The sequence below is a fragment of the Streptomyces sp. NPDC026500 genome (genome assembly GCF_055567635.1).
This window is the reverse complement of record NZ_JBVHQB010000030.1, coordinates 1-93,012: the sequence shown is the minus strand read 5'-3', so window position 1 is coordinate 93,012 and position 93,012 is coordinate 1. Positions and strand designations below refer to the sequence as shown.

General features: G+C 71.1%; 82 protein-coding genes and 4 pseudogenes. 40 read left to right on the top strand and 46 right to left on the bottom strand.

What is annotated here, in order from left to right; all coding sequences use genetic code 11:
• Positions 1–393: 393 nt before the first annotated feature.
• Together ACZ4N5_RS37495 and ACZ4N5_RS37490 are read right to left on the bottom strand one after the other, a co-directional pair.
• Positions 394–2,511 carry an MMPL family transporter gene (locus ACZ4N5_RS37495; RefSeq protein ID WP_467761487.1) on the bottom strand — a complete coding sequence of 706 codons (2,118 nt, stop codon included), beginning with the start codon at positions 2,509–2,511 and terminating at the stop codon, positions 394–396.
• A gap of 462 nt (positions 2,512–2,973) precedes the next feature.
• Positions 2,974–3,171, bottom strand: a complete 198-nt coding sequence (locus tag ACZ4N5_RS37490; protein WP_467761486.1) for a hypothetical protein — start codon at positions 3,169–3,171, stop codon at positions 2,974–2,976.
• A gap of 300 nt (positions 3,172–3,471) precedes the next feature.
• Here ACZ4N5_RS37490 and ACZ4N5_RS37485 point away from each other — a divergent pair, with 300 nt between their 5' ends.
• The 17 genes from ACZ4N5_RS37485 to ACZ4N5_RS37405 all read left to right on the top strand — a co-directional run bounded on the left by ACZ4N5_RS37485 (position 3,472) and on the right by ACZ4N5_RS37405 (position 20,642).
• Positions 3,472–3,933 (top strand): carboxymuconolactone decarboxylase family protein, encoded by a 462-nt coding sequence (locus ACZ4N5_RS37485; protein WP_326782977.1) that lies wholly within the window; start codon positions 3,472–3,474, stop codon positions 3,931–3,933.
• Between the two features lie 461 nt (positions 3,934–4,394).
• A complete protein-coding gene (locus ACZ4N5_RS37480) occupies positions 4,395–4,970 on the top strand; it encodes an IS607 family transposase (RefSeq protein ID WP_467761485.1) in 576 nt (191 codons plus the stop codon).
• Positions 4,967–6,421, top strand: coding sequence for an IS607 family element RNA-guided endonuclease TnpB (gene tnpB, locus ACZ4N5_RS37475; protein WP_467761484.1), 1,455 nt, complete (start codon positions 4,967–4,969; stop codon positions 6,419–6,421). Before ACZ4N5_RS37480 ends, tnpB (ACZ4N5_RS37475) begins: the two co-directional genes overlap by 4 nt.
• Positions 6,422–6,602: 181 nt before the next feature.
• Positions 6,603–7,013, top strand: coding sequence for a VOC family protein (locus tag ACZ4N5_RS37470; RefSeq protein WP_467761483.1), 411 nt, complete (start codon positions 6,603–6,605; stop codon positions 7,011–7,013).
• A gap of 156 nt (positions 7,014–7,169) precedes the next feature.
• A complete protein-coding gene (locus ACZ4N5_RS37465) occupies positions 7,170–7,691 on the top strand; it encodes a helix-turn-helix transcriptional regulator (RefSeq protein WP_467761482.1) in 522 nt (173 codons plus the stop codon).
• Positions 7,691–8,347: a glyoxalase gene (locus tag ACZ4N5_RS37460; protein WP_467761481.1), complete on the top strand. Its 657-nt coding sequence runs from the start codon at positions 7,691–7,693 to the stop codon at positions 8,345–8,347. The genes ACZ4N5_RS37465 and ACZ4N5_RS37460 overlap by 1 nt, the downstream gene beginning before the upstream one ends.
• Before the next feature lie 74 nt (positions 8,348–8,421).
• Complete coding sequence (locus ACZ4N5_RS37455) at positions 8,422–8,835, top strand: VOC family protein (RefSeq protein ID WP_467761480.1); 414 nt, start codon at positions 8,422–8,424, stop codon at positions 8,833–8,835.
• A gap of 173 nt (positions 8,836–9,008) precedes the next feature.
• The gene (locus ACZ4N5_RS37450) at positions 9,009–9,443 is read left to right on the top strand and encodes a YdeI/OmpD-associated family protein (RefSeq protein ID WP_326782981.1); all 435 of its coding nucleotides are present in this window, start codon (positions 9,009–9,011) and stop codon (positions 9,441–9,443) included.
• A gap of 254 nt (positions 9,444–9,697) precedes the next feature.
• Positions 9,698–10,474, top strand: a complete 777-nt coding sequence (locus ACZ4N5_RS37445) for an alpha/beta fold hydrolase (protein ID WP_467761479.1) — start codon at positions 9,698–9,700, stop codon at positions 10,472–10,474.
• A gap of 100 nt (positions 10,475–10,574) precedes the next feature.
• Positions 10,575–11,165, top strand: coding sequence for an adenylyl-sulfate kinase (gene cysC, locus ACZ4N5_RS37440; RefSeq protein ID WP_467761478.1), 591 nt, complete (start codon positions 10,575–10,577; stop codon positions 11,163–11,165).
• A gap of 5 nt (positions 11,166–11,170) precedes the next feature.
• Positions 11,171–12,100 (top strand): sulfate adenylyltransferase subunit CysD, encoded by a 930-nt coding sequence (cysD, locus tag ACZ4N5_RS37435; protein ID WP_326790619.1) that lies wholly within the window; start codon positions 11,171–11,173, stop codon positions 12,098–12,100.
• A gap of 2 nt (positions 12,101–12,102) precedes the next feature.
• The gene (locus ACZ4N5_RS37430; protein WP_467761477.1) at positions 12,103–13,431 is read left to right on the top strand and encodes a sulfate adenylyltransferase subunit 1; all 1,329 of its coding nucleotides are present in this window, start codon (positions 12,103–12,105) and stop codon (positions 13,429–13,431) included.
• Positions 13,431–14,537, top strand: a complete 1,107-nt coding sequence (locus tag ACZ4N5_RS37425; protein WP_467761476.1) for an aliphatic sulfonate ABC transporter substrate-binding protein — start codon at positions 13,431–13,433, stop codon at positions 14,535–14,537. Before ACZ4N5_RS37430 ends, ACZ4N5_RS37425 begins: the two co-directional genes overlap by 1 nt.
• Before the next feature lie 60 nt (positions 14,538–14,597).
• Positions 14,598–15,401: an ABC transporter ATP-binding protein gene (locus ACZ4N5_RS37420; RefSeq protein ID WP_467761475.1), complete on the top strand. Its 804-nt coding sequence runs from the start codon at positions 14,598–14,600 to the stop codon at positions 15,399–15,401.
• The gene (locus tag ACZ4N5_RS37415; RefSeq protein ID WP_467761474.1) at positions 15,388–16,326 is read left to right on the top strand and encodes an ABC transporter permease; all 939 of its coding nucleotides are present in this window, start codon (positions 15,388–15,390) and stop codon (positions 16,324–16,326) included. The genes ACZ4N5_RS37420 and ACZ4N5_RS37415 overlap by 14 nt, the downstream gene beginning before the upstream one ends.
• A 494-nt stretch (positions 16,327–16,820) precedes the next feature.
• Positions 16,821–18,572, top strand: coding sequence for an ABC transporter ATP-binding protein (locus ACZ4N5_RS37410; RefSeq protein WP_326790621.1), 1,752 nt, complete (start codon positions 16,821–16,823; stop codon positions 18,570–18,572).
• 126 nt (positions 18,573–18,698) lie between these two features.
• Positions 18,699–20,642 (top strand): multicopper oxidase family protein, encoded by a 1,944-nt coding sequence (locus tag ACZ4N5_RS37405; protein ID WP_467761473.1) that lies wholly within the window; start codon positions 18,699–18,701, stop codon positions 20,640–20,642.
• A gap of 113 nt (positions 20,643–20,755) precedes the next feature.
• On the opposite strand, the gene ACZ4N5_RS37400 is transcribed toward ACZ4N5_RS37405, so the two are convergent.
• The 3 genes from ACZ4N5_RS37400 to ACZ4N5_RS37390 all read right to left on the bottom strand — a co-directional run bounded on the left by ACZ4N5_RS37400 (position 20,756) and on the right by ACZ4N5_RS37390 (position 22,959).
• Complete coding sequence (locus ACZ4N5_RS37400) at positions 20,756–21,418, bottom strand: sulfotransferase family protein (RefSeq protein WP_326782987.1); 663 nt, start codon at positions 21,416–21,418, stop codon at positions 20,756–20,758.
• Positions 21,419–21,436: 18 nt separating this feature from the next.
• Entirely contained in the window at positions 21,437–21,868 is a 432-nt protein-coding gene (locus ACZ4N5_RS37395) for a carboxymuconolactone decarboxylase family protein (RefSeq protein ID WP_467761472.1), read from the bottom strand.
• 62 nt (positions 21,869–21,930) lie between these two features.
• Positions 21,931–22,959: a methyltransferase gene (locus ACZ4N5_RS37390; protein ID WP_467761471.1), complete on the bottom strand. Its 1,029-nt coding sequence runs from the start codon at positions 22,957–22,959 to the stop codon at positions 21,931–21,933.
• A gap of 221 nt (positions 22,960–23,180) precedes the next feature.
• Between ACZ4N5_RS37390 and ACZ4N5_RS37385 the strand changes: the two genes are divergently transcribed.
• Positions 23,181–23,798, top strand: a complete 618-nt coding sequence (locus ACZ4N5_RS37385) for a mycothiol-dependent nitroreductase Rv2466c family protein (RefSeq protein ID WP_326782990.1) — start codon at positions 23,181–23,183, stop codon at positions 23,796–23,798.
• Positions 23,799–23,829: 31 nt separating this feature from the next.
• Here the strand turns inward: ACZ4N5_RS37385 and ACZ4N5_RS37380 are convergent, their stop codons facing one another.
• Both ACZ4N5_RS37380 and ACZ4N5_RS37375 read right to left on the bottom strand, forming a co-directional pair.
• Positions 23,830–24,708: an NmrA/HSCARG family protein gene (locus ACZ4N5_RS37380; protein ID WP_326782991.1), complete on the bottom strand. Its 879-nt coding sequence runs from the start codon at positions 24,706–24,708 to the stop codon at positions 23,830–23,832.
• 104 nt (positions 24,709–24,812) lie between these two features.
• Entirely contained in the window at positions 24,813–25,556 is a 744-nt protein-coding gene (locus tag ACZ4N5_RS37375; RefSeq protein ID WP_467761470.1) for an SDR family oxidoreductase, read from the bottom strand.
• 336 nt (positions 25,557–25,892) lie between these two features.
• Between ACZ4N5_RS37375 and hemG the strand changes: the two genes are divergently transcribed.
• A complete protein-coding gene (gene hemG / locus ACZ4N5_RS37370; RefSeq protein ID WP_467761469.1) occupies positions 25,893–27,374 on the top strand; it encodes a protoporphyrinogen oxidase in 1,482 nt (493 codons plus the stop codon).
• A gap of 145 nt (positions 27,375–27,519) precedes the next feature.
• Positions 27,520–28,077 carry a hypothetical protein gene (locus tag ACZ4N5_RS37365; protein ID WP_467761468.1) on the top strand — a complete coding sequence of 186 codons (558 nt, stop codon included), beginning with the start codon at positions 27,520–27,522 and terminating at the stop codon, positions 28,075–28,077.
• 232 nt (positions 28,078–28,309) lie between these two features.
• Here the strand turns inward: ACZ4N5_RS37365 and ACZ4N5_RS37360 are convergent, their stop codons facing one another.
• Positions 28,310–30,061 carry an FAD-dependent monooxygenase gene (locus ACZ4N5_RS37360; protein WP_467761467.1) on the bottom strand — a complete coding sequence of 584 codons (1,752 nt, stop codon included), beginning with the start codon at positions 30,059–30,061 and terminating at the stop codon, positions 28,310–28,312.
• A 276-nt stretch (positions 30,062–30,337) separates the two neighbouring features.
• On the opposite strand from ACZ4N5_RS37360, the gene ACZ4N5_RS37355 reads away from it, so the two are divergent.
• Complete coding sequence (locus ACZ4N5_RS37355; RefSeq protein ID WP_467761466.1) at positions 30,338–30,487, top strand: hypothetical protein; 150 nt, start codon at positions 30,338–30,340, stop codon at positions 30,485–30,487.
• An 83-nt stretch (positions 30,488–30,570) separates the two neighbouring features.
• On the opposite strand, the gene tnpB (ACZ4N5_RS37350) is transcribed toward ACZ4N5_RS37355, so the two are convergent.
• The 3 genes from tnpB (ACZ4N5_RS37350) to ACZ4N5_RS37340 all read right to left on the bottom strand — a co-directional run bounded on the left by tnpB (ACZ4N5_RS37350) (position 30,571) and on the right by ACZ4N5_RS37340 (position 34,246).
• On the bottom strand, positions 30,571–32,022 hold the full coding sequence (gene tnpB / locus ACZ4N5_RS37350; RefSeq protein ID WP_467761465.1) for an IS607 family element RNA-guided endonuclease TnpB: 1,452 nt from the start codon (positions 32,020–32,022) through the stop codon (positions 30,571–30,573).
• Positions 32,019–32,594 (bottom strand): IS607 family transposase, encoded by a 576-nt coding sequence (locus ACZ4N5_RS37345; RefSeq protein ID WP_467761464.1) that lies wholly within the window; start codon positions 32,592–32,594, stop codon positions 32,019–32,021. Before ACZ4N5_RS37345 ends, tnpB (ACZ4N5_RS37350) begins: the two co-directional genes overlap by 4 nt.
• A 110-nt stretch (positions 32,595–32,704) precedes the next feature.
• Positions 32,705–34,246, bottom strand: coding sequence for an alpha/beta fold hydrolase (locus ACZ4N5_RS37340; RefSeq protein WP_467761463.1), 1,542 nt, complete (start codon positions 34,244–34,246; stop codon positions 32,705–32,707).
• Positions 34,247–34,333: 87 nt separating this feature from the next.
• Between ACZ4N5_RS37340 and ACZ4N5_RS37335 the strand changes: the two genes are divergently transcribed.
• Complete coding sequence (locus ACZ4N5_RS37335; RefSeq protein ID WP_467761462.1) at positions 34,334–34,480, top strand: hypothetical protein; 147 nt, start codon at positions 34,334–34,336, stop codon at positions 34,478–34,480.
• 488 nt (positions 34,481–34,968) lie between these two features.
• On the opposite strand, the gene ACZ4N5_RS37330 is transcribed toward ACZ4N5_RS37335, so the two are convergent.
• Complete coding sequence (locus ACZ4N5_RS37330) at positions 34,969–35,127, bottom strand: Arc family DNA-binding protein (RefSeq protein ID WP_467761461.1); 159 nt, start codon at positions 35,125–35,127, stop codon at positions 34,969–34,971.
• A gap of 28 nt (positions 35,128–35,155) precedes the next feature.
• Here ACZ4N5_RS37330 and ACZ4N5_RS37325 point away from each other — a divergent pair.
• Positions 35,156–36,380 (top strand): annotated as a pseudogene (locus ACZ4N5_RS37325) (RNA-guided endonuclease InsQ/TnpB family protein).
• Between the two features lie 75 nt (positions 36,381–36,455).
• Here the strand turns inward: ACZ4N5_RS37325 and ACZ4N5_RS37320 are convergent.
• Complete coding sequence (locus ACZ4N5_RS37320; RefSeq protein ID WP_401338441.1) at positions 36,456–37,187, bottom strand: gamma-glutamyl-gamma-aminobutyrate hydrolase family protein; 732 nt, start codon at positions 37,185–37,187, stop codon at positions 36,456–36,458.
• Positions 37,188–37,658: 471 nt separating this feature from the next.
• Between ACZ4N5_RS37320 and ACZ4N5_RS37315 the strand changes: the two genes are divergently transcribed.
• Complete coding sequence (locus ACZ4N5_RS37315) at positions 37,659–38,882, top strand: ParB N-terminal domain-containing protein (protein WP_467761460.1); 1,224 nt, start codon at positions 37,659–37,661, stop codon at positions 38,880–38,882.
• A 35-nt stretch (positions 38,883–38,917) separates the two neighbouring features.
• Here the strand turns inward: ACZ4N5_RS37315 and ACZ4N5_RS37310 are convergent.
• Positions 38,918–39,382: pseudogene (locus ACZ4N5_RS37310) on the bottom strand (zinc ribbon domain-containing protein); the annotation flags it as partial.
• A 991-nt stretch (positions 39,383–40,373) separates the two neighbouring features.
• Here ACZ4N5_RS37310 and ACZ4N5_RS37305 point away from each other — a divergent pair.
• The 7 genes from ACZ4N5_RS37305 (at position 40,374) to ACZ4N5_RS37275 (ending at position 48,441) form a co-directional block, all read left to right on the top strand.
• Positions 40,374–40,709, top strand: a complete 336-nt coding sequence (locus tag ACZ4N5_RS37305; RefSeq protein ID WP_467761459.1) for a 4Fe-4S dicluster-binding protein — start codon at positions 40,374–40,376, stop codon at positions 40,707–40,709.
• On the top strand, positions 40,706–42,634 hold the full coding sequence (locus ACZ4N5_RS37300) for a hypothetical protein (RefSeq protein WP_467761458.1): 1,929 nt from the start codon (positions 40,706–40,708) through the stop codon (positions 42,632–42,634). Before ACZ4N5_RS37305 ends, ACZ4N5_RS37300 begins: the two co-directional genes overlap by 4 nt.
• Before the next feature lie 94 nt (positions 42,635–42,728).
• A complete protein-coding gene (locus ACZ4N5_RS37295) occupies positions 42,729–44,231 on the top strand; it encodes a type I glutamate--ammonia ligase (protein ID WP_467761457.1) in 1,503 nt (500 codons plus the stop codon).
• Between the two features lie 72 nt (positions 44,232–44,303).
• A complete protein-coding gene (gene purB, locus ACZ4N5_RS37290; protein WP_328663418.1) occupies positions 44,304–45,590 on the top strand; it encodes an adenylosuccinate lyase in 1,287 nt (428 codons plus the stop codon).
• 83 nt (positions 45,591–45,673) lie between these two features.
• Entirely contained in the window at positions 45,674–46,282 is a 609-nt protein-coding gene (locus tag ACZ4N5_RS37285; RefSeq protein ID WP_467761456.1) for a GNAT family N-acetyltransferase, read from the top strand.
• Positions 46,279–47,322 carry a C45 family peptidase gene (locus ACZ4N5_RS37280; RefSeq protein ID WP_356785787.1) on the top strand — a complete coding sequence of 348 codons (1,044 nt, stop codon included), beginning with the start codon at positions 46,279–46,281 and terminating at the stop codon, positions 47,320–47,322. The genes ACZ4N5_RS37285 and ACZ4N5_RS37280 overlap by 4 nt, the downstream gene beginning before the upstream one ends.
• A 195-nt stretch (positions 47,323–47,517) precedes the next feature.
• The gene (locus ACZ4N5_RS37275) at positions 47,518–48,441 is read left to right on the top strand and encodes a response regulator transcription factor (RefSeq protein ID WP_467761455.1); all 924 of its coding nucleotides are present in this window, start codon (positions 47,518–47,520) and stop codon (positions 48,439–48,441) included.
• A gap of 130 nt (positions 48,442–48,571) precedes the next feature.
• Here the strand turns inward: ACZ4N5_RS37275 and ACZ4N5_RS37270 are convergent, their stop codons facing one another.
• The 5 genes from ACZ4N5_RS37270 to ACZ4N5_RS37250 form a co-directional block, all read right to left on the bottom strand.
• A complete protein-coding gene (locus ACZ4N5_RS37270; protein ID WP_467761454.1) occupies positions 48,572–49,987 on the bottom strand; it encodes a nitrosuccinate lyase in 1,416 nt (471 codons plus the stop codon).
• Positions 49,984–52,011 (bottom strand): FAD/NAD(P)-binding protein, encoded by a 2,028-nt coding sequence (locus ACZ4N5_RS37265; protein ID WP_389287055.1) that lies wholly within the window; start codon positions 52,009–52,011, stop codon positions 49,984–49,986. Before ACZ4N5_RS37265 ends, ACZ4N5_RS37270 begins: the two co-directional genes overlap by 4 nt.
• A gap of 434 nt (positions 52,012–52,445) precedes the next feature.
• Positions 52,446–53,918: an FAD-dependent monooxygenase gene (locus ACZ4N5_RS37260; RefSeq protein WP_389288294.1), complete on the bottom strand. Its 1,473-nt coding sequence runs from the start codon at positions 53,916–53,918 to the stop codon at positions 52,446–52,448.
• Between the two features lie 148 nt (positions 53,919–54,066).
• Positions 54,067–55,545, bottom strand: coding sequence for an FAD-dependent monooxygenase (locus ACZ4N5_RS37255; RefSeq protein WP_467761453.1), 1,479 nt, complete (start codon positions 55,543–55,545; stop codon positions 54,067–54,069).
• A gap of 197 nt (positions 55,546–55,742) precedes the next feature.
• The gene (locus ACZ4N5_RS37250) at positions 55,743–55,892 is read right to left on the bottom strand and encodes a hypothetical protein (RefSeq protein WP_467761452.1); all 150 of its coding nucleotides are present in this window, start codon (positions 55,890–55,892) and stop codon (positions 55,743–55,745) included.
• 416 nt (positions 55,893–56,308) lie between these two features.
• Between ACZ4N5_RS37250 and ACZ4N5_RS37245 the strand changes: the two genes are divergently transcribed.
• Complete coding sequence (locus ACZ4N5_RS37245; protein WP_467761451.1) at positions 56,309–57,391, top strand: methyltransferase; 1,083 nt, start codon at positions 56,309–56,311, stop codon at positions 57,389–57,391.
• Between the two features lie 154 nt (positions 57,392–57,545).
• On the opposite strand, the gene ACZ4N5_RS37240 is transcribed toward ACZ4N5_RS37245, so the two are convergent.
• From ACZ4N5_RS37240 to ACZ4N5_RS37195, 10 genes are all read right to left on the bottom strand, one after another.
• The gene (locus ACZ4N5_RS37240; RefSeq protein ID WP_467761450.1) at positions 57,546–59,066 is read right to left on the bottom strand and encodes an FAD-dependent monooxygenase; all 1,521 of its coding nucleotides are present in this window, start codon (positions 59,064–59,066) and stop codon (positions 57,546–57,548) included.
• Positions 59,067–59,194: 128 nt separating this feature from the next.
• Positions 59,195–60,721, bottom strand: coding sequence for an FAD-dependent oxidoreductase (locus ACZ4N5_RS37235; RefSeq protein WP_467761449.1), 1,527 nt, complete (start codon positions 60,719–60,721; stop codon positions 59,195–59,197).
• A 2-nt stretch (positions 60,722–60,723) separates the two neighbouring features.
• Entirely contained in the window at positions 60,724–61,668 is a 945-nt protein-coding gene (locus tag ACZ4N5_RS37230) for an aromatase/cyclase (protein WP_467761448.1), read from the bottom strand.
• 50 nt (positions 61,669–61,718) lie between these two features.
• Positions 61,719–62,507, bottom strand: coding sequence for a 3-oxoacyl-ACP reductase FabG (gene fabG / locus ACZ4N5_RS37225; protein WP_328663440.1), 789 nt, complete (start codon positions 62,505–62,507; stop codon positions 61,719–61,721).
• A gap of 12 nt (positions 62,508–62,519) precedes the next feature.
• Positions 62,520–62,789, bottom strand: a complete 270-nt coding sequence (locus ACZ4N5_RS37220; RefSeq protein ID WP_326783021.1) for an acyl carrier protein — start codon at positions 62,787–62,789, stop codon at positions 62,520–62,522.
• Between the two features lie 61 nt (positions 62,790–62,850).
• Positions 62,851–64,065, bottom strand: coding sequence for a ketosynthase chain-length factor (locus ACZ4N5_RS37215; RefSeq protein ID WP_467761447.1), 1,215 nt, complete (start codon positions 64,063–64,065; stop codon positions 62,851–62,853).
• Positions 64,062–65,333: a beta-ketoacyl-[acyl-carrier-protein] synthase family protein gene (locus tag ACZ4N5_RS37210; RefSeq protein ID WP_467761446.1), complete on the bottom strand. Its 1,272-nt coding sequence runs from the start codon at positions 65,331–65,333 to the stop codon at positions 64,062–64,064. The genes ACZ4N5_RS37215 and ACZ4N5_RS37210 overlap by 4 nt, the downstream gene beginning before the upstream one ends.
• Entirely contained in the window at positions 65,330–65,659 is a 330-nt protein-coding gene (locus ACZ4N5_RS37205) for a TcmI family type II polyketide cyclase (RefSeq protein ID WP_467761445.1), read from the bottom strand. The genes ACZ4N5_RS37210 and ACZ4N5_RS37205 overlap by 4 nt, the downstream gene beginning before the upstream one ends.
• A 258-nt stretch (positions 65,660–65,917) precedes the next feature.
• Complete coding sequence (locus ACZ4N5_RS37200) at positions 65,918–66,616, bottom strand: antibiotic biosynthesis monooxygenase family protein (protein ID WP_467761444.1); 699 nt, start codon at positions 66,614–66,616, stop codon at positions 65,918–65,920.
• Between the two features lie 50 nt (positions 66,617–66,666).
• On the bottom strand, positions 66,667–68,139 hold the full coding sequence (locus tag ACZ4N5_RS37195; protein WP_467761443.1) for an FAD-dependent monooxygenase: 1,473 nt from the start codon (positions 68,137–68,139) through the stop codon (positions 66,667–66,669).
• Positions 68,140–68,305: 166 nt separating this feature from the next.
• Between ACZ4N5_RS37195 and ACZ4N5_RS37190 the strand changes: the two genes are divergently transcribed.
• A complete protein-coding gene (locus ACZ4N5_RS37190) occupies positions 68,306–68,776 on the top strand; it encodes a nuclear transport factor 2 family protein (RefSeq protein WP_326783027.1) in 471 nt (156 codons plus the stop codon).
• A gap of 91 nt (positions 68,777–68,867) precedes the next feature.
• Here the strand turns inward: ACZ4N5_RS37190 and ACZ4N5_RS37185 are convergent, their stop codons facing one another.
• From ACZ4N5_RS37185 to ACZ4N5_RS37155, 7 genes are all read right to left on the bottom strand, one after another.
• Positions 68,868–69,287, bottom strand: a complete 420-nt coding sequence (locus tag ACZ4N5_RS37185) for a pyridoxamine 5'-phosphate oxidase family protein (protein WP_467761442.1) — start codon at positions 69,285–69,287, stop codon at positions 68,868–68,870.
• A 668-nt stretch (positions 69,288–69,955) separates the two neighbouring features.
• Positions 69,956–70,114, bottom strand: coding sequence for a hypothetical protein (locus ACZ4N5_RS37180; protein ID WP_467761441.1), 159 nt, complete (start codon positions 70,112–70,114; stop codon positions 69,956–69,958).
• Between the two features lie 34 nt (positions 70,115–70,148).
• On the bottom strand, positions 70,149–71,627 hold the full coding sequence (locus ACZ4N5_RS37175; RefSeq protein WP_467761440.1) for a condensation domain-containing protein: 1,479 nt from the start codon (positions 71,625–71,627) through the stop codon (positions 70,149–70,151).
• A 210-nt stretch (positions 71,628–71,837) separates the two neighbouring features.
• Positions 71,838–72,659 carry a 4'-phosphopantetheinyl transferase family protein gene (locus tag ACZ4N5_RS37170; protein ID WP_467761439.1) on the bottom strand — a complete coding sequence of 274 codons (822 nt, stop codon included), beginning with the start codon at positions 72,657–72,659 and terminating at the stop codon, positions 71,838–71,840.
• Between the two features lie 136 nt (positions 72,660–72,795).
• Entirely contained in the window at positions 72,796–74,565 is a 1,770-nt protein-coding gene (locus ACZ4N5_RS37165) for an acyl-CoA dehydrogenase (RefSeq protein WP_467761438.1), read from the bottom strand.
• Complete coding sequence (locus ACZ4N5_RS37160) at positions 74,562–75,518, bottom strand: aromatase/cyclase (RefSeq protein ID WP_467761437.1); 957 nt, start codon at positions 75,516–75,518, stop codon at positions 74,562–74,564. The genes ACZ4N5_RS37165 and ACZ4N5_RS37160 overlap by 4 nt, the downstream gene beginning before the upstream one ends.
• Before the next feature lie 692 nt (positions 75,519–76,210).
• Positions 76,211–76,417: a toxin-antitoxin system HicB family antitoxin gene (locus ACZ4N5_RS37155; RefSeq protein WP_467761436.1), complete on the bottom strand. Its 207-nt coding sequence runs from the start codon at positions 76,415–76,417 to the stop codon at positions 76,211–76,213.
• Positions 76,418–76,426: 9 nt separating this feature from the next.
• Here ACZ4N5_RS37155 and ACZ4N5_RS37150 point away from each other — a divergent pair, with 9 nt between their 5' ends.
• On the top strand, positions 76,427–76,840 hold the full coding sequence (locus ACZ4N5_RS37150; RefSeq protein ID WP_467761435.1) for a helix-turn-helix domain-containing protein: 414 nt from the start codon (positions 76,427–76,429) through the stop codon (positions 76,838–76,840).
• Here ACZ4N5_RS37150 and ACZ4N5_RS37145 read toward each other — a convergent pair.
• The 4 genes from ACZ4N5_RS37145 to ACZ4N5_RS37130 all read right to left on the bottom strand — a co-directional run bounded on the left by ACZ4N5_RS37145 (position 76,803) and on the right by ACZ4N5_RS37130 (position 81,043).
• Positions 76,803–78,053, bottom strand: coding sequence for a beta-ketoacyl synthase N-terminal-like domain-containing protein (locus ACZ4N5_RS37145; RefSeq protein WP_467761434.1), 1,251 nt, complete (start codon positions 78,051–78,053; stop codon positions 76,803–76,805). The two genes, ACZ4N5_RS37150 and ACZ4N5_RS37145, sit on opposite strands and share 38 nt — an antisense overlap.
• On the bottom strand, positions 78,050–79,324 hold the full coding sequence (locus ACZ4N5_RS37140; protein WP_467761433.1) for a beta-ketoacyl-[acyl-carrier-protein] synthase family protein: 1,275 nt from the start codon (positions 79,322–79,324) through the stop codon (positions 78,050–78,052). The genes ACZ4N5_RS37145 and ACZ4N5_RS37140 overlap by 4 nt, the downstream gene beginning before the upstream one ends.
• Positions 79,321–80,127 (bottom strand): thioesterase II family protein, encoded by an 807-nt coding sequence (locus ACZ4N5_RS37135; protein WP_326783037.1) that lies wholly within the window; start codon positions 80,125–80,127, stop codon positions 79,321–79,323. The genes ACZ4N5_RS37140 and ACZ4N5_RS37135 overlap by 4 nt, the downstream gene beginning before the upstream one ends.
• Positions 80,128–80,221: 94 nt before the next feature.
• Positions 80,222–81,043, bottom strand: coding sequence for an AfsR/SARP family transcriptional regulator (locus tag ACZ4N5_RS37130; protein ID WP_355857440.1), 822 nt, complete (start codon positions 81,041–81,043; stop codon positions 80,222–80,224).
• A gap of 305 nt (positions 81,044–81,348) precedes the next feature.
• Between ACZ4N5_RS37130 and ACZ4N5_RS37125 the strand changes: the two genes are divergently transcribed.
• Positions 81,349–81,567 carry a hypothetical protein gene (locus ACZ4N5_RS37125; RefSeq protein WP_467761432.1) on the top strand — a complete coding sequence of 73 codons (219 nt, stop codon included), beginning with the start codon at positions 81,349–81,351 and terminating at the stop codon, positions 81,565–81,567.
• Positions 81,568–81,762: 195 nt separating this feature from the next.
• The gene (locus ACZ4N5_RS37120; RefSeq protein ID WP_467761431.1) at positions 81,763–82,701 is read left to right on the top strand and encodes an AfsR/SARP family transcriptional regulator; all 939 of its coding nucleotides are present in this window, start codon (positions 81,763–81,765) and stop codon (positions 82,699–82,701) included.
• A 116-nt stretch (positions 82,702–82,817) separates the two neighbouring features.
• On the opposite strand, the gene ACZ4N5_RS37115 is transcribed toward ACZ4N5_RS37120, so the two are convergent.
• The 4 genes and pseudogenes from ACZ4N5_RS37115 to ACZ4N5_RS37100 form a co-directional block, all read right to left on the bottom strand.
• Positions 82,818–83,672 (bottom strand): AfsR/SARP family transcriptional regulator, encoded by an 855-nt coding sequence (locus ACZ4N5_RS37115; RefSeq protein WP_326783041.1) that lies wholly within the window; start codon positions 83,670–83,672, stop codon positions 82,818–82,820.
• 455 nt (positions 83,673–84,127) lie between these two features.
• Positions 84,128–84,274, bottom strand: a pseudogene (locus ACZ4N5_RS37110) (TetR family transcriptional regulator); the annotation flags it as partial.
• Between the two features lie 11 nt (positions 84,275–84,285).
• Entirely contained in the window at positions 84,286–85,896 is a 1,611-nt protein-coding gene (locus tag ACZ4N5_RS37105; protein ID WP_467761430.1) for an acyl-CoA carboxylase subunit beta, read from the bottom strand.
• A gap of 123 nt (positions 85,897–86,019) precedes the next feature.
• Positions 86,020–86,232: an acyl-CoA carboxylase subunit epsilon gene (locus tag ACZ4N5_RS37100; RefSeq protein ID WP_467761429.1), complete on the bottom strand. Its 213-nt coding sequence runs from the start codon at positions 86,230–86,232 to the stop codon at positions 86,020–86,022.
• Positions 86,233–86,506: 274 nt separating this feature from the next.
• Between ACZ4N5_RS37100 and ACZ4N5_RS37095 the strand changes: the two genes are divergently transcribed.
• Together ACZ4N5_RS37095 and ACZ4N5_RS37090 are read left to right on the top strand one after the other, a co-directional pair.
• On the top strand, positions 86,507–87,502 hold the full coding sequence (locus ACZ4N5_RS37095; RefSeq protein WP_467761428.1) for a ScbA/BarX family gamma-butyrolactone biosynthesis protein: 996 nt from the start codon (positions 86,507–86,509) through the stop codon (positions 87,500–87,502).
• 508 nt (positions 87,503–88,010) lie between these two features.
• Positions 88,011–88,208 (top strand): annotated as a pseudogene (locus tag ACZ4N5_RS37090) (IS481 family transposase); the annotation flags it as partial.
• 308 nt (positions 88,209–88,516) lie between these two features.
• Here ACZ4N5_RS37090 and ACZ4N5_RS37085 read toward each other — a convergent pair.
• Positions 88,517–89,155, bottom strand: coding sequence for a ScbR family autoregulator-binding transcription factor (locus ACZ4N5_RS37085; protein ID WP_467761427.1), 639 nt, complete (start codon positions 89,153–89,155; stop codon positions 88,517–88,519).
• An 823-nt stretch (positions 89,156–89,978) separates the two neighbouring features.
• Here ACZ4N5_RS37085 and ACZ4N5_RS37080 point away from each other — a divergent pair.
• A complete protein-coding gene (locus tag ACZ4N5_RS37080) occupies positions 89,979–90,968 on the top strand; it encodes a ScbA/BarX family gamma-butyrolactone biosynthesis protein (RefSeq protein WP_467761426.1) in 990 nt (329 codons plus the stop codon).
• A 78-nt stretch (positions 90,969–91,046) separates the two neighbouring features.
• Here the strand turns inward: ACZ4N5_RS37080 and ACZ4N5_RS37075 are convergent, their stop codons facing one another.
• Positions 91,047–91,898: an NAD(P)H-binding protein gene (locus tag ACZ4N5_RS37075; protein ID WP_467761425.1), complete on the bottom strand. Its 852-nt coding sequence runs from the start codon at positions 91,896–91,898 to the stop codon at positions 91,047–91,049.
• Positions 91,899–92,300: 402 nt separating this feature from the next.
• Here ACZ4N5_RS37075 and ACZ4N5_RS37070 point away from each other — a divergent pair, with 402 nt between their 5' ends.
• On the top strand, positions 92,301–92,954 hold the full coding sequence (locus ACZ4N5_RS37070; protein ID WP_467761424.1) for a class I SAM-dependent methyltransferase: 654 nt from the start codon (positions 92,301–92,303) through the stop codon (positions 92,952–92,954).
• Positions 92,955–93,012 lie beyond the last annotated feature (58 nt).

The following is a 93,012-nucleotide window of genomic DNA, read 5'->3' as shown; positions in this document are numbered from 1 at the left end:
CGCAAGAGCCAAGCCGAGTTCGTCTGCTCCTTCTGCGGCTTCACCTGCAACGCGGACACCAACGCAGCCATCAACGTCGCGGCAGGACAGGGCGGGATCCCCCGCCCCCGGCGATCAGCCGGTGCCGGAGGGACGACACCGCCCAAACAGCGGTCGAACGTCCGTGAACCCCAACCCAAATGGGTTGGAATCCCCCTCTTTTAAGAGGGGGAGGATGTCAAACAGACGAGCAGGCCGTCACGTCAGGTCAGGGGAAGGGGCACACAAACGCAGCGGCCGTTCCTCAGCGCTTCGTTGCTTGACACCTCGAAGCGTGAGGAACGGCCGCCTGCGTCGTCCTGGGAAGAACCGCGGATCAGCTCGTCGAGTGACCCGCGACGTCACACCGCAAACTCAGACGGTGGACGACGCTTCGGCCCGGCTCTTCGCGGACTCGTGCGGCGCCGTCTCCTGTGGCGCCAGGCCCGGCCGCCAGAAGCGCGGCCCCAGGTCCAGGGCCAGCGCCGGAACCAGCAGACTGCGTACCAGGAACGTGTCGAGGAGGATGCCGACCGCTACGAGCAGCCCCTGCTGCAGTGCGCTCACCGTGGGGATGGCCGCAAGGACGCAGAACGTGGCAGCCAGCACCACACCCGCCGACGTGATGACACCGCCGGTCACCGTTACCGCGGTGAGGATTCCCTCGCGGTGCCCGCGCAGCCGCACCTCTTCCTTTGCGCGTGTCATCAGGAAGATGGTGTAGTCGACGCCCAGCGCGACGAGGAAGATGAAGCCGAACAGCACCAGCCCGCGGTCGATCTTCGCGTGGTCGAGTGCGTGGAACAGCAGCGAGGCCGTGCCGACGGCCGCCGCGAACGACAGCACCACGGACCCGAGCAGCACCGCGGATGCGATGGTCGCCCGCAGCAGGATGAAGAGCATCACCAGCACCACCGCAAGGATCAGCGGGATCAGCAGCGTCTCCTCGTCACCCTGCGCCTCGGAGACGTCGAGCGCCACCGCGCTCTGGCCCCCGACGACCGCGTCGGCTGCCGGCCCGGTCGATCCGTCCAGCGCCGTCCTGATGTCCCGGACGGTGTCCTTGGCGGCCGCGGAGTCCGGAGCGTCGCGGAGCACTGCTGTCAGGTGCGTCCAGCCGCCCTTGGCCACCTGGGTGCTGACGGAGGACACACCGGGCACCTTGGCGACGACGGCCGTCGCAGATTCGGCCCCGGCGTCGCGGACGTACACATCCGCAGGAGCAGACGAGCCTGCGGGGAAGTGCTTGGCCAGAACCTGCTGGCCGGTGACCGAGTCGACCTTGCCGGTGAACTGCTCCGCCTGCGTCTGGCCGGTCTGCACGCCGGCGATGCCCAGCGCCATGACACCCAGCACCAGCGCCGTGCCGATCCACACCGCGCGCGGGCGCCGTCCCACGGCCTCGGCAATCTTTGCCCACGTGCCGTGCCCCTGCGCCGAGTTCGGGTCGTATCCCGCAGTGACGCGCGGCTTCACGGGCCAGAACACCCAGCGGCCCAGGATCACCAGCAGCGCCGGCAGCAGCGAGGTCATGGCGAAGAACACCAGGACCACACCGATGGCGACGACCGGTCCCAGACCCTGGGTGCTGTTCATGCTGCCGAACACCAGGCACAGCGACGCGATCGTCACCGTCGCGGCGGAGGCGGCCAGGGCCGACAGCGAGCCGTGCACGGCCAGCGACATCGCCGTGTGGCGGTCTTCGTGCCGGTGCAACTCCTCCCGGTAGCGGGAGATGAGCAGCAGGGCGTAGTCGGTGCCCACGCCTACCGAGAGCACCATGAGCACGTAGGCGCTCTGACCGTTGACCATCAGCCCCGCATGCTTGGCAAGGAGGTAGACCACGCCGCTCGCCACCTGGCTGGCCAGCCCCACGGTGATCAGCGGAATCAGCCACAGCACCGGGCTGCGGTAGGTCACGAGCAGCAGCAGCGCCACCACGCCGAGCGCGACACCCAGCAGCGCGCCGTCCATGCCGGAGTAGACCTCGGCGAAGTCGGCGATGCTCCCGGCCTCGCCGGTGATCTTGATGTCGAGACCAGCGGGGGCGCCGTTGGAGGTGAGCTTGCCGGCTTCGGTCACCTTGTCGGTGAGCACCTTGTTGTCGCTGGGCGAGGTGCGCAGCGGAACGCTCACGAAGGCCGCGACCTTGTCCTCGGAGACCACGGCAGAGGAGACCTTGCCGATGGCCACCTTGTCGGCGAGCCGGGCACGATCGCCGTCGATCCGGGACAGGTCTGCCTGGGTGAGGCCTCCCTCGCGGGCGTAGACGATGACTGCGGTGCTGGAGTCCTTGTCGGCGAAATACTGCTCCGCGAGCTGCACCGCCTTGGTCGACTGGGCGCTCGACGGCAGCCAGGCCTCAGGGTCGTTGTCCTGTACGTCTGCCAGGCCGGCGGCCAGCGAGCCACCGATACCCATGAGCAGGAACCACAGCACAAGCACGACCCACTTGGAGCGCCGGCCGGCGACGAAGGCAGCGTATCGGCTCACAACGGTGGGGGAAGGAACGGGCGGTGGAACCGTTTCTGTGGGGGATGGTGCCGGGGTCTGGATCGTCATGTGACGCTCACCGAGGGTCAGGAGCCGTGGAGCGGGGGCTCGTACGGAACTGGGTACACAAAGGTTCTTCACCAGAGGGATGGAGTCCTGGTGGAGCGTCCCTCGAGTTGGCTTGAACTCGGATTCCCTCGCCCGATGGCGGTCCGTTTCCGGCCGAATTCCTGACCTCAGCCTTATGCGGTCGAGCAGGGGGCGCGCTATGCGGGAGTTCAGCCCGGGAAGGGGTCCGGGGCGGCGCGGGGAGGGTGGGGGCGGGGCGGTCGGACGAGAAGAATGGCGGCCGCGGAGCCGACGGGCCGGGTGGTCAGCGGTCTCCTGCCGAGGTGATGCGCCGGCGCCCCGGCCACCCCCGGATGCACGGACGGACGGCCGGGCGCGGGTACGGACGGCGCGTCAGGCGGACGGTGTGCAGTCAGGGCTCGCGGCGGAACGTGGAGACCTGGATGCCCTGGGGGCGGCCGCGATCGCGGAGTGCACCGCGCGCAGGCCCCGCTCCGCGCCCTCCTTGGCGGCGGCGCGGACGAGGCGGCGGGCGGTGGCCCGGGCCCGGTCGCGCACCTCGCCGCTGTTGCCGATCCCGTCGAGCAGCACGTACGACCGGGTGCCGCGATGAGGGAACGTCGGGGTGAAATCGCACTGGACCGGTCACCCGTCAGCTGTGCGGTCGCACAGGAGCGCATGAGGTTCCTTGGAGCGGTGGCACAGGCACGCATGAGGCTCGCTCGAGCAGTGACACAGACGCGCATGAGGCTCCCTAATCGCCGCTGGTCACTGGAGGGGGCGTGCCGCCGCTCGAAAGGTTTGCCTCGTTCGCCGGTCCCACCCGTGGGGCGGGATCCGTCAGTGTTGTGGCGGACGGAAGAACGAAGAACACCACTGAGGGAGCACCCGATGAAGGCTCGTATGACGAACGCCGCCAAGGTTCTGCCGGACGCCATGAAGGGCATTCAGAACCTCTACAAGGCCATTCACCAGGGCGGGGTCGACCAACACACGCTGGACCTGGTGCACCTGCGCGCGAGCCAGATCAACGGCTGCAGCTCCTGTGTCCACGCCGGCGTCACGGGCGCCAAGAAGGCCGGGGAGACCGACGAGCGCCTGCACGCCGTCGCTGCCTGGCGCGAGGCGCCGTTCTTCTCGGACGCCGAGCGCGCCGCCCTGGCACTGACCGAGGCCGCCACCCGGCTGGCCGACCACAGCGGGCAGGCCGTGCCGGACGCGGTCTGGGACGAGGCCGCCGACCATTTCACGGAGCAGCAGCTCGCCGCGATCATCCTCATGATCGCGACGACGAACTTCTTCAACCGGCTGAACGCCACCGTCCAGGAGCCCGCGGGCGCCGCCTGGAGCTAGGCACTCCCCAGAGGCCGACAGGACGGCCGCGAGGCCGTCCTGTCGGCCGGTGCGCGGGGACGGGAAGGCGGGATCACGAGGGCCTCACGGATCGCGGCCGCCAGCGGTACGGAAGGCCTTCACCAGGAGCGCGGACGGGTGCTCGGGACCGCCCGCGACGAAGCTGCCGAAGCCCGCGAACACCGGAGGCGGGCCCGCCCCGAGAAACTCCGCCGGGCGTGCGCCGGGTTCCCAGGACGGCGGGGGGACGGCCGCCGGCAGCCGCACATCTCGTGTCCCTGGGGCCGGTCCGCGGGGCGGGGCACCACCGTGGAGTTGCAGCCGCGCGGGACCTAGGCGGCGGGGAGTCCGAGGAGCTGCCCCTGGAGAGCGGCTGACGGGGCCTCGGGGGCGACAACTGCCATGGATCTCCTAATCATTCATAGTCGTCTCTGGTCAGGCATCTCACGTAGCTTGGTTTTGTGAGGCTTTCGGAGTGGGCGCGTCAGCAGGGCGTGAGCTACCAGACCGCCTGGCGGTGGGTGAAGGACGGGAAGATGCCCGTGCCGGTCCGTCAGGCGCCGTCCGGGACGTGGCTGGTCGACGAGGTTGCCGCCACGTCGTCCGGGCGCGTGGTGGCGTACTGCCGTGTGTCGTCAGCCGATCAGAGGGCCGACCTGGATCGGCAGGTCGCGCGGGTGGTGTCCGGCGCGAACGGACTGGGCCTGGCTGTCGCGGAAGTCGTGACCGAGGTCGGGTCGGGGCTGAACGGGCGCCGTCGCAAGCTGCACCGGCTCCTCGCCGACCCGGACACGGCTGTGATCGTGGTCGAGCACCGTGACCGGCTGGCCCGGTTCGGCGTCGAGCACCTGGAGGCCGCGCTGTCGGCGTCCGGCCGGCGCCTGGTCGTCCTCGACCCTGCCGAGACCGCCGACGATCTCGTGCGGGACGTCACCGAGGTGCTGACCTCGATGTGCGCCCGCCTGTACGGGCGGCGGGCGGCGAAGACCCGGGCCGCCCGCGCGGTGGCCGTGGCGACCGGCGAGGCCGTCGAGTGAAGAAGTTCCGGCCGCAGCCCGGGTTCGTGGTGCAGGCGTACCGGTTCGCGCTGGACCCGAACGCCGCCCAGGAGGCCGCTCTTCGGTCGCACTGCGGTGCGGCGCGCGCGGCATACAACTGGGCTGTCGGCTGGGTGACCGCGTCGTGGTGGCAACGCCGGGCCGAGGAGACGTACGGCGTCGCCGGGGCGGAGCTGACCGAGTGGCGGCCGTGGTCGCTGCCATCGCTGCGTAAGGCGTTCAACGCCGCCAAGCACACGGACCCCCGGTTCGCCTCCTGGTGGGAGGAGAACTCCAAGGAGGCGTACAACACCGGCCTGTCGAACGCCGCGGCGGCGTTCGACAACTACGCCAAGTCCAAGCAGGGCAAGCGGCGGGGCAAGCAGCTCGGGATGCCCCGGTTCAAGTCGAAGCACAAGACACGCCTGTCCTGCCGGTTCACCACCGGCACCATCCGCCTCGACGCCGACGGACGGCACGTCACACTGCCCAGGCTCGGAACCATCCGCGTCCACGAGCCCACCGCCAAGCTCCTGCACCGCGTCCAGGCCGGCAGGGCGCGGATCCTGTCCGCGACCGTCCGCCACGAACGCGGACGCTGGTTCGCCGCCTTCCAGGTCGAGACCGCGCGGGACATCCGCCGCGTCGCACGCCCCGACGTCGCGGTCGGCATCGACCTCGGACTGAAGACCCTCGCAGTCATGGCCGACAGTGCAGGCGAGATCCGCACCGTGCCCAACCCGCGGCACCTGAACAGCGCCCTGAAACGGCTCCGCCGGGCCTCCCGTACGGTCTCCCGCCGACGCGGCCCCGACCGCCGCACCGGGCGGAAGTCCTCCCGCAGGTGGGAGAAGGCCAACGCCCAGCGCAACCGCGTGCACCACCGGGTCGCGAACCTCCGCGCGGACGCCCTGCACAAGCTCACCACGAGCGTTGCTGGCGAGTACGGCACCGTCGTGATCGAGGACCTCAACGTCGCCGGCATGGTGAAGAACCGGCGCCTGGCCCGGCACATCGCCGACGCCGGGTTCGGCGAAATCCGCCGCCAGCTCACTTACAAGACCCGCCAGCGCCACGCCACCCGCATCATCGCGGCCGACCGCTGGTTCCCCTCCTCCAAGACCTGTTCCGGGTGCGGCGTGGTGAAAGCCAAGCTGCCGCTGCACGTGCGGACCTACGCATGCGACGGGTGCGGCCTGGTCATCGACCGGGACACGAACGCGGCACGAAACCTCGCCGCCCTCGCAGCAACCGCAGTCACTGGTACCGGAGTGGCCGGAGACCAGGACACCCCCCGGGTGTCGAAACCCCGTGGAGCCGACCACAAGACCCGCACCACCCGCCCCCGCCGCAAGACGGGGACGGGGCGGGCAGGTGGCGCAACCCTGCCGCACCAGCAGCAGAAGGAAGCGGGAGACCGTCTTCAAGCCGAGCCCCTGACGCTCTGGTGATGTGACGGACCTTCCAGGCAGAAATGCCCGGAATGCTGAGACCTGACTACGGACTCAGCAACGGCTCTGTCGCGGGGAGCGAAGTGCGCTCCGCGTGACATGCTCGTGAACGTCCGGGCGTGTCCGGATCGGTCAGGAATCGAGAAGCTCGGTTCACGGAGCCGCCTCTAGCCTGCTCGCCATGGACATCACCATTCGCACGGCTTCTCTGCCGTATGACGACCCGGACGCTTCGCTCGCCTTCTATCGCGACGTCCTCGGTTTCGAGGTCCGCAGCGATGTCGGCCAGGGCAGGATGCGCTGGATCACGGTAGGCCCGGCCGGTCAGCGGGGCACCTCGATCCTGCTGACACCGCCTGCCGCCGATCCCGGCATCACCGAGGGCGAGCGCCGCATGGTCACGGAGATGATGGCCAAGGGCACCTACGGATGGATCCTGCTGGCCACCCCGGACGTCGACGCCGCGTTCGAGAAGGTGCAGGCCGGTGACACCGAGGTCGTCCAGGAGCCGACCGAGCAGCCGTACGGCATCCGCGACTGCGCCTTCCGCGACCCAGCGGGCAACCTGGTCCGCATCCAGGAGCTTCGCTGAGCAGTGCGGGTACCGATGCAGCCGTGCGGGCCGACATCGCCACCACCCATAAGGAACGCGGCGGCGCACCGGAGTGGGCATCCCCGACACGTCGAAGACGTCGTAAGGAAGACGTCGAAGGAAATCGAAGACGAAAGACGCAAGGAGGGGGTTCTCATGTGCAAGCCTGAATGGCGGCGTGCACGCATCCAGGCGCAGCGCCTGGCTGATCTCGCGCGGCTGCGCCGCGTCCGCGACCGGATCGACAGGGAATACGCGCAGCCGCTGGACGTGGAGGCGCTCGCCCGTGATGTGGACGTGTCCGCCGGGCACCTGAGTCGGCAGTTCCGGGCCGCCTATGGTGAGTCGCCGTACGCGTATCTGATGACGCGTCGCATCGAGCGGGCGACAGCGCTGCTGCGGCGGGGCGATGTCAGCGTCACCGAGGTCTGCTTCGCGGTCGGTTGCGCGTCGCTGGGCACGTTCACCACCCGCTTCACCGAGCTGGTCGGCATGCCGCCCGGGGCCTTCCGGCGCCAGACGGCGGAAGCGGCGGCCGGCCATGCCGATGCTGCGGGTGCCCCCCGCGATGCCGGGTCGGCGATCAAGTTGGAGGGGATGCCGGCGTGTGTGGCGAAGCAGGTCTCAAGACCGGTCAGGAATCGAGAAGCCCCGGCCGCCGCACGGCCCCTACGGTGATGGTCATGGCAACCACCACTTCCACCTCAGTTTCCACGTCCATCGCGGCCGTCACCCTTGAGGTGGCCGACCTCGAGGCCGCCCGGCGCTTCTACAGCGCCTTCGGCGTGGACACGTACCTGCACCTGCGGGCGTCCCAGGCGCACTCCACCGGATTCCGCGGCTTCACCCTGGCGCTCACGGTGTCCGGGCCGGCCACCGTCGACGGCTTCATCGGTGCCGCCGTGGACGCCGGCGCCACGGTCCTGAAGCCCGCCGCGAAGTCGCTGTGGGGCTACAGCGGCGTCCTCCAGGCCCCGGACGGGACGATCTGGAAGATCGCGACCTCGGCGAAGAAGGACACCGGCCCCGACACCCGCGAGATCGACGAGGTCGTCCTGCTGATCGGCGTCGAGGCGGTGAGGGCCACCAAGCAGTTCTACGTCGGCCGGGGCATGACCGTGACCAAGAGCGTCGGCAGCATGTACGTCGAGTTCGCCCCCGGTCAGTCCCACCCCGTCAAAATGGCGCTGTACAGGCGCCGCGCCCTGGCCAAGGAGGTCGGCGTCCCCGCCGACGGCACGGGCTCGCACCGCATCGTCCTCGGCAGTACCGCCGACGCCTTCACCGACCTGGACGGGTTCGTCTGGGAGGCTGCCGCCCCCACACCGTCCTGACCTCCGTCCCTGTGACAGCCGGGCCCCGGCCCGGATGTCCGACAGGTATACCTCTACAGCTCAAGGAGTACGGCATGAAGGCACACGTCAGCTCGATCCTTCTCGGCGTCCGGGACATGGACCGGGCCAAGGAGTTCTACACCGAGGGGCTCGGCTGGAAGGTCCAGAGTGACTACGGCATCTCGGTGTTCTTCGAATCGGACGGCGCCTCGCCCGTCGGCTTCTACAGCCGCGAAGGACTGGCCGACCAGGTGGGCACGGACCATGAGGGCAGCGGCTTCAGCGGACTGGTCCTGACCTACGTCGTCCGCAGCGAGGCGCGGGTCGACGAGATCATGGCGGAGGCCGCGAAGGCCGGCGCCACGGTCCTCAAGCCCGCCGGCGCTCTGGCGTGGGGCGGGTACGGCGGCACCTTCGCCGACCCGGACGGCTACGTCTGGAGTCTCGGCTTCAGCACCCAGGGAACCGACCAGCCCTACGCCGAGTAGCCGCGGTTCCCTGCCTCACAGCCGTCCCGGACACGGCGATGGGCCCGTGCGGGAAGCGGGAGCGGCCACTGGAGCCGGGCGGGCCGGATCCGCGGCGAGCCGGCAGAACAACAGGAGTTGACATCCTCCCGGGCCTAAAGGCCGGGGCACTCTCGCAAGATCAGAGGTAGATCATGAAGTTTCTGTCCCACGTCGAGCCGCCCGAGCCCATGCGGGGCCTGCTGGTTCCGCCCGAGGTGGTGGAAGCTCTCGGCGAGGGCTCGCGGCCACCGGTGACGATCACGCTCAACGGGCATTCCTGGAAGAGCCGGGTCGCCTTCCTGCGCGGCCGCCACCTGATCGGCCTCAGCCACGCCAACCGGCAGGCCGCGGGTGTCGAGATCGGCGAGGAGGTCGAGGTCGAGTTGGAGCTCGACACCGAGCCGCGCGTCGTCGTCGAGCCGGAGGATTTCGCCCGAGCCCTGGACGACGACCCGGTCGCCCGCGCCGCGTACGACCACCTCACGTACAGCCGCAAGCGCGAGCACGTGCGTGCCGTCGAGAGCGCGAAGATGCCCGAGACGCGCCGGCGGCGCATCGAGAAGGCCATCGCCACCCTGCGGGGCTGAGCCCGGGAGCAGGCCTCCGACGCCATACGCACCAGCCGTTCCTCAGCGCTTCGTTGGTCGACACCTCGAAGCGTGAAGAACGGCTGTTTGCGTTCTCCCGGGAAGAACCGCAGGTCAGTTACTGGGCGCCGCTGGGGGCAGCAGGCGGTGCAAGCGGGCCGCTATCGGTTCTCGACCGGTGATGCACCGGCGCATTCGAAGCTGCAGACACAGGGCGAGGTGAGAGCACCTCCGGTCGGCACGAGGAGTGCGTGATGCGCAAGGTCGTTTCCCGGGACGGTACGACGATCGCCTACGACAAGTCGGGCGAGGGCCCCCCACTCGTGCTGCTCAACGGTGCGTTCCGTGATCACACGATTTTCGACGAGCTCGTTCCCGAGCTGGCGCAGCACTGCACCGTGTATGCCTACGACCGCCGCGGGCGCGGCCAGAGCGGTGACGCTCCCGAGTACGCCGTCGAGCGGGAGATCGAGGATCTCCGGGCGGTGATCGAGGAGGCGGGCGGCTCAGCGGCCGTGTTCGCCGGGTCCACGGGCGCGAACGTGGCGCTCCAGGCGGCGCTCGCGGGCACGCCGATCGCCAAGCTGGCTCTCCACGAGCCGTTCTTCCGGGTCGAGGGGTTCCCGAAGCCCCCGTCGAACTCCGCGGAGACGCTCCGGGTCATCCTGGAGGAAGACCGGCGCGACGAGGCGGCCGAGTACTTCCTCGGCCCCGTCCTGGGCCTCACCCCCGACGCGGTCGCGCAGTGGCGCAGGAGCCCGATCTGGGCGATGAACGAGGCGAACGCGCACACGCTGCTGTACGACGTCAAGATCTGCGGCGACTTCACCGTCCCGGCCGGCCAACTCGCCGGATTCCGGACGGAGACGCTGGTCCTCAACAGCGACAGCACCAGCGCCTGGCTGCGTGCGGCGGCTGCGGCGACCGCGGCGGCCCTGCCCAACGGCCGGGGCCTCGAGCTGCCCGGATCCTGGCACCGGATCGACATGGACGTGCTCGGCCGGACGCTGGTCGAGTTCGCCACCGCCTGAAAGGTCCCGCCGCCCCTGCCCGCGAGCGACGCCCTGCAGCGCGGGGGACGTACGACCCATCCCTGAAAGTACGCCATCTACCTCCCGGGAGAACATCACCGTGACCACGGCTCACACCCTGGCCGCCGGGGACACCGCGGAGGCGGCCCCGGCCGCTGCGCGCGGCGCCACCGTGTGGCTGACCGGGCTGCCCAGCGCGGGCAAGACCACTCTCGCCCGCACCCTCGCCGAGCGCCTGCGCGCCCAGGGACACGAGGTCGAGGTGCTCGACGGCGACGAGATCCGCGCGTTCCTCTCTGCGGGCCTGGGCTTCACCCGTGAGGACCGGCACACCAACGTGCAGCGGATCGGCTTCGTGGCCGGGCTGCTGGCCTCCCACGGCGTCAAGACGCTGGTTCCGGTCATCGCCCCGTACGCCGACTCCCGCGCCGCCGTCCGTGCCCGGCACGCCGCCCGCGCCACACCGTTCCTGGAGATCCACGTGGCCACCCCGGTCACGCTCTGTTCCCAGCGCGACGTGAAGGGCCTGTACGCCAAGCAGGCGGCCGGCGAGATCTCCGGTCTCACGGGCGTCGACGACCCGTACGAGGCACCTGAGAGCCCGGAGCTGCGCATCCAGACGCAGGGCCGCTCGGTGGCCGATTCCGCAGCCGAGCTACACACCTTCCTGACCGAGAGGGGCCTGGCATGACGACCATGACCCATCGCCTGATCGAGGCGTCGGGGAACCCCTTCGCGCTGACGCACCTGGACTCGCTGGAGTCCGAGGCGGTCCACATCTTCCGCGAGGTGGCGGGCGAGTTCGAGAAGCCGGTGATCCTCTTCTCCGGCGGCAAGGACTCGATCGTCATGCTGCATCTGGCGCTCAAGGCGTTCGCACCGGCACCGGTGCCGTTCGTGCTGCTGCACGTCGACACCGGTCACAACTTCCGCGAGGCCATCGACTACCGGGACCGCACGGTGGCGCAGCACAACCTGCGCCTGCACGTGGCCTCGGTCCAGGACTACATCGACGCCGGCAAGCTCAAGGAGCGCCCCGACGGCACCCGCAACCCGCTGCAGACCGTCCCGCTGACCGAGGCGATCCAGCAGCACAAGTTCGACGCCGTCTTCGGCGGCGGCCGCCGCGACGAGGAGAAGGCCCGCGCCAAGGAACGCGTCTTCTCCCTGCGCAACGAGTTCTCCCAGTGGGACCCGCGCCGCCAGCGCCCCGAGCTGTGGCAGCTCTACAACGGCCGCCACGCGCCGGGCGAGCACGTGCGCGTCTTCCCGCTCTCCAACTGGACCGAGCTGGACGTGTGGCAGTACATCGCCCGCGAGAAGATCGAACTGCCGGAGATCTACTTCGCCCACGAACGGGACGTCTTCCTGCGGGGCGGCATGTGGCTGACCGCCGGCGAGTGGGGCGGCCCGAAGGACGGCGAGACGGTCGAGAAACGGCTCGTCCGCTACCGCACCGTGGGCGACATGTCCTGCACCGGCGCCGTCGACTCCGACGCCGCCACGCTCGACGCGGTGATCGCCGAGATCGCCGTCTCCCGCCTCACCGAGCGGGGCGCGACCCGGGCCGACGACAAGATGTCCGAGGCCGCGATGGAAGACCGCAAGCGCGAAGGGTACTTCTAGCGATGACCACCACCACCGAGCAGCTCAGCGCCACCACGCTGCTGCGCTTCGCCACCGCGGGTTCCGTCGACGACGGCAAGTCCACCCTGGTCGGCCGCCTGCTGCACGACTCCAAGTCGGTCCTCACCGACCAGTTGGAGGCCGTCGCACAGGTCTCGGCCGGCCGCGGACAGGACACCCCCGACCTGGCCCTGCTCACCGACGGCCTGCGGGCCGAGCGGGAGCAGGGCATCACCATCGACGTCGCCTACCGCTACTTCGCCACCGCCCGCCGCCGGTTCATCCTCGCCGACACCCCCGGGCACGTGCAGTACACCCGCAACATGGTCACCGGCGCCTCCACCGCCGACCTCGCGGTCGTACTCGTCGATGCCCGCAACGGCATGGTCGAGCAGACCCGCCGGCACACTGCGGTCGCCGCCCTGCTGCGGGTGCCCCACGTGGTCCTGGCCGTCAACAAGATGGACCTCGTCGGCTACGAGGAGTGCGTCTTCGCGAAGATCGCCGAGGAGTTCACCTCGTACGCCGCCACGCTCGGGGTCAAGAACGTCGTGGCGATCCCGCTCTCCGCGCTGGCCGGCGACAACGTCGTCGAGCGCTCCGCCACCATGGACTGGTACGGCGGCCGGACCCTGCTGGAGCACCTGGAGACCGTCCCGGTCGGCAGCAACCCGAGGGAGGAGCCCGCCCGCTTACCGGTCCAGTACGTGATCCGCCCGCAGACTGCCGAGCACCTCGACTACCGGGGCTACGCCGGCCAGATCGCCTCCGGCGTGCTGCGGGTCGGGGACGCCGTCACCGTCCTGCCCTCCGGCCACACCACTGCCGTCGCGGCCATCGACGCGCTCGGCACGCAGACGGACGTCGCCTGGGCGCCCCAGTCCGTCACCGTCCGGCTCACCGACGACGTCGACGTCTCGCGCGGCGACCTGATCGCGGCCGGGGGCACGGCCGGGGCGCCCACCAAGGACATCGAGGCCAGCGTCTGTCACCTCAACGAGCGCCCCCTGCACGTCGGCGCCAAGGTCCTGCTCAAGCACACCACCCGCACCGTGCGCGCCGTGGTCAAGGACATCTCGTACCGGATCGACATCAGCACGCTCGAACGGCGCCCCGGTGCCGAGGGCCTGCAGGTCAACGACATCGGCCACGTCGTGCTGCGCACGGCCGAGCCGCTCGCGCTCGACCCCTACGCCGACAACCGCCGCACGGGCTCGTTCCTGCTGATCGACCCGGCCGACGGCACCACCCTCGCAGCCGGCATGGCGGATGAGCCCTTCGAGACCGTACGGCGCGCGGCCGAAGCAACCAACGAGGAGGACTGGGTCTGATGCACTGCCAGACGATCGGGCGCGTGGCCATGGCGGCCGTAGCGGTGACCGCGGCTGCCGGACTGCTGTCGGGCTGCGGCTACGGCTCCAGTGCCGAGGCAGCCCCGGCGAAGCAGACCGACGGCGCCTCGGGTGCGAAGCTCTCCGCCGACACCGTGAAGATCGGCTACTTCCCGAACCTCACGCACGGGACCGCCCTGGTGGGCCTGCAGGACGGCCTGTTCCAGAAGGAGCTGGGGTCGACCCGGATCAAGTCCCAGCTCTTCAACGCCGGTCCAGCCGAAAACGAGGCGCTCAACGCCGGTTCGATCGACATCGGCTGGACCGGCCCGAACTCGGCGATCAACGGCTACGTCAAGTCGCACGGCACGTCCTTGCGGGTCATCGGCGGCGCAGCCTCCGGCGGTGTCAAGCTGGTGGTCAACCCGGCGAAGATCAGCTCGCTGGACGACCTCCGGGGCAAGAAGCTCGCCACCCCGCAGCTGGGCGGTACCCAGGACGTCGCCCTGCTCAACTATCTGGCAGGCAAGGGCTACAAGGTGGACGCGGCCTCCGGCTCGGGCGACGTCAGTGTGCTCCGTACGGAGAACAAGGTGGTGCCGGAGGCGTACAAGTCCGGCTCCATCGACGGCGCCTGGGTGCCCGAGCCGACCGCCTCCAGGCTGGTCACGCTCGGCGCGAAGGTCCTGCTGGACGAGAAGTCGCTGTGGCCGGACGGCAAGTTCGTGACCACCGACATCATCGTCTCGCAGAAGTTCCTGACCGCGCACCCCGACGTGGTCGAGGCCGTGCTGCGCGGCTCGCTGGCGGCCAACGCCTTCATCAAGGCCGACCCGGAGAAGGCGAAGGCCGACGCCAACCTGCGGATCAAGGCCGACACGGGCAATGCGCTGCCGCCCGCCATCCTCGACCCCGCGTGGGCAAGCATCGACTTCATCGACGACCCGCTGGCCGGCACCCTGCAGACCGGGGCCGACCACGCGGTCGCCGCGGGCCTGCTCGACAAGCCCGAACTCTCCGGGATCGTCGACCTGACCCTGCTCAACAAGGTACTCACGGCGGCGGGCCGGCCCGCCGTGGCGGACGCCGGGCTCGGCGTCAAGTGACGACCCGCACCCCGTAGCTCCGCGCAGTGCCCCCGTCCACGCCCGCAGGAGGTTTCCGCAATGACCACGGCACTGACCATCCCGAAGTGCGTCCCCGTCGTCGAGACCACGGACGACTACCCAGCGGTCCGGCTCTCGCACGTCTCCAAGGCCTTCGGCCGCCCCGGTGCGGGCTCCGTCGTGCTCGACGACATCAACCTGGACGTGGCCCCGGGCGAGTTCGTCACCCTGCTCGGCGCTTCCGGCTGCGGCAAATCCACCCTGTTGAACCTGGTGGCGGGGCTCGACGAGCCCAGCGCCGGAACCATCGACGTACCCGGCACCCGGCCGTCGCTGATGTTCCAGGACCACGCGCTGTTCCCGTGGCTGAGCGCGGGTCGGAACATCGAGCTGGCGCTGCGCCTGGCGGGCGTGCCGCGCGAGAACCGTAGGCCCGAGGCCGAGCGACTGCTGGAGCTGGTCCGCCTCGGCGGCGCGTACCGCAAGCGGGTGCACGAGCTCTCCGGCGGCATGCGCCAGCGCGTGGCCGTGGCGCGCGCGCTCGCCCAGGGCAGCACCGTACTGCTGATGGACGAGCCGTTCGCCGCACTCGACGCCATCACCCGGGACGTCCTGCACGAGGAGATCACCCGGATCTGGAACAAGCGCAAGCTCACCGTCCTGTTCGTCACCCACAACGTCAGAGAGGCCGTGCGCCTCGCCCAGCGCGTCGTCCTGCTGTCGTCCCGGCCCGGCCGGATCGCCCGGGAGTGGCGCGTCGACCTGCCGCATTCGCTGCGGGGCGAATCCGCCGAGGTCGCGGCGCTGTCCATCGAAATCACCGAGCACCTGCGTGGGGAGATACGCCGCCATGTCCAGCACTGACACCCGGCCCGCGGCGAGCGGCCGCGCCGCCCGCCGCGACGGCGCGGGGGCCGGCCTCGACACGCTGGGGGCCGGCCTCGACGCGCTGGGGGCCGGCCTGGACGCACTGGAGGCCGGCCACGCGCAGCGCGCCTCGTTCAGCCAGGTACTGAGGGCGAAAGTGCTGCCGCCGATCCTGGGCGTCGTGCTGGTCGTCGGTCTCTGGCAGCTCGCCTACAGCCTGCACCTGGCCAGCCCCGAGAAGCTGTCGAGTCCGGCCGACGTGTGGCACGCGCTCACGCTCCTCTGGAGCGACGGCACCCTGTTCTCCGTCATCTGGACCAGCCTCTGGCGCGGCGTCACAGGCTTCGTGGCGGCCGTCGCGATCGGTACGCCGATCGGCCTGCTCGTCGCCCGGGTCAAGCCGATACGGGCCGCCATCGGGCCGGTGCTGACGGGCCTGCAGTCGCTGCCTTCGGTCGCCTGGGTGCCGGCCGCCGTCATCTGGCTCGGCATCAACAACTCGGCCATGTACGCCGTGATTCTGCTGGGTGCGGCGCCCTCGATCGCCAACGGCCTGATCGCCGGGGTCGACCAGGTGCCGCCGCTGTTCCTACGGGCCGGTCGTACGCTCGGTGCGAACGGTCTGCGCGGCGCCCGGCACGTGCTGCTGCCCGCCGCCCTGCCCGGGTACCTGGCCGGTCTGAAGCAGGGCTGGGCGTTCTCCTGGCGGTCGCTGATGGCCGCCGAGCTCATCGCCTCCTCCCCCGATCTGGGGATCGGCCTCGGCCGCTACCTGCAGAACCAGCGGGAGTTCTCCGACATGCCGGGTGTGCTGCTCGGCATCATCCTGATCTTCGTCGTCGGCGTCGCCATCGACCTGCTGTTCTTCAGCCCGCTGGAGCGCCGGGTGCTGCGCAGCCGCGGACTGCTGGCCGCGCGCTGAGGCGCCCGTCCTCCAGCAAAACTCGACACGGTCCCGACGTCCTGTTGAGCACCGTTGCACAAGATGACCTCGGGCGGTTCCCCTACGAACGGAGATCGATATGGGCGCGAGGCCCAGGTCCGCTATGCGATTTCCATGGAAGACATGGGGCGAAGGCCTGATGTGGACGGGGTTTGCGTGGGGCGACCTGTGTCCCCCCTGCGCATGGAAGGAATCCGCCGCCCTGCCTGCCGACCAGCCGTGCGTGCCACCGCTGTCAGAAGCGGAGCTCGCCCAATGGACGGCACTGGTCAGACAGCTGGGATAGGCACGATCTGGATCTGGTGACCACGCCGCGGCACATGCCCGTGTCCACGGCTCTCGTTCCGGCGCGGGGCCCCGGCGGCTTGAACTCCGCGGTCGTCCCTGCGTTTTGTCGACTGGAACTGACCAACAAAGAGAAGGAGGCCAGGGTGAGCAGCGCCGGCTCGGGCACCACGCGTCCCCAGGCACTGATGAAAGACGGCCAGTTGCGACGCATCCTCGGACTGTTCCGCCCGTACCGGAGGCAGTTGCTGTCCGTCGTATTGCTGGTCGCGGGCTCCTCCCTGGTCGCCCTCGTCAACCCGTTCCTGATCCGCGAGATCATGGACACGGCGCTGCCGCAGGACAGGCTGGGGCTGCTGTCCCTGCTCTCCCTCGGCATGATCATGGTGTCGGTCACCACCAGCTCGTTCAACGTCTGGCAGACGCACGTGTCGGCCACGGTGGGCCAGCTCGTCATGCACGACCTGCGCACGGCGGTGTACTCCCACCTCCAGCGGATGTCGCTGGCCTTCTTCGCGCGCACCCGTACCGGCGAGGTGCAGTCGCGCATCTCCAACGACATCGGCGGGATGCAGGTCACCATTACGACCACCGCCACGGCGCTGCTGTCCGACGTGACGGTCGTCATCGCCGCGACCACCGCCATGTTCCTGCTCGACTGGCGGTTGACGCTCGCGTCCATGCTCATGCTTCCGGCATTCGCCTTGGTGAGCCGTCGCGTCGGGAACCAGCGGCGGAACATCACCCGTGACCGGCAGAGGCAGCTCGCCGAGCTGTCGTCGACCATGCAGGAGTCGCTGTCGATCAGCGGGATCCTGCTCAGCCACACCATGGGCCGTTCGCACTCCCTGACCGACAACTTCGCGCGGCAGTCGCGCAAGCTCACCGACGTCGAGGTGCGCGTCACCACCGCGGGCCTGTGGTACCAGTCCACGATCTGGATCGTCATAGCCTCCATGCCGGCGATGATCTACTGGGTCTCGGGGCTGACCTCGAACAACGGCCACATGGCCATCTCCATCGGCTCCCTGGTCGCGTTCACGTCCCTCCAGCAGAGCCTGTTCCGCCCGGCGCAGCGGCTGCTGACCGTCGGGATCGAGATCCAGGGCTCTCTCGAGCTGTTCGGCCGCATCTTCGAGTACCTCGACCTGCCCGTTGACATCGCCGAGCCCGAGCGGCCGGTCGAGCCGGCCGCCTTGCGGGGGGAGGTGCGCATGCGAGGGATCGGCTTCTCCTATGCGGGAACGGAGCAGCCGACGCTGGTCGGCGTCGACGTGACCGTCCCCGCGGGCCGCAGCCTCGCGATCGTCGGAGAGACCGGCTCGGGAAAGACCACGCTCAGCTACCTCATCCCGCGGCTGTACGACGTCACGTCCGGTTCCGTCACGATCGACGGGGTCGACGTACGCGACCTGTCCTTCGACACGCTCACGGCCGCGGTCGGCGTCGTCTCCCAGGAGACGTACCTGTTCCACGCCACGGTCGCGGACAACCTGCGGTTCGCCAAGCCCGACGCGACCGACGAGGAGCTGTTCGCGGCGGCGCGGATCGCCCACATCCACGACTATCTGATGTTGCTGCCCGACGGCTACGACACGGTGGTCGGCGAGCGCGGGTACCGGTTCTCCGGCGGCGAGAAGCAGCGGCTGGCGATCGCCCGCACCATCCTGCGCGACCCGCCGATCCTGGTGCTCGACGAGGCCACCAGCGCCCTGGACACCCATACCGAGCAGGCCGTGCAGAAGGCCATCGACGCGGCCAGCGTGGGCCGTACCACCATCACGGTCGCCCACCGGCTGTCGACCGTCCGCAACGCCGACGAGATCATCGTGCTGGACCGGGGCCGGGTCTCCGAGCGCGGCACCCACGACGAGCTGCTCCTGCGCGGTGGCCACTACGCGACGCTCATCAACCGGGACACCGAGCCTGTAGCGGTCTGAAATCCGCCTCCCGGACGGCCTTGCCGAAGTAGCAGGGCCGTCCACCGGCGCCGGGCCCTGCCGGAAAGGCACGTCCTGGAGCCGAGCTCGAGTTCGACGAGAGCGGCCGCCCCTACCGTCGGGCGCATGGATCCCACAGCTTCCGAAACATTCGAGCCATCCGGGCCGAACCGCCGCACGCTGCTGCGTTACGGCGCCATGGCCGGGCTGGGCGCCCTGGTGACCGCCACCCCCTTCTTCAAGTCAGATGGCGCGGCCGCCGTGACGGCCGGCGGGCCCGAGCCGACGGCGCCCGAGCTGAAGCTGACGAAGTTCAGGGATCCGCTGCGGGTCCCGCCGGTGCTGCGCCCCCGCGACCGCGGCGACCATGACGAGCTGACCGTCCGCATGCGCACCGCCGACGTCACCGTGCACTCGGAGATGCCGCCGGTGACGATGTGGACGTACGAGGGCGTCTACCCGGGCCCGACGATCCAGACGGTCAGCGGCCGTCCGCTGCGGATCGTCTGGGAGAACCAGCTGACGGGCAACATCCCCGTCAAGGCCGTCGACTTCGGCTCGACCACGGGCCGCTCACCCGACCCGCTCTCCAACTACCCTGGCACGTCGGGAACCCAGGTGGTCCCCGACGTGTCGGACCTGGCGCCGTGGGCCGCGGTGCACATGCACGGCATGCTGACCGGCGGCGGCAACGACGGCTGGATGGAGAATCTCATAGGTCCGGGCGACGTGCAGTTGTCGGCCTATCCGAACAACCAGGCCGCGACCACGCTCTGGTACCACGACCACACCCACCACGTGAGCCGCTTCAGCGTCTACGCCGGGCTCGCGGGCCTGTTCCTCTCCCGCAACGAGGAGGAGGAGGCGCTCGACCTGCCCGACGGTGCCCGCGACGTCCCGCTGATCCTCAGCGACCGCAACTTCGACGTGGACGAGTCCGGTGCCCTCGCCGGCCGGCTGGTCCACAAGGTGGAGATGATCGGCCCGCAGCGGCTCATGCGTACCCACGCGGCCCCCTACACCCTGGTCAACGGGGTGGTCTGGCCGTACCTGGAGGTCGCGCCGCGCTGGTACCGGTTCCGGATCGTCAACGCCGCGAACTCCCGGATATACCGGCTGATGCTGCTGTCGGACGGCCGGCCCGTCCCGGGTGCGCTGCGGGTGATCGGGACCGACCAGGGTCTGATCGACAAGCCGCTGGCCGTCGAGGGGGCGCTCAACCTCTCCCCCGGCGAGCGCGCCGACGTACTGATCGACTTCAGCGCGTTCCGGGGGCGGGCCCTGAAGCTGGTCAACACGCTGGAGGGCATCGCGCCCGGTGCCTCCGACAAGCCCAACGACCTGCTGGAGCCCGACGTGATGCAGTTCCGCGTCGCGGACCAGCGCCCGTCCAACCGGTTTGTGCTGCCGGAGGTCATCTCGCCCACGTTCAAGCGGCTCACCCACCACGACCTGCCCCACGACGTCGCCCCCCGGTGGGTGGTCGTGGTCGGTCCCGGCTCGACGAACATTCCCGAGCTGTGGGAGATGGAGGAGATCGACCCGGCGGGGATCACGTTCCCCTCCCCCGGGACCATCCAGGTCCGGGACGCCGAGGGCACCGTCAAGACGCTGCGCAGGACGGCGATGGCGTACGACGACGGCAGGACGTTCACCGCCGCGCTCGGCAGCGTGGAGATCTGGAAGTACCTCAACCTCGCCGCGTCCCCGCACCCCATGCACATCCATCTGTCGCACTTCCAGGTGCAGTCCCGCGAGAACTACGACATCACCGGGTTCGACCGCGCCACCCGCGGCTCGGCCAGGCCCATCGCGTTCAAGGCCGCGGGGGTGCTGGAAGCGCACGAGCTCGGAGAGAAGGACGTCATCCGGGTGGGTACGGCGGGCCAGATCACGCCGAACGCCACGCTGGGCGAGCTGGTCACCGTGGCGGTCCGGTTCCCCGTCGTCGGCAGGGGCGTCCACCACTGCCACATGCTGGAGCACGAGCAGCACATGGTGCGGCCGCTCGTGGTGTCGCCGGCCGTCCATCTGCACGCGGGCGGCAACCACACACACGCAATGCCGTGAGCCCGCGCCGGTGATCGGCGCGGGCCCACGGGGCGCGCCCGGAACCCGAGAACGGCAGCCGGCGTCCTCGGACGCCGGCTGCCGTTCTCGTCGTGATGCCGGGACTTGCTGACTCAACCGGCAGGGACCGGGCCGGCGCCGGCTGCCTGGGCTATCCGCTGACGCATCTCCTCGGAGCTGTTGGCGCGCGGGAACTCCTCGTCGGGAACCTCGACCCCGAGGAACGCGCACAGCGGCTCCCACCCCTGCTGCACGTCGTACACGAGGACGTTGTCCGCGCCGAGGGCGCGCACGACGTCTTCGGTGTGCCGGTGGTAGACCTCGATGGCGTGGTCCTTGTCCGAGAACCGGCCGTCGAAGAGGCCCTCCCAGACCAGGGCGTTGACGACGCGGAACAGCCGGGCCTGCCGGGAGCCCGGCTCGGGCGGGTGCTCCATGGTCCGCAGCGCGAACTGGTACAGCGTGTCGTAGGTGCTCTTGTACCAGCCCTCGGCGTCGCGCACGGTGAGGACCACCCTGGTCCCGGGGAGCGCCTCGCTGATCTGCTGGTAGTAGACGGTGGAGGGACCGTCCACCGCGGAGGTGTAGCCGTCGTAGAGCGCGGCCCAGTCGGGGCGCTCGCCGTCGCAGATGATCCGCTCCCACTGGGCGAGGCGCTGTTCGTCGTCGACGATCTCGAACATGTGGAAGCAGGGCCCGAGGCCGAGCCGCTCCAGGGCCACCTGGAGTGATGTCGTGCCGGTCCGGCCCAGGCCGGCGTTGATGAGCTTCAACACGGTGATGTCTCCTCTTCCTCAGCGCCAGACCGCGTCGTCCTGGTGGGTGGCGACGTTCACCCTGTTCCAGAAGTTGACCAGACTGATGTGCATGATCAGGGCGCCGAGCTGCACGTCGGTGTAGTGCTTGGAGGAGTTCGCCCAGACCTCGTCCGACGGCGCGCTCCGGGCGTCGGTCTGCACGGTGACGGCCTCGGCCAGCTCCAGGGCGGCGCGCTCGGCGTCGGTGAAGGAGGGCTCGGTCCGCCACGTGTCCACCAGGGTCAGGCGCTTGTCCGCGGGCTCGGCCGGGAAGGTGTAGACCCGGCCGTTGAGCGCGGCGACGCGCAGCCGGATGAAGTCGAGGGTCGACTGCGGCACGCCGACCTTGCCGATGACCTCGGACAGGTCGAGCAGGGGCTGTAGGGCGCCGGGAACGACCAGGGAGGGGTTGCCCATCCGTTGAGCCATCGGGAGTTCTCCTGTGTGATAGCGGTGCGCTGGAAGGTGAGAGGACGCCGGGGACAGGGCCGTCAGACCGGGATCGCCTCGATGATCGAGATCGGTGACGCGGTGGGAATCACCCTGCTGATCTTGAAGCCCGCCCTGGCGAACAGCTCGGTGTACTGCGCGAGGGTGCGGTCCTGGGAACCGATCATCAGCATCAGCCAGAGGTCGATGGTGTGGCCGATGTGGCGCTCGTTGTTCTCGGGGAGCAGGTACTCGATGCAGAGCAGCTTGCCGTCGGGGCCGATCGCCTCGCGTGCGTTGCGCAGGGCGGTCAAAGCGTCTTCCTCGGAGAAGTTGTGGATGATGCGCTTGAACAGGTACGCATCACCGCCCTTCGGCAGCTTGCCAAGGTAGCCGCCGTGCTCGACGGTGCAGCGGTCCGCGACGCCGGCCTCCTCGAAGAGCGAGGCCGAGTCCACGGTCGCGATCTCGAAGTCGTACAGCACGCCCTGGGCGTTCGGCGCCTGCTGGAGGACCCCCGCCAGGAGGTAGCCGCGGCCGCCGATGACGTCCACGACGGTGCGGAACTGGGAGAAGTCGTAGGCGGCCAGGACCGGGTCGGTCTCCGACTCCGAGACCTTGCCGAACGCCTGGAAGAACGCGGCGGCGTAGGCGTGGTTCGCGTGGAAGAAATCCAGCGTGCTCATGCCGCGCAGCTTGGGCAGGTTGGCCTCGCCGGTCTGCACGGTGGTGAGCAGGTGGCCCCACTCCTCGTGCAGCAGGGGGTGGCTCATCAGCTGGGCGAACTTCCGCATCGAGTCCTGAGCGTCCTCGCGGAGCTTGTCGGACAGCGCCGTGTTCTCGTACCGCCCGTCCGGACGGACCGCGAAGACTCCGTGGCCGGACAGCGCGCGCAGGATCCGGTGGGTCGCCCGCGGGTCGGCTTCGACCCGCAGTGCGATGTCCTCGGCGGAAAGCGGCGCGTCGGCGAGCACGTCGGCGATGCCGAGCCGGGCTGCGACGGAGATCGCCTGGGTGATGACGGCACCCTGAATCAATTCGAGCAGCGCGTAGGAATCCGACTGGTCGCGGACCTCGGCCGATGCGGACATCGCTTTCCCCTCAGAGTGTCTTTTCTCGGATTCCAGACGATAAGTCGACGCTTCTCTCCGCCGCAACCGACCAAGTTTCTCACGTCATTGACAAGAATGTTCAACCGGGGAATTCTCGCGTTTGAACGGAGCCCACCTCTACTAACACTCAACCGGGAATCCGACCCCGCTTGTCAGGCTGTGCCGACCGCGAACTCGCAATCGCCTTGAGGAGGCCGACGTTGGCACACGACACCCCGACCCCGGTGGATTTCTGGTTCGACCCGTCCTGCCCCTGGGCGTGGATGACATCCCGGTGGGTCCTTGAGGTCGCAGAGCGACGGCCCCTGGAGATCCGCTGGCACATCATGAGCCTGACGCTGCTCAACGAGGGACGCGCGGACCTGGACGAGCGCTGGCACCGTGACCTGGCCCTGCGAATGGAGCCGGTACGGGTCTGCGCCGCCGCCGAGCACACGTACGGACCCGGGGCGCTGCGCCGGCTCTACACCGAACTCGGCACCCGGTTCCACCTCGACAAGGCGCCCAAGGAGCGGGCCACTTACGAGGCGGCCCTGGCCGCCTCGGGCTTCGATCCCGCCCTGGCCGACGCGGCCGGGTCCGACGCGTTCGACAGCGCGGTGCGTGCTTCGCACCACGACGGCATCGCCCGCGTCGGCACCGATGTGGGCACCCCCGTCATCGCCGTGGGGGGGGTGGCCTTCTTCGGACCCGTGGTGACGCCCACACCGCGGGGGGAGGCCGCGGTGAAGCTCTGGGACGGCGTGCTCGCGGTGGCCGAGACCGACGGGTTCTTCGAGCTCAAGCGCACCCGGACCCGAAACCCGATCTTCGCCTGAGCCCCGGCGTCCACCACGGCCGGCTCGGGCGTCAGCCGCGGGCCGCGACCGCCGGGGCGGTCCAGTTGTCCTTCAGCCACGCCTCCACGGAGACCAGGTTCGGCCTGTTCTTGCGCAGTTCGGTCAGGTCGGCCTGGAAACCGTCACGCTCGAACCAGTCGAACATGTTGGCCAGGTCCGGGCGACCCGCGCGCAGCGGCTCGATGGGCAGCTGCTGGAAGCGGGTCGGGATGCCGGAGACGGCCTCGAACGCCGCGGCCATCTGCGGCCCGGTCAGCTCGTCGCTGGCGATGTCGACCGTCCGGCCGATCCATTCCTGCGGGTTCTCGAAGGCGTCCGCGGCGAAGGCGCCGATGTCGCTCGTCGCCATGATCTGCACCGAGGTCTCGGGGTCGAGCCACATGGCCAGGACGAGCTCGCCCTGCCTCGCGCGGGGGGCGATGTCGAGGAGGATGTCGTGGAACATCGCCGGCCGCAGCACCGTGGTCGGCAGGTCGAGCGTCGCCAGGTACTGCTCACCCACCAGCTTGCTCTCGAAGTGCGGGACGCGGGTGTCCCGGTCCGCACCGCCGACCGAGCTGTAGACGAAGTGCTTCACCCCGGCCCGCACCGCGGCGTCGGCCACCGCCTTGCCCTGGCGGATCTCGGCCTCGACGCCGCCGGCGCCCCGGAAGGTCTGCACGCTGAAGACCCCGTACACACCCTCCGTCGCCGCCGCCAGCGACGCCTCGTCGTCCATGTCACCGCGGACGAGGACCGCGCCCGCCTCCTCCAGCGCCCGCGCCTGCGCCTTCTGCGGGTCGCGGACCAGGGCGCGCACGGAGAAACCCCGCCGCAGCAGTTCGCGGGCGACCGCCCCACCCTGCCGGCCGGTGCCGCCTGTCACCAGGATCGTCTCTGCAACCGCCACTGTCTGCCTCCATGTTGTGTGCCCGCCGGTCCTTGCCCGGCCCGGCTGTCAGGTGTGATGGCCGCGAACGGCCGAGGTCCCTCGCGGGATGGTGACGTTGCGCGCTACCACGGAACGGGGCCGTCGTCGGACAGGCACTGGCCCGACGGGCCGGCCTCGTCCAGCGTGGCGAGCCGGACGGCGATCTCCGCGCCCTCGGCGGGGGACCGGAACCCGCGGTTCTGGTTGATGTCGGTCGCCACCACTCCGGGGAGCGCCGCGTTGACCTTGATCGGGGTCTCCCGCAGCTCCTTCGCGTACGCGAACGTCACCGCGTTCAGGGCGGTCTTCGAGGACTGGTAGGCGATCATGTTGAGGCCCGCCAGAGGGCCGCTCGGAGCCGAGGCCAGGGTCAGCGAGCCCACGTGACTGGACAGGTTGACGATGCGGCCGGCCGGGGAACGGCGCAGCAGCGGCAGCATCGTGTGGGTCACGGTGACCACCCCGAACACATTGGTCTCGAAGACCTCCCGCAGGTCGACGGCGGTCGCCTCACTGGGCGTCCCGGTGAAGCCGCCCGCGATGCCCGCGTTGTTCACCAGGATGTCCAGGCGCCCGAACCGCCGCTCGATCTCGCGGGCCGCCTCCCCCACGGAGGCCGGGTCCGTCACGTCGAGCCGGAGCGGCACGGCCGTGACGCCTTCGTCTGCCAGCGCGTCGGCGGCCTGCTTGCCGAGCACCTCGTCCCGGGCGCCGATGAGAACGGTGATCCCCTGCTCGCCGAGTTGCCGCGCAATGGCGAATCCGATGCCCTTGTTGGCGCCCGTGATGAGCGCGACCTTCTCGAACGGCACGTTTTTCCCTTTCATGAGGTCCAGGTTCCAACGCCCCCGGAACGCCAATTCGCCGGATACGCGGAGGCCGCGAGCGGAACATCCTGCGCCCGGTTTTTAAGCAATGAATTAATACGTTCACGGTACGAAACGCAAATGCCCGGGCACCTCCGATGTTGCCGTCGAACCACCCTGTTCAAATGCCGAAAACCCGCGGTCGAACAGCCGACCGGCGAGCAATCGCGAAAGATCGGCCCGCCTTCAAGGCGCCCTCCACCCAGGGTCCGGGGCGCTCGGCCAGACTGCCCACGGCCTGTCTCGGCGCCGACCGTACGGGCCTTACGACACCGTAACCATGAAGGAGCTGGTGGAATGACTGGGAGCGAACAGGCTCAGGCGAGCGGCAAGCCCCACGTGGTCATCGTCGGTGGCGGGATCTCGGGACTGGCGGCGGCGTTCCACCTGCGGAACGAGCCGGTGCGCGTGACGCTCCTTGAGGCCTCGTCCCGGCTGGGCGGAAAGCTGCTGGTCTCCGACGTGGCAGGAGTCGCGGTCGACGAGGGCGCCGAGTCGCTGTACGCCAACCGCAAGAAGACCACCGGCCTGATCAAGGAGGCGGGACTCGGCGAGCAGATCATGTCGGCGGGCCCCGTCACCGCGTCGGCGATCTGGACCGGGGGCACGATCAGGCACCAGCCCGACCGTCAGTTCATGGGTGTGCCCTGTGACATCGACGACCTCGCCCGGTCCGGGGTGCTGTCCCCCGAGGGCCTGGAGCGGGCGCAGCAGGACCTCGTGCTGCCCTCGTTCGACCTGAAGGGCGACATCTCGGTCGCGTCCTTCGTCGGCGGGCGGTTCGGCCAGGAGGTCGTGGACCGCCTCGTCGAGCCGTTCCTCGCCGGTGTGTTCGCCGGGCGTGCCTCGGACCTCTCGTTCGAAGCCACCCTGACCCCGCTGGCGAGGGCGTCCCGCGATCACATCTCGCTCGCGGACGCGGCCGGCTCGCTGGTGCCGCACCTGCAAGAGGGCGAGAAGCCCCCGCCGGTGAGCGTCGCCACCCTCGAGGGCGGCTTCGGCACGCTGCCCGCGGCGATCGTCCAGCAGGTGCTGCACGCCGCGCCGGACACGGCCCTGCGCACCGGGACCCCCGTCCGGGACCTGACACGCAAGGGTGACCGCTGGCAGGTGACCGTGGGGTCGGCCACCGACTCGGAGGTCATCGACGCCGACGCGGTCATCATCGCCACCCCGGCCGGCCCGACGGGCAGCCTGCTCGCCGGGATCCCGGGTACGTCCTCCGCCGTCTCGGCGCTCTCCGAAGTGCCGTACTCCAGCGTGGCCATGGTGACGCTCGCCTACCCGCGCACGGCGTTCCCGGGCGGGCTCTCAGGCCGCGGCTACGCCGGTTACCGGGTGCCGGCGGAGGAGGGGAAGGCCGTCAAGGAGGTCACGTTCACCACGGTGAAGTGGCCGCACCTGGCGGGCGAGGTGGAGATCGTGCGCTGCTCGCTCGGACGGTTCGGCGAGGAGCACCTGCTCCAGCTCGACGACGCCGACCTGGTCGCGCTGGCGACGGCCGAGCTCGCCGAGGCCACCGGCGTGACCGGTGTCCCGGTGGCGTCCCGCGTGAGCCGCTGGGAGAGCGCCCTGCCGCAGTACACCGTCGGCCACGTGGACCGGGTGCGGCGGATCCGTGAGACCGTGGCGACCCAGCCCGGACTCGCGGTCTGCGGTGCGGTGTACGACGGCGTGGGCGTCGGTGTCTGCATGATGACCTCGCGCAGGGCCGTCGACCAGATCCTCCCCGTCGTGAAGAAGGCTGCGGTGGCTGACTCGGTCGCAGCCGGGGTGTGAGCCCGAATCCACCTCGTTTCCTTGCAGGGTGCCCCGGCCTTCAGGCCGGGGGTGAATGCGAGCTGCTGCGGAGCAGGGCAGGGCAGAGGAATCGCCGTCAGGGCGATTCCTCTGCCCTGCTGGCGTCGAGGGCGATCTCGAGCAGGTGCAGGATCTCGGCGTTGAGCGTGTCATCGGCACCGACCGGGTGCCGGAGTTGACCGAGGACGGCTCACCGAAGCTGAACGCGAAGACCGGCAGGCAGGTCATGGGCCGCTCGGTGGTGGTACGCCAGCTGAACCGCCGGTGGGCTCGGGTCAAGGTGCCCGGCTGCGGCTGGGTCCGCTTCCGCCTCACCCGGACCGACCTGCCCGCCGCGAAGACGTTCCGCGTCACCTTGCGCAACGGCCAGTGGCACATCGCCTTCGCGGTCATCCCCGCACCGGTCACCGCACCCGCCACCGGCGAGGTCATCGGTATCGACCGGGGCGTGACCATCACCGCCGCCCTCTCCGACGGGCGGAAGCTGAACTGCCCGCAGCTCACCGTGAAGGAACGCGCGCAGGTCAACGCGGACACCAATGCAGCAACCAACGTCGCGGCAGGACAGGGCGGGATCCCCCGCCCCCGGCGATCAGCCGGTGCCGGAGGGACGACACCGCCCAAACAGCGGTCGAGCGTCCGTGAACTTCAACCCAACTGGGTTGGAATCCCCCTCTTTTAAGAGGGGGAGGATGTCAATGGAGTGATCACTTCGGGATCACTCCATTGGATTCGGCATGCGTGCGCCGGCTTACGGGCAGGACGAGAAGGGCCGTGCCCTGGCACGGCCCTTCTCGTCCTGCCCGTTCCGCGTCGCGGAAGCGGCGGTCTTCGTCGCGGCATCAGAAGATCCGGTCAGTGCTCGGATCGCTGACCGGATCTCTGATCGGATCCTGATCGGATCCCTGACCGCATCAGCGGTCCAGGATCGTAGCGAAGACCTCCGTCAGCGCCTGCTCCGCGTCCTTGCCGGCGCCGGTGCTGCGCCAGGCCACGTGCTGGTCGGGACGGATCAGGAGCGCGCCGGCACCAGTGATCTGCCGGACGGCCTCCCACCCGCCGTCCACGTCGGCGTACTCGGCGCCGTCGCCGATGCGGACCGCGTTGACCTGGACGGAGAACTTCTCCGCCACGCGTGCGGCCGCCTCGCTCCACGCCGTCCCCTCCGGGCCGGTGATCAGCGTGAAGCCGGTCCTGCCCGTCAGGTCGAGGGTGGACAGGCGCTCGCCGTCCCGGGTGATCCAGGCGTGCGGCAGCCGGTGACCGGGGCGCGACGTCGGCGTGTGCTCGTCGCGCATGGGGACGCGGGCCGGGCGCTCGGTGCCGTCGGAGACGACCGCTCCCTCCTCGTAGGCGAAGCCGATCTCCATCTCGAACGACTGGCAGCCGCCGCGGTGGGTGTCGAATATTTCCAGGGCCCGCGCCCGCACAGTGTCGCCGAGCGGGGACGGGTCGAAGTACGCCGCCAGACGCTGCCCGCGGCGCCCCGCCGGGATGTTGTGGCCGCCGCCGATGGCGTCGATGACCGCCTGGTGGTGCTGAGCGGCGGAGACCGCCCAGTCGACGTTCTCGCGGCCTACGGGCCGGCGCTCGGCCTCGTAGGTGTCGATCAGGCTCTCGGGCGCGCTGCCGTTCAGTACCGCAGCCAGCTTCCAGGCGATGTTGTGCGCGTCCTGGATGCCGGTGTTGAGGCCGAGGCCCACGGCGGGCGGCTGCTTGTGCGCGGCGTCGCCCGCGATCAGCACCCGGCCGACCCGGTACTTGTCGGCGAGGATCGCGTTCACGATCCAGTCCGTGATCTTGTGCACGGTCACTTCCAGATCCGGCACCTTCAGCACTTCACGGATGCGGTCGACGACCGTCTCGTTGTCCCAGCGGCCGGCCGGGCCGGGGGCCATGTGCAGGCCCCACTGCTCGCAGGCCTTGCCCCAGCTCGGACCCATCTCGATGAGGTTGACGGAGAGGTCGGGGTCCTCCGGGCTGAGGTAGTGCGTGATGAGCGTGCCCTCCTCCCACCACTGCGACAGGTCCGCGGAGAAGTACACGGTCGTCGTGTTGACGTTGCTGGGCGGGCCCTGCATCTCGATGCCGACCTTGGAGCCGACGAAGCGGCCGCCGTCGGCGCCGAGGAGGTACTGCGCCTTGACCGTGATGACCTCGCCGGTCTCGACGTTGCGCACCTCGGCGACGACGTGGTCGCCCTCGTCGGAGAAGTCGATCACCTCGTGGCTGAAGAGGATCCGCCCCGGACTGCGCTGCTCCGCGTGACGACGCAGGATCGGCTCCAGCCACATCTGCGGCAGCTTCGAGGGCAGTTCCGGCCCGGCCGCCCCGTAGCGCTCCGTCAGTTCGCCACCGCCGAAGGCGTCCATCTCATGGATCTGGCGAGCGTCGATCGGCCCGTCACCAGCGAACGTGGTCGCCCAGCGCACCTTGCCGAACTTGTCCAGCGGCGCCGCCTCCGCGAGGACGTCATCGCGGATCCCGTGCTGGCGGAAGATCTCCATCGTGCGCTGATTGAGGTAGTGCGCCTTCGGCACCCTCGACGTGTCCGCGTGCCGCTCCACCAGCAGGTGGTCGATGCCCTGGTCAGAGAGAAAGACGGAGGCGGACAGGCCACACCCGCCGCCGCCCACGATCAGGACCGGAACCTCGATTGACGTCATGTTCGCCCTTCCAGAATTCAGATGGCTTTTCCCGCACAGCCTGACAACGTCATCCGCAACCCTGGTCAAGAACGACTGGACTCCGAAAAGCCGCCGGCCGGTCACGCGGGTGACCGGCCGACTACGTGCCTCGGGGGAACGGGTTCCTCCGGGGTTCGCCTCCCGCCAGGCCTGGATGCGCCGGGGCCGTACGCGGAAGTACCGGCTGCTGGCCTCGGCATCCGACGAGGAGCTCCCGTCGGTGGTGACCTGAGGGCCACGCTGCTGCCTTCGGGCGTGGCGGTGTCCATCCTCGTCATGGGCGCACTGTCCGACCTCGCGGGCCCGCTGCCCGCGGCCTTCGTGGTCGCCGGCATCACGGTCCTGGTCACCGTCGCAACCGCAACCACCGGGCAAGCCTGGAGAAGACGTCTGCGGAACGCATGATCACGATGGAGACAGCGGGCCGTTGCTGAGTCCGTAGTCAGGTCTCAGCATTCCGGGCATTTCGGCCCGGAAGGTCCGTCACATCACCAAAGCGTCAGGGCTTCGGCTTGAGGACGGTCTCTCGTTTCCGTCTGCCGGTGCTGCGGCAGGGTTGCGCCACCTGCCCGCCCCGTCCCTGTCTTGCGATGGGGGCGGGTGGTGCGGGTCTTCTGGTCGGCTCCACGAGGCTTCGACACCTTGGGGGTGTCCAGGTCTGCGGCCACTCCGGTACCTGTTGCTGCGATTGCCGCGAGTGCGGCGAGGTTGTGTGCGGCGTTGGCGTCCCGGTCGATGACCAGGCCGCAGGCGTCGCATTCGTAGGTCCGGACGTGCAGCGGCAGCTTGGCTTTCACCGCGCCGCACCCGGAACAGGTCTTGGAGGAGGGGTACCAGCGGTCGGCGGCCAGGATGCGGCAGCCGTTGCGCTGGGTCTTGTAGGTGAGCTGGCGGCGGATCTCCCCGAATCCGGCGTCGGCGATCCTGCGGGCCAGGCGCCGGTTGCGGAGCATCCCGGCGACGTTCAGGTCCTCCACCACGACGGTGCCGTATTCGGCGGCCACGGCGGTAGTGAGCTTGTGCAGGGCGTTGGCGCGGAGGTTCGCGATGCGGTGGTGCACCTTGTTGCGGACGGCGTCGGCCTTCTTCCACCGGGAAGAGGGCCGCTGTCCGGTCCGGCGGTCCGGACCGCGGCGGCGGGAGACGGTGCGGGAGGCGCGGCGCAGCTCCTTCAGGGCGCTGTCCAGACGTCTGGGGTTGGACACTTCGCGGATCTCACCGGTGCTGTCGGCCATGACCGCGAGAGTCTTCACGCCCAGGTCGATGCCGACCGCGGCTTCGGGCCGTGCGACGCGGACGAGGTCGCGTTTGACCTCGGTCTGGAAGGACACGAACCAGCGTCCGCGTTCGTGGCGGACGGTCGCGGACAGGATGCGCGCGGTCCCAGCCTGGACACGGGCGAGGAGCCCGGCCACGGGCTCGTGCGTACGGATCGTGCCGAGCCTGGGCAGTGTGACGTGCCGTCCGTCGGCGTCCACCCGGATGGTGCCGGTGGTGAACCGGCAGGACAGGCGCGCCTTGTGCTTCGACTTGAAGCGCGGCGTCCCCATCCGCCGGCCGCGCCGCTTGCCGTTCTTCGACTTCGCGTAGTTGTCGAACGCGGCCGACGCGTTCGCCAGACCGGTGTTGTACGCCTCCTTGGAGTTCTCCTCCCACCAGGAGGCGAACCGGGGGTCCGTGTGCTTGGCGGCGTTGAACGCCTTACGCAGCGATGGCAGCGACCACGGCCGCCACTCGGTCAGCTCCGCCCCGGCGACGCCGTACGTCTCCTCGGCCCGGCGCTGCCACCAGGACGCGGTCACCCACCCCACCGCCCAGTTGTACGCCGCGCGCGCCGCACCGCAGCGCGACCGAAGAGCGGCCTCCTGGGCGGCGTTCGGGTCCAGCGCGAAGCGGTACGCCTGCACCACGAACCCCGGCTGCGGCCGGAACTTTTTCACTCGGCGGCCTCGCCGGTCACCAGGGCCACGGCGCGGGCGGCCCGGTTCTTCGCCGCCCGCCGCCCGTACAGGCGGGCGCACATCGAGGTCAGCACCTCGGTGACGTCCCGCACGAGATCGTCTGCTGTCTCGGCAGGGTCGAGGACGACCAGACGCCGGCCGGACGCCGACAGCGCGGCCTCCAGGTGCTCGACACCGAACCGGGCCAGCCGGTCACGGCGCTCGACCACGATCACAGCCGTGTCCGGGTCGGCGAGGAGCCGGTGCAGCTTGCGGCATCGCCCGTTCAACCCCGGCCCGACCTCGGTCACGACCTCCGCGACAGCCAGGCCCAGCCCGTTCGCGCCGGACACCACCCGCGCGACCTGCCGATCCAGGTCGGCCCTCTGATCGGCTGACGACACACGGCAGTACGCCACCACGCGCCCGGACGACGGGGCGGCAACCTCGTCGACCAGCCACGTCCCGGACGGCGCCTGACGGACCGGCACGGGCATCTTCCCGTCCCTCACCCACCGCCAGGCGGTCTGGTAGCTCACGCCCTGCTGACGCGCCCACTCCGACAGCCTCACAAAACCAAGCTACGTGAGATGTCTGACCAGAGACGACTATGAATGATTAGGAAATCCATGGCAGTTGTCGCCCCCGCATGGTGATCATGCGGGGGCGAGCTGACGACGGATCAGGCCGTCGGCGGCACCGGGTCCTCGGGCGCCTGGCAGGTGGCGTCGATGCCCCACGACGAGGTGGGACGGGTGCCGTCCCTCAGGTAGTCGCTGACGTAGGTGTTGAGGCAGGGGTTGTTGTTCGCCGACAGCGCCGAGCCGACGTTGTGGCCGCCCAACTCCATGATGAGACGGGAGTTGGGGAACCGGATACGCATGTCGAGAGCGCCGAACATCCCGTGTGCGCTGTCGTACTGCGGCTGCACCAGCAGGACGTTGGCGCTGCCGTTGCCGACCTGCGCCGGAGCCTGGGTCTGCACCGGCCAGAACGCGCACGGCGCGCTGTACCAACCGTTGCTCCAGGTCAGGAGGTGGTTCCCGGCGGCGTACTGGCTGGCGAGGGTGGCGCTCCACACCTTCCAGTCCTTCGGCCACCGGCCGTCGGTGCAGTTGACCGCGTTGGTCATCGCGACGCGGTTCTGCTGAGGGAAGCCCGGGGTCGGGGAGTCGGCGCGCAGCGCCGTCGCGTCGCCGCGCACCACGAAGTCGGAGAGTATCTTCGCGCGGCTCACCCAGGTCCAGCTGCGGTAGACGACCTGCTCGAAGGCGTTCGCCCACTCGCCCGGTCCGATCTTGCCGTCGACCGGCGCCGCACGGAGGGCGTCCTGGCCCTTGTAGTAGTTCGCCTCGACCTCGTCGGCGGTCGTGCCCAGGTGGTAGACGGAGTCGTACTTGGCGACCCAGGCGAAGAAGATCCCGCCGTTGTACTCGGACGTGATGTTCTTGGACATCTGGTTCTGGTACCCCACGCCGCTGGGGCTGGGCACGCTGTCGAGCACCATGCGCTTCACCCGGGTCGGGTACATCGTCGCGTAGACCGAGCCGAGGTAGCCGCCCCAGTCGATGCCGTAGTAGGTGATCTGCTCCTGGCCGAGCGCGATCCGCATCTGGTCGAGGTCGCGCGCGGAGTCCTTGGTGGTGAAGTGGTTGAGCAGGTCGCCGTACTTGTCACCACAGCTCTTGGCGTACGCCTCGGCCTTGGCCACGGCGTTCTGCTCGTCCTGGGCCGTCTTCGGCACGGGGTCGGCCAGCACCGGGTTGATGTAGGACGGGTCGCACACGATCGCCGGCTCGCTGGCCCCGACGCCGCGCGGGTCGAAGCCGATCCAGTCGTAAGCGGCGCCGACGTCCTTCGCCAGCCCGGTCGTGCCCTTGGCGTACCGGGTGGGCATGTCGCGGCTGATCGGGCCGGGCCACTGGCCGCGGTGCAGCAGCACGACGCCCTTGTACTGGTCGTCGGTGACGGTGTGCTTGGCGCGGGTCAGCGCCAGCTTGATCTTCTGACCGCTGGGCTGGGCGTAGTCGAGCGGGACCTCCACCGAGCCGCACTCCAGGCCCTTGAGCAACGCACCGAGGTTCGGGTCGATGTCAGGACACGGCGACCAGGCGATTGTTCCCGTGGTCGGCGCGGCAGCCCCCTCGGCCGCCGCCACGGGGGTGACGGCCGGAACCGACAGGCCGATCACGATCACCGCATTTACCAATGCGAGCTTCTTCATGGATACCCCTTCTGGATGCACGGCGCATACAGCGTGGCAAGGGGCTCCTTGAAGCGGCTCGAAACCTGCTGGAGTCAGAATGAACCGATGAGCGAGCCGCAGACCGACGGGGACCACTACGTCGGCTACGACGTCGCGGGGCAGCACATCGGCCTGGTGCCGGACCCGGGCATGACCTCGCCCTGGCCTACCTCTGATCCTGCGAGAGTGCCCCGGCCTTCAGGCCGAGGGTGAATCGCATCTCTGGACTGCTCTGACCTCAGCCGAGGCGAAGCTCGCCGAGGCGGGCGCCACGGTACAGAAGCCGGCCTCCGACGTCGGCGGCGGCCGGCTGGTGGCCACCTTCACCGACCTTGACGGCGACGTCCTCGGGCTCATCCAGGGCTGATGCGGGGCTGATCCTGGGGCGCCTGCGAAACGGCCCGACCACTCACCACGCTGTCGGGCGGTGTACGCCAACGGCTCAAGCCGGCCACGCACATGGCGGGCAAGGGCGGCGGCGCCGGCAACGAGGGCGGCCGGGTGGTGTCGGGACAAGGCCCGCCTCCACCCTTCCGGCTTTTCTCAGCACGCGAACCGGAAACCCTGAGGGGAAATACGGCATTCCCGTCACCGGCACCGCCGGATTCATCGGATCACCGGACTCCTCCAAGATGCCCCGGCCTTCAGGCCGGGGAGGAATTGGACTCCTGCGGAGCAGGACAGGGAAAGCAGAATCGCCGTCAGGGCAATTCGGCGTCTGCGGCAGCGGCGTCGCGCCCACCCTCAAGCCGGTGCAGGATCTCGGAGTTGAGGGACCGCCGGTTGGCTCTGGCCTGGTCGGTCAGCCAGCGGTGGAGGTCTGCGGGAATCCTGAGAGTGATCTTTGTTTCCTCATTCATGCCCCTACCGTAGTGGTAGAGTGGTGGCATGACGCCCCTAAGGGAAGCCGAGGGCGCCGGGTGTGCCCGGTACACCTACCGGCTCCGTGTGTCGTCGACCGCCCGCACCGCCCTGGAAGCGGAGTGGGCGCGGTGCCGGTGGATCTGGAACGAATGCTGTGCCCGCTCGAAGAAGGCATACGCCGACGACGAGAAGTGCGGCCCGGCCCGCCTGGACAGGATGCTGACCGAGGCCCGCACGGCGAACGCGTGGCTACGTCAGGGATCCTCTGTGCCGCAGCAGCAGATCATCCGCGACTTCGCCAAGTCCCGCTCCAAGGCCTTGAAGGACGTCAAGGCCCGGCTGCCGCAGCACCGGCGCGCGGGGATGCCGAGGTACAAGAAGAAGCATGCCGCCGACCCGTCACTGAACTACACGCAGCGCGGATTCCGCCTGAAGGACGGCCGCCTGCACCTCGCGGGCGGCATCGCCGTGACGGTCGCGTGGTCGCGGGGATCTGCCCAAACCGCCGTCCTCCGTCCGCGTCCACCGCGACAGCCTCGGCCACTGGTACGCCTCGTTTGTCGTGGCGATCACCACCGAGGCCCTGCCCGCCACCGGGCGGGACATCGGCATCGACTGGGGCGTCAGGGAAACGGCCACCACCACCTCGGACGCCCACGACCTGCCGCATGCCCAGCACGGAAAGAACGCTGCGCAGCGCCTGGCCCGCTACCAGCGGATGACGGCCCGCCGCAAGCCCAAGCGCGGCCAGGCCGGTTCGAAGGGCTATTGCGAAGCGAAGCGACAGACCGCGAAGCTCCACAGGAAGGTCGCCCGGCAGCGGCAGGACACCGGCCGCAAGTGGGCGAAGAAGGTCGTGCGCGACCACGACCGGCTGGCGGTCGAGGACTTCCGTCCGAAGTTCCTCGCCAGGACCACGATGGCCCGCAAGGCCGCCGACGCCGCGATCGGCGCGACCAAGCAGGCGCTGATCCACATGGCCCGCAAGCACGGCCGTGAACTGCACCTCGTACACCCCGCGCACACCACGATGGACTGCGCACAGTGCGGAGCGAGAACCAAGCACGCACTACCTCTCTCGGAACGAACCTACGCCTGCACCGCGTGCGGAGCCGTGTCCCCCAGGGACAAGAACTCCGCCCGCGTGATGCTCGTCCGGGCTGGTCTCAACCCGGCTGGTGCCGATCGTGCAAGAGCTGCCGGACCGCCGGTCCGCAGCCAACGTGAGCCAGGAATCCCCCTCCTTTAGGAGGGGGAGGAGTCAAATGACTGAGAGGTTCGCCTCGGGGTGGGGCACGTTCGGTGATCGCCGAAGACCTGCGGGTCAGCGTCCGGCAGCGTGCACGAGTGCGTGATGAAGTCGTTGGTCGGGTGTGAATCCTGCTTCCCATTGCACGCCGACGGCGAAGGGGCGATCCGTGACTTCGACGGCCTCGACGGTACCGTCCTCCGCCCAGCCGGTGGCGGTGAGGCCGGCACCGAGCCGGTTGACGGCCTGGTGGTGATGGCAGGCCGTCACCGGCACGTCCTCGTCGAGGACTCCGGCGATCCGGCTGCCCGGCTCCAGCTTCAACGGGTGGGAGCCGAGGGTGAAGGACGGCGTGTTCGGGCGGTGGCCGTCGTGGCCCGTGACTTCGGGCAGGTGCTGGTGCAGCGTGCCTCCGTGCAGCACGTTGAGCAGCTGCATGCCGCGACAGATGCCCAGCACGGGCAGCTCGGCGTCAAGTGCCGCCCGGATCAACGCCAGTTCGGCGCGGTCGGCTTCCGGGGTCATCGCCCGCGTGCCGGAGTGCGGGTTCTCGCCGTACAGCGCCGGATCCACATCGGGGCCACCCGGGATCAGCAGGCCGTCGATCCGGTCCGCCATGGCCTCGACGCCGGGCAGCAGCGGAAGCAGCAGGGGCGTGCAGCCCGCCGCGGTCAGGAAGGCCAGGTGGGACTGGAGCGCGAAGCTGACGACCATGTCGCTGCCCTGGAACGTGACCGGCGCGGTCCGCGCACAGATCCCGATCACTGGCCGCCCCGTGCTCGCCGAACCATTCACGAATGATTTCATAGCCACCTTCATGGATTTCCGGGTTCAACTGAGGAAAGTAGGCAGATGCAACATCCGCTTCCGCGGAGAGCCATAACGGCAATAAAATAGCCGTTTACGTAAAGCGGCGGCCATCGTTCAAAACCTGGCAGGCCGACGCCTACTGAACGGAATGACCTTCCTGATATCACAGACGGGGACCCCTTTACCCGCGCTGTGGTTCACCGTCTCCCCCGGCACGCTCACCGCGAAGGTATTCGACCGCCTCGCCACACAGCCCGCCGCACGGTCCGCCTCGTGGCCCGCAGGGATGCTCGCACTCCGGGCGGCCGCCCTGCCGGCCGTCGCCGCGGTGCTGCCGCGGCGGGTGTCCGCCGGTCCGGCGGACACCCGCTGTCCTGCATTTCCAGGAAACCTCATTCTCCCCTCAACTGCAGCTAGAGCCCCTCCTGCGATGCTCATCGGCAGCGGCAGCAGAGAGGAAGTGAAGGAATGGCTCAGAGCAGCGCGCAGGCTACCTTGATCACGAACGCATTCGGCTCCGTCAGGACGGAAGGCGTCGACGCGTCGGCCCGCAGCGAATTCGATCTGAAGAACCTCGAGCAGCTTCCCGCCTGCGACATCCTCGTCAACGCGCTGTCGGCGGGCGTGTCTCTGCGCCGGAGCGGCACGGACGCCGCGCACATCCAGCTTCTCGTCGACGCGGCCGGCTCGGCGGAGCTGCCGCCCATCCTGGTCCAGATCGACGGCTACCGCATCATCGACGGCCTGCACCGGCTGGAAGCCGCCAAGCTGCGCGGCGACAGCAGCATCAAGGCGCGCTTCGTCGACTGTTCGAACTCCGAGGCGCTCGTCATCGCCATGAAGGCGAACGGCTCGCACGGACTGCCACTGTCGAAGACCGACCGCGTGTCCGGAGCCCAGCGTGTCCTGAGTTCCCACCCGGACTGGTCCGACCGTGCCATCGCCCGCATCACCGGGCTGAGCGCGAAGACGATCGCGTCGCTGCGCGAGAAGCCGAGTGAGGGAACACCGCTCGACGGCAAGCGCATCGGCCGGGACGGCAGGCGGCGTCCGGTGGGCCCGGGCGAGGGCCGACTGCGGGCCGCCGAGTACATCGCCGAGCACCCGAACGCCCCGCTCCGTCAGGTCGCCCGGGAGACCGACGTGTCGCTCGGCACGGTCCACGACGTGAGCGCCCGGCTGCGGCGTGGCGAAAGCCCCGAGCGCAGCGGTCGCCGGACACCCGACGCGGCGGCGCAGCCCCTGCGATCCGTCCACCCCGCCCACCCCGCCCACCCCGCCCACCCCGTCCACCCCGTGCGGTCCGTACAGCTGTCCGGGGAACCGTCGCGGCCCGTCTCGGCAGTTCCCGGCGGCGCGGATTCCGGTGGCGCAGCCCATGTGCCGCTGCGGGTGGCACCGAGCATCGACAGCGCGCCGCAGCGTAGGGACCGCACCGACGAGATTCCGGCCTGGACGACGGTGGCGGCGAAGATGGCCGCCGATCCCACCATCCGCTACGCCGCGGGCGGCCGGGAGTTCCTCCGCTGGATGCAGCTGCACGCCGCCGAGCCGGACGACGGCTGGCGGGAGCTGATCGACGCGGTTCCGGCCCACTGGCTCGGCGTCATCGCCCCGATCGCCGAGCGCATCGGCAAGGAATGGAGCCTGCTCGCCGAGGGGCTCAAGACCAGGCAGGACATGATGCCTTGAAACCTCCCCTTCCCTGAAGGGAGGGGATTCCTGGCTCAGGCCGCCTCCTGGAGCAGCGCTCCAGGAGGTCTTGCGCCCTCGACGCCAGTCGGGTCGAGACCGGCCCGGAGCAGCATCACGCGTGCGGAGTTCTTGTCCCTGGGGGACACGGTTTTGCACGCGGTGCAGGTGTAGGTGCGTTGTGACAGCGGCAGTGCGTGCTTGGTTCTCGCTCCGCACTGTGCGCAGTCCATGGTGGTGTGCGCGGGGTGCACGAGGCGGATGTCCCGCCCGTGCTTGCGGCCCATCTCCAGCAGGGCTTTCTTGGTGGCGCCGATGGCGGCGTCGGCGGCCTTGCAGGCCATCGTGGTCCGGCTGAGGAACTTCGGCCGGAAGTCCTCCACCGCGATGGCGTCGTGGTCGTGCACGACCTTCTTCGCCCTTCCCCAAGCTCTCCGACAAGCTCCGAGCAGGGGAGACCCCATTCGTCCGGTGTCCTGCCGCTGCCGGGCGACCTTCCGGCAGACAGGTCAGACAAAAAGCCGGGCTGAACCGGGCCATCCTCGCCCAGGGCTGGGGCCTGCTGCGCCAACGCACCGAACACAAGGCCCCCGGCCGGGTCGAAGACGTCCCCGCCCCCTACACCTCCCTGCATTGCTCCGCCTGCGGATGGATCGACAAGAACTCCGCAAGAGCCAAGCCGAGTTCGTCTGCTCCTTCTGCGGCTTCACCTGCAACGCGGACACCAACGCAGCCATCAACGTCGCGGCAGGACAGGGCGGGATCCCCCGCCCCCGGCGATCAGCCGGTGCCGGAGGGATGACAGCGGCCACCAGCCGCCGCTCGAGTATCCGTGAACCTCAACCCAACTGGGTTGGAATCCCCCTCTTTTAAGAGGGGGAGGATGTCAAACATCCCGACTCCCGCTCACCCGGCTTCCACCACGAGACCGTACGTGCGGCACACGCACACCCGTACCCTCCTCACGACACAGCCACCACAACCAGCGAACGCGGGCACACATGTTCGCCTTCTCCGCCCGCGGCGGCCCCGCGGGCCCTCCGCGCCCCAGACACCGCACACGGCGACGCTCCACACTGCCGTAAGCAGGATGCGATTCCTCCCCGGCGTGAACGCCGGGGCATCCTCGCAAGAGTCAGGTGAAATGGAACCGGCTGAGCAGAGCGCTTTCTGCGATCCGTGCAAGGGCCAGGGGCTCACCGTAACGCTCCCGAATGCACTCAACGGCCCTTTCTGCTGCTGTGTCATACGCACCTCACCACGTGCAGATCCATCAGCAGCCTGCCGTGTACGCATCGCGCTCAGCTTGAGTGACGCCGGCGATCCGGGGCCGTCAGTTCCACGAAAACGCTCCTGCCCGGCCGGCGTGACGGCGTCCCGGGTGTGACGCTCCAGCACGCCCCGACCGGGGTTCAGGAGTTGGTCCAGAGGAACCCCGGATGCTCGAAGCGTCCGTTCGAGCCGTCATCGACACGACGTCTAAGGGGTCCCATGCCCGTGGAAGACAACGCTTCTTCAGATGTGCCGTCCGGGCGAGACCTGCGGATCGCCACGCGCAGCCGCGCCGGCAACTGGACCAAGCCCCCGCGCCGCATCGAGACGTCCGAGTGCATCACCTGCGACAGCTGCCTGCGCAGCTGCCCGGAACAATTCGGCGCGATCTTCGACCGCGGGCTCGACGTCGTGATCATCCCCGAGCTGTGCTCGGGCTGCCCCGTCTGCGTCCTGGAGTGCCCGGTCGACTGCATCTACGTCGACGAGGACTGGACGCCCACCGACGACGCGATGTGGAGCCACATCGCACTCACCGGGAAAGGCACCGCATGACCGCGCCCGTAGACCGCGAAGGATCCCGTCGAGCCGCCAACTCCCGCAAGCGCCAGAGCCGGCGGCCCAGCCGCCTGGGCCTGGCGGCCGGCGCCACGCCCAAGCCGGACCGGGTACGCGAGGAGGACGCCGGGTTCCCCGGGCTGCTGGCCCGGGTGTGGCGGAAGGCCTCGGCCGCCGCCGACATACGCGCGGCCCTGGACACCCTGCTCACGCTCGACGGACACGTGCCCGCGGAGGTCCAGGAGGGCGCCCTGCGCACCGCGGACGCCGCCGCGCTGAAGGTCGTCGCCGGCCTGTCCGGAGCCGCACGCGAACCGGCCGGGGCCGTCGCGGACCCCGCGGAGCGCACCGTGTTCCTCGGTGAGATCGGCCTGACCACCGGCGGCCGGGTCGTCGTCCGCGTTCCCTCCCAGCAGCCGCTCGCCAAGCAGCACACGCTGGTCGCCGGCGTGCTGCGGGTTCCGTGGACCCTGCGGCACCTGGACGACTACCAGCGCGAGGTGACGACGGCTCAGGAGCGGTTCGACCGCGACGCGGCCGACAGCCGCCGCTGGCTGGCGGAGCAGGGCCGCGAGGGTCGCGAGGCGCTGCTGGCGCAGCTGACCGAGGGTGCGCGGCGCACCGCCCCCTTCATGCTCTACGTCGAGGACAAGCAGTACACGAACTTCCGCGACACCAACACGGTCGTGGGCAAGACGCTGTGGCCGGGCCACCCGGACTGCGTGTTCACCAGCCTGGCCGGCCTGCCGCTGGAGCTGTGGTCGGACCACGACGCCCTGCTGGTCGTGGGCATCAGCCTGCTCATCCGCTCGGCCGGGTACGGCCGCATCGAAGAGGTCAACGGCTCGCAGCTCACCCCGGAGAACGTGGGCCGGCTGCTGGAGCGCACCCGCCGCAACTACAACGGAGCCCTGGGCGGGGAGCGGATCCCCGCGGCCGGTCCCGACGCCGGCATCGACGCGCTGATGGCCCTGGCCACGGGGCTGGGCGCGCACCGCCCGGAGGTGACCCGCACCGTCCAGCTGTACCGCGAGATCCACGGCGCCCTGATCCACAAGGTGGAGAAGGTAGCGGCCCCGCACGGCAAGGTGGCCGTGGACCGGGACCGGCAGGTCACCGACCACCTGCGCGCCACGCTGCCCGTGGTCGGCGACCGGCTGGCCGAGCTGCGGCTCGCCGACGACGCCGACCCGGCCTGGCTGGCCCGCCCCTACGGCGAGTTCGGCACCGGTCTGGAGGCGGTCGTGTACGAGGCGGTCGCCGCCACCACCGCCGCGTTCAGGGCCGACTTCTCGATGAGCCGCGGCATCCGGTCGCTGCCGGAGCTGGTCCGCGCGCTGCGCGCGGAGGCCTGGGACGAGATCAGCGCCTGGGGCATCACGGACTTCTTCTGCTGCGTGGTCCCCGCGCAGGAGGCCCGGCGGCACTACGGCGACTCGCTCGCCACGCTCGCCGACACCGCCTGGGCGATGTCCTCGCGCATGCAGTACAACTCCTGGCACTTCATCGCCGGCAACCTGCCGCGGACCTCAAAGGTCCTGGAGCGCGACCACTTCGTGCCGCCCACCATCCCCGACATCGCCCACTTCTCCGACCAGCACCACCACGGGCACGTCAACAACATGGTGCGCTTCACGATCCGCAGCCCCCAGTCGGTCGAGGTGTGCGGCCGGCCCTTCAACGGATTCATGGACCTGCGCATCGTCCGCGCCGACGGGGAGCCGTACACCGAGCAGGAGATGCTCGCGGCGCACCAGGTGGCCGCCTTCATCGCCCGGATGACGCAGCAGGCGGCCGCGCTCGCCGAGCAGGGGGAGCAGGCCGATGTGACGGCCTTCGACTCGGCCTGGCACTGGAGGTCCATCACCGGCACCCCGGTCGAGGGGGCCGCCCCGGAGCCGCCCCGGTCCCGGGTCGGCTAGCCGACTCCCCGCGGGCCGGCCGCCGGCCCGCGGGGACCTCCGTCGCCCCTGACACGCCCCCTGTCGACCTCCTGACGAAAGGACGCTTCCCGTCATGTATTCCAGATCATGGTCGACCCCTGCCACGGAGGGCAGCGTCGGGAGCCACGCGTTCGTCGCCGAACACGGGCTGTGGGACGACGCCCGGTTGGCGGCCGCCGAGCGGATCGAGGCGGGGCTGGACGGGATCGACTTCGTCCGTCTGGTGTGGGGTGACCCGCACGGCCTGGTGCGCTCCAAGACACTGACCGTCCGCACCTTCCGCGGGGTGCTGCGCAACGGCATGAACTACAGCCCCGGCCCGTTCCTGAAGGACACGGCCTGCACCACGGCGGTGGACTACCGGGGCGAGCACGGCATCGGCGTCGACGAGATCGCCGGCCTGGGCAACTTCGTGCTGGTGCCCGACCCGCTGACCTTCCTGGTGCTGCCTGGCGAGGGGGCGCGCACGGCCTGGGTGATCGGCGACGAGTACCTGCGCGACGGCCGCCCCCACCCGCTGTCCTCGCGGCACGTGCTGCACCGGGTGCTGGACCGCTACGCCGGCCGCGGGCTGACGCCCGTACTCGGCCTGGAGGTCGAGTGGTACCTGGCGCGCCGCCTGGACGACGAGCCGGGCAACGAGGGGAACGGCTTCGGCCTGCAGGGCCCGGCCCCGCGGGTGGCCGCGATGAACGCGGGCTACCAGTTCAACCTGGACGCCGCGTACGACACGGTCGCCCCGGTCACCGACCCGCTGGCCCTCGCCCTGCTCGGCCTGGGGCTGCCGGTGCGGTCGATGGAGCACGAGATGGGCCCCGGGCAGGTGGAGACCACGTTCGACCCCATGTCGGCGCTGGACACGGCGGACGCGATGCTCTTCTTCCGCGTCTTCACCAAGCGCTGGTGCGCGGCCCGGGGCCTGCACGCCTCGTTCATGTCGCAACCGGCGATCGCCGGGGCGGACCCGAGCGGCTGGCACCTGAACCAGTCCGTCCTGGAGACCGCCACCGGCCGCAACGTCTTCAGCGCCGAGGGCCTCTCGGTGGGGCTCTCCCCCACGAGCAAGGCGTACGCCGAGGGCCTGCGGGACTGGCTGCGCGACCTGTTTCTGCTGTCGGTGCCCACGGTCAACGGCTACCAGCGCCTGGGCACGCAGCACGCCCTGTCCCCGACCCGGGTGAGCCTGAGCCTGGAGTCGCGCACGGCCATGCTGCGCGTGGTCGGCTCGGGGGCCGGCGCGCACATCGAGAACCGCGTCGGCGAGCCGAGCGCGAACCCGTACCTGAACATCGCCGCCCAGCTCTTCGCCGGCATCGAGGGCCTCGACGGGCTCGCCGGGGGCTCGGCCGACGGGCCCCGCGAGGGCTCGGACGCCGTCCCGCAGTCCCTGCGCGAGGCACTGGAGGAGTTCACGGCGGGCCGGGCCGCCCGGCTGCTGGGCGACCCGCTGGCCGCCTGTCTGGCCAGGCTCAAGGAAAGCGAGGTGCGCCGGTACGAGGCCTGGGCCCTGCAGGCCGCCCCGGTGCCGGGCCAGGTCACCGAGTGGGAGCAGCGCGAGTACTTCGCGGCCTTCTGACGCCCGGGAGGCCCGACCACGACCACCGCAACCGCAACCGCAACCGCAACCGCAACCGACGAAGGCTGTCCCATGATTCCTCGTTTCACCCTGCCTGAGATGGCGCACCTCTTCTCGGACGAGTACCGGTACGAGACCTACGTCCGCGTGGAGATCCTCGCGACCGAGGCACAGGTGCGGCTCGGCCGCGTACCGGCCGCGGTCCTCGACGACATGCGCGCGGCCACGGCCCCGCTGCCGTCCCGGGTCGTGGAGATCCAGAAGGAACGCGACCACGAGGTGATCTCCTTCCTGACCGCGTACACCGAGCAGATGCCGGAGTCCTCCGCTCGCTGGGTGCACCTGGGCATGACCAGCTACGACCTGGTCGACACGGCCCTCGGCCTCACCCTGGCCCGCGCCACGGACGTGCTCACCTCCGCCGCCCAGCGGCTGCGCAAGGTGCTCGTCGACCGGGCCTTCGAGCACTGGGACACGGTGATGGTGGGCCGCACCCACGGCGTACACGCCGAGCCCACCACGCTCGGCCACAAGCTGGGCGGCTACGCCTTCGCCGTCGAGCGGTCCCTGCAGCGGCTGGCCGCCGCCCGCGAGGCCGTCGCCGTGGGCACCGTGTCGGGCGCGGTCGGCACGTACTCGCTGATCGACCCGGCCGTAGAGACGTACGTGTGCGAGCAGTTGGGGCTGGGCGTCGAGCCCTCCCCCAGCCAGGTCGTGGCCCGCGACCGGCACGCCCAGCTGATCCAGGCGGTGGCCGTGCTGGGTGCCTGCATCGAGCAGATCGCCCTGGAGCTGCGGCTGCTGCAGCGCACCGAGGTGCGCGAGGTCGAGGAGCAGCGCGTCGAGGCCTACCAGGGCTCCAGCGCGATGCCTCACAAGGCCAACCCGACGGGCAGCGAGCTGCTGTGCGGACTGGCGCGGCTGCTGCGCGGGTACGCCAACACGGCGCTCGAGAACGTGGCGCTGTGGCACGAGCGGGACCTGGCCCACCAGGCGGTCGAGAAGGTGCTGCTGCCGGACGCGCTGATGGTGGCGCACTTCCAGACGGTCAGGGCCGCGGACCTGCTGGAGAACCTGCGTATCGACACGGATCGCATGCGGGACTCGATCGCCGCCACGAACGGGCTGGTGTGCTCGTCGTCGGTGCTGGTGGAGCTGCTGGAGGCCGGCGTCGAACGCGACCAGGCCTACCGGGCGGTGCAGGCGGCGGCCAAGCGCACCGCGGAGTACGGGCAGAACTTCGGCGAGGCCCTGGCCGAGGAGGGTGTGCGGAGCAGCCCGCGCGAGCCCGAGGACTTCCTCGTCCACCACGACGTGGTGCACAGCCGGTTGGAGAAACTCCGTGTGCTGACGGACTGATCCTGGAAAGCCCGACCCGGCTGTCCGGCCTCGCCCCACCCTCCTCATACCCATCCCCTCTTCGCCCTATGGAGTCCCTCACCATGAGTTGGTCCGAGAAAGCCGCCACCACGCTGGAGAACGAGCACGTCCTGTTGACCCCGCTCAGCGAGGCGGACCGCGAGGGCATCCGCGCCGTGGTCCTCGACCCCGAGATCTGGCGCTACTTCACGGTCGTCGTCGGCGACGACGCGGACTTCGAGGCGTTCTTCGACTCGAACCTCGCCGAGCACACCGCCGGCCGCCGCGCCGTCTACGTGATCACCGACAGGAAGAGCGGCCGGATCGCGGGCAGCATGAGCCTGCTGAGCTTCGCCGAGAAGGACCGCCGACTGGAGATCGGGGCCTCCTGGCTGGGCCACGACTTCCGCGGCAAGGGCATCAACCACTGGGCGAAGCTGCTGCTGCTCCAGCACTCCTTCGAGGTGCTGGAGGCCGAGCGGGTGGAGTTCAAGACGGACGAGCTCAACGTCCAGGCCCGCAAGGGCCTGCGCAACATCGGCGCCACCGAGGAGGGCACCCTGCGCTCCTTCAACTACATGCCGGGCGGACGCCGCCGCGACGCGGTCTTCTACAGCATCCTGCGCGCCGAGTGGCCGCAGGTGCTCGACGCCCTCTCCCAGGGCCCGAAGAAGGCGGCCGCCTCCGCATGAGCGTCGCGTACGTCAAGGCCGCCGGCACCCCCTTCGAACTGGGCCGCACCCACGGGGCGGCACTCGCCGGCCCGCTGCGCGGCTTCCTCCGCGACGGCCTGGCGCGGCTGGAGCCCCTCGCCGACCGGCCGCTGACGTTCGCCGGGCTGCTGCCGTCGATCACCACGTACCGCGCGGAGATCACGGCGGCGGTCCCGGACCTCGCCGAGGAGGTCGCGGGGCTGGCGGCGGGGGCCGGGATTTCCGAGGACGAGGCGTGGCTGCTGCAGCTGCGCCGCGAGGTCATGGGTTACACCGGGGTGCCGAGCGCCGGGGACTGCACGGCGTACGCGCGCACCGGGCCGGCCGCCCGGCCGGTGCTGGCGCAGACGGTGGACCTCAACGCGGACATCGACAGCCACATCGCGGTGCTGTCGCTGGCCCGGGCGGGCGGGCCGCGCCGGGTGACGGTGCTCAGCTTCGCGGGCCTGCTCGGGTATCTCGGCATGAACAGCGACGGGCTCGCAATCGGGCTGAACCTGGTGACCGACGGCCTGTGGCGGCCCGGCGTCACGCCGTACCTGACCATCCGCCACCTGCTGGACCGTGCCGGGAGCGTGGACGAGGCCCTGGAGATACTGGCCGGGCTCACCCTGTCCAGCTCGCGCAACCTGGTGCTGTGCGACCGGCGGCGCGCGGTGTACGCCGAGGTGTGCGGGACCGGGCTGCGGGTGACCGAGCCCGCCTCGCGGGAGGCCGTGCACACCAACCATTACCTGCACGAGGACTTCACCCCGCTCGACCGGCAGTCGGCCCCCGACCGCGTCAACTCCGACGACCGGCTGGAGGCCGTGACGAAGGGGCTGGCCGGACTCGACCCACAGGCCACTGCGGAGGAACACTTCGCGGTGCTGTGCCGGCCACCGGTATGCATCGCCGACCACGGGATCTACCGCCTGGAGAGGACGGTGGCCTCGGTGGTCATGCTGCCCGGGGCGGGCGAGCTGCACCTGCGGGCGGGCGACCCGAACCACGGCGCCACCGAGGTGTTCGCGGTTTGACATCCTCCCGGGCCTAAAGGCCCGGGATTCCAATCACTCTCGCAAGATCAGAGGTAGGGGGCGGGCCGGCCGCGGACGGCGAGCGGCCGGGCGGACCCTGGACCGGCCCTGCACCAGGATTCGACCGCACACCGCTAGCGTCGGCGCGGGCGGCGGCCGAACCGGTCCGGCCTCGCCACGACCCCCGGGGGAGGCATGAGTCAGGTTCAGGCGCAGGCACTGCCGGAGCACCAGACGTCCACTCCACACCCCGAGCACGATGAGCCGCGGGCCCGCGCGCTGGTACGGGAGGCGTGGCCGCCGCGCCCCGGATCCTCCGGCGCGTGGCCCCCCGGCCAGCACGCGCCCGGCCAGAGGAGCCCCGTCCAGAGCGTGCCCGGACCGGGCGCCCTCGGTCAGACGTCGCCCCGCGACGGACTGGGCAGGGCCGCACCCCGGCCGGCGCCCGCGGTCTCCGGTCGGCACATCCTGGTCGTGGGCGCCGACGCCGGGGACGGGCTGTCGCACCAGCTGCGCCGACACGGCCACACCTGTACCAGGGCGGCCCACGGCGGCGCGGCCCTGCAGGCCTACGGCAGCGCCGACCTCGTCCTGCTCGACCTCGAACTGCCGGACCTGGACGGGCTGGAGGTGTGCCGGGCGATCCGGTCGGTCAGCCGGGTGCCGCTCATCATCGTCACCTCCCGCGAGTCCGAGATCGACTGCGTGCTCGGACTCCAAGCGGGCGCGGACGACTACGTCACCAGGCCCTTCGGGATCCGCGAGCTGCTGGCCCGGATCGAGGCCGTCATGCGCCGCACGCAGTGGCAGCCGACGGCGGCCGCGGGCCCGGCCCAGGAGATCCGGCACGGCCGGCTGCGCATCGAGGTCGGCTCCCGCGAGGTGACCGTCGACGGCGCGCCGGTCACCCTCACGCGCAAGGAGTTCGACCTGCTGTGCCTGCTGGCGCAGCATCCCGACACCGTCGTCCCGCGCAGGCAGCTGCTCCAGCAGGTGTGGGGCAACTCCTGGTCGCGCCGCACCGTGGACACCCACGTCAGCAGCGTTCGCGGCAAGTTGGGCAACCCCGGCTGGATCGTCACTGTCCGCGGCGTCGGCTTCCGCCTCGGCACCGTCTGACGCCTCGCCCCCCGCCCGTGGACCGAATTCCTCCGGTACCGGAGGTCCGAGATCCACGCTGTCCTGCGTCGTTTCGACCGTCCAGGAGGAACAGCCGGGCGCGGGGCAGGCGGGACTCTGCGGACAGCCCTCAGGTATCGGCGTCGAAGCGGCCGACGGCCAGCGCCCGGTCGACCAGCGGCCCGGCCGCACCGGTGTAACCGGCCGGGTCGAGCAGCGCGGTCAGCTCCGCGGGCGTGAGCACCCCCCGCAGCGCGTCGGACTCCGCCAGTACGGCGGCCAGCGGGCGGGCCGTCTCGGCCGACTGCAGCGACGCCCGCGTCAGCAGTTCCTTCGCGGCCACCTTGCCCAGCCTCGGGGCGAGCACGGCGGAGACCCGCTCGGAGACGAGCTGCCCGCCAGTGACCTCCAGGTTGACCGCCATCCGCTCGGGGCACACGGTGAGCCCGCGGACCAGCTCCACGGCGGTGTGCGCGGCCCCGCCGGTCAGCCGCAGCGCCTCGCGCAGCGGCTGCCACTCGGCGTGCCAGACCCCCGCCGACCGCTCGTCCTCGTGCGGCAGGCACTGCACGAGGACGGTGGCCAGCGCCGGGACCTGGAGGGCGGCGGAGCGGATCAGCGTCGAGAGCACCGGGTTGCGCTTGTGCGGCATCGCCGAGGAGGCGCCCCGCCCGGCCACCGTCGGCTCGGCCAGCTCCCCGATCTCGGTGCGGGCCAGAACCAGCACGTCGACGGCGATCTTCCCCAGTGCCCCGGTGGTGTGCGCGAGGGCCGCACCCAGGTCGGCGACCGGCGTGCGCAGCGCGTGCCAGGGGAGCACCGGTGCGGCCAGCCCGGTCTCGTCCGCGAAGGCGTCCACCAGCTCGGCCAGGACGGTCGCCGGGTCGGCGCCGTCGCCCGCGTACTGGAGGTAGCCGGCCAGTGTGCCGGCCGCGCCGCCCAAGGAGACCGGTAGGCCGCCCTCGGCCAGCCGCTCCAGCCGCTCGATGGATTCCAGGACCAGCTGGCGCCAGCCCGCCGCCTTCAGCCCGAAGGTGGTGGGTACGGCGTGCAGGGCGAGGGTGCGTCCCGCCATCGCCGTGTCCCGGTGGTCGGCCGCCAGGCCGGCGAGGGCGTCGGCCACCGCCCTGAGGTCCGCGACGATCAGCCGCAGGGCCCGGGTCGCCACCAGCATCGCGCCGGTGTCGAAGACGTCCTGGCTGGTGGAGCCGCGGTGCACGTACTCGGCCGCCTCCGGCGAGCGGGCCGCGACCCGCGCGGTGAGCGCCGCGACCAGGCCCACCACCGGATTGGCGGTCTCCCGCGAGGCCAGCGCCAGCTCCCTGGTGTCGAAGTCCGAGGCCCGGGCGGCGGCGGTGATCGCGGCGGCCGCCGCCGGCGGGACCGTGCCGCACCGCGCCTGGGCGCGGGCCAGCGCAGCCTCGGCGTCGAGCATCGCCTGGACCCAGCCGTCGTCGGCGACGGCGCCCTCGACGGGCGTGCCGGCCCGGACCGGGGACAGCAGCCCCGTGTCCGGGCCCGCGGTGCGGACGGCGGCCTGACTCACGCAACCGCTCCCGCACCCGCGTTGCCGGACATCGCCGGCCCCGCCGCGACCGCCGGCGTCCCGGGCAGCCGCAGCGCGGGGCGCGGCTCCGGCAGCGCCAGCACCGCCGCCGCGATGGCGTCGGAGTCCTCCAGCGTCACCGAGCCCACGCCCGGCCGGATGCCGGCCGCGGTCACCCAGTGCACGGCCTCGGTGGGCACCCCGTACGCGAACCGTCTGAGGTGCGGCACCCCCTGCCCCTGGAGCAGGTGGTACGGGCGCTGCGAGACGGCCAGGCCTCCGGTCTCGTAGGACGAGCCGTCCGCGCCCGCGATGCGGTGGGTCCGGGCCTGACCGGTGCTCAGCAGCCGGTCCATGAGCGGATCGGCGGTGCGCCGCACGTCGATCTCCGGCAGTCGGGCCTCGATCAGCACCGTGGCCCGCACCCGCAGGTCGGCTATGTCCGGGGAGGTGCCGACGAAGGCCGCGCCCGCGGGGTCGAGGGGGTCGGTGGCCACCCGCAGCCCCGGACCGGTTACGTCGAGGATGCCCGCGTCGATCAGGGCGGCCATCTCGTCGATGCGGGAGGCCGGCGGACCGATCGACAGGAAGGCGTTGAGCGGCGTGTACCAGCGGTCGAGCTCGTCGCGGTGCGAGTGGGCGTCGAGGCCGCCGTGGTCGATCGCCAGGCGCAGCTCGTTGCGCAGGTCCCGCAGCAGGTCCAGGGCTGCCTTGAACGGGCCGCTGACGTTGCCCTCCCGGGCCCGGCGCACGTCCTCGTCGAGGTAGCCGCGCAGCCAGCTGCGGAAGGAGGCCAGGTCCCGGAAGACCTGCCCGTCGTACGGCCGGGCGACCGTGTCCCAGTCCCAGCGCTCGTCGTTGCCGATACCGGCCGCGCTGAGCAGCAGGTCCTCGGCCTCGTCATCCCCTGCCTGCAGGAACGCCTCCCCGAAGGCGGCCACCGCGGCCGGCTCCGCGCGCTGCGCGAGGAGCGTCTCGTAGTAGAGGGTGCGCACTTCCTTGGATATCAGCGGCCACAGTTCGGTGCCGAAGCGGATCGGCTCCCCGCCCCGTACCCGGGCGCGCAGGGACGCCACGAAATCGGTGGTCAGCAGCCGCGGGTGGTAGCGGCCGTGCGCGCCCTTCTCGTTCTCGCCGCGCGCCTGGTACGGCACGCCGCGGCGGGAGCCCGCGTACAGCCGCGGCTCGCGGCCCGAGGGGCGGTACACCAGGCGGCCGTCGACGCGTTCGAACAGCCCGCCGCGGGCGTGCGTGAACAGCGCCATGTAGTCGAAGAAGTTCAGGCCCAGGCCGCGCAGCAGCACCGTCTCGCCGGGGGCGACGGTGGACAGGTCGACGTCCGCCGGGTTGCTCGGCGCGATGTAGGTCAGCCCGTGCCGGGCGGCGTACGCGGCGAACTCCCGCTCCACGTCGGTCGGCCGCACCTGCACGTGGCCCTGCGCGAGCACCACCGCGCCCAGGCCCGTCAGCCGGGTGCCGTCCTCCAGGAGCACGGTCTGCGCCCCGCTGGGGCCCGTGCCGGGCTCGGCGTCCTCCAGGGCCACGGCGCGCGAGGCGTGCACACGGACGGTGGTGTTCGCGGACGCGCTCGCGGTCACCCGGCCGAACACCCAGGTCAGGTACTGGCCGTACAAGGCGCGGGTGGGGTATGTGTCCGGCCCAAGGTCCCGGGCCTCGGCGAGGGTCTCGTCGTCGTACGGCGTGCCCGCTCCGGGCGTCAGAGCGCTGGGGCCCAGCGCCTTGGCCCACTGGTACAGGCTCGGACCCTCCTCCAGCGGCCCTTCGATGGCCACACTGGCGTCGGTGTAGACCGTGACCTGACAGGAGACGGTGTTCATCAGGAGGTGCCGGGACTGGGAGGGCCGCCAGACCCGGCCGGAGCCCGGTGGGTCCGGTTCCACGATGTGCACGGTCAGCTGGTCCCAGCGGGGGGACTTCCGCTCCTGCGCACAGAGCCGTTCCAGTACGGACAGCCCGCGGGGTCCGGCGCCGACAAGGCACACTTCCATACGTCCGCTAGTCACGAAGCACTCCGCTCAGGAGACGGGGGACGGCTGGACCGCGGGGCCGACGCGTCGGCCCCGCCGGTGTGCCTGCCCGGCCTGCCCCCGGGGGTCAGGGTGGTGTCCGCCAACGGTCAGTCCCGCCGCTCAACCAGTGCTCGGATCCGAGTGGAAGACCGGTCCTGGACCGGTTTCGGGCGCCGTCCGGGCCGGTCGGGCACGCGTACGGGCGCCGTGACGCCAGAACACGCTTACGCACAGTCAACGAGCAGCAGTTGCCAACCCCTCGCGTGGAGCGGGCGGTGCTCTCGGGCCGGTCCCGCGCAGCGCCGGCGCCGCCTGGGTGCCGGGGCCGCGCTCCGGACGCTGCCTCAAGCGTGCAATCTGCCGACAGCTCTTCACATTCCTCGAACGAGGAGATCAGCCCACACAGCAGATCACGCTGAAGAACTCGCTCAAACGGCTCCGAACCAGCGCTCCAACGCCTCATGCGGGCCGGCCTCGTCCGGGGCGGCCCAGGCGATGTAGCCATCGGGGCGGACCAGCAGCGCGTGCGGGGCGTCCGACACGGCCCCCTCGCCCTCGGCCCAGTCGCCGGTGACCGTGTCCACCCGGTCACCCCAGCGCGCGGCGGTGGCGCGCAGCGCGTCGGAGTCGGCCGCCGCGGGGGTCACGAACAGCACGCCGCGGGCCGGCTTGAGCAGGTCCCGCACGGTGGCGGGGCTACCGTCGGTGAGCTTGAGCGGGGTGTCGGGGCGCAGCCGCAGGCCGAGCTGCGGATGGCTGCCTGAGCCGACGTCGTAGCGCACGTCGAGGCCGGAGACCTGGCCGGCCAGGTGGCGGGCCACCGCGACGTCCTGGACGAGTTCCTGCATGACCGCGCGCAGCGGCTCCATCTCCTCGCCGGAGAGGTAGAGCTTGGTCTGGGCGCGGGTGTTGCGCATGAGCAGTTCCCCGACCGGGTGCCGCTCGGACTGGAAGGTGTCGAGCAGGCCCTCGGGCGCCCAACCGTTGATGGTGGCCGCCAGCTTCCAGCCGAGGTTGACCGCGTCCTGCACGCCCACGCTCATGCCCTGCGCGCCGGCCGGCATGTGGATGTGGGTGGCGTCGCCGGCCAGGAAGATCCGGCCCTTGCGGTACTGGGCGGCCTGGCGGGTGGTGTCGGTGAAGGAGCTGATCCAGCGGACCTCGGCATCGTGCAGGCGCTCGCCGGTCATGTCCTGCCAGGCGTCGGCGATGGTCTCGAACGTGAGGCCGCTCTTGTCCTCCGGCGGCCGCAGCGACTCGTTGTGGATGACGATCCGGTGGACGCCGTCCTCCAGGTTGAAGGCCATGACCATGCCGCCGGGCACGCGCTCGCCGATGGGGCGCTGGCGTACGTCCGCCCCGACGATGTCGGCCATGTACATCCCGCGGGTGGGCTCCCAGCCGGGGAAGTCGATGCCGGCGAGCCGGCGGACGATGCTGCGCGCCCCGTCGCAGCCGACCAGGTAGCCGGCGCTCTCCTCGCCGCGGCCGGCGGGGCCCTCGTACTCGACAACGACGCCGTCCTCGGTCTCGCGGAAGCCGAGCACCTCGTGTTCGCGGCGGATCTCGACGCCCAGCTCCTTCAGCCAGCCTTCGAGGATCTCCTCGGTGCGGAACTGCGGGATGCCGCGGACGCTGAAGTGGTTGTCGTCCAGCTTGGAGAAGTCGATGTGGACCCCGCCGAAGTGGCCCTGGGCCCATTCGACGTCGCCGAAGCGCTCCAGCAGGCCGCGCTGGTCGAAGACCTCGGCCGCGCGGCGGGTGAAGCCCACGCCGCGGGACTCGCCGCTGGGCGCGGGGAGCTTCTCGAGGACGACGACGTCCACGCCGCCCAATTTCAGTTCGCCGGCGAGCGTCAGCCCGACCGGCCCGGCGCCGACGATGATCGCGCCCTTTGCCATGTCCTACTCCTCAAACATCAGAGCTGCCGCGCATGGGGCAGCGCCAGGTCGGCGGTGGTCAGGCGAAGAAGACCAGCAGGTACCGGCCGATCAGCTCCGGCCCCTCCTCGGGGGCGCGGGCGGCCGGGGGGTGTCATGCGGCGGGCTGTCAGACGGCCGCGGGCGCCCCGAACCAACGGGTGAGGGCGGCTTCGAGGTCGCCGCCTGCCGGCGCCACCCAGGCGATGTAGCCGTCGGGGCGGACCAGCACGGCCTGTGGGGCGTCGTGGTGGTCGGCCTCCTGGTCGGCCCAGGCGCCGGTGATGACGTCCACGCGGTCGGCCCAGCGGGCGGCGAGTTCGGCCGGGCCGCCGTCCCCGTCCGAGACGATGAGCACGCCGCGGCCTCCGTGCAGGAGCTCGGCGACCTTCGTACGGCTGCCGTCGGCGCGCTCGACGGCTCGGTGCGGGGCCAGACGCAGCCCCAGGAGGGGGTGTCCCTCGGCGCCCACGTCGTACTTGATGTGCAGGCCGGAGACGCGGCCCGCGAGCCGCCGGGCGGCCTCGGGCAGGGTGACGAGTTCGCGCACGACGGCGCGCAGCGGCTCCATCTCCTCGCCGGCGAGGTACAGCATCGACATGGAGTGCACGTCCCGCATCAGCTGCTCACCGATCGGGTGGCGCTCGGCGTGGTAGGTGTCGAGCAGGGACTCGGGCGCCCGGTCCCCGAGCACGGCGGCGAGCTTCCACCCGAGGTTGACGGCGTCCTGGAGACCGACGCTGACGCCTTGGGCGCCGAGCGGGGCGTGGTCGTGGGCGGAGTCGCCGGCGAGGAAGACGCGGCCCTTGCGGTACTGGGCGGCCAGGCCGGTGGCGTTGGTCAGGGCGCACATCCAGGAGGCGGAGGCGCCGTGGATGTCCTCGCCGGTCATGCGCTGCCAGGCGTCGGCGAGCTCCGAGAACTCCAGCTCGCCCTCGCCGTGGTGCGGGCGGACGCCGGGCTCGTGGATGACGATGCGGTCCACACCCGGCTCCAGGGTGACGGACAGCACCATGCCGCCGCCCTCGATGCGCTCGCCGATGGGCCTCATGCGCACGTCCGCGCCGACGACGTCGGCCAGGTACATGCCGCGGATGGCCTCGTCGCCGGGGAAGTCGATGTCGGCCAGGATGCGCACGGTGGACTTGCCGCCGTCGCAGCCGATGACGTACGTGCCGGTGGCCTCGGTGTACCCGTCGGGGCCCTGGAAGCCGAGGACCACGCCGTCCTCGGTCTCGGTCAGGGTGGTCAGGTCGTAGCCGCGGCGCACCTCGACGCCGAGCTCGTCGACCCAGCGGCCGAGCATGTCCTCGGTGACGGACTGGGCCAGGCCCATGATGCCGAAGTGGCTCTCGTCCAGGAGGGAGAAGTCGATGCGGACACCGCCGTAGTGGCCCTGCTTGCCCCAGCGGATGTCGCCGAGCCTGCCGAGCAGCCCGCGCTGGTCGAAGACCTCCGCGGTACGGCTGGTGAACCCGAGGCCGCGCGACTCGCCGCTGGGAGCGGGCAGCTTGTCGTAGACGACGACGTCCGCGCCGCCGAGCCGCAGCTCACCCGCGAGCATCAGACCGACCGGCCCAGCGCCCACGATGATCGCGCTCTTTGCCATTTTCGATTCCTCCATACAGACGGTTGATCCTCAGAAAAGACCAGGGGGGTCGAGGGGCGGTGCAGCGGGACCGCAGGATCGCTCAGGCGATCCTTGAGGTCCGTTCCTCACCCGCGCGAGGCAACTGCCGGTGCGCGGTGTGCGGCGGGGCCCCCGCCGGGGCGGTGGTCACGGCAGCTCCTTCAGGCCGTGCTCCGTCAGCAGGTCGCGGGCGAACGCGAGTTCGGCGGCCATGCCGTCGACGAGCTGCGCAGGTGGGCGAGGAGCCCGTCAGGGGTCTCGGCCGGGTGCACGCCGGTCGAGTACGAGAGATGGGCGCTGATGCCGTCTCGGTGGCGGAAGCGCACGGGCCTGCACCTCGGCGGGAGCGGTGGCCCGCTCGGGCGCGGCGCCGGCCGGGGTGCCGAGGAGGGCGGGCAGGGTGCACACGGCGCGCCGGTCTCCGGCGAGGGGGGCTCGGTACGAACGGACACGGACGACCTCCAGGGGCGTCGGACTGCGCAACGCGATGCCGGGCCAAGGATGCCGAGTACTTCGTCCCGAACGAACCGGTCTCCGGCCCACGTCGAGCGGCCGCCGAGCAGTTCTGGGCCGGCCGTCCGGCGGCCGCGGCGAAACTCCTGGGGCGTGCGAGGCGTCCGCCCCGCTCCAGATATGTACAAGTCGCTTTCCAGGGCGGGTCTATCCCTCCTCTTTACCGTGGCGGGACGGGTCCCTTCCGGCGGTTGGGACAGAGTTCTCGCTCTTGCCATGGAGGAACCACATGCCCGCTGTGCCGCCCCCCGAAGTCGTCCGCGCCGCGGAGAAGACCCGGGCGGACCTGCAGAAGCAGGTCCGGGAGTTGGCCCCGCCCCCGTTCGCCCTGCTCGAACTGGCCATGGGCTCCATGGTGACCCAGGCCCTGTACGCCGCCGCCGAACTGCGCGTGGCCGAGGCCCTGCAGGCCGGTCCGCGACCGATCGAAGACCTGGCCGCTGAGGTCGGCGCGGATGCCGAGGCGCTGGGCCGGGTGCTGCGCCTGCTCGCCTCCCAGGGCGTGTTCACGTGCCAGGACGACGGCCTCTGGGCGCTGACTCCGATGGCCGACGCGCTGCGCGCCGACCACCCGGTGACGATGCGCGACCTCTGCGTGCTGATGGGCCACCCGACGCACTGGGACGACTGGAACGGTTTCCTGGACTCGGTGCGAACCGGCGAGCCGAGCCTGCCGAAGCGGCGTGGAATGGGCGCCTTCGAATACCTCATGCAGAATCCGGAATACGGTGCGGTGTTCATCGGCGGGATGGGCAACATGTCCTCCACCGAGACCGCACCGGTCGTGGCTGCGTACGACTTCTCGCAGTTCGGCACGGTCCTGGACTTCTGTGGAGCCAACGGCGGGCTGCTGGCCGGCATCCTCAACAGCGCGCCCGGCACCAAGGGCATCCTCTCGGACCCGCGCATCGCCGCGAACGGCGCTGCGGAGTTCCTGGCGGCGCAGGGTGTCGCGGACCGCGTGGCCCTGGCCGACGGCGACCTGTTCGACCCGATGCCGTCGGGTGCGGACGCGTACGTCCTCAAGCACATCGTGCACGACTGGCCGGAGGAGCAGGCCCTGCAGATCCTCCGCAACGTGCGCGCCGCGATCAAGCCGGGCGGCAAGCTGCTGCTGGTGGAGATGGTGGTCCCGGAGGGCGACGAGCCGCACTCCGGCAAGCTCGTCGACCTGTGGCTGCTGCTGCTCGTGGGCGGCAAGGAGCGCACCCGGTCGCAGTACGCGGAGCTGGTGGCGAAGGCCGGCTTCAAGCTGGAGCGGGTCGTGGAGACCGCTGCGGCCGTCTCGGTCGTGGAGGCCATCGCGGTCTGACGCGCCGCCCCTGAGCTGCCCCGGTTCCGCGTTTCCCCCGACGCGGAACCGGGGCTTTCCGCGTGCCCGCCCCGTACGTCGCCCCCCCCCGCACGCCGGAGCCCCCGCCCCGCCGGTCGGACGGCGGGGCGGGGGCTGCGGCGCCCTGAGGTGGTCAGGCGGAAGCGGCTCCCAGCCACCGCTCCAGCGCGGCCGCGAGCCCTTGCGCGGGCTCGCCGGCCCAGGCCACGTACCCGTCGGGACGGAGCAGCAGCGCAGGGACGCCGACCAGTACGTCCGGGCCGTCAACCGGCTTGGCGGACACGGTGTGAACGTTGAGGCGGCCCTGCCAGCCGGCTGCCGTACGGCGCGCCCCGGCATCGTCGGCGAAGTCGAGCAGTACGGCCCGGCCCAGGTGCAGCAGTCGCGTGGTGCGCTGCTCGCCGTCGGCGCCGACCAGCAGCCGCGCCGGCATCCGGCGGCCGACCAGCGGGTGGGCGTCCTCGCCTGCGCCGAGGTCGTAGCGGATGTCGAGGTGGCTGACCGCTCCGGCCAGGTGCCGCTTGACGTCGTCGTACCGGACCAGCTCGCCGAACAGCTCGCGCAGCGGGTCCGACTCCGCGCCGCCGAGGAAGACGATCCCCTGGGCACGGGTGTTGGCCAGCAGGCGGCGGCCGACCGGCCACCGCTCGGCGTGGTAGGTGTCCAGCAGCGCCGCGGGGGCGTCGCCGCGGACCACGGCGACCAGCTTCCAGCCGAGGTTGGCCGCGTCCTGCACGCCGGTGCTCAGGCCCTGGCCGCCGGCCGGCAGGTGGATGTGCGCCGCGTCGCCGGCCACGAACACCCGGCCCCGCCGGTACTGGGAGGCCTGGCGGGTGGCGTTGGTGAAGGAGGACACCCAGTCGGCGCCACCGTGCGAGATGTCCTCGCCGGTGATGCTCTGCCAGGCTTCCGCGACCTCCTCGAAGGTGACGGTCCGCTCGCGGTCGTGCGCCGGCCGGCCGTCGGGGCAGACAATGATCCGGTCCACGCCCTCGGCGAGCGGGGCCGCCATCACCATGCCGTTGCTCAGGCGCTCGCCGAGGAACCGCGGCCGCAGCGAGCAGCCGGTGACGTCGGCGAGGTACATGCCCTGGGTGGCGTCGGTGCCCGGGAACTCGAAGCCGGCCGCCTTGCGGACGCGGCTGGAGCCGCCGTCGGCGCCCACCAGGTACGCGGCGCGCAGCCGCTGCTCGTCGCCCTCGGGCGTACGGACGGTGATCTCGACGTGGTCCCCGTCGAGGAAGCCGCCGGCGAGCGAGACGAACTCCCAGCCGCGCCGGATGTCGGCGCCGAGTTCGGCGGCCCAGCCCTCCAGCACGGCCTCGGTCTGCCCCTGCGGGATGCCGCGGGCGCCGAAGTGGGCGTCCTCAAGGACGGTGAAGTCGAACTGGGCCCCGCCGAAGTGCCCTACGGGGCTGGTGGCGAGGGTCTCGCCCTGGCCGAACCGGGGCAGCAGCCCGCGCTCGTCGAACACCTCCATGGCACGGGCGGTGAAGCCCAGGCCACGGGACTGCCCGGTAGGCGCCGCCAGCTTCTCGATCACGACGACGCGAGCTCCGCCCAGGCGCAGTTCGCCTGCGAGCATCAGTCCGGTCGGGCCGGCGCCGACGACGATGACGTCGGTGTCCGCCGCTGTCCCTTCGCTCCCTTGCATGGGCTGTCCTTCCTGACAGTGGGGATCACTGGTGACTGGGTTGTGCGTGGGTGTGCGGCGGGGTGCGGACGTACATGTGGGGACGCACTCGTGGGGGGATTGCGGACGTGCCCCCGCTCCGGGGACGCTCAGGGGGTCGGTGGGCGGGCCGGGCCGAACCAGCGGTCGAGCGCCTCGGCCAGCCCGACCTCGTCCCGGCCCACCCACGCCACGTGGCCGTCGGGCCGTACGAGAACGGCCCCCGGCTCACCGGGGAGCGAGCCGGGCTCCGGGTCGCCGGCGACCGCGGTGACCCGGTCGGCCCAGCCGGCGGGCACCCGTACGCCGGTCCTGTCCACGTCGAGCAGCAGACCGCCGCGGGCGCGCAGCAGCTCGGCAGTGCTGCCGCGCTCGCGCCCGCCGGACCGCACGACGGTGTGCGGCAGCCGGGCGCCGAGCAGCGGGTGCGCGGGGCCGGGCACCGGGTAGCGCACGTCGAGTGCGCTGATCATCCCGGCCAGGTGGGCCCGTGCCTCCTCCAGGCCGGTCAGCTCGACCACCAGCGCGCGCAGCGGCTCCACCTCGGGGCCGCCGAGCAGCAGCAGGGCCTGGGCCCGGATGTTCGCCAGGACCCGGCGGCCGACCGCGTGCCGCTCCTCGTGGTAGGTGTCGAGGAGGCCCTCGGGAGCCAGCCCGCGCACGGTGAGCGCGAGCTTCCAGCCGAGGTTGAAGGCGTCCTGCAGACCGAGGTTGAGGGCCTGGCCACCGACCGGCATCTGCCGGTGGGCGGCGTCCCCCGCGAACAGGACGCGCCCGTGCCGGTAGGAGGCGAGCTGCCGGGAGGCGTCGCCGAAGGAGTTCACCCACAGCGGGGTACCGCCGCTGATGTCCTCTCCGGTGACCCGCTTCCAGACGGTGGCGACCTCCTCGAACGGAGCGTCCGCGGTGCGCGGGCCGGCCGTCGAGCCGAACTCGTGGACCATGACGCGGGTGACGCCCTTGTCGTTGCGCCAGGCGATGGCCAGCCCCCGCTCCAGGCGCTGGAAACGCCGGTTGGGGATGTCGATGCCCTCGACGTCGGCGCGCAGCAGTTCCCGGCCGGCGTCGTGGCCGGGGAAGTCCACCCCGGTCAGCCGCCGTACGGTGCTGTCCTCGCCGTCGCAGGCGACCAGGTAGCGGGCGCGCAGCCGCAGGACTCCGTCCCGTCCGACGGCCTCGGCCTCGACGTACTCGCCGACCTCGCCGGCAGCGACCAGTTCGTGGCCGCACCGGATGTCGACGCCGTGCGAGATCGCCCACTCCTCCAGGACCGCCTCGGTCTTGGTCTGCGGCACCTTCCACTGGCCCGGGTGGGTGCTGGGCAGGGTGAGGTCGAGCGGGAGGCCGCCGAAGTGGCCGCGCGGCTCGTGGGGCGGCGTGCCGACGTCGGGCAGCAGTTTCCGCGCGTCGAGGATCTCCATGGTACGGGCGTGCAGCGTGGAGGCCCGGGACTCGGTGGACGGGGCCTTGCGCTTCTCGACCACGACCACGTCCACGCCGCCGCGGGCGAGTTCGGCAGCGAGCATCAGCCCGACGGGTCCGGCACCGACGACCAGGACCTCGGTGCCGAGCCGGTCCGGGCGGCCCGCGCCGCCCGGTGCCGGTTCGGCACCGCCCGTTGCAAGGTCGGGCGCCATGCTCAGGAGGCCTTCGACTCGGCGTAGGCCTTCGCGTGCGCGAGGGTGGCGCAGCTGTTGGTGGACAGCGCCGTGTGCACGTACGCGCGGGCGTCGGCGACGGTGGCTTCGTCTCCGAGGATGCGCGCGATGTTCTCCGTGTTGAGGCTGACGGTGTGCTGCGAGGATGCGGCGGTGCCCTCGTCGGTCTCGACGAACGTCCACTCGCCGGTGTGCAGGGTCATCAGCGCCGGCAGGGTGACCTGCTTGTAGGCGATCTTGTCGTGGGGGAAGACCACCCGGTACGACTTGGTGGTGTGCACCGAGCCGTCCTTGGCGCGGGTGTCCATCTCCAGCTCCTGCAGGCCCGGGGTGTCCTCCTCGAGGCGCACCACGGCCACGTGCGGGAGCCGCTCGGCCCACAGCTGGGCCTCGTTGATGAAGTCGAACACGTCCTTGGCGGAGCCCGCGACCTGGACGGTGTCGGTGAAGGAGAAGGTCAGCTCCTCGGTCTCCGCGGCGTGCGCCGCCTCGACGTTGACCTTGAGCGCGGCCAGCTCGGAGGTGCTGTTCTTGTCTACCGCCTGCGCGATCCACAGCAGGTCGTGCGCGTCGTCGTTGATGGCGCTGTAGTCGTGCAACAGCCGGACGCGGGACTCCGCCTCGCCGAGCGGCTCGACGATCCAGGTACCGCCCATGTGCTTGACGGGCTCCGCCGGGACCTCCTGGCGGAAGGTGATGCGCAGGCCCGCCGGGTCCAGGGTGCGGCGCGAGGTCCAGTTCTTCGGCCGGCCGTTGGCGGTCGCCCAGATCCGGATCTTCTCCTCGGCGCCCCCGGCCTCGACCTGGTCCACGTGGATGGTGGGCGGGAAGATGCGCGGCCAGTTGCTCACGTCCGCGAGCAACTGGTACACGGCGGCGGCCGGGGCGCCGACGGTGATCTCGTGCTCGACCTCACGCGTGGTCATGACGGGTTCTCCTCAGGTGGTGTTCGGGGGGTGCGTGGGGGCGGGCCCTGCTAGAAGTTGCCCAGGCCGCCGCAGACGTTGAGCGCCTGCGAGGTGATGGAGGCGGCGGTGTCCGAGGCCAGGTAGCCGACCAGGCCGGCGACCTCCTCCGGGGTGGAGTAGCGGCCGAGCGGGATCTTCGCCTGGAACTTCTCGAGGATGGCGTCCTCGGAGGTGTCGTAGGCGGCCGCGTAGCCCTGGCGGACCTTCTGGGCCATCGGGGTCTCGACGTACCCGGGGCAGACCGCGTTGACGGTGATGCCGGTGGGGGCCAGCTCGTTGCCCAGCGCCTTGGTGAAACCGACGACGCCGTGCTTGGAGGCGGAGTACGGAGCGCCGAGGACGACGCCCTGCTTGCCCGCGGTGGAGGCGATGTTGATGATCCGGCCGCGGTCCTTGTGCCGCATGCCGCCGGTGCTGAGCACGGCGCGGGTGACGCGGAAGACGCTGTTGAGGTTCGTCTCGATGACGTCCTGCCACAGCTCGTCGGTGATGTCGGCGGTCGGTCCGCCGCCGGACCGGCCGGCGTTGTTGACCACGACGTCGACGGTGCCGAAGCGGTCGACGGCGGCCTGGACGAAGGCGTCCACCGAGGCGGTGTCGCGGACGTCGACGACCGCGCCGTCCACGTCCAGGCCCTCGGCCTGGAGCTCCTTGACGGTGGCGGCGATGTTGTCGGCGTTGCGGGCGCCGATGAACACCTTGTGGTTCTGCGAGGCGAGCAGACGCGCCGAGGCGAGGCCGATGCCGCTGGTGGCGCCGGTGACGACGGCGACCTTGGGGGTGGCGTGCTGGGTCATGTCCGGATCCCTTCAGGCAGCCGTGGCAGGCGCGAGCTGCATGTTGACGACGTCGATGAAGGTCCGCGGCGTGTGCGCGTCGTTGACGGCCTCCTCGTCGAGGGAGATGCCGCACTCGCGCTCGATGAGGCTGCCGGCCTCCAGCAGGGCGAGGGACTCGTAGCCGAGCACGTCGAACTCGGTGTCGAGGATGTCGCCGTCCAGGTCGACGCCCTCGGCCACGCCCGCGGCCTCCTTCAGGATGCGCTTGAGGTCGTCGAGGGTGAACGCCTTGGTGGCCATGGTGGAGTCCCTTTCATCATGATGTTGCGTGGGTGGTGGTGTACGTGCGGACGAGGCCGCCCTACTCGGCGGCGCGCACGACCATGGCGGAGTTGAACCCGCCGCTGCCGCGGGCCAGGACCAGCGCGGTGCGCACCGGTGCCGGGCGCGGCTGGCCCAGGACCAGGTCGAGCAAGTAGTCCGGGCACGGGTCGACGTGCACGGTGGGCGGGATGATCCCGTCGCGGATGGCGAGGAAGGCGGCGACCAGGTCCAGCGGGGCCGCGCCCGAGTACAGGCGTCCGGTCATTGTCTTGGGCACGGTCACCGGGACGGCCCGGGCTCCGAAGACGGCGGTGATCGCCTCGGCCTCGATGCGGTCCGGCTCGGGGTCGCCGGCGCCGTCGGCGAAGACGACGTCGATGTCGCCGGAGTCGACGCCCGCGTCGGCGAGGGCGAGCTCGATGGCCTTGCGCAGGCCCGGCTCGCGGCCGCTGCCGGGCCTGGGGTCCATCGTCGAGCCGTGGCCGGCGATCTCGCCGTAGATGCGGGCGCCGCGGGCGCGCGCCGCGTCGGCGTCCTCGGTGATGAGGATCGCGCCGCCCTCGCCGGGCACATAACCGCGGGAGTCGCGGTCGAAGGGCAGGTAGGCGCGGGCGGGCTCGTCGCTGGTGGACAGCTTGCCGGTGGACAGCTGGGCCACCCAGCCCCACGGGCAGATGGAGGCGTCGACGGCTCCGGTGACGATCAGCGAGGTGCCCTTGCGGATCTGGCGGCGGGCGTGGGCGACGGCGTCGAGGCCGCCGGCTCCCTCGCTGACCACGACGCCGGCCGGGCCCTTCATGCCGTTGCGGATCGAGATCTGGCCGCTGTTGACGGCGTAGAACCAGGCGAAGGACTGGTACGCCGAGACGTGCTGGCTGCCCCGGCCCCACAGGCTCTGCAGCTCACCCTGGCCGAACTCGAAGCCGCCCGCGGCCGAGGCCGTGATGACGCCCATGTCGAACCCGGACATCTCCGCGGGGTCGACGCCCGCGTCCTGCAGCGCCCAGTCCGTGGCCACCAGCGCGAGCCGGGTGACCCGGTCGGTCTGCGGCAGGATGCGTGAGGGCAGGTGGTCCTCGGCGACGAAGCCGGGGACCTCACCCGCCAGGCGGGCGGGGTAACTTGACGGGTCGAAGCGGGTGATCCGGCCGATGCCGTTCTTTCCGCCAAGAGTCGCCGACCAGTAGTCCTTGACACCCAGCCCGTTGGGGGAGGCGATGCCGAGGCCGGTGACCACTACCGACGCGGTCATACGAGGTTCCTTTCAGGGCTGGCCAGCACCATGGCGCTCTGGAAGCCGCCGAATCCGCTGCCGACCGTGAGGACCGCGTCGACCAGCTGTTCCCGCGCGGTAACGGGGACGTAGTCGAGGTCGCACTCGGGGTCGGGCGTCGTCAGGTTGGCCGTGGGCGGTACGAGGTCGTACTCCATGGCCAGGGCGGACGCGGCGATCTCAATGGAGCCGATCGCGCCGAGCGAGTGCCCGACCATCGACTTGATGGAGCTGACCGGCGTGCGGTAGGCGTGGTCGCCGAGACTGCGCTTGAAGGCGGCCGTCTCGTGCCGGTCGTTCTGCTTGGTGCCCGAGCCGTGCGCGTTGATGTAGTCGATCGCCTCGGGGTTCATGCGGGCCTCGCCGAGGGCGATGTTGATGGCCTCGGACATTTCCAGGCCATCGGGGCGCAGGCCCGTCATGTGGTACGCGTTGGAGCGCGTGGCATAGCCGGCGATCTCGGCGTAGATGTGCGCGCCGCGCTTCTTGGCGCTCTCCAGCTCCTCCAGCACGAAGAAGGCGGTGCCCTCGCCCAGCACGAACCCGTTGCGGGTGCCGTCGAAGGGGCGCGAGGCGCTGTGCGGATCGTCGTGGCGGGGGGTGGTGGCCTTGATGGCATCGAAGCAGGCCATCGTGATCGGGGAGATCGGGGCGTCCGAGGAGCCTGCGATCATCACGTCCGCCGACCCCTCGCGGACCAGCTCGACGGCGTAGCCGACCGAGTCGAGGCCGGAGGTACAGCCGGTGGAGACCACGGTGGAGGGGCCCTCGGCGCCCACGGCCCAGGCGACCTCGGAGGCGAAGGAGCTCGGCACCATGTGGTTGTAGAGGTGCGGGACCGCGTAGGCGTGGTCGACCAGGTCGAGCCGGCCGCCGTCACTGACGACCCGGTACTCCTCGTCGAGGCTCATCGTGGCGCCGACCGCGGAGCCCACGGTGACACCGATGCGGTGCGGGTCGATCCCGCCCGGCTCGATGCCGCTGTCGGCGACCGCGCCGCGCGAGGCGACCACCGCGAACTGCGCGGTCCGGTCCAGGCGGCGCACCTCCTGCGCGGTCAGCCCGTGGGCGTACGGGTCGAAGTCGATCTCGGCGGCCACCCGGGAGCGGAAGGGCGCGGGGTCGAAGAAGGTGATCCCGCGGGTGGCGGTGCGGCCCTCGCTCAGCAGGTTCCAGAACCTCTCCTTGCCGACACCACCGGGGGCGAGCACCTCGATTCCGGTGATGACGACGCGTCGGCGGGTCATGCGGACGCTTCCCAGTTGTAGAAGCGTGCGGCCATCGCGTCGGCCGGTGAGCGCCAGGTCTTGGGGTCGTAGGCCTCGATGAAGGGCTTGAGGTCCTGGCTGATCCCGACGAAGCGCGGGTCGCCCTTCGCCTGCTCGATCAGCTCGCCTCCGTTGTCCTCGTCGAAGTCCTGGAGGTGGAAGTACAGGCCCCGGTACGAGAACAACTGGCGGCGCCGCGTTCCCATGCGCCGGGGCATGTCCGTCGCGTCGAATTCGGAGAACAGCCTTGCCACATCGACGGACGAGGCTGCTGCCATCCGGGCGACAATCAACGTGCTGTGCATAAGGTTTGGCTCCTCAGCGTGTGCGCGGGAGAGCGCGGTGCAAACGCGGCCCGTGTGGCGGCCTGAATTCGCCACTGGCTTGACGGTCCCGCCTGGCGATAGCGCGCCGCACGGGGGATTCTCGAATTCCGCCGGAGCGGGTGCACAGTGCGCCTTCTCGTGGATGGGGGGCACGTACGCGGGACGCCCGGCGCCCTGAGCGGGGTGCCGGGCGTCCAGGGCATTGCGGTCCCGTCGCGCCGTGGAAAGCGCGCCGGTTCACTCGCCGGCAGAGCGGGAGTGCACCACGGTGTACGAGTTGATGTACGGGGCGCCGGTGGAGACGGCGCGGACGCGGTTCTGGGCCTCCTGGCGCGCGGCGGACTGCTGCTCCGGGGCCTGGTTGCGGTAGGAGTCGAAGGCCTCCTTGCTGTCCCACTGCGAGTAGGAGACGACGAACTTGCCGTCCAGGCCGCGGGCGCGCAGGCCCTTGAGGACCACGTGCGAGCGGAAGCCGGGGACCTCGGCGAAGAAGTCCTGACCCTTGCCGAGGGCGTCGATGGCCTCGTCCTGGCCGTCGTCGGTCACGGAGAAGACGCCGAGGACGGTGTAGTCGTCGCGGTGCGGGCCGACCTCGACCTTGCCGTCGAGGGCGCCCGAGGTCAGCGTGTAGGCGACCTCGTTCTGCAGCAGCTTGATCGAGGTGGTGATCTCGCCGAAGACGGGGAGGGTGCGGTGCTTGAACTCCTCGCCCTCGTATCGCCGCTCCAGGTCCTCGCCGCTGCGCCACTGGATGAAGTTGGCGGTGCCCAGGCTGTCGACGCCCGCGTGCACGGTGCTGTTCATCCAGCCGTCGTACGTCGCCGCGTCGACGATCTTCCGCATCTCCTCGATCAGGCTGTCCTGCTTCTCAGGCGCGTCGGTGGTGAAGAGGTTGAGGACGGTCAGGTGCTTGTCCTCAAGGGAGATGAAAGGCATTCTTCTTCGCTTCCTGTGGAGGGTACGGACGGAGCGGGACGGAAAAGCGCTCAGCCGGCGGGACCGAACCAGCGGGTGAGAGCGTCGGTGAGGCCTTCGGAGCCGGCGCCTTCGGGCGCGAGCCAGGCGACGTAGCCGTCGGGGCGGACGAGGATGCCGTCCACCGGGGCGTCGCAGTCGGGCTGGTCGGCGCGGACCACCTCGACGCGGTCGGCCCAGCCAGCGACCGCCTCGCGCAGGCCGTGGTCGCCGCCGAGTTCGAGGAGCACGGCGCGGCCGGCGTTCAGCAGCGCGAAGACCGAGGTCTTTTCGCCGTCGACGACGAGTTCCCGGTCGGGCAGGCGCCGGCCGAGCAGCGGGTGGTCGCCCGCGCCGACGTCGTGGCGGATGTCGAGGCCGGTGACCATGCCGACGAGGTGGCGGCGGACCGATTCGTGGTTCTCCACCAGCTCGGTGAAGACCTCGCGCATCGGGGTGATGTCGTCGCCGCCGAGGTAGAGGATGCGCTGGGCGAGCGTGTTGGTCAGGATCCGGGCCCCGACCGGGTGCCGCTCGGCGTGGTAGGTGTCGAGCAGGCCCTCGGGCGCCCGGCCCTGGATGTCCAGGGCGAGCTTCCAGCCGAGGTTCACCGCGTCCTGGATGCCCGCGCTCATGCCCTGCGCGCCGATGGGCAGGTGGATGTGCGCGGCGTCACCGGCCAGGAAGACCCGGCCGCGCCGGTACTCGGTGGCCTGGCGGCTGTTGTCGGTGGTGGAGCTGACCCACAGCGGCGTGGCGCCACTGATGTCCTCGCCCGTCAGGCGCTGCCAGGATGCGGCCACCTCCTCGAAGGTGATCGCCTCGGGGCTCTTGCGCAGAGGCTCGGCGCTGTCGAAGTAGATGACGCGGCTGCGGTCCGGGCCGATGGGGATGACCATCACCATGCCGCCGGGGACGCGCTCGCCGCTGAAGCGCGGGCGCAGCGGTACGCCGGCCACGTCCGCGAAGCGCAGCTCGATGGCCGGCTCGGTACCGGGGAAGTCGATGCCGGCGAGCTTGCGCACGATGCTGCGGGCGCCGTCGCAGCCCACCACGTAACGGGCGCGCAGGGTGAGGGTGCCGTCCGCGCCCTGCGCGGTGAGCGTCACGCCCTCGGCGTCCTGGGCCAGGCCGGTGGCCTCGACGCCGCGGCGGATCTCGGCGCCCAGTTCGCGCGCCCAGCCGCCGAGGACGCCCTCGGTACGGGCCTGCGGGATGCCGCGGGCGCCGTACGAGCCGCCTTCGAGCACCTGGTAGTCGAGCGGGACGCCGCCGAAGTGGCCGACCGGAATGACGCCGACCTCGCCGAAGCGGGCGATCAGGCCGCGCTGGGCGAATTCCTCGATGGTCCGCGCAGAAAAGCCGAGCGCCCGGGATTCCATAATCGGCTCGGCAAGTTTGTCAAGGACTATCACCGAGGCTCCATTGAGCCTCAACTCGCCCGCGAGCATGAGTCCGGTGGGCCCGGCTCCCACGACAATGGCATCTACATCAAAGGTGCTCATCCCGCCTCTTCCCACTGGTGTTCGGCCAGTATCACGAGGGCCCGGGCGGGGCGTAAAGACGGATTGATACAGACCTTCGACAATCAATGACAGAAAAGCGTCAGCAATGTCAGATCTTTGTCAGGCGGGGTTGCCCGGACGGGACGGGCCAGGCGCATTCTCAAGGATGACCTCCACCAAAATCCTCGAGGAATCCGGCACCGCAAGCCTTCTTGTGGCGGCCCTTTTGAACCGCTATCTGGTCTCCCTCGACGACGAAGAGCTCGACGACGCCTGGGCGGCGGAGCTGTTCACCCCGGACGCGGTGGTGGCCTTCCCGCCGATGAGCCGGCACGAGGGCACCGAGGGCATGGCCGGGTTCCACCGCAAGGCCCTGTCGTCCTTCGCCGCCACCCAGCACCTGGGCTCCCCGGCCGTGGTCGTCCTGGACGGGGACCGGGCCACCCTCCGCGCCAACCTGATCTCCACCCAGGTGCACCACCCGCGCCACGTCCCGCCGCAGGGCGTGCTCGCGCCGCTGTTCACCACCGGCACCTTCGTCAACGGCGAGGCCCTGCGCACCCCCGTCGGGTGGCGGCTGACCCTGCTGTCCTTCCGCCTGCTGTGGGCGGACGGCACTCCTCCGCCGGTCGCGTAGGCGCGCGCGATACGGGTGAGCGCGCGGCGCAGCCGGGAAGGCTGCCGCCGCGCGCTCGGGTGCCGGGGCTGCGGTGGTGCGCAGGTACTGCTCAGGTGTTGAGGGTCAGTACCCGGTCGACCTCGATCTCGATCACCACCCGGCCGGGCGGGTTCGGCGGCGCCGACCAGTACCGCTTGGCGTACCGCTTGACTCCCTCGGCCACCCGCTCAGGTTCGCGCACCACCGTGCCGGAGCCCTCCAGCGTGACCCAGGTGAAGCCCTGCACCTGGCAGATCGCCACCCGGCCGCCGGGGTCGGTCAGCAGGTTGCGCGCCTTGCGCGAGGAGGCGACGGTCATGACCCGGACAAGGCCGGCCGTCCCGTCCCAGGTGAACCGTACGGGCGCCGTGTGCAGTGTCCCGTCGGGCCTGACGGTGGTGAGCACGCCCGCGTGCTCGGGGTCGTTGAGAAACGCCTCGACCGAGGGCGACACCTGCGGTGCGCCGGCGCGCTGCTTCGACAGCGACATCGGGTGATTCCTTTCTTTCGCTGGTGCTCGACGGCCGCGGCGAGGCCGGCGGCGCTGTCCCGCACGGGGGCGGACCCGGCGGTGGCCGAACCGGGCCGCCAGGCGGCCCGGGTCCAGGCAGGCAGCGTGCAAAAGACCGCTCGGCCGGGGCTGGAGCGGCGCTACGCGATGGATCGAGTTCCGCTCGGAACCGTCTGGTTTCGGCCATGGGCCACCCGGGGGGCCGGGCCGACGGGGGCGGCCGACGGCCGGATCCGCACCCGTACGGCGAGCCGGACAACACGGCGCAGCCGCGCGACGCGAATGGCCGGGTGAGCGCAGAGTTGACATCCTCCCCCTCTCAAAAGAGGGGGATTCCAACCCAGTTGGGTTGAGGTTCACGGATACTCGAGCGGCGACTGGTGGCCGCTGTCGTCCCTCCGGCACCGGCTGATCGCCGGGGGCGAGGAATCCCGCCCTGTCCTGCCGCGACGTTGACTGCTGCATTGGTGTCCGCGTTGCAGGTGAAGCCGCAGAAGGAACAGACGAACTCGGCTTGACTCTTGCGCGAGTTCATTCACCCCCGGCCTGAAGGCCAGGGCACCCTGCAAGGAAACGAGGTGGGTGGAGAGCCGAGCGGAGAGAGGACCGGCAAGCCGGTCGGCCGGTGGTGTCCCGTACGACACGGGCTAGTCGATACCGCGGACGATGGTGGACTCCTCGAGGAACTCCGCGTCGTCCTCGTCCACGCCGGCCAGCCGCAGCGGCGGCGCGACCCCCAGCGGGACCAAGCCGAAGAAGAACATCTCGACCTCCCGGAAATCTTGCCTGATGTCGTAGGTGAACATGGGCGGCTCCTTCACGATGAGTCGTCCCACGGTGTCAAGACCCGCTAGGGATCCACTCGACGTCGGATCGCTCACCGATCGAGTGAAGGCGGAAGCGTGCCGCCCGCTGAGCGGCCGAGCCGCGCCGCTGGGCGATCCGCGGCGGCTCGTCCCCTTCGAGGACGGCGAGCACCTGGGCGAGCGTCGTCTCGGCGCTGGTGGCGGGCAGTTCGCGCAGCAGCCGCGCGCAGTGGCCGACCAGACGGACCGCATCGGCTCCGGACATCCGGGACCGGTCGTGTGCGGCGGTCAGCGTCAGCGAGCCGTCGGGGCCGCGCTGCGTGAGCAGGGCCACGGGGAAGGCGGTGTGCGCACCGCTCGCGTACAGCGGCTCGATCCGCACGCCGTGGTCGGCCAGCCCGGCGCGCAGCTCCCGCGGCGGGCGCGGCACGCTTCCGACGGCTACCAGGCTCGCCAGCAGCGGCCCGCCGCCCGTGGCCCGGCCGGTCCACTCGTGGATCTGCCCGGCGGAGACCCACTCGTACGCCGCCATGTCCAGCGCGCGGTCGCGCAGCACCGTCAGCAGCCGCCCCAGCCGGTGCGCCGGATCGACCTGGACGGACATCGGCAGGCAGTTGCGCATCGGCGCGGGCAGCCGCTCAACGGCCTCCAGGGCGATGCCGCGCCCCGAAACGGTGACGCCGAATCCGACCTGCGCGGGGCCGCTCAGGCCCGCGCCGCGATACAGCAGCATCGCCCAGACCGCCTGCAGTGCACTGGAGTCGGGCACCGCCTGGGCCGCGGCCCAGCGGTACAGCCGCTCGGCCTCCTGGGCCGACAAGCGCGCCTCGGCGCGGCCGCAGCCGCTCTCCAGGGTGTCCGGGCCGGGCGCGGCGGGCAGCACGGCAGGCGCGCCCTCGGGTACCGTCCGGGTCCAGAACTCCCGTGCCGGGCCCGGGTCCTGGTGCTCCAGCCAGCGCGCCCAGTCGCGGATGTCGGGCCGCCTCTCCCCTCCGGGCAGCGCGCCGCCGGCCAGATAGGCCCGGTAGAACTCGTCCAGGAGGACGAACACGCTCCAGGCGTCCAGCAGTCCGTGGTGGAAGGTGAGCAGCACGCGCGCGGCGGGCGCCGGGTCGTCGACCAGGGTGACCCGCAGCGGTCCGGGGCCGCGCAGGTCGAAGCCGCGCAGCCGGTCGCGTTCCACCAGCTCGTCCCAGTCGACGCCGCCGGCCCGGTGGCGTACGACCTCGACGGCGGCCCGGTCGTGCAGGACCACGCGCGGCCACGGCTCCCAGTCGACGGCGGCGCGCAGCACCGTCTCCCGGTCGGCGACGGACTGCCAGGCCGCGGTGAACCGCTCGGTGTCCAGCGGTCCGCACCAGCGCCAGGACAGCTGCTCGACGTGGCGGCCGGTGCCGCGGTGCTCCAGTGAGTCCAGCAGCAGGTCGTGCTGCCACCAGGTCAGCGGCAGGGCGGAGCCTGCCTGGCGACCGCCTCGTCCCCGGCCCGCGCGCGGGCGGCTCGGCCTGGCCATGTGGTCGCCCTCCTCCGGTCCAGATCATCCCGTACGGGGCGCCCGGAACGCCGGACGACCCGGAGAGCGGGGCGCCCGAGGGCGCGGTACTCCCGGGTCCACTGTGGAGCAACCCGCTGCCGGGGACCTGGCAGAGCGCTGGCGCGCCTCGAAGTCCGCCGCAGAGCACCTCAAGCCCCGGACCCTCAAGCCCCGGACCCGGGCCGCAGGTCAGCTCGCGCTCTGGTTCATCGCCGACAGGAACCCCTGGTCGAGCATGGTCCCCACCGACGTGTCGTTCGCGGTGTACAGCCCCGCGTCGTGGCAGGCCGTGCTCAGCAGGTAGCGGCCCATCACCGGGTGCGTGGCGAAGCCCCACTCCCCCCGGGTCGCCGCGCTGCCGTCCGCGGCGTGCAGCCGCGCGCCCGTCAAGCCGGACTCCTTGAAGCCGAACTCCTTGAAGCCCAGCCGCAGCCCCTGCCCGAGCGCCTTGCTGTACGCCTCTTTGAGGGTCCACAGCTTCAGCGCGTACGGGACCCGCTCCGCCTCCGGCAACCCGGCGATCTCCGCCGCCTCGGCCGGGGTCAGGATCTGCGCCTCCAGCAGGTCCAGCCGTACGTTGCGGCTGGCCAGCTCCACGTCCACGCCGATCCGGCCCGTGCGGCTCAGCCCGACGGCGATCAGGTCGCCGGTGTGGGACAGGCTCAGCTCGATCTGGTCGAAGCCGCGCAGATAGGGGCGCCCTCCCAGCCGGTAGGCCAGGTCGAGGTACTCCGGCGGGATGCCGAGCGCCGCCGCCGCCGTGTACTTGATGAGCAGCCGGGCGGCCGCGAAGCGGTAGCGCACGGTGGCGTCGGGGGTACGCCGGTAGCGGTCCCAGTCCGGCCCGAGCAGCTCGCGCAGCCGGGGTGTGGTCAGCACGCTGGGCAGCCATTCGCTCCAGGTCGTGTGGACCACCGCGTTGCCGAGCCCGGTCAGGTTCTCCTTCACCCCGTGCCACGGACCGTGCGGCCGCGGCACACGAAGGGGGGCGGCGCATCTCACCTGGTCCATCGTCGTCTCCTGCGTGTAGTGCCGTCCGTCCCGGTCCCGCGAGGCGGACGGCGATCTGGCCGAGGCGTTCGTCCACCGCCCCGACACGTCTCCGGTGCCGTGACCCGAAGGCGGGCGGGCGAGGTCACCGCACGCCTCAGCCCGCCAGCGCCGTCCCGTACAGGTCGAGGCTCCGCCCCTCCCGGCACCGCTCCAGCACCTCACCGAGCACCGAGCCCACCACGCTCTCGGGAAGGTTCGGCACCACCGCCCCCAGCCGCCGCGCGATCCGGCTCAGCGCGAGCAGGGCCCAGGCGGGCTCCTCCAGGAACGATCCGGTCCCGGCCTGCCCCTCCCACATGCCGAGTACCGCCGCCGCCGCGAGCACCAGCGCGTACCGGTCGGCCAGCGCGCAGGCCTGCGCATCGAATCCGGTGCCGCCGACCGGCGCGCTCAACGCGGCGCACCGCGCCCTCAGCACCCGCAGCTCCGCCACGAACGCCTGCGCGAGCCCCGCCAGCACCGCGTGCGGCGACCCGTCGGCGTACCCGGAGCGCCCCTTCGCCAGCCGGCCCGCCGCGCCGACCAGAGTCGCCGTCAGCAGGTCGTCCGTACCGGAGTGCGCGAGGCGCCGGTGGTCGAACGGGGGCAACGGCGCCCCCGGTTCGAACAGCCCCGCCGGCGGCTCCGGTGTACGGAACCACGCCGTGCGCGCCAGCGCCGGCAGCTGCGGCACCAGCACCGCCTGGCATACGGCCGTCCCCGCGTGTCCGAGACCGGCCACCGGCAGGTCCCGTACGAGCTTCTGAAAGCCGCCGTGCAGCGGCCCGCGGTCGTACCCGCGGGCGCCGAGCACGGTCGCCAGCTCCTCCAGGTCCTCACGCAGCAGGTCCGGCATCGTGTACTTGACCGCGGCGGCCAGCAGGTACGAGTCCTCCGGCAGCAGGCTCATCGCCCGCAGCCCGGTGACGGCCATGCTGTCGCAGGCCAGCAGGTCCGCGAAGACCCCGGCGAGCACCTTTTGCCACCGGCGGGCAGGCCATCCGTCGGGCCGGTTCTCCACGGCCGCGCGCACCGCCTGGCGCAGCACGCTGTCCACGCCGGCCAGCACCACGCCCGGAATCAGACAGTGGCTGATCTGGAAGCTGCGCAGCGCCAGCGACACCCCTTCGCCGACCTCGCCGACCAGCGCCTCGGGCCCCGCGGCCACATCGGCGAATTCGAGTCCGGAGAAGTGAGCGCCGCGCATGCCCGGCATCTCGACCCTGCCCAGCCTGCGCACCTCGCCAAAGGCGGGCGGCTCGGGGCCGAGCAGCAGCACGGAGTGGCTGCGCGGACCCTCCTCGCGCGCGGTGCGCGCGTACACGACGAAGGCCTCGGCGCGGTGGGCGTTGATGACCGCGTCCTTGTGCCCGTTGAGCACCCAGCCGCCGTCCGGACCGGGCTCCGCCTCGACCTCGTTGCGCAGAATCGCGTTGGCGTGCGCCACCTCGCGGTGCACGATCGTGACCCGGCCTCCGTCGAGGAGGTGCGCGGCCAGCGCCCGGCGCTGCGGCTCGTCCCCCGCGGTCCACACCGCGCAGGCGGCGAAGAGCGAGGTGATGCCGAATCCGTAGCCGAGCGCGAGATCGCGGCGGAACAACGGGCGCAGTACCCGCGCGAGTTCCTCCAGATCGGTGAGCCGGCCGCCGAGGTCGTACGGGACGAACTCGGCGCCCAGGCCCGCCTCGGCGAGCAGTGCCTCGGTGGCCGCCGGCGCGTCGCGGGCCTCGTCGGCGCGCAGCAGCGCCAGGTGTCCGTGCGGGTTGTCCGGATCAAGGGGGTCGCCGAGGGCCGCCTCCAGCCGGGCGGCGCGCTCGGACGCGGTGGCGGGCGCCGCCTCACCTTCGTCCCGTGCGGGGACCATGGTGTCCTGGACCGCGGTCACAGGACACGGATCGAGTCGATGGCGTACTGCGCGGCGTGGCGCAGTACGGACAGGCCTGCCTGGCCCATCGCCTCGCGCACGTGCCGGCCGGCGGCCACCGCGTCGGTGCCCTCGCCCAGCACGCTCTCCATGTTCTCCTCGCACAGCAGCACGCTGTGCCGGGCCGTCAGGTTCACCCCGGACCCGTCGGGCTCGATCGACCACTCGCCGGTATGCGCGGTCAGCAGGGGCGAGGTCCGGGTCTGCTTGTAGCAGATGCGCTGGGTGCCCGGGAAGCAGATGCGCACCGATTCGGTGCTGTGCGCGCCGCCGTCGACGGACAGGCTGCCCATGGACATCAGCTGTACTCCCGGCTCGTCCTCGACCAGGTCGACCCGGTTGACGTGCGGGAGGCCGGCGGGCCAGTCCCGCGCCCGGTACAGGAAGTCGAACACCGGCTCGCCGGGGGCGTCGACCCGTACGGTGTCCTCGAAGGACCACACCAGGTCGTCCAGACGCGTCCAGCGCTCGGCGAGCTCGGCCAGCCGGTCCAGCTGGGCGCGGCTGTTGTCGCGGGTGACCTGCTCGACCCAGGCCACGTCCGCCGGCACGTCCCGGGCGACGGTGAAGGAGTGCTGCAGGATCACCTTGGCGGCGTACTCACCCAGCGGCACCACCGTCCACACGCCGCTCATGGACCGCGTGGGCGCGGCAGGCAGGTCATGGGTGAACTCCACGCGCAGCCGCTCCACGTCCAGGTGCCGGCTGGACACCCAGGACTTGACGGTCTCGCCCGCGGTGACCCACATGCGCAGCCGCTCCCGCTTCCCGTCGAAGTCGAGCTGCTCGACATGGACACAGGGCTGGAAGAACAACGGCCACCGGGTGGCGTCCGCGATCAGCCCGTACATCACTCCGGCCGGGGCCGCCGCGATCACTTCGTGGACCGTGCGGTGCACACGCGCATCCGACATCTTCCACACCCTCCTCATTGGTACGCCGGCCGGCTCCGACCGGCGGCGTCCGGGCTGCGGCGGGACTCCGACCTCCGCCCGGCACGGTGCCATCACTGCGCCGGTGACCTCGCACCGGCGAACCCGTCCGCCTGCCGCTGAGGGCCGCCGACAGACCTTGTCGTGCGGCGCTGGGCTGACGGCCGTACCCACGACACTGTCCGGAACCGCTCGCAGACCGCACGGGCTTGACTGGAGCGCGGCTCCAGCCACCCGCTGCGTCCGCCTCGATCCGAAGGCCCGGCCTCCCCTTTTGGACGTACGCCGGTCTCGCGGGAGGGTTCGAGCCCCCGCCTCTTGAGCCGTCCTCGAGCCCGGCCGCCGAGACTCTCCGGGCGGAAGCTCAGGCGGCGTCGACCTGACGGACAACGCCTCCGGCGTCCCGGGGCAGCTCCCCTTCCCCGGCCCGGCTCGTGACCGCCGCCCACCCGGCCACCCCCGTCCTGGTGGGCGGCTTCGGGCTGCGCGCCGCCGGGGTGTCCAAGACTTCCGCGGCCCCCGCGAGGACCGCGCCGAGAAAGCACTCGGCCCCGTTCTCCTCATCCGCGGCACGGCGCAACAGGGCTCACGCTTCCTCCTGGTACGCCCAGCCGGCCCCGAAGCCCGCGGCCAGCGCGCTCTCCACCTCGTTTCCTTGCGGGGTGCCCCGGCCTTCAGGCCGGGGGTGAATGCGAGCTGCTGCGGAGCAGGGCAGGGGCAGAGGCATCGCCGTCAGGGCGATTCGTCGTCGCCCTGACGGCGTCGAGGGCGATCTCGAGCAGGTGCAGGATCTCGGCGTTGAGGGGCCGCCGGTCGGCGGGGGCTTGAGCGGTGAGCCGGGCGTGGAGTTCTTTGGGGATGCGAAGCGTGAATTTGAACATTCCGCCGGTATGGCGTTATCGCGCTATTACCGTGACGGCATGGCGAAGTTCCGCATGTACCCCACGAGTGCGCAGGAGCAGCAGATGCTGCTGCACTGCGCGCACGCCCGGTACGTGTGGAACCTGGCCGTCGAGCAGCATGCGCATTGGCGCAGGTGGCGCAAGGCCGCGCCCGGTTTCGCTGAGCAGTGCCGGCAGCTCACCGAAGCCCGGCGCGAGAACGAGTGGCTCGGCAGCGGGAACGCGGACGTGCAGCAGCAGGCGCTCAGCCGGTCCGAAGCGGTCCATACGTTCTCCCTCTCCGGCGCGTGCGGTCCCCGCGGCGCCGGTCCGTCGAGCCGCCGGTCTGCGAACAACCGGCCTGCCCACCGTTCCGCAGGCCGGCTCAGGCATCGGCCGCCCGCAACACCGCGGCCGAGTTGAAGCCGCCCCTCCCCCGCGCCAGCACCAGCACGGTCCGCAGCCCGGGCAGCTCCCGCGCCGCGCCCGTCACCAGATCCAGCGGGCAGTCCGCGGCGACCCGCCGCGTCCCGGTGGTCGGGGGCACCACCTTGTCGCGCAGCGCGAGCGCCGCCGCCGCCAGGTCCAGTGAGGAACCCCCGGCGCCCAGCCGGCCCGTCATCGACTTCGGCGCGGTCACCGGCACCCCGCGCGGCCCGAACAGCGCGGCCAGCGCCTCGGCCTCGGCCCGGTCGGCGGCCCGCTCCCCGGCTCCGTCGGCGAACACCACGTCCACCTGGTCCAGTCTCACCCGGGCATCAGCCAGAGCGAGTTCGGCCGCCTCCTTGAGCCGCTCCTCCCCGGGCTCGCCGTCGAAGGTCGCCGCGTACCCGGCCACCACGGCGTACCCGCTGACGCCGCGCGCGGTGGCGGCCGCCGCGTCCTCCAGCACCAGCAGCGCGCCGCCCTCACCCACGACATGGCCGCGGGCCTCCGCGTCGAAGGGCCGGTAGGCCCGCGCCGGATCGGGGTCGGTGCTCAGCCGGCCGTCTGCCAGGTGCGCGGCCCAGCCCCAGGGGCACAGCGCCGAGTCGACGCCTCCGGTCACCATGAGGCCCACGCCCTTGCGGATCTCGCGCCGGGCGCGGGCGAGCGTGTCGATCCCGCCCGCCTGCTCGCTGACCATGGCGGAGGCGGGGCCGCGCAGCGTATGCCGGATGGAGATCTCGGCGGTTCCCGCCGCGTGGAACCAGGCGAAGGACTGGTACGCGCTGACGTACTGGGCGCCCTTGCCCCACAATGCCTCCAGCCCTCGCTGGCCGAACTCGGTGCCGCCTGCGGAGCTGGCCGTGATCACGCCCGCCCGGTAGCCGGGCAGCGCGGCCGGGTCGGCCCCCGAGTCCCCCAGGGCCTCCTTGGCCGCGACCAGGCTCAGGCGGGTTACCCGGTCGGTGGAGGGGAGCAGGCGGCTGGGGATGTGGTCCTCGTCGACGAAGCCGCGGATCTCGCCCGCGATCCGCACCGGGTAGCCGGAGGCGTCGAAGCGGGTGATCGGGACGATGCCGCTGCGGCCCTCCAGCATGGCGCTCCACCAGGCCTCGGTACCCAGCCCGTTGGGCGCGGCCACGCCGATGCCGGTGACCAGCACCCGGGCCCGGCTGCGCACGCCCCCGCTCGCGCTGTTGACGCCGCTCATGCCATCTCCCGCAGCCGGGGCCGGGTCAGCACGGTGGCGGCGTGAAAGCCGCCGAAGCCGCTGGCGACGCTGAGCACCGTACTGGTGCGCTGCTCGCGGGCGAACAGCGGTGTGTAGTCCAGGTCGCAGGTCGGGTCGGGCTCGTGCAGGTTGGCGGTCGGCGGCACCGTACTGTGCTTGATGGCCAGCACGCTGGCCACCACGTCCAGGGCTCCGGCGGCGCCGAGCGCGTGTCCGATCATCGATTTGATGGAGCTGACCGGGACGCACCGGGCGTGGTCGCCCAGTCCCCGCTTGAAGGCGTGCGTCTCATGCCGGTCGTTGTGCAGGGTGCCGGCCCCGTGCGCGTTGATGTAGTCCACGTCGACCGGGTTCAGCCGCGCCTCGTCGAGTGCCGCCCGGATGGCGTCGGCCATTTCCTGGCCGCCCGGCCGCAGCCCCGTCATGTGGTGCGCGCTGCTGTACGAGGCGAAGCCGGACAGCTCCGCGTACGCGTGGGCGCCCCGGCGGCGCGCGTGCTCCAACTCCTCCAGGATCACCACGGCCGCGCCCTCGCCGAGCACGAAGCCGTCGCGGGTGCGGTCGAAGGGGCGCGAGGCGGTGGCGGGGTCCTCGTTGCGGGGGCTGGTGAGGCGGATGCGGTCGAAGCAGGCCATGGCGATGGGAGAGATCGGTGCCTCCGCCCCGCCCGCGATCATCACGTCGGCGCTGCCCTCGCGGATCAGCTCGGCGGCGTGCCCGATCGCGTCCAGGCCCGAGGTGCAGCCGCTGGAGACCAGGCTGACCGGGCCCTGCGCGCCGCTGTCGCGGGCCACGGCGGCCGCCAGCGAGCTGGGCACGAAGTAGTCGTAGAGGCACTCGGCGGCCCGGGAGTGGTCGACGGTCCAGGTGCTGCCGAAGTCGCTCAGCAGCGCGTACTGGGTGGCGAGCCCGGTGGTGCAGCCTGCCGCGTTGCCCAGACTGACCCCGGTGCGCAGCCGGTTCCCTGCGGCCAGTACGGCGTGCAGGCCACTGTCGGCCACCGCCTCCCGGGCGCTGACCAGCGCGAACTGGGCGGCCCGGTCCATGCGTTCGGTGTCGGCGAGGGTGAAGCCGTGCGCGGCGGCGTCGAAGTCGACCTCGGCGGCGACCTGCGAGCGGTAGCTGGCGGCGTCGAAGAGGGTGACGCCCCGGGTGGCGGTACGGCCCGAGGTCAGCAGGGACCAGAAGTTGGCGGTGCCGACGGCTCCGGGGGCCACCACGCCGACCCCGGTGATGACCACGCGCTTCACCGCACACCCCCCGCGCTCGCGCTCGCCGCGGTCCCGGCGGCATCCGCCGCCTCGTACTCGCGGCAGGCCTCGCCGACCAGGGCCGGCAGTACGTCCGCGCCCGCGAAGAAGTGGTCGCCGTCGACGGTGCGTACGGTGATCGGACCGGTGGTCCACTGCCGCCACTCTTCAAGGGCGGCGGGCACGGCGAGCGGATCGTCACTGCCCGCGAAGACGAGCAGGGGCAAGTCCACGGATCCGCCGGTGACGGGGTCCAGGGCCGCCTGGCGCAGTGCTCGGGCCAGGCGCAGGTCGTCGCGCAGGACAGGCAGCACACTGCGGTGCCATAGCCCGCCGGGGTGGGCGGCTGCTCCCTTGGGCAGCGAGCCGAGCTCACCCAGGAGGGGCAGCAGCAGTTCGTCGGAGTGTTCCGCCGCGGCCACCAAGGCGGCACTGGCGTGCGGGGGCAGGCAGGCGCCCACCGCGAGGAACAGGGGCGGCGGCACCCCGGCGTCCGCCAGCGCCCGGGTGAGCGTGTACGCCACCAGGGCGCCCAGACTGTGGCCGTACAGCGCGTACGGTCCGGACCGGGCCGCCTCCAGCAGCGGAGGCAGCAGATCCGCCAGGAGTCCTGCGCGCTCGGTGATGCGCGGCTCCCGCCGCCGGCTGTCACGGCCCGGCAGCACCAGCGCCGCGACGTCCACGCCCGGCCCGGCCGCGACGGGCCAGCGACGGTAGCTGGCCACCCCCGCGCCCGCGTGGGCAAGGCAGTGGAGCCGTACCCGCCGCCCCACCGCCCCCTCTACCGCCGTCAGCGAAGCCATCGGTCGCCCTCCTCAGGGAAGCTGTGCGGAAACGTTCGTCGTACGGCGCCGCCGCGGCCCGAGCGTCACCTGTGTGGCTTGAGTGGTGCTCGATTCAGGCTGCGTACAGATCGAAGGTCGAGGTGCGCCGCGGCCCGCTGGCCACGTCCAGGCGCGGGTCGACGGCGAGCATCGCCTGGTGCAGCCGCTGGAGTTGCGGCGAGGGCTCCACGCCGAGCTCGGCGATCAGCCGCTGGCGCATCCGGCGGTAGACGTCGAGCGCGCTGGCCTGCCGGCCCGACCGGTAGAGCGCGACCATCGCCTGCGAGTGCAGCCCTTCGTGCTGGGGGTGGCGGGCGATCAGGTCGGTGAGCTCGGCGATGAGTTCGATGTGCCGGCCCAGCCGCAGGTCGGCGTCGATGCGGCGCTCGCGGGCCACGAGGCGGCTCTCCTCCAGCCGCATCACCTCGATGTCGAGGATCGGGCCGACGCGTACGTCCACCAGCACGGGCCCCTCCCACAGGTCCAGTGCCGCGCGCAGACACTTGGCCACCCGGGCGTCCTCGCCGTCCTCGTGCGCCTGCTGCCCCTCCGCCACCAGGCACTCGTACGCGCGCACGTCGACCGCCTCGGCCGGGATCTGGAGCAGGTAGCCGCCGTACCGGGTGGCGAGCACGTCCTTGGCCGAGCCGGGCGCGTCCGGGCCCATGGCGGTGCCCAGTCGGCGACGCAGCTGGAGGATGTAGGTCTGAAGCGTGGTCAGCGCGCTCTGTGGCAGGTGGGTGCCCCAGATCTCTTCCATCAGCGTGGACACGGGCACCACCCTGCCCGGGTAGAGCGCGAGCAGCGCCAGGATCTGGCGCGGCTTGCCCGCAGTCGGGACGACCGATATACCGTTGACTTCGACATTCAACGGACCCAGCACCTTGATCTTCATGATTCCCCTCCGCGCTTTGCCGGCCGACTTCGGCAACAAGTCGGTGTTCGAGCTTTCAATAGTGTCGCCTTCCGGCCCTTCTTGTCTTTTCCGTCGACGGCGGACGAGTGGCACCATATCCTCCCCCGACCGTCGCATATGCAGAAATTGAGTGCGTCTTGAGCGACCTTCCAATGGGGCCGCCGGACCCGGCGCACAGGCAGCCGACATAGCGCCGAGAAAACACCGACGTGTCATGTAAAGGCCCGTATCGGCCGCCCGAGTTCTCTTCCGGCGCCCTAGGCGGCGCTGTTAGGTTTCCGGCCATGGCAACGGATTCGACGGCGCGCAGCGCCGACCCGCTCACCCGCGGGCTGCTGAACCGACTCGCCCGGGACCGGGCCGCAGGCCCTGCAGCCCGTGCTGCAGGCCCGCCCGGGCTGCAGGGCCTGCCCGATCCGAAGACCCTGCTGCGGCTGCTGAGCGCCTGGCATCGGCGCGGGGTGCAGGTGGGCTTTCCGGACCTGACCGGCGACCAGCCGTGAAAACGCGAGGCACCTGAATCCCCCTCAAGGAACACTCCACGACTCCCCGCGTACGGCTGATAAATCCTCCACCGGCGCCGAGAAGCGCCTAGAGTCCGGTAAGAGCGAAAGGATCTGTCCGCGGCCGTTTCTGAGTGAATGCCGAATACGGATCTGCGGCCGCGTACTTGCCGACTCTCCCCGTGCGAGGATGAGATGGAGTTTGGGATCCTGGGTCCCGTCCAGGTCTTCGGCGAGCGCGCCGATATGCGGATCACACCGGCCGGCGCCAAGCAGCGCGCCCTTTTGGGTACGCTCGTCGTGAAGGCCGGCCAGGTCGTTTCCCCGGACCGGCTCGTCGACGAATTGTGGGGTGAACATCCGCCCGCCAACGCCGCCAATGCCCTCCAGACCCATATCGCCCGGCTGCGCCGGCTGCTGCCCGTCCTCGCACCCGGTTCCGGTTCCGGTTCCGGCGAGAGCCACCACGAGTGGCTCGTGACCCGCCCGCTGGGCTACGTACTGCGCCTGGGCCGGGCCGGCACCGACGCCCAGCGCTTCCACCACCTCACGGCCCGGGGCCGCTCGCTGGCCGCCACCGACCCGGCCCGTTCGGCCGAGGTCCTGCGCGAGGCGCTGGCGCTGTGGCGCGGCCCCGCACTGGAGGGCGCGGGCCGCGGCACCATCTGCTCGACCGAGGCATCGCTGCTGGAGGAGAGCCGGCTGATCACCCTGGAGACGCTGTACGACGCCTGCCTGCGGGCCGGCCGGGCCGGGGAGGTCGCCGGCGAGCTGGCGGAGCTGACGGCCTCTCACCCGCTACGTGAACGGTTCTACGAGCTGCTCATGACCGCGCTGTACCAGTGCGGGCGCCAGGCCGAGGCACTGGGCGTCTACGACCGGGCGCGACGCCGGCTCGTACACGACCTCGGAGTGGAGCCAGGGCCCGTACTGCGCGGCCGTATGGAGTCGATCCGCCACCGGCAGGACCCGGCACCCGGAGAAACCGGAGAAACGGAAGGGGCGGCGGGCCTGCACCCGCTGGGCGCCGAGGTGGCCCGGCTGCGCCACCAGATCGAGGTCCTGAGCCGGCAGCAGCGAGAACTGGCCGACCGCTTCGAGCAGCTGGCCACGGACCGCGCGGCGAGCCGCTGACGGCCGCCCTCGACGCCCCGTACACAGCACTGAAGTCCTTCTCCCGACCCCTCGTTCGAGGGGTCGGGAGAAGGGCTTCAGTGGTCATGCCGCCGGCTGCCGCGAGGCCAGGGCGGTCAGTTCGTCCGCGCCACGAGCCGCCCGCCGCCGGCCCCCGCCGGAGCGGTCACCGGGAGAGTCGCCTTGGGCGGGGCCGCACTCTCGGGGTGCGCCATCAGGATGGAGCGCTGCAGCCTGCTCAGCGCGGCCGAGGGCTCAAGGCCCAACTCGGAGACGAGCATGGTGCGCAGCCGCTGGTAGACGTTGAGCGCCTCGCCGCGTCGGCCCGAGCGGTGCAGCGCCAGCATGAACTGACCGTGCAGGCTCTCGTGCAGGCGGTACTGCTTGACCAGGACGGTCAGCTCCGACAGCAGCTCGCGGTGGCGGCCCAGGCGCAGATCCGCCTCGATGCGCTGGTCGAGCGCGCACAGGCGCAGCTCCTCCAGGCGCCTGACCTCCGTCTCGATCCGGCTCCCGGCCTGTACGTCGGTGAGCGCGGGACCGGTCCACAGCGAGAGCGCGTCCGCCAGCCGGCGCGCGGCGCCCTGGTAGTCGTCGGCGTCCATCGCCCGGTAGCCGGCACCGGCCCTGCGCTCGAACTCCCGGTAGTCGACGCTTCCGCCACGGGTCTCCAGGCGGTAGCCGCCGGGGAGAGTGGCCAGAATGTCCTTCGGGGTGCAGCGCTCGTTCTCGCCGTACGCCAGTGCCACGCCGATGAGCTCGCGCAGTTGCAGGACGTACGTCTGCAACGTGGTGCGCGCACTGCGCGGCGGGTTCTGCTCCCACAACTCCTCGATCAGCGTGGCCACAGGGACCGCATGGTCGGCGTGGAGCGCGAGCAGGGCCAGGACCTGCCGCGGCTTGGGTGCCGTCAGCGTGATCGACACCCCGTTTTCATGAACGGACAGCGCACCAAGCACTTCGATGTCCACGTTTTCCCCAAAGGTCGCCTGGAGCCGTTCCCGGCCTGCGCGTTTCCCGCGTTTCCCGCTGCCGGGGCCCGGGTGTGCAGCCAACCGGACCCCTTGATAAAAAAACAGCACGGTCGGTTTGTCAATCTCAGATGCCCACCTGGAGGGTCCGGCAGACCATTTCCAGCCGCTCATTGACTCCATGACCACCCCAACTGCTCCCATCCGGGCGCCAATTGACCTGCATTTCCAGGCAAGTCGGCGCACCGATCCAGCCGAACACCGGCGAAGGAGGGTCACCACGACATGTCCGAAACCTTCCCCACTGCCGCACGCAAGCGGCCCCGGCCCCTCGCGTCTTCGCGAAGAGCAGGGGCCATCTGCCGCACCTGCCCTCACCTGCTGAAACGCGGTGCATGGGCAGCCGGGGTTCACCCCGGCCCTGAAGGACCGGGCACCCTGCCCGAAAAGCAAGGGTGGAAATGCAGCGCTCCGCTGCTCACTCCGGCCTGTGCGCTGATCACGGAGAGGGACGCCACCGCGAAGCCCTCGCGGTAGAAGGTCTCGGCGGCGGATCCGATCAGCCTCTCCCGCGTTCGCACCGCACGTTCTTGTTCGGCCATCGAGTGCTCCGTTACTGCGGGGGATTGCCGTGCTTGCGAGAGGGCAGGTCTGCGTGTTTGCTGCGGAGCATCGCCAGCGAGTTGATGAGGACCTCGCGGGTCCGGGCCGGGTCGATGACATCGTCGACCAGGCCGCGCTCAGCGGCGTAATAGGGGTGCATCAGCTCGGCCTTGTACTCCTTGACCATGCGCTCGCGCATGGCCTCGGGGTCTTCGGCCTCGGCGATCTGCTTGCGGAAGATGACGTTGGCGGCGCCCTCGGCGCCCATCACCGCGATCTCGTTGGTGGGCCACGCGTAGGTCAGGTCGGCGCCGATGGACTGGGAGTCCATGACGATGTAGGCGCCGCCGTAGGCCTTGCGCAGGATCAGCGATATCCGCGGGACGGTGGCGTTGCAGTACGCGTACAGCAGCTTGGCGCCGTGGCGGATGATGCCGCCGTGCTCCTGGCCGACACCGGGCAGGAAGCCGGGCACGTCCAGCAGCGTGATGATCGGGATGTTGAAGGCGTCGCACATCTGGACGAACCGCGCGGCCTTCTCCGAGGCCTCGATGTCGAGCACACCGGCCAGCGACTGCGGCTGATTGGCCACCAGGGCGACCACCTGGCCGCCCAGCCGCCCCAGGGCGCAAATGATGTTGCGCGCCCAGCGCTCGTGGACCTCCAGGTAGTCGCCGTCGTCGACGAGCTCCTCGATCACCTTGGCCATGTCGTACGGGCGGTTGCCATCGGCCGGAACCAGGTCCAGCAGCACCTCGCTGCGCCGGGTCCGGGGATCCGTGCACGTCACACACGGCGGGTACTCGCGGTTGTTCTGCGGAAGCATGGAGAGCAGGTAGCGGACCTCAAGGATGCAGGTCTCCTCGTCGTCGTACGCGAAGTGCGCCACGCCCGAGGTGCCGGCGTGCACGTCAGCGCCGCCGAGGCCGTTCTGGGTGATCTCCTCGCCGGTCACCGCACGGACCACGTCCGGGCCCGTGATGAACATCTGCGAGGTCTCGCGGACCATGAACACGAAGTCCGTCAGCGCCGGGGAGTAGGCCGCGCCACCGGCGCACGGGCCCAGCATCACCGAGATCTGCGGGATGACCCCGGAGGCCTTGGTGTTGCGCTGGAAGATGCCGCCGTAGCCGGCCAGCGCCGAGACGCCCTCCTGGATACGGGCGCCGGCGCCGTCGTTCAGGGACACCAGCGGCGCGCCGGCCGCGATGGCCATGTCCATGATCTTGTGGATCTTCGTGGCGTGGGCCTCGCCCAGCGCGCCGCCGAAGATGCGGAAGTCATGGGCGTAGACGAAGACCGTGCGGCCCTCGACCGTGCCCCAGCCGGTGATGACACCGTCGGTGTACGGCCTCTTGGCCTCCAGGCCGAAGCCGGTCGCCCGGTGCCGGCGCAGCTGCTCGACCTCCTGGAACGAGCCCGCGTCCAGCAGCAGCTCGATGCGCTCCCGGGCGGTCAGCTTGCCCTTGGCGTGCTGCGCCTCGGTCGCCTTCTCGCTGGGGCCGCGCAGCGCCTCCGCACGGATCGCCTGCAGTTCCGCCACCCGGCCGCGCGCGTCCGAAGGCTCGGCGGTCACTTGGAGAATGTCATTGAGGACTGTCACTGTGCCTGCCTCCCTCATGAGCGCGGCCGGACTGCACCCAGTCAACAAACCGCGATGCGGTTTACGTGAGGTGAGGGCTGGCACGCGCGTGAATCAGCGTTGGAAAAAGCGCCTGCCGATTCGCGGCCGGCGCTCATGGCTCTATCGCCAGCCGTACGGGGAACGCCACTCGCCGCCGGGGTCCTCGGGACGGCGCCACGACGGGACGGCGGGAAGCGGCTCCTGCTCACAGGTCACCGCCGTCCGCCCGGCCAGCAGTGAGCACAGCACGACGGCCACCGCGGCGAGTTCGTCATCGTCGGCCCGTCCGCGCTCGACCCGCAGCGCGAGGGGTGGGACGTCCGCTTCACCCATGTCCGCTCCTCTCGGTTCCGGCCACCGTCCGGCACCGCGCTGCAGAGGCACTTCAGTACCGCTCAAGAGGCGCCGGAGCGGGCGGCCCGGACCGCCACCCACGCTGTGAGCCGGAGAAACGCCGGAGAAGGGGCGGGCTGCGCACAGCAGTGCCACCGACCGCGGGCGGCGACGGCGAACGATCCCGTACGGAGGCTCCGATTCCTCTAGAAATCAAACCGGTTGCCCCCTATTTTTCCTCCACAGCCATCTCCGATCTCGTTCAGGGGGAGCGATGACCGCGAGCACGTTCCGGTTCGAAGGTCCGTCGATCGAGCACACGACGACGCAAACCGCTCAGTCACCTTTCCGGTCGGCCAAACCGCTTCACGGGCACCTGACCACCACGGTCCCCAGGGAACTGGTGCACCGGGCAGCCGTCGCCGAGGTCGTGCTCACCGGCTGGCAGCGCCTGGGTGACGCCCACTTCGCGATGACCGCCCAATGGCCGCGGGGCCACAGCTTCTTCACTCCCGTGAACGGAACCCACCACGACCCGCTGATCGCCGCTGAAACGATCTGCCAGGCCGGTGCCCTGCTCGCCCACGCCGAGTTCGGCGTTCCCATCGCCCACCAGTTCCTGCTGGACGAGCTGACCTTCACAGTGCGTCCCGAGGAGATACAGGTCGGCGGGACGCCCGCCGCACTGGACCTCGACGTCACCTGTTCGCAGATCAAAAAGCGAGGCCACCGGCTGGCCGGCATGTGTGTCGAGACCAGGGTGCTGCGCGAGAGGCGGCTCGCCGCGTCGGGACGGATCTCCTTCAGCACCATCACTCCGGCCGTGTACCGGCGGCTGCGTCCGCAGCGCGTCCTCGACGCCGGGGACCGCCCCCTCCCGCCGACGGCTCCGGTGGCCCCGGCCGCCGTGGGGCGCTGCTCACCCACCGACGTGGTCCTCTCCCCCACCGGCGAGCCGGACCGCTGGCAACTGCGCGTGGACACCTGCCACCCCACCCTCTTCGACCACCAGGTCGACCACGCTCCGGGCATGGTGCTCCTCGAGGCCGCCCGCCAGGCGGCGACCGCGGTCCTGGACAGACCCTCGATCCTGCCGCTCGGCCTCGACTGCGCATTCATGAGGTACGTGGAGCTGGACCTGCCCTGCCTGATCGACGCCCTGCGCCTGCCCAAGGCCGCGCCCGAGGACCCGGAGACGGTTCTCGTCACGGGCCGCCAGGAGGGCCGGCCCGTGTTCACCTCGACCCTGCGGGCCGCCCCGTTCGACTGACCGCGCGAAGAAGGAGCGCCCCGGGGACCTTCCCCTCCCCGCCACGGCCGGAGGGCGCGGCGCGCCCGCCCGGTCCTCGGACAGCCACGGCCCCCCTCTGCCGCGGCACGGCGCCGAATGCCGCGAGGTGGTCCTCGGCCCAGGTCCGCGAAGGGCGAGGACGGGGCCGGACGGCCGGTCAGGCGGCCGGCGGTGGCCTCCCCGCACGCCTTGCCCCCCGCACGCCGGCGTCCCGCCGCGGCCGGCAACGCCTCGACGACGGCCGCGGGATGACGCTTCGCCGGCAGGACGCGGGCCGGGACAGTTCCCCGAAGCGCAGGGGTTGCCGAGCAGCCGGCCGAGCCGTTCCGTCCGCTCGAGCGCGCCGATCGGCCCGGGTCCGGTCGGGGTGGGGACCCGCCCTTCGCGCCCGTCCTCGGTCAGCACGCCCACGGCCGCGGCCGCGACGTCCCGCGGGTCGCCGCACGCAGGCCGACCGCTACCGCGCCCACGGCGAGGCTAAAGGAGCGACCTGGCCAACCGTCCACACACCGGCCCGTGCCGCACCCCGGCTCGCACCGAACGCCGGATCATCAAGGTCCGCGTCCTGACCCGCCGCCGCCTGGCCCGCCTGACACACCCGGAGCAGACGACGGGCCGCGTCATACGCCGCTACGGACGTGCCCGGCCAGGCGAGTCGGCGCATGTCGACGTCAAGAGGCTCGGCCCTGGGCGGCTGGACCTCACGTCTGTCCGTGCGTCGCGATGTCCCCATCGAGGCTGATGGCCGAGCTTTGTTCGACGCGTTCGAGAGAGCGTTGTGGCTCTGCTGCGCTGAATGCCGAGCCACCTCCTCAGCCGGAGCTCTCGACCTCCCGGTCCTCGCCAACGCCCGTCCCGATGCGTTTGCGGGGACGGGTTGTTCGAGCAGTTCGGCGTGGTGGCAGGCGATCGCCGCGACGGGGATGCCGTCAAACCGTCCTGTCCGATCAGCAGACAAGGCAGTTCGCGAACCCATAACAGCCCACATGCTGTTTATCCCCGGCGGGGCGCCGCAGCCGTCGTACCACCGGGCTTCAGCCCGCTCAGGACGTCGGCCGAGGCCAGCCGGGGCAGCAGCAGATCCCAGAACTGCACCAGCGTCTCCGCCGACGTCCACGTACGGTCGTCCGCGCCGAGCTGCTCGAAACCGACGGTCGCCGCCACCACCGTGACCGAGGCATCGGCGGCGGACACCCCCTGAGCGAGAACGCCTTCGCGCTCGGCACCCTTGAGCACCTCCTCGACCCAGCTCTGCCACTGCCCGCGCAGATCCACGGCCCCGTCGCGGCGCGGCGGGCCGCTGCCCAGCTCGAAGCCGGCCCGGACCACGACGTCCTGGTCCAGCCGCTCCATCAGGGCATGGGTGGCGTCGATGAGCCGCTGCAGCGGATCGGGGCTGCCCGCCTGCGCCGACGCGGTGATCGCACGGAGCATGGCGGCCGCCTCGTCCTCGACCCCGCGCGCCAGGGCCTGCTTGCTCTCGAAGTGGAAGTGCAGCGCGCCATTGCTCACTCCGGCCCTCTTGCTGATGGAGGTGAGCGAGGCCAGAGCGAAGCCGTCTCGTGCGAACACCTCGGCCGCCGCTCGCACCAAGGACTCGCGCGTGCGCGCGGCACGCTCCTGTTTCACCATCGACGGATCTCCCCTGACTGCGGTCGGCCGGTCGCACCGCGGACCGGCTCTCACGTTCGTGCCTGCTCGTGCGTCCTGCCGGGGGCGGGTTGCCGCGCCCGCGCGTGCACACGGGAAGGCAGACCAGCGTGTGGGTCGTGCGAGGCCTCGCGAGGACCGGGCGCGTACCCGCAGCTGTGTCCGGGTGGTCGGCGCGGCCGTCCACCGAGCCGCGCGACACGGGCGCATGGGATCGGACTTGCGCTCCTCACTCATGGACCTTCGCCGCCCCGGTTGACGAGGAGGACTATAACAAACCGCGCACGCGGTCTCTATTTTAGTCGTGAAGTGACCGCGAAGCCAGTGCCGCTTCGGCGCTGCTTTCCGATGCACCGGGATGCAGATCCGGCCGTCAGCGAAATCCGGCCACCGGCGCCTCCTCGTCCACGGCCACCGCACCTTCCCGCCGGCGGGGCAATACCCGGACCACGGCCGCCGGTTCGCTTCGCCCGGTCGCCGACGACCTACCTTGATCAGGGTTTTTTCCTTTTCAAAAGACACCGTCGGACAGTCCGCTCGAGGGCGACTCGAGGCAGGCGGGTGGCGCCCCTCACGCACCCCGTGGGCCGCAGGTGGTCCACGGCGCCGCGACCGCGGACGGCTTGCCCGTTTCGGGTTGATATGAAGAAATACGGGCACCCCTCTGCGCATTTGGAACTACTCGGTCCACATATTGCACATTGGAACTTCGCATTCCTTCTAGAAATTAAACCGGGTGGTATGTATCTTCCATGTCCTCGGAGATCCACCACCCACATTCAGGCCAAGGCGGCTCGGGGGAACCATGTCTACGAGTACGTACCGCATGAACCGCGTGATACCCGGCATGACGGGTCTGGGGGGCCATGCAGCCCTCGCAGGGGGCGGCGCCCTCGCCTTCCAGCCTCTGACCAGTACTGTTCCAAAGGAACTCGTTCACCGCGCGAGCGTCGCCGAGGTCATGCTGACCGACTGGGCGCGCAGGGACGATCACCACTTCGTCCTGGCCGCCCAGTGGCCCCGCGGGCACAGCTTCTTCACGAACGTCGACGGCTGTCACGACCCGTTGATCGCCGCCGAGACGATCCGTCAGACCGGCTTGCTCCTGGCGCACGCCGAGTACGGGGTCCCGTTCGGCCACCACTTCCTTGTGAGCAATCTCAGTGTGGCGGTACGGCCTGCGCATCTGCGCGTCAACGGAACTCCCGCCTCGCTCGAACTCGACGTCAGGTGCCGTGACGTGAAGGAGCGCCACGGCGAGGTGACGGGGTTCCGCATCGAGGTGGAGATCTACCGCGACGGCGACCTCGTCGCGACCGGAGGCGGCACGCTGACGTGCATCGCCCCCAGGGTCCACCAGCGGCTGCGTGCCGTCCGCGGCCCCGGCTGCGCGCACGTCCTCCCGTTGACGGCCCCGGAGCCACCGCAGACCGTCGGGCGCATGTCCCCCATGGATGTGGTCCTCTCCCCCATCGGCGAGCCGGACCGATGGCAGCTGAGGGTGGACACCCGCCACCCCGTGCTCTTCGACCACATGGTCGACCACGTGCCCGGCATGCTGCTCCTCGAGGCCGCCCGCCAGGCCGCGGCGGCGACACTGGGACACGCTTGTCTGCCGCTCGCCGTCGCCAGTGAGTTCCTGCGGTACGTCGAGCTGGACGCCCCCTGTGTGATCGAGGCGTGCCTCGTTCCGGGGACGGGTGAGGAGGGTGCGAGGACCGTGCTCGTCACCGGCCGGCAGGGCGAGGCGACCGTGTTCCGGTGCACCGTGACCATGGCCTCGCCCCTCCGGTGACCGCCCTTGGGCATCTGCTTTCCCGGGGACGCCGCAGCTCTTCGGGGCAAGCAGATGTCACTCGGGGCCGCCTGCCGGTCACCCACCCGGCGCGAAAGCCGCCAGATGGTCCTCGGCCCACGCACGGAACGTGCCCGCCGGGCGGCCGGTCAGTGTGCCGACGGTGTCCTCCACCCCGGCCTTCGCGCCTGCGCGTTGGCGTTCCGCGCTCTCCAGCAGCGCTTCGACCACCGGCGCCGGATAACGGCTTGCGAGTGCGGCGCGCGCGTCGTCCGGGGTGAGTTCCTCGAAACGCAGCCGGACGCCCAGCAGCCGGCCGAGCTGTTCCGTCTGCCCGACCGCGGTGACGGCCTCGGGTCCGGTCAGCGTGTAGGCGCGGCCGGCGTGCCCCTCCTCGGTCAGGACGCGTGCGGCGACCTCCGCGACGTCCCGTGGGTCCACACAGGCGTTGCCCGAGGTCCCGTACAGCGCGCGAACGGTGCGCGTGGACCGGACGGACGGCGCCCACGACAGGGCGTTGGAGGTGAACGCGCGTGGGCGCAGCAGGGTCCACTCCAGGCCGGAGGCGCGCAGCAGATCCTCGTTGACGCGCTGCCAACGGGTGATGAGATCGTCGGCCTGCTCGTCCAGCACTGCGGCGGCGGAGAGCTTCACCACCCGTTGCACTCCGGCCGTTTGTGCCGCGCGGACGAACCGGTCGTCATCGTCACCGGCGACGCTGGTCGTGACGAGGAACGCCGTCCGTACGCCTTCCAGCGCCCTGGCCAACGATCGCGGATCCTTGTAGTCCCCGGCGACCGTCTCCGCCGTCGCGGCCGCCCCGGTCACCTTCGCGGGGTGCCTGGCCATGATGCGAACACGCTGGCCGGCCGGAAGCCGCCCGAGCAGTTCCCGGCCCACCGTCCCCGTACCCCCGGTCACCAGGATCACCGGGGGTCTCCTTCGCCCGCCGAGGCCACGCCGCCATGTGATCCGTCCATGGACTCCTGCCCCTCCGGCGATGCTTTTCCGCAACTCATTGAACGTCGTACGGCTGGAAGGGGGTGCGCAAACACCAAACAGCCGCAATATACAAACTAGACGGTTTTTTATTGGGTCTCCGGGTCATCTACAAGAGGAGGCCGGCCGGCATGGCGGAGCAGGAAAGGGTGTTTCGCCCCCAGGGCGAAACACCTCGGCGCCGCGTGCGACCGCGTCCACGCCGGGGCGGGCGCACCGCTCGTGCCGGGCACGTCCCGGCGGTGAGGGCCGCCCGCTGCGGCAGCCCGGTGTGGATCTAGGCCGACCTGCACAGGAGCCCTGGCGAAGGCCGGACGTCAGAAGGGCATCGGAATGTCGGAGCACGAGCGGGAGCTGGCCGAGTCCCAGCGCGAGCACTGGCAGCAGACCTACGACAAGCACCCGGGGATGTACGGCGAGGAGCCGTCCGACCCGGCCGTCCACGCCGTCGGCGTGTACCGGGCGGCCGGCGCCCGCGAGGTGCTGGAGCTGGGCGCCGGGCACGGCCGCGACGCGCTGTACTTCGCCCGCGAGGGCTTCACCGTGATGGCCACCGACTTCAGCCCGGTCGGCCTGCAGCAGCTGCGCGAGGCCGCCCGCGATCAGGGCACGGCGGATCTGGTCACCACGGCGGTGCACGACGTGCGCGAGCCGCTGCCGCTCGCAGACGCCTCCGTGGACGCGGTGTTCGCGCACATGCTGCTGTGCATGGCGCTGTCCACCGCCGAGATCCGCGCCCTGGTCGCCGAGGTGCGGCGGGTGCTGCGGCCGGGCGGTGCGTTCGTCTACACCGTCCGGCACACCGGCGACGCGCACTACGGCGCCGGCACCGGGCACGGCGACGACATCTGGCAGCACGGCGGCTTCGCCGTCCACCTCGTTTCCTTGCGGGGTGCCCCGGCCTTCAGGCCGGGGGTGAATGCGAGCTGCTGCGGAGCAGGGCAGGGGCGGAGGAATCGCCGTCAGGGCGATTCGTCGTCGCCCTGACGGCGTCGAGGGCGATCTCGAGCAGGTGCAGGATCTCGGCGTTGAGGGGCCGCCGGTC

Bases quoted from the DNA above. Each gene is read 5' to 3' on its own strand.
- ACZ4N5_RS37485 (WP_326782977.1), top strand. From the start codon at position 3,472: ATGAAGGCTCGTATGACGAACGCCGCCAAGGTTCTGCCGGACGCCATG.
- ACZ4N5_RS37470 (WP_467761483.1), top strand. From the start codon at position 6,603: ATGGACATCACCATTCGCACGGCTTCTCTGCCGTATGACGACCCGGAC.
- ACZ4N5_RS37465 (WP_467761482.1), top strand. From the start codon at position 7,170: ATGTGCAAGCCTGAATGGCGGCGTGCACGCATCCAGGCGCAGCGCCTG.
- ACZ4N5_RS37460 (WP_467761481.1), top strand. From the start codon at position 7,691: ATGGTCATGGCAACCACCACTTCCACCTCAGTTTCCACGTCCATCGCG.
- ACZ4N5_RS37455 (WP_467761480.1), top strand. From the start codon at position 8,422: ATGAAGGCACACGTCAGCTCGATCCTTCTCGGCGTCCGGGACATGGAC.
- ACZ4N5_RS37450 (WP_326782981.1), top strand. From the start codon at position 9,009: ATGAAGTTTCTGTCCCACGTCGAGCCGCCCGAGCCCATGCGGGGCCTG.
- ACZ4N5_RS37445 (WP_467761479.1), top strand. From the start codon at position 9,698: ATGCGCAAGGTCGTTTCCCGGGACGGTACGACGATCGCCTACGACAAG.
- cysD (WP_326790619.1), top strand. From the start codon at position 11,171: ATGACCCATCGCCTGATCGAGGCGTCGGGGAACCCCTTCGCGCTGACG.
- ACZ4N5_RS37430 (WP_467761477.1), top strand. From the start codon at position 12,103: ATGACCACCACCACCGAGCAGCTCAGCGCCACCACGCTGCTGCGCTTC.
- ACZ4N5_RS37425 (WP_467761476.1), top strand. From the start codon at position 13,431: ATGCACTGCCAGACGATCGGGCGCGTGGCCATGGCGGCCGTAGCGGTG.
- ACZ4N5_RS37420 (WP_467761475.1), top strand. From the start codon at position 14,598: ATGACCACGGCACTGACCATCCCGAAGTGCGTCCCCGTCGTCGAGACC.
- ACZ4N5_RS37415 (WP_467761474.1), top strand. From the start codon at position 15,388: ATGTCCAGCACTGACACCCGGCCCGCGGCGAGCGGCCGCGCCGCCCGC.
- ACZ4N5_RS37410 (WP_326790621.1), top strand. From the start codon at position 16,821: ATGAAAGACGGCCAGTTGCGACGCATCCTCGGACTGTTCCGCCCGTAC.
- ACZ4N5_RS37405 (WP_467761473.1), top strand. From the start codon at position 18,699: ATGGATCCCACAGCTTCCGAAACATTCGAGCCATCCGGGCCGAACCGC.
- ACZ4N5_RS37395 (WP_467761472.1), bottom strand. From the start codon at position 21,868: ATGGCTCAACGGATGGGCAACCCCTCCCTGGTCGTTCCCGGCGCCCTA.
- ACZ4N5_RS37390 (WP_467761471.1), bottom strand. From the start codon at position 22,959: ATGTCCGCATCGGCCGAGGTCCGCGACCAGTCGGATTCCTACGCGCTG.
- ACZ4N5_RS37375 (WP_467761470.1), bottom strand. From the start codon at position 25,556: ATGAAAGGGAAAAACGTGCCGTTCGAGAAGGTCGCGCTCATCACGGGC.
- hemG (WP_467761469.1), top strand. From the start codon at position 25,893: ATGACTGGGAGCGAACAGGCTCAGGCGAGCGGCAAGCCCCACGTGGTC.
- ACZ4N5_RS37360 (WP_467761467.1), bottom strand. From the start codon at position 30,061: ATGACGTCAATCGAGGTTCCGGTCCTGATCGTGGGCGGCGGCGGGTGT.
- ACZ4N5_RS37340 (WP_467761463.1), bottom strand. From the start codon at position 34,246: ATGAAGAAGCTCGCATTGGTAAATGCGGTGATCGTGATCGGCCTGTCG.
- ACZ4N5_RS37335 (WP_467761462.1), top strand. From the start codon at position 34,334: ATGAGCGAGCCGCAGACCGACGGGGACCACTACGTCGGCTACGACGTC.
- ACZ4N5_RS37330 (WP_467761461.1), bottom strand. From the start codon at position 35,127: ATGAATGAGGAAACAAAGATCACTCTCAGGATTCCCGCAGACCTCCAC.
- ACZ4N5_RS37320 (WP_401338441.1), bottom strand. From the start codon at position 37,187: ATGAAATCATTCGTGAATGGTTCGGCGAGCACGGGGCGGCCAGTGATC.
- ACZ4N5_RS37315 (WP_467761460.1), top strand. From the start codon at position 37,659: ATGGCTCAGAGCAGCGCGCAGGCTACCTTGATCACGAACGCATTCGGC.
- ACZ4N5_RS37305 (WP_467761459.1), top strand. From the start codon at position 40,374: ATGCCCGTGGAAGACAACGCTTCTTCAGATGTGCCGTCCGGGCGAGAC.
- ACZ4N5_RS37300 (WP_467761458.1), top strand. From the start codon at position 40,706: ATGACCGCGCCCGTAGACCGCGAAGGATCCCGTCGAGCCGCCAACTCC.
- ACZ4N5_RS37295 (WP_467761457.1), top strand. From the start codon at position 42,729: ATGTATTCCAGATCATGGTCGACCCCTGCCACGGAGGGCAGCGTCGGG.
- purB (WP_328663418.1), top strand. From the start codon at position 44,304: ATGATTCCTCGTTTCACCCTGCCTGAGATGGCGCACCTCTTCTCGGAC.
- ACZ4N5_RS37285 (WP_467761456.1), top strand. From the start codon at position 45,674: ATGAGTTGGTCCGAGAAAGCCGCCACCACGCTGGAGAACGAGCACGTC.
- ACZ4N5_RS37280 (WP_356785787.1), top strand. From the start codon at position 46,279: ATGAGCGTCGCGTACGTCAAGGCCGCCGGCACCCCCTTCGAACTGGGC.
- ACZ4N5_RS37275 (WP_467761455.1), top strand. From the start codon at position 47,518: ATGAGTCAGGTTCAGGCGCAGGCACTGCCGGAGCACCAGACGTCCACT.
- ACZ4N5_RS37260 (WP_389288294.1), bottom strand. From the start codon at position 53,918: ATGGCAAAGGGCGCGATCATCGTCGGCGCCGGGCCGGTCGGGCTGACG.
- ACZ4N5_RS37255 (WP_467761453.1), bottom strand. From the start codon at position 55,545: ATGGCAAAGAGCGCGATCATCGTGGGCGCTGGGCCGGTCGGTCTGATG.
- ACZ4N5_RS37245 (WP_467761451.1), top strand. From the start codon at position 56,309: ATGCCCGCTGTGCCGCCCCCCGAAGTCGTCCGCGCCGCGGAGAAGACC.
- ACZ4N5_RS37240 (WP_467761450.1), bottom strand. From the start codon at position 59,066: ATGCAAGGGAGCGAAGGGACAGCGGCGGACACCGACGTCATCGTCGTC.
- ACZ4N5_RS37235 (WP_467761449.1), bottom strand. From the start codon at position 60,721: ATGGCGCCCGACCTTGCAACGGGCGGTGCCGAACCGGCACCGGGCGGC.
- ACZ4N5_RS37230 (WP_467761448.1), bottom strand. From the start codon at position 61,668: ATGACCACGCGTGAGGTCGAGCACGAGATCACCGTCGGCGCCCCGGCC.
- fabG (WP_328663440.1), bottom strand. From the start codon at position 62,507: ATGACCCAGCACGCCACCCCCAAGGTCGCCGTCGTCACCGGCGCCACC.
- ACZ4N5_RS37220 (WP_326783021.1), bottom strand. From the start codon at position 62,789: ATGGCCACCAAGGCGTTCACCCTCGACGACCTCAAGCGCATCCTGAAG.
- ACZ4N5_RS37215 (WP_467761447.1), bottom strand. From the start codon at position 64,065: ATGACCGCGTCGGTAGTGGTCACCGGCCTCGGCATCGCCTCCCCCAAC.
- ACZ4N5_RS37210 (WP_467761446.1), bottom strand. From the start codon at position 65,333: ATGACCCGCCGACGCGTCGTCATCACCGGAATCGAGGTGCTCGCCCCC.
- ACZ4N5_RS37205 (WP_467761445.1), bottom strand. From the start codon at position 65,659: ATGCACAGCACGTTGATTGTCGCCCGGATGGCAGCAGCCTCGTCCGTC.
- ACZ4N5_RS37200 (WP_467761444.1), bottom strand. From the start codon at position 66,616: ATGCCTTTCATCTCCCTTGAGGACAAGCACCTGACCGTCCTCAACCTC.
- ACZ4N5_RS37195 (WP_467761443.1), bottom strand. From the start codon at position 68,139: ATGAGCACCTTTGATGTAGATGCCATTGTCGTGGGAGCCGGGCCCACC.
- ACZ4N5_RS37190 (WP_326783027.1), top strand. From the start codon at position 68,306: ATGACCTCCACCAAAATCCTCGAGGAATCCGGCACCGCAAGCCTTCTT.
- ACZ4N5_RS37185 (WP_467761442.1), bottom strand. From the start codon at position 69,287: ATGTCGCTGTCGAAGCAGCGCGCCGGCGCACCGCAGGTGTCGCCCTCG.
- ACZ4N5_RS37180 (WP_467761441.1), bottom strand. From the start codon at position 70,114: ATGTTCACCTACGACATCAGGCAAGATTTCCGGGAGGTCGAGATGTTC.
- ACZ4N5_RS37175 (WP_467761440.1), bottom strand. From the start codon at position 71,627: ATGGCCAGGCCGAGCCGCCCGCGCGCGGGCCGGGGACGAGGCGGTCGC.
- ACZ4N5_RS37170 (WP_467761439.1), bottom strand. From the start codon at position 72,659: ATGGACCAGGTGAGATGCGCCGCCCCCCTTCGTGTGCCGCGGCCGCAC.
- ACZ4N5_RS37160 (WP_467761437.1), bottom strand. From the start codon at position 75,518: ATGTCGGATGCGCGTGTGCACCGCACGGTCCACGAAGTGATCGCGGCG.
- ACZ4N5_RS37155 (WP_467761436.1), bottom strand. From the start codon at position 76,417: ATGTTCAAATTCACGCTTCGCATCCCCAAAGAACTCCACGCCCGGCTC.
- ACZ4N5_RS37150 (WP_467761435.1), top strand. From the start codon at position 76,427: ATGGCGTTATCGCGCTATTACCGTGACGGCATGGCGAAGTTCCGCATG.
- ACZ4N5_RS37145 (WP_467761434.1), bottom strand. From the start codon at position 78,053: ATGAGCGGCGTCAACAGCGCGAGCGGGGGCGTGCGCAGCCGGGCCCGG.
- ACZ4N5_RS37135 (WP_326783037.1), bottom strand. From the start codon at position 80,127: ATGGCTTCGCTGACGGCGGTAGAGGGGGCGGTGGGGCGGCGGGTACGG.
- ACZ4N5_RS37130 (WP_355857440.1), bottom strand. From the start codon at position 81,043: ATGAAGATCAAGGTGCTGGGTCCGTTGAATGTCGAAGTCAACGGTATA.
- ACZ4N5_RS37125 (WP_467761432.1), top strand. From the start codon at position 81,349: ATGGCAACGGATTCGACGGCGCGCAGCGCCGACCCGCTCACCCGCGGG.
- ACZ4N5_RS37120 (WP_467761431.1), top strand. From the start codon at position 81,763: ATGGAGTTTGGGATCCTGGGTCCCGTCCAGGTCTTCGGCGAGCGCGCC.
- ACZ4N5_RS37105 (WP_467761430.1), bottom strand. From the start codon at position 85,896: ATGAGGGAGGCAGGCACAGTGACAGTCCTCAATGACATTCTCCAAGTG.
- ACZ4N5_RS37100 (WP_467761429.1), bottom strand. From the start codon at position 86,232: ATGGGTGAAGCGGACGTCCCACCCCTCGCGCTGCGGGTCGAGCGCGGA.
- ACZ4N5_RS37095 (WP_467761428.1), top strand. From the start codon at position 86,507: ATGACCGCGAGCACGTTCCGGTTCGAAGGTCCGTCGATCGAGCACACG.
- ACZ4N5_RS37085 (WP_467761427.1), bottom strand. From the start codon at position 89,155: ATGGTGAAACAGGAGCGTGCCGCGCGCACGCGCGAGTCCTTGGTGCGA.
- ACZ4N5_RS37080 (WP_467761426.1), top strand. From the start codon at position 89,979: ATGTCTACGAGTACGTACCGCATGAACCGCGTGATACCCGGCATGACG.
- ACZ4N5_RS37070 (WP_467761424.1), top strand. From the start codon at position 92,301: ATGTCGGAGCACGAGCGGGAGCTGGCCGAGTCCCAGCGCGAGCACTGG.